Genomic DNA, 115,343 nt, shown 5'->3' on the forward strand with positions numbered 1-115,343 from the left:
GAAGTTATTCAGAAACTCTCTTGATCCTCTCGAAGCTCAGTATTCGTTCGGATTGCTGTTCGTTGATTTTCTGGAGGCCGACGGCAGCCTGGACGTCGGCATCGATGCGACCGAGTTCGCTGCGGTGGCGGGTGGTGAGGATCCGCCAGTTCTTCGTGTGGGCGACTCCCCATTCGGCGGCGACCCGGACGGACGCGAACGCGGTGTTGAGCTGCTTCTGCCAGCCGGGCAGGGGTGTTCCGGGCTTCTTTTTCAGCGGGGTGTGGAGGGTGGGTTCGCCTTCGTAGCCGAGGTCGGTCAGGCAGCCACCGGAACGGTGTACCACCCGTGTCCAGCCGGCTTCACGGAAGCAGTGCACATCATGCCAGCTTCCCGGGAAGGCACGGCTGGCTCCGAGGAGCCGCCCGTGCAGGTCGACGGCGAGTTGGACGTTGACGCCGTGGCGGCGGTGCTTGCCGGACAGAAGATCGTCGCGATGGTGCCAGGCGAACGTCGGGATCAGAGTCCCGTCGATCAGGCAGACCAGGCCCTTGACCTGCCGGGACAGGGCCTCGGTGGTGGTGCCGAGAGCGTCGGAGAGGAAGGTGACCATGATCTGGTGGTAGGTCCAGGCGGTACTGATCCCGATCCCGAAGTCCTCCGCGAGTTCCTGGTAGGTGGCGTTGCGCCGCAGCCGGCACAGGGCCAGCCGCAGAGCACCGACCAGATCGAGACCGCGGGGACGGCCCTGGGCACGATGCCAGTCGGGGAAGTGTCTCTCGGCCATCGCGACGACGACGTCGGCGGCTTTCAGGCTCAGCCCGGGAAGTCGATACACTGGGAGCACCCTCTTCGTGGTCGATGTGTTTTCTTTGGTAAGACTCACATGCCACGAAGGGGGCCTCTCATGCCGGTACCGGGCGCGAGCTCCAGAAATCCTGGACGGAACGCGTAAGGATTTCCGGTTCGTTGCCGCCAGGGGGTTTCTGTCCGGGTTGCCCGTTTCCTGTTCCGGCGGAATTTTGGGCAGGGTCTGATCGAACCAGCTGATTATCGCATGCGAAACCGACTATTCCGAGTTTCGGAAAAACTCCCTGGTGGAACGCGGCGAGGAAGAGAGCTATCAGCGATGAGCGGCTACACACGGTGGTCTGACATCCGTGCCGAGCAGGTCGCCCGGGCCGGCGGGGAAGACGCGGTTGCTGCCGGCCGCCAAGAGCTCCTCGCGGTCGCGGTGGGTCATCGGCTTGCTGAAGTGCGCAGGGAGCGGGGCCTGACGCAGGCGCAGGTCGCGGAGCGGATGGGTGTGACCAAGGGGCGGGTTTCGCAGATCGAGCAGGGTTCGTTGTCCGGTCAGGATGTGGTTGCTCGCTACGCCGCTGCGCTCGGTGGCCGGCTGCACCAGGCGATCTACTTCGATGACGGGGATATCGCCGCTCTCGCATGAGAGCGACAGTGCCGCTGCATCCGTTGCTGGAGAAAGCCCAAAGCCCCGCGCCGTGTTATCGGCTGCGGGGCTCTGGTCTGCCTCAACCAGCGTGCGCTCGGAGGGACTCGAACCCCCAACCTTCTGATCCGTAGTCAGATGCTCTATCCGTTGAGCTACGAGCGCCTGCCGGTCACTCTCGCGGCCGGCTTGGCCAGCTTACAGCACACGGCGCGGGACCCTCGAACCGCACCCCCGGCTCGGAGCCGTCCTGCGTCGCACCGTCCGGCGAGCTTCCGCCGCAGCCTCCAGCGTCCCGGCCGGCGGCGCCTGGTGCGGCGATCAGACCGGAGCACGTCCGTCCCGAGCGTGGGTGACGGGCGACCGGCGACCGGTCGGCGGGAGCAGGCCGGTGCGGTCAGTAGGCGGTCGGATGATCAGCGGGCGCGGGCGCGGGCGCGGGCCGTGGCCGGGCTCGGGAGCTGGTGTAGTTCGACGTCGGCCAGGACGCCGTCCTGGATGGTCGCCTGAAGGTGGGGTGGGGCTGTCGGCGGCGGTCGGTGGGGGGAGCCGGGGTTCAGGAGGCGGAGCGGGCGGCCGCTGCCAGGGCGTGGCGTCGTGGTGTCCCAGGGGATGCGGGAATGACCGAAGACGATCACATCGGCGTCAGGGGGCGGTGGCCAGGCGGCGTTCACGGCCGGTCGCGGGCGCGCGCCGGGATGTGGGTGTCGGCCACGATGACGAGACGCATTCCACCAGTGTCGGCCGGGTGCGGCCGGCGGTCAGTCCTCAGGGTCGGTGGGGCTGGTGGTCCGATGGTCTGGTGCCGGGCGTCAGTGGCGACGGCGACGGAAGCCGGGCAGCAGTTCCTGGACGAGTGCGTCTGTTTCCGGTTCGAAGCCCCGAGCCCGCTGGCCCTGCTGGCCTGCCTGACCTGTCTGGGCCGGAGTGGCTGGCTGGGCCGCGACGGTGCGGTAGAGCTCGGCGGCGACGGCCTCAAGGGTGCGGCGGTCGCCCCGGGCGGCGACGGTGCGCAGCAGGTCACGCCACAGTGCCTCCGCGTCCGGGACGGCGCGCAGGCCGGTGCGGCACGCGGCCATCGCCGTGATCGTGTCGCCGTAGTCCAGGGTCCGGGTGGCGAGCTGGTGTGCCGCGTCGACGACGGCTTCCCGCATGGTGCGTTCGACGGGCGTCGACCAGACCCACGGGTACCGGCCGTCGGGCAGGTCTGACCACAGCGGTCCGCTGATGAGGTTCAGCGCGTCGCGCAGGTCGGACTGCGGGTCGCTGGCGTCGTCAGGCCGGGCGGCGCGGTGGACGTAGGCCACAAAGAGTTCCCAGTCGCAGCGGACGTCCGCGCTGAGCACCCAGAGCCCGTCGGGGCCGGGCTGCAGACGGGGCCGGCCGTCGGCGTCGACGCCCAGCCAGCTTCGGGCGGCGATGAGCAGCGCCTGCGCGCCCGCGGCCGGTCCGCCCGCCGGGTCCGCCGGGTCGGACAGGTCAAGATCGAGGATCGTGGCCAGCTCCTCGGGGTACACGCCGTCCCGGTGCAGGGAGAGGAAGACGACCACCTCGGTGAGAAGGTCTGCCTGCTCAGACGCCAGCGGGCCGGACGCGCTGACGGACGGATGGCCGAGTACCCGCACCTCCGCCTCGGTGGGTCCGGCCGGGTGCGGCTCGAGTCGCGGCAGAGTCGCCAGGACGCCCTCCGGGGGACGGCCGGCTGCTGGATGGTCGTACCCGGGGTACGCGTCGCCTGGATGGTCCGGCGATGGTCCCGCGGCGGGCACGGGGGCCGGCGCGTAGGCCTGGTCTGGTTCGTAGGCGTGGTCGGTTCCGTAGTCCTGTGTCGGGGCGTAGCGCTGTTCGGGCTCGTAGCCCGGGTCTGGTTCGTAGCTCGGCTCGGAGCCGTAGGCCTGGTCATGCTCGTAGGCCGGGTCGGGTTGGTGGGTCTGGGCGGGCTGGTAGGCCTCGGGTCCACGGCCCTGGTCGGGAGCGTAGGCGGGTGCCTGCGCCGGCGCCTGGTGGTGCGGCGGGATCTCGTTCGGCGGTGGCAGCGGTGGTGGTGGCGGGTAACTGCCGCCCCAGGAGACGTAGTCGTCCGCGCGGGACTCCGTGACGTCCTGGTATTCCTCCGGCCAGTGCGCCGCGCTCTCCTGCTGGACGGGTTCGGCCGGCTGGTTCCACCCGCCCGGTGCCTGGCCGCCCGGTGCCTGGCCGCCCGGTGGGTGGCCGGTCGGCGGGTGGTCCGGTTGGTCTTCGCCGGGCGAAGCGGGGTTCTGGCTGTGGGACGGCGGGACCAGCAGAGTCCGCGGGATTCTGGGAACGTCCGTCGGGCGCAGGGGTGGTCCGTCCGGACGAGCCAGGTAGGCAGGCGGCGGATTCGGAGCGGCTGGTCGTGAGGCAGGATCCGGCCGGGCGGGCGGTCCGGGCGGCGGCGTCCACGGCACGGCGCCGGGTATCGACCCGGAGACCCGGGGCGGACGGGTGCCCTCCGGGCTGCCTGCTTCCACCGGCGTCGGCGGCACCGGTGGCAGGGTCTCGTGGGGGTAGGCAGGGGCGCCGTCCGCCTCGCGCGGGGTGGCAGGCCCGGTTGACGGGGCCGGCGGTGCGGTCGGCCGTGCTGCGTGGGCCGGACCGGCGGTACCGGGCAACGGCGGCGCCGGCGGCCTCGCCGGCGGCCTCGCCGGCGGCGGTGGCAACGCGGACGGTGCGGGCTGGCGCAGGGGACCGGTGGCGTGCCGGGGATCGGCAGATCCGGCCGCGGTCTGCCCCGGAACGGGCTGCTCGGACGTCTGTGGGTAGATGCCCGTGCGGACCATCGGGCCGGTCTGGTCCGAGGGGGTGGTCCTGGCCCAGGCCTGGTGCTGCGGCGTCGGCCGGGCGCCGGTCTCGATGCGGAACATCGCGAGTACCGCCGCGTACTCGGCCGCGGCGAGGGTCTGGGCGTTGACCTCGACACCGAGGACGCCGAGCGACATCCGGGCGTCAGAGCCGACGGCGAAGCGCCAGCGGGCCGCCGGGCTGTCACCGACCAGCAGGACACCGACCGTGCCGTCGCGGCCACTGGCGAGTCCAGCCAGCCGTTCGGCGTCGGCGGAGGTGGGCGGGCCGGCCAGGACCAGCAGGTCAGGTGACCATACGGCCTGCGCGTGTGCGGCCTGCCGCCCGCGCAGCGCGGCGCCCGGCTCGTTGCCCCAGGCGGTGTCCCGGGGCTCGCGGGCCTCCAGCTCGTCCAGGACGCCGGCGAGGCTCGGCGACGTCCGCAGGCGCCCGGGGGCGATGGGGCTCGGGTCGTCCGCGAAGCCGACGAGGCAGACGCGCAGGTCGTCGGACCAGATGTTGGTCGCCAGCTCCACCGCGACGGAGATGGCCACCTCGCTGGCCACAGCCGGATCTCCGGTGAGCGCGATCATGCCTGGTGCGCCCTCGAGATCGACGAGGATGCGGCAGCCGGTGTCGTCCCGCCCGACGGTGACCAGGCCGGGGTAGGGGGCGGGGACATCCGTCGACAGGCTGGCACTGGCTTCGAACGGGAGCCCGTCCGGCGCGTCCGGGTTTCGCTCGATCCGCCACGACCCGGGGTTGTTGCCGACCCGCCAGGGCGCCGGCGGCGGCTCGCTGACAGCCGGCGCCATGTGCAGGACGAGGGCGGAGTCGGTGAGGATCGCGGCGTACACGGGCGGCAGCGCCCGGCCGCGCGCGGTGAGGCCGGCGGACAGCAGCCGCAGCGAACGGTCGACGAAGCGGGCCGACGGCAGATCCGCGGCGAGCCGCAGGGCATGCTCGATCTCGGCGGAGAACGGGTCCGCGTTGGACTCGCCGGATCTGCGCCTGGTCAGCGCGGTGAGGACGCCGGCGGCGAGGAGAGCCGCCCCGGCGATTCCTCGGCCGCCGCCGATCCGGCCCGCCCCGTGGCCCGGCGCAGAGTGAGGTCCGCCGTCGTAGCTGGGGGAAGCCCCGGCCGCGCTGGCCGTGTGGCCTGCTCCGACACCGCCGGGCATGTCCGGAGCGCCACTGCCGGTGGTCGGCCTGGAACCGGGCCAGCCACCCGGCGCACCCGGCTGGCCGCCCGCCGGCCCCTGCCAGCCTGCCGCTTCTCCCCATGCCGCGTCCGTGACACCTGTGTTGCCCGCCCTCGCTCCGGTCGCGCCCGCACCGCCCGTACCGGTCGTACCGGTCGTACCGGTCGTGCCCGTCGCTCCGGCGCCCCAGGCACCGGGTGTGCTCGGCCCGGCCGGTGTGCCGGCGGTGCCCGTCGCCGTGGCGCCGGCGGGGTGCCCGTGGCCGGGCGGGCCCGAACGCTGGTTGGCGAAGTGCGCGTGGACCTCCTGGACCCATGACCCCTCGCGATGCGGCACCCGGATCGTGCGGACCTCCTCGCCCGCCGCGTCCGGGGGCAGCAGCAGCACCCAGCCCGGGGCGACGAGCGACGGCCGGGTGAGGACCTGCCCGTCCGGCTGGACCCGGCCCTCGTTCAGGGCGAAGATCTCGCGGTAGCGGAGGCTGTCGCCGAGCAGGCGCTGCGCGATCGCCCACAGGGTGTCGTGCTGACGGCCGTCCGCCGGCCTGACCTCGCAGAACCTGACGTCGACCCCGTCGGGGAAGAGGTCCGCCGGGCTTTCCTCGCCGGTGGTCAGCTCACGAAGCGCGGAAGCCTGTTCGTCCCAGCGGTAGCGCCGCATCCGGACGGCCGCCGGATCCCCGGCGTCGTCCGCGCCGGAACCCGCCCTCGCGGTGGGCGCCACCGCCGCCGCGGCTCCTGCTCCTGCGGCTGAGCCCGCTCTCACCGCGGGAACCGGTTGCCCCGACGTATCCGGCCGCGTGATGGCCTGGCCGGTCGGACCGGCTTCCGCGGTCTGGCCGCGGCTCGTCTGGGCGGCGGTGAGCCCGCGGGCCAGGCGTGAGATCGCGGCGGGGTCTGAGCGGCGCAGCGGCCCGGTGATCGACCCGGCGGGCGACGGACGGGAGGGCCGGCCGTCTCCGGCCAGCGGCGCGCCCTGCCCGGTGCCGGGGCCGGGCGTCCCGGCGGGGGGCAGGGCGGGGGCCGCCCGCCCTGCTGCCCGACCGCTCCGGTGGGTGGTGCCACCGCCGGCCCGCCCGGCGCCGTGGGTGCGTTGGCCGGCGTGGGCGCGGCCCGCAGGCAGCTGCCCGGTGCCCGGCCGGACCACTGTGCCGCCACGGCTGGACGGATCGGGCGTACCCGACGAGCCGGGTGATCGCGACGAACCGGTACGCCGGGGCGGCGGGGCGCTGCCCCGGCGCCGAGACGGGGGCGAGGCGGCGGACGAGGGGGACGGTGCCGAGGTGAACTGCAGAGTGTCGCTGACCAGCCGGCGGGCCAGGAGCTGGCTGCCGCCGCCGAAGGGGATACGCGGCGCGAGCCCCGTCTCCCGGCGCTCGGCCCGCCATTCGGCGATGACACACACCAGGAAATGGGCCCAGAGCAGCCAGGCCGCCAGCACCATGATCCGCAGGATCTTGGGTGCGCCGAAGTCACCAGTGAACGCGCCCGAGTCGCCGAAGGCGGCGGACAGCGGGGTACCACTGAGAACAAGTAGGAGGACGGGAACGCCGACTCCGAGTGCCAGCAACAGCACGACACCCGAACCGCCGCCCCGGCGCGCACCGTTGCCCGCGGTCGGTCGTGAATTGCCCGTCTGGCTCACACTGTCACAGTCCACCACGAGTGGGCTCACTACAGGTCATTTTTCGATCTGTCGGTCGATGGGTTCACACGAATGACACACGCTTGCTGACTGTCACGACCAGGACAGGGCGACCGTTCGCTGCCCGCCGGCATGCCGGGGCGTCTCCCGGCCGCGCAGGGGCGGCGCGCACGTCAGCTGCGGCTTCCGGTCTCGCCACATGATTCGACGCCCGCTTTGCCACTTTTAGTACGGTTGTGCATACCTTTGCCAGCTAGGTCGTTTGAAGCGTGAAGCCGACCACGACGTGCTGAAGTGCCAATCAGTACAGGTGCGTGTTCGAGGTGTCAGGCCCGAGCGCCCATCGGGCCAGCGCGAGTCAGACCGGAGCAGAGGACGACCAGGGGTGCAGAGGCATGCAGGGGGGCGGCAGGGCAGACCTCACCGGTTCACCATCACGGTGCCGGACAGCTGGTTCGTGCTGGACACCCAGACCGCCCGCAGCGCGACCGCCATCGCCCGCATGGTGACCGCCCGAGCGCATGATCATCCTGTTCTGGTCGGCCAGGAGCCGACGATCGCCCGGATCCTGCGGGACGTCGCCGCCCGCGCCGACCGGCACAGGGCCGCCTACTGCGCGGTCATGGTCGAGGACGTCCGCGGTGACGGCCTGTCCGCCTGGGTCATGGTGTGCCTGCGCCCGACGAGTCAGCACATACCCGACCTGCCTCGGCAGGAACGTCCCGCGGGGGCCGATCGGCCGGCCCGGGCCGGCGGGACCGCCCGGGAGGCCCGGGCCGCGCAGGATGGCCGGCCGATCCGCCGGACGGGCCCGGCGGATCGGCCGGACCATCCAGGCGATCCGGACCACCCGGATCTGCGCCGCTGGCGCCGGGTGGGGGCCGTCCACCTCCCCGCGGCCGGACTCGCCACGCGGACTGTCCGGGTCGAGCCACAGCGGTCGACGGACGGCGAGGAGACCTTCCAGCTGGTGATGCGCACGACCGTGCCGGTGCCCGGAGTCGACCGCGTCGCGGTGATCGCCTGTGCCAGCCCCAACACCGCGCTGGCGGCGGCGCTGCACGATCTGTTCGACGCGGTGACCGCGACCTTCGGTTTCGTCCACGAACAGCCCTGACCGCTCAGCCCGCCTCGTTCGGCCCGCCTCGTTCGGCGGCCGGTGGCCGGTTTCTCGGCGGGCCCTGTCAGCGGGCGTAGTACTCGACGACGAGCTGCTCGTCGCAGACCACCGGAATCTCCGGTCGGGTCGGCCGCCGGTTGAGGACCGCGACCAGCGTGCCGCGATCGACGTCGAGGTAGGTGGGCGGGGGAGCCCCGCCCGGCTGGCTCTCGGCGACGATTCGGAACGGCGCCATGGTGCGGCTGCGGATGGTGACGGAGACGACATCGCCGGGCTGCACGCGGTAGCCGGGCCGGTCCACTCGGCCGCCGTTCACCAGGATGTGGCGGTGGCTGACGAACTGGCGGGCCTGGTAGATCGTCTTGGCGAAGCCGGCGCGCAGGACGACGGCGTCCAGACGGGTCTCGAGGTCCTCGATCAGCAGGTGGCCGGTCCGCCCGTTCCCGCGGTCTGCCTGGTCGAACGCCCGCCGCAGCTGCTTCTCGCTGATGTGGTACTGGAAGCGCAACCGCTGCTTCTCCCGCAGTCGCTCCTTGTAGGGCGACATGGTCTTGCGGCCACGGCCATGCGGGCCCGGCGGGTACGGGCGGTTCTCGAAGTAGCGGGCCGCCTTGTCGGTGAGCGGCAGGCCGATGCTGCGGCTCAGTTTTGCTACCGGCTTGTGGCGCACACGTTCCTCCTTTAGGTTAGGTGTCCTTAAATAAGGCGAACCTAACCATAGTGGATCGAACGGTGGAGGAGCAGGTGGCGGACGGCACGATCGACGGGCCCGGGGCGAGGGGCGGGGCATGGGTGCCCGACGTCCCGGACGCCCGGGCGGCAATCAGGCAGGCGGCCCGCGAGCTGCTCCGCGCGGCTCCGTACGGAAGCCTCGTCCTGTGGGGCGGCCGACTCGTCCACGGCCTGCGCTTCACCTCCATAGCCCCGGTGCCGACCGGGTTCGCGCCGGCCGGCTGCACCCCGGTGGTGCCGGGCCTGTTCGAGCAGCTGGACGTCGGTGCGTCCGCCCGGCTCGTGATGCTGGCTCCGTTCCCGGTCGGGCGGCTTCTCGGCACCGAGGACCAGGCCTGCCGGTTCCAGGTCTGCGGCCCTGTGGCGGCCGACGGCTGCGAGTGGGTGTCGGTCGCCCTGGCCGGCTGGGTGGCGCGGGTTCCCGACGAGTCCGTCTCCGAGCTGGCGCTTGCCTTCACCGAGCGGCATCCCACTCCCGATCTGCTCGATCTGGGGAGCGCCTGGATGCTGCTGGAGATCGACCTCGCGGAGGCCACAGTCCGGACGCGTTCCGGCTGCATCCGGCTGGACACCGACGACGCGCTGGATCTCCTTCATGACCGCCATCAGGGTCCGGACCGCGGCCTCGACCGCGAACATGGCTCCGAGGCTGCCGGCCGCCGCCATGCCGACCGTGGCGACCTCCGTGCTCACGAAGACAGCCACGGAGGTTCCCGGGCCCAGGACTCGGAGCGGGATCCCAGGCCCGTGGCCGGACCAGGGGGCACACCCGAGCCCGGCAACGAGGCACGGTGGTGACGGCGACCGGCACCGGCTACCAACCCGCCGCTAACCCGCCGCCTGGATGTCTGCCTGGATCTCCGCCAGGCGGACCCGCAGCCGGTCGAGCTGGGTGTGCAGATCCGTCAGGGTGCGTTCGTAGGTGGGCCACACCGAGCTTCGGAACTCGGACGCGGTCCGGCCGTCCCAGTTCTCCGCGTCCAGCAGGGTTCGGGCGGTCGCACGCAGCCCGTCGAAATGGGTCACCAGCGGGCCGTTGATGATGCCCGCGAGCTCATCGACCGCAGTCGACGCCTGGGGCGTCGCACGTACGGTCACACCTGAACCTGTCGTCATCGCATCCTCCGGGGCAGGGGGAACCGCCGCAGGACACGGGTGCGCCCTGCGACTGGGAGAGAAGTGACGCCGGGCGTGGCGTCGGGACGAAACGGCTGGCGGTCAGCTGCCGGCGAGGGCGGTCCGCTGGTTGACCTCGGTGACGATGCGGGAGAGCTCGGCCAGATTCGTCTGGAGCGCGGACAGAGTGTTCTGCACCTCGGGCCAGATCTGGGTGCGGAACAGGTGGGCCTTCGGCCCCTCCCAGTTCGTCGGATCCGCGAGGGCGTTGCCGCGGGCGACGAGGTTGGCCGTCGTCGTCTGGAGATCGCTGAGCTGATGGCTCATCTGGCCGGCGGCGCTCTGGGCCGCGGGTGTGGTGACCGTGCGCATGGTGTGTTCCGTCCGTCCGGGTTCATGGGTCGGAGGCACGAGCGGTGGAGGGCCGCTCACTAGAGAGCAGAAGATGTGACCCATCCGATAGTCAAATGCTACTTTTTGTGTCGGTTCTGTCTATATCTGCTGTCGTTTCCTTGGAGCTGGCACCGTTTCCATCACGGGTGTGGATCAATGACCTGGATGGGCAGGATGCCGCCGCGCCGCAGGAGGAGCCCACGCCCCGGCGGATCGGGGCCGGCGCACAGGGCCCGCGGCAGTCGTACGCCGAACAGGTCGCCGTCGGCGGGCCCGGCCGGGCTGAGGAGAAGCCCGCATCGCGAGCGCCGGGCGTCCGCGACGAGCCCGCGGAACTGGTTCACCAGATCGTCGGTGGTGCCCGCGGCGACGAGGAGGTTCCCGCTGCCGCGGGTGTCGCGCCAGAAGGCCGCGAGGTCCTCACCGAGCGGGGCTGCCGCGAGGAGCTCGACGTCGTCGACGAGCAGCACGATGCGCACGCCCGGCCGCAGCAGGTGGGCGAGGCGTTGCGGCCCACCGCCGGAGACCTCCTCGATGATCTCGGCCCCGGTCTCGGCGGCGCAGGCGCGTAGCGGTGACGGTCGGGGGCTGACGATCACCATGCGACGCCCGTGCGCGTGGAGCCCGCGGGCGACAGCGATCAGTGCCGAGCTGCGCCCGGAGCGGGCCGGGCCGGCGATGACGAAACCCGGGCCGTCGGCCACCAGATCGACGCTGACTGATGCCAGGTCGTCCCCGCCGGCGCCGAGCGTGACCGGCAGGCGGTCGTTTGACCGCTGCGCCGCCTCGGGCAGGTCGGGCGAGCCGGGCACCCCGGGCGTATTGATGTCCGCGATGCCTGGGAGTGCGGCGAGGTCGTGACGGCTGACGCGGGCGGGCAGGACGTCGACCCGGAACGGCCGCGGGCCGGGCGGGGGATGTTGGCCGGCCGCCGTGCCCGGCCGGGAGGCGGCCGGGTCGCAGCGGGTGGCCAGCTGGCGCAGCGCGGCAGCCTGTGCGGCCCCTGAAGCGTCATCGTCCAGCAACGCCAGCTGGACCTCGACCGGCCCGCCGGCACCTTCCCAGGGTGGGCCGAGTCCTCTGCCGGCCCCGCCGGTCAGGAAACCGCGCCCGGGTGGAAGCGCCTCGGGTATCCGGATGCCGGCGAGCCCGGCGAGGCTGTAGTCGGTGTGTTCCGCCATCCTCAGTACCAGCCGTTGCTCGATGGTTGCCGCGAGGTGCCCGGTGAGCGTTCGGCGGTCCGCCGTCATCATGATCCGCAGGCCGACGGCGAGGCCGTCACGGGCAAGCGCCAGCAGCCGGTCGACGGCCACCATGCCCTCCAGGTCCTCGAACGAGGCGAGGAAGCCCTCGTACCCGTCGAGGAGAAGCAGGAGGTAGGGCGGGGGGGAGGCCCCCTGCGCCGGCCGCGTGGCGCGGGCTTCGGCGAGGTCCGCGAAGCCGCCCCGGGCGAGCAGAGCCTGGCGACGAGAGACTTCCCTGGCCAGCCGTGCCAGCAGTCGGTGCACCCGTTCGGTCTCGCTCCCGGCGACGACCGCGCCGGTGTGCGGGAGAGCGGCCACGGGGCTCAGGCTGTTGTTGCCACAGTCGAGGCAGTACAGGTGGACATCCGCGGGTGAGGCCGTACGGGCCACCGACCCGGCGAGGGTGCGCAGCGCTGTGGACCGCCCGGAGCGGGGTCCGCCGACGATCAGCAGGTGCGAGCCGTGCTCCAGGTCCACGGCGAAGGTTGGCTGGGCCTGTGCCCGGCACAGGTCCGCGAGTCCCAGTGGCACGGGGGCGAGGCCGCGGGGCGTCAGGCGGGTGCGGGGCGTGTCGACCGGCGGCAGCGCGTCGATCCTCGTTCGCTCCGGCAGCGGTGGCAGCCAGGGCCGGCGGGGGGCCGGGATCCGGCATGCCCGGGCGGTCTCCCGCAGGGCATCGGCAAGCCTGCGCAGGTCCGTCGGCTCATCGGCGGCGTGGGCGCCCGTGACCGGGGGGAGCTGTGCGGCCGTGCCGGTGGCCGCGTGGGCGGCGGCGGTGACGGCACGAAGGACCTCGTCCTGCGACGGTGGCCAGGGAAGGTCGACGACGAGCGGGCCGAGCGGGGCGCCGCCGGAACGTTCGCGGGCTCGCGGAGGGGGCCCGCCGACACGGGCGGTCTGAAAGATCTGCGGCGCGTTCTGCCCGACCCGCAGGATCGCGCGGCCGGGCGTTGCCACGGGCAGGAAGGCGGCGTCCGGAAGGCCCAGGACGTCTGAGCTCTCCGCCTGGTCGGTGACCCGGAGCGCGATCCGCAGGTTCGTGTTCGCGAGGATCTCCGGTGAGACGACGCCCGCCGGCCGCTGCGTCGCAAGAACGAGGTGGATGCCGAGCGACCGGCCGCGGCCGGCGAGCCCGACCAGACCGCTGACGAAGGCGGGGAGCTCACGGGCGAGCGCGGCGAACTCGTCGACGACGACGACGAGCCTCGGCAGTGGCAGTGGCAGTGGCAGTGGCAGCGGTTCGGTGAGGTCGTCGCGGCTGGTGCGGCCGAGGCCGGCGGGAGCCAGGTGGCGCCGGTGGTAGTCGTCGATGTCCCTGGCGCCGGCGCCGGCGAACAGGGACTCACGTCGGCGCAGCTCGGCTCCGAGCGAGTCGAGTGCCCGCTCGACCAGGTGCGGGTCCAGATCGGTCACCAGCCCGACCGTGTGCGGCAGCCGGGCGCAGTCGCCGAAGGCGCTGCCGCCCTTGTAGTCGACCAGGACGAAGGTCATCTCGTCGGGCCGGTTGCGCACCGCGAGCGCGGCGACCATCGACTGGAGCAGCTCGGACTTGCCGGCACCGGTCGTCCCCGCGACGAGGACGTGCGGCCCGTCGCTGCTCAGGTCGACACTGACCGTTCCGGCAGCGCCGGCTCCGAGCGGGAACGTGGTGGTGGCCGCGTGGATGACCCAACGTGGGGCGAGGGCACGGGGCGACGGCGGGTCGACTCCCAGCAGGTCCAGCAACCTGACGTCCGTCGGCAGGCCGCCGCCGGCGGCTCGCGGGCCGGCGTCACGGAGCGGTGCGAGCCCGCGGGCCAGTGTCTCGCACCAGCGGGCGGCCGCGGCCGCGGTTTCCCCGGCAACGCTCTGGGCCGCGACAGTTCCGGAGGGAGAGGTCATCTCGGCGGGAGAGGCTCCACCGGCGGTGGCGGGGAGGCCCACGAGGTCCGGGCGTATGCGGTCGACGTCCTCGCGGCCCTGCTGTCTGATCCGTGCACCGCTCCCGGCTGGCTCGACCACCGCCTGGCACTCGGGTGGGAGCAGCCGCGGATCCCGCTCGACGCAGATGACGTGGACACCGACGCGCGGACCCGAGAGCAGGACCGGGAGCAGCGATGCCCGCAGGCTCGCCGCCCCTTCGACGACGACGAGGACGGCCGGGCCCGGCTGGTCCTGGCCGGAGGCGCCCGGACCGCTGCCCCGCAGGCGGGTCTCGGTCAGGCCGGCCAGCTCCTCGGCACGCCCGGCCCGGCCCGGCTCGTCCGCGCCGATCTGGACGGCGCCCGGCGGACCTTCCGGCGGCCGGCAGTGCGGCAGCCACCGCGCCCACTCCCAACCGCGGGCCGGACCGGGCGTGACGATGAGGTGGATCGACAGGTCTCGCGGACTGTGCAGCGCCGCGGCCTGTGTGATCAACCAGGAACCGATCGCCTGGGCGAAGCCGTGCGGGCCGGCCACGCCGAGCACACCGACCTCGGGCAGCGCGACGGTGACGGGGGCGTCCCGCAACAGCCACCGGGTGGTCCTGCGATGGTCCGGCGCGGCCGGGTCGGTGAGTGAGACCCCGCTGGGCACGTCACCCGTACCGACCCGCAGGTGCAGGAAGTCGGGATCGTGGGGACGACGCTCCCAGAGACCACGCCGAGGACCCACCGCCCGCAGCAACACAGCCGCAGGATCGGGATGGTTCGTGCGGCGGGCGGCGGCCTCGTGGTCGAGCGCGGCGGTCATCTCCCGGTCGATCTCGGCGCGGGCCCGCTGGTACCCGGCGAGCTCCCGCCGGTACTCCCGCCTGCTGGCGCGCCTGCCGGCCAGGTAGGAGCCAAGGAGCGACAACGGGGCCAGCGCGGCGAACAGCAGAAGATGGGCGGCCTGGAAAACCAGGGCCATGCCGCCGGCGGCTGCGGCCGGCAGGAGCGCTGCCAACACAGGAAGCGGGGGCGCCGGGCGGGCTGCGGGGAGAACCGGGAGGCTGTACCGGACGTCGCCCGGCCAGCGGGCGAGACGCGGCTCGCGGCTGATCTCGAGGCCCCAGGCCCGTGGAGCCGGCCGGAGCATCGCGTCCGGCCGGTCGGGGGTGGTGAGCACGAGCGCCGTGGCTCCGGCCCGCAGGGCCACGTTCACGGGCGTGCCCTCGGGCCCGCGCGCCCCGAAGGCGACGGGCCCGGGTCGGTGGCAGCCGTCGATCCACACGTCGGCCCCGGCGGCGGGGGTGACCGATCCCGAGCCGTCCGCGTCGATCCGGAGGATCACGGCTCGGCGGGGCGCCGTGCGGTCGGGCAGGACGATGCCGCCGAGCGGATCCGTCCCCACGCCGTACTCGCCCGGGGAAAGCCGGCGCACCATGCCGGCGCCGGGCCCGCCGGTGACCCGGAGCTCGACCAGGCCGGTGCGTTCCCGTCGCGTGGCGCCAGGCGGGGAGCCGAGACGGACCTGGGCCCCGTCACGCAGCGGCGAGGTGTCCAGGCGGAGCTCCGGGGGTACGGCGATGCCGTCGATGTGCATCGAGGGCGGGCAGTCATGACCGTGCGGGCGGCCTGGCGGATGGCGTGGGCCGGGCCCCGGGGGATGCCGGCGCGGGCCCACGGCTGCTGGCGGCGTCATCAGCGCCGTGGCGATTGCTCCCAGCGGTGTCGCGCCGTCCGCGCGAATGAGGACGGTGCGCACGCCGGTCGCGGATGCCGGCCGCCCCGCGCTGTCGCCGTCGGCCTCCGGGCGGCGGGTGCCGGTGGAGCGGGTGCCGGTGGAGCGGGAGCCGGAGGGCTGGGCATCGGCTACGCGGAAGGGGGCCGTCACAGTGCAGGTGATCCACATGGCCGGCACGATACAACCCGAAACGGATCTGCTGCTCTCTGTAATTTTTTATATGGAGTTGTCGGATTCCGGCGGCTGTGGCGGGCCGGAACGTGCGGTGAGTGGGCCCTGGCTGCGCGCCCGCGCCCGCACGATCTCCTCGCCGGCCATCCTCACCAGGGCCATCGCGTCCGGCGGTGGAGGCACCGACGGGTCCAGCGGTGGCGACGCCGCGGGGGCGTCCTCGCCGGGCGGTGGTGCGATGTCCGGCCCGGAACGGAGCGTGCTCCCGAACGCGAGCCCGACACTGACCGTGATCCGTACGTCCCGGCCGTCGGCCTCCAGCGGCTCGGCCAGGCAGGAGCTCAACTGGTCCGCCAGGACCATCGCCGCCGGCCGGGACGTCCTGGTCGTCACGACGACGAACTGGTCGCCGCCCCAGTGGCCGAGCACGCCCTCAGAGCTGACGGCCTCCTGGAAGCGGCGGGCTGCGGCCTGCAGCGCCGCGTCGCCGACCGCGTAGCCGAATCTGCGGTTGACCAGGCGGAACTCGTCGAGATCCAGGAACAACAGGCCGACGTCGTCGCCCTCTGCCGGTCGCGTGCCGAGCGCGGCGTCGATCAGATCACGGAGAGCTGAGCGGTTCGGTAGCCCGGTCACCGGATCGTGGGTGGCGCGATGCCGCAGGGCCTTCTCGTGGTCGTGGCGTTCGGTGACGTCGTCGGCCACCACGACCAGGCCATCCCCCCTGCTGAGCGGCCGGATCCGGACGTCGACCCAGCGTTCCCCGCGAGGTGTCGTCACGGGCAGTTCGATATGCCCATGATCGCGGCGGGAGTTCAGCATCCGCCGGGTCAGCGCGCCGAGTGCGCGCAGCGGTGAGCTTCCCTGGGCGCCGGCCTCGCAGGCCGCGAGCCAGCTGGTACCGGGTCGGACAGGGACCACGACAAGACCCGCCGCGGCGCTTCGGCGCCAGGCGTCGTTGAGACGGATGACCGTACCGTCGGGCCCGAGTACGGCGATGCGGGACGGCAACGAGTCGAGGACCGCGGCAGCCACGTCGTCGGTGATCACCGATTCTCTGCTCCTTCCGGAGACTGCGGGCGGCGGCGCGGCGTCTCGCTCGCCTGGTGACCGTCCGTGACATCACGCCGGCGGTCACCGGGCGATGCTCGCGATCCTTGACGTCGAACTGACGCCCTGCCCGACAAAGACCCGTTCGGAGTGTGACCAATGCGTTCTGGTTGTGTGCTCTGCGTGATGGAATTGGGTTGTGTCGCAATCAGCGGATGCAATCGATGGCCGCGGGGGAGAGGCGCCGGCCCGCCGGCCTCCGCTGGCGCCCAGCACGGCGTCGAGATGGAGGAGCCCGCCCTGTCATCGACGAGTTCTTCGTGATCTGAGCAAATTGGCACCTCCCACGCTGCGGGCAGGGGAAAATAATCCCTACGGGAGTCCGGCCGGGCGTAGATAGCACTGCTGCCAGGAGATCGTCCGTTCCGGCATGGCGCGGCTCCGTGGCGACGCCCGGTAGCCGAGTGGTTCCCGCAGCTGATGGATGATGTCACGAAAGGGTCCGACGATGATCCGTGGAACGCGATTACTCGTAACCGCTGCGGCGAGTTCCGTGCTACTCCTTCTGGGAGCCTGCGGTGGTGGCGGCGATGATCCGAGAGGCGGCGCGGGGGGTGCGACGGGAGCCCCGGTGTCAGGCGGGGAAGGGCGGGTCCTCCTGCTGAATGATCCGCGTACGTTGGATCCCGCCGCACTGGGCAACGCCTATGCCTCCGGCGCACTGCTGGGGAACGCACTGTACGGCACACTGCTGGTCAATGACGAAAAAGGCGTGCTGCACCCCTCGATGGCCGAGTCGTTCGAGTCCGCCGACGGCGGCGCCACCTTCGAACTGAAACTGCGACCAGGGCTGGTCTTCTCGGACGGCTCCCCGCTGGACGCCGCGGCCGTGAAGTTCAACTGGGACCGGATCAAGGACCCGGCGCTCGGCTCCGTCAACCGGGCGGAGGCATCGATGATCGCCTCCTCGGAGGTGGTCGACGCCGTGACGCTCCGGGCGACCCTGGCCAGCCCAATCCCGAAGTACTCCGAAGCGGTCGTGACCACGGCGCTGAACTGGATCGCCTCACCGGCGGCGTTGCAGGCAGGCGGCCGGGCCTTCGACGAGAGACCGATCGGCGCGGGACCGTTCACGCTGCGTTCCTGGACCCGCCAGGCCGACATCCGGCTGGCCCGCAACCCGCGTTACTGGGACGCGCCGAAGCCGTACCTCGACAGCCTGGTGCTGCGGGCGGCCCTGGACAACAACCAGCGCTACAACACGTTGATCACCGGTGGGGCGGACATCGCGATCGACTCGAGCTGGGTGAACCTGGACAAGGCGGACAAGGCTGGTCTGGCGACGAACTTCCTCGAGGCGAGCGGCGGTCTCTTCGCGGCACTCAACATGCGCAGGGCCCCGTTCGACGACATCCGCGCGCGGCAGGCCTTCGTGAAGGCAATCGACCTGGAGGCGCTCAATCTCGCCGTCTACAACGGCACCGCCCGGATGACGGACTCCCTGTTCTCCGAGGCATCACCCTTCCACGCGGACAAGCCGCTCCAGAAGTTTGACCGCGAGGGTGCCCAGCGTCTCCTCGACGAACTCGCCGCCGATGGAAAGCCGCTGTCATTCACCTTTACCACCACGCCGAACTCCGAGAACCGGAAGATGGCGGAGAACCTCCAGGCGCAGCTCGCCAGCTACCAGAACGTCAGTTTCCAGCCACGAATAATAGAAATCGCCGAGTTCGCCGCGCTGCGGACATCCCACGACTATGACGCGGTGATTACCTCGGCGTTGTTCCAGGATCCGGACCCGCGACTGCCGACGGCCTTTCTCGGCAGTTCTCCGGCCAATCTTCCGGGCATCGACGACCCGGAGCTGAACACGGCCCTGCTGGCCGGACGCACCGCGACGTCCGACGGGGAACGGGCCCGGGCCTACGACACGGTGCAGGACCGACTGATCGAGCTGGCGCCCGCGCTGTTCCTCGCCCGCGGGCCGCTCGGCACGATCGGATCCAGGGACGTCGGCGGTTTCCAGCAGTACGGGCTCGGTTCACTCCTCCCGGAGGAGATCTGGATCAGCAAGTAACGGCGTGACCTGAGCACGGCGTGACCTGAGCGCGGCGGTCCCGGGCGGCACGGCGCCGGCCCGGGACCGCTGTCGCAGAGCTGGTTCCCTGCCCGGTTCTGGTCAGTCCTCGATCGGTGAGGTGCCGATCGGCCTGTACGCGGTGGGCTGGCCCTCGTCGTCCAGGATGGTGAGCAGGCCGCCGCGGACGCATACCGCCGGCGTCGACGGATAGGCCTTGCCGTTGCACCGGAAACGCAGTCCGGTCGCGCCGGGGAGGTCCTTCTCCGGCATGGATCTGACGGTAGTGGTGACCGTGGCCGGGGTGATCTCTCCGGAGATCCCCTCAAGCGCGGCCTGCAGACCCGTGACCGCCAGGAACATGATCATTCCTGATGTCCTGCTGGTGTCGATGCCGGAGCCGTAGGAGCTCGAGACCGTGTCGTACAGCCGGGTGGACGGATTGTCGGCCCCGACGGGAACCGAGGCCGCGACGGCCATGCCGTCGAGCATGTCCCCGGGCACGGCGGTCCGGGTCGCATCGCTGATGCACTGCGAGATGCCGCTGACATGGCCGGTGAACCCGACCGCCCGCAGGCCGTTCAGTGCACTGATGCAGAACGCGTCCGGGCCCACGATGTGAACGATTCCAGGGTCATCGGACGCGAGGCGCTGCATCTGAGGCGTCATGTCGGCGGTGCCCGGAGGAATCGCCACGCTGTCGAAGTCGATACCGGCCTGTTCGAACAGCGGGGGTGCGAGCACCTTCGACACGCTCACGGCGGACGGGACGTCGACGACGACCATTGTCACCTTCGATACCCGGTTGTCCTTCGCCAGCTGGATGGGAAGAGTGACATACGGGAAGATCAGGTCGGTCATGACGAAGGTCGAGTCGCTGTCACCCAGCAGTGCCGAGCCGGTCGCCACCGGAAAGATCACGGGTACCTGCGCGTCGTGCAGTGGTTTCCAGACGCCCTCCGGCGCGGCCAGCGACCCGGCGATGACCGCGACGACATTCTCCTCGATCATGCGGTTCGCGCAGTCCGCGCTCTTCCCCGGGTCCGCCAGCGACTCGCAGGCGATCAGCCTGATCGGGCGGCCCGCGATCCCGGAACGGTGCTCGTTGAGATACTTGACGGTCGCCTCCGCCACGCGCCCCTCGATCGAGGTGTCGCTGACCGGGCTCCTGCCATCCGAGATCAGCCCGACCCGGACGGGCTCACCCGTTGCCGCGGCGGCCGGGCCGAGCACCGCGGCGGCGGTGCCGGCGTCGCCGGTCGAAGGGTTCTCCCGCTCGTTCGTGTCATCGCCGCCGCAGGCGCCGGCGAGGAGCAGAAGGGCCGCCAACCCGGCGACGACAGGTAAGGCGGATAAGACAGGTGAGGAAGGTAAGGCAGGGCGGCCGGACAGGAATCGGGAGCGCGGGCGGGGCGTTCGCTTTTGCTCCGGGTCGCCGCCGGGGGCAGAGGGCGAGATTCTGGATTTTCGCACGTGGTGTCCCATCTCGTGGTAGCGCAGCCGTGTCGCCACCAAAGCGGTGTGCCGCGCCGCAGGTATCAGGCGGCCGGGCTGGGCTGCGATTCATCGAGTAACCAGGTGAGCTTGGATGTTCGCAACCTTCGACGTCCACGTCAACATCTGGTGTTTGGACCTGGCCGCGGCTGCGGAAATCACCGGCCGTTTCTGCCGGGCGCGCTGCTACCGGGCTGTCGCTTCCCGACGGCATTGACGGACAGTTCGGGCGGGTCGGACAGGTCGGGTGGGCCCGCCTCCAGCTCGCCACCCCGTTGCCGGGGCAGCGCGATCGGCGGATTCCTGTCGGCCGCGGGTGTCGCGCCGTCTGACGGGCTGGCGGAGCTGGCCGCACTCGCGGAGTTCGAGTGGCTCGCTGCCACGGGCTGGTCCGCGCCGTCAGGCTGGTTCGCCACGTCGGTTGGGAGTGCCGTTGTTCTTGCACACCCCTCTCCGGACACCGGCTCTACCTCTATCTACCCCCATAGATCGCGGACCACGAACTGTCGATCACAACAAACTGCCGCCAGCTACCCAGGACGAGAGCCGATCGGGGGAAGGTCCGTCTTAACACGCGTGATCTGCGTGCCCTCGAGTGGATCTTCGATATGTACGCGGTCTTCGAAAACGATCTGCCCGACGTCCTCGATCCCGCTCGGCCGATCTCGACGAACGCGGCGCGCTCGATCGTGACCAGGTGGGCGAGCGCAGGGGTTGCGTACGCCGAGCCCGTGCTGGCCAATCAGGGCCGCCTCGTCTGACTGACTTCGGACGGTGACCAGCTCGTCAGTACCAGTGAGAGGGTCTCGCCGGTGGTGGCACAGAGCGCGGCCACCACCGCTGTCCACCACGCGATGGTGGCCCGCGCCCGGCTGCGTCTGGAGCGCGACGGCGTCGCCGGCCTGGACGTCGACGGTTGGCTCAGCGAACGGCAATGGCGGGCGGAGAACCAGTCCCGGGTCACGGCCGGCGAACACGTCCCCGACGGAATAGCGCGCCTGGGCGATGGCCGCGCCTGCCTGGTGCGGGTCGGGCACACCAGGGTTGAATTCGCGCGAATTCAATCAATTTTTGAGGAGATTCTGGGGAAGTGCGGGACCGTCGTCGTGGCCGTACCCGGTGAGTTCGCGGCATTCGCGCAGTCGGCTCAGGGGGGCCCGACCTTCTCCGGACTCGAAGCCGACATCCACGGTCTGCATCTCATCGTAATCTGAGCGGCTGAGCGGCTGAGCGGCTGCCGGAGGTGCTGCCTTCGTGCGGTGGGAGCCGATGCGGATCCCGCCGCACGAAGGCAGCAGGCAGTCACGCGGTGTATCGCGGCTGTGGTGGTGTTCACGTCTGTCAGTCCAGACAGAACTCGTTGCCCTCGGGATCGGCCATCACAATGTGACCGGCGCCGAGCGGGGGAGCAGGCTCGTGGCGTCGGAGCCGGGTGGCGCCGTGGGAGACGAGTTGTTCGGCCGCCGCCTCCAGCGCCGCCATCCGTGCCTCCCCGTCGAGCCCGGGGGCGGCCCGCACATCGAGATGCACGCGGTTCTTGGTCTGCTTGGGCTCCGGCACCCGCTGGAAGAACAACCGTGGCCCGGAACCCGAGGGATCGACCACCGCCGAGGCGTCGTTACGGCTCCCGGGCGGCACGCCCATCGCCTCCAGGGCCTGTTCCCACGACTCGAAGCCGGCGGGCGGGTCCTGCAGCCGGTAGCCGAGCGCCTCGGCCCAGAATGCCGCCAGCCTGGCTGGGTCGGCGCAGTCGAACGTGATCTGCATACCGCGGGCCATCGTCAGCTCGCCTCCTGCCGGGTCGCCATCGTGGTCGTGGTCGGTTGTCCGGTGAGCTGGTAAAGGTCACGGATCAGGCACACTTCGGCCAGATGGTGGATCAGCTCACGGTGGATGTGAAGCGCCAGGGCGGCCAGCGGATACTCCGCATACGGCCCCTCCGCCTCGCCACACGGCCGTGCGAGGCCCGCCTCCTTCAGTGACTCGACTCCGGCCAGCCACCGGGCGTACTCCGTGTCGAGCTGGGCGAGCGCCGCAGCTGCCGTCGGGGCGTACTCGAACGAGAAGTAGTCGGTGGGCGGGCCCCCGAAGTGCGCCGCGTTGCGCATCGCGAGCACCCCGACGATGACATGCCCGAGCCGCCAGGCGATCGTCGTGAACGGAGACGGGTCGGGCGCCGGCACCGCGAAGTCGATGGTCATCGCGCCGGACCCGCCCTGGACCGGCGCGGAGCCGGTGCCGCGCGGGCGCACGTTCCAGCAGCCCGGCCCGGGTTCCCAGAAGTACTCGTCGTCGGTGAGCCCGTCGAGGCGATCGCGCAGCTGGTCGTCCCAGTGCGTGGCGATCTGGTCGCGTAGCAGGGGGTTCCAGGTCTGGTAGATCATGAGCTCACTATCCCCGGGATCGCGGACAGTTTCGGTCCTCGATGTGCCTGGCGGCATCTTCACTCCGTGACCCGTGACCCGTGACCCGTGACCCGCACCCCGGCTGCAAATGCCTGCACCAGGGGGCCGCGGCCGCCACGGGTGACGACGAGCGAGGCGTGCCGGAGGATCTCCGCCGTGTGATGCAGCACGAACCACCGCCCCTCGGAGGAGGGGCTCTCGGTTCGGCGGGCTCGATCACTGCCGGTCGTCACCAGCCCGCGCAGTGACAGGGACATCAGGGCGTGGGAGATCCGCCGCAGGCAACTCGGCCTGGCTCTGGAACGTGCTGGACATCGACACCAGGGCGAGAAACGCGCACCCGGCAAAAAGTCATTTTCAGGGCACTCGCCGAGATCGAAAAAAAGCTCACCGATATGACCGGAAACTGTCCGCGATCCGACTGAATAACTCCAGCTCCGTCTCCCTCGCTGTTTCATCCGTCGCGGATACGCTGCGTCCCGCGACTACCGGGAACACCGCGGCGTCGACGTCGTTTCCCCGCCCAGCAGGCGAAGGCCATCGAGGTCGACGGCCAGGTGCGTGGCAAGCTTGGATCGAGCTTCGGCGGAAGTTGGTTCGACGCCCAGTCCGGCCGGCTGGTCGTGGGCGTCACGTCCGAAGCCAGCGCGGCGCAGGTGACCGAGCTGGGCGCAACGCCCAAGGTCGTCGCGCGCAGCTATGCCGCGCTGGAGTCCATCGCGACCGAGCTCGACACCCTCGCCGGCAGGGCGCCCGAGAAGGCCGGCACCAGGACGGCGGCCGGAAAGCCGCAGGCTGCTGTCCAGGGCCTGGCGGGCTGGCACATCGATCCGACGACCAACAGCGTCGTCGTCTCCGTGGGCAGGGACAGGCTGAGCCGCCGCGCCCAGGAGAACCTGACCAGGTACGGCGACGCCGTGCGTACCGAGTACCTGCCTGCGGCGCCGACCACAACGGCCGACTACATGGACGGAGGCGACCAGATCAACGGCGGCTCCTGCTCCGCCGGGTTCAACCTGCGCAACCCCACGACCGGGAAGGGCTACCTTCTGACCGCCGGCCACTGCGTGAGTCTGAACCAGACGGTGACCGGGCAGGGCGGCTCCGCTTTCGGGAAGGTGGTGTCACGCTGGTTCCTGACCTATGACGACGCACTCGTCGAGGCCACCAACCCGGGTTACTGGATCCAGGGCCCCTGGGTCGACACCAACCCGTCCAACGGTGGATTCATCAACATCACCGGCTACACCGACGCCCCCGTCGGCACCTACGTCTGCAAGTCCGGTGTGAAGACGAAGATGACCTGTGGCAACATCACCGGCAAGGACGAGACGGTCACCTTCGACGGTGTCAACACGGTCTACGGTCTGACCCGGCGCTCGGCCTGCGTCGAGAAGGGCGACTCGGGTGGCGCCAACTACGCGCCCGGCGCCCCGAACCGGGCCGAGGGTGTCACCAGCGGTGCCGTGCTCTACGGGACGGGCCTGCGTTGTGGCTCGGCGATCGGCCAGCCGACCATCTCGTGGCACTTCCCGATCGCCGACAGCATCGCCTACTACAGCGTGGCCTACGGCGCCAACCTCTGGTAAAGGAAAAGTCAACGAAAGGTTTCCCGGCCGTGTTGTCACGGCCGGGGAACCCGTTTTCGTGGGCCAGGGTCGCGACCACCGCAGCCACCAGGACCAGTCACAAAGAATGTGCACGTCTGTTTCCGCGGCAGAGAGGGGCCGCCGGCATGGTCGGTCGGCAGCGAGTACTGGGGGCCGCAGTGGCCGTGCTGGTGCTGACCGCCGCGGCCTGTGCCCAGCGGCCGCCCACCGACCCGGGGGCATCGGGAGACCCGGCGCAGAGCAGCCCTCCACCCGACCCCCGGCCGGCTGGTCAGACACCGGCCATGCCGGCAGACACCGCTGTCGCCGCTGTCGCCGCTCGCCGGGAAGAGGCCGGCTCGCGACACCCCGAGCAGTACGCGGGGATCGAGGTGTCCGGCGCGACGCTGGTTGTCTACCGCCGCCCCGGCGGAGACCTGGACGACGCCGTGCGAGCCGTGGCGGGCGACACCCCCGTCGTGTTCCGGGACGCGCCGCACACCCGCGGCGAACTTGTCGCTCTCGCGGCGCGTATCCAGACCGATGCGGAGTACTGGGCGAACCGTGGCATGCCGATCTGGACCGTGCTTCCCCGCCATGACGGCGCCGGCGTCGAGGTCGGTACACCCGCCGGTGGCCCCTTTCCACCAGGGCGTGCGTTTTGCCCCGTTCCTGGCGAAGACGGTCAGCGAGCGGTGACGATGACCCGGCCGGTGCGGGCCGCCGCTGCCAGCGCGGCGTGGTCGGCCTCGTTCTGGTCGGCGTAGGCCTCGGCGAACTGCGCCACCGCTCGGTCGAACGCCCCGCCGGTGCCGAGGTAGGCCGCGATGGCGATGCGGTCGCCCGACCGTGCGTGGGCGCGGGCGAGGGTGCCGGCGCACAGCCGCCCGAACAGGGCCATGCCCGCCGGGACCATGTTCTCCGTCATCGCGACGCCCTTCCAGTCCTGCAGCTGCCGCAGGTAGAAGTCGCGCCGGCGCCCGTCGAGGCCATCCACGCGTTGCCAGCCGAGGAAGATGTCGCTGGTCGCCTGCATGAGCCGTTGCCCGGCGACCACCCGCTCACCCTGGTTGTCGTAGGCGCTCCCGGGCAGGTGCTCGGCGAGGACCGACGTTCCAGCCTCCTTGACCTGCAGCAGGAGAGGGTCGCCGTCGTCCCGGCCGAGCAGCAGGGCGACCCAGCAACGAGTGCCGACGCTGCCGACACCGACGACCTTGCGCGCGACGTCGACGAGCCGGTACTGGGCGAGCAGCGAGCGCCGATCGGTCGACAGGGTGGAGGAGTACCGGTCGACGACGGAGCCGAGCCACCCCATCATCAGGTCACGCTCGCCCCCGTCGAGCATCTCGCCGACCGGGACGAGCAGCGGCGGATCGGAGACGAAGCGCCGTGCGCCGTCAACCACCTCGGTCAGCTTGGCGAACGCCTTCAGCTGGTCACGCGACCGGGCGCGCGTCGTCGCCCGGGACAGACGCCTGGATTCCCGCCGGCCGAGGACGTCCGCGAACCGGGCGGTCAGCTCGTCGACGTCCACATGCGCGTACCAGACGTCGAGATTGGCCATCGCCGCGAACCGGTGCATCCACATGCGGTACGCCCCGACCGCCGCGGTGACGATCCCGCGTCGTGCGGCCGGGCGGAACCCGTTGGCGCGCCCGGCGATGACCAGGCTGGTGGCGAGCCGTTTCACGTCCCATTCCCAGGGGCCGGGCAGGGTCTCGTCGAAGTCGTTGATGTCGAACACCAGGCGCCGCTCGGGGGACGCCAGCAGCCGGAAGTTCAGCATGTGCGCGTCGCCGCAGAGCTGGACGCCGATCCCGGACGTCGGTGTCGCGGCGAGGTCCGCGGCCATGATCGCGGCGGCGCCCCGGTAGAACCTGAACGGCGATTCCAGCATGCGCTGGTAACGGAGGGGAACGAGCTCGGGCAGGCGGCTCCGTGACTGCCGCTCGATCACGTCGATCGGGTCGGCTCGGTCCCGCGCCCGGTCGTACTGTGCATGGCCCCCGCGCGGGGCCCGGCGCCGTGCGTCCTTCCCCCGGGCCGCGCGCTCGGTCGGTGTCGGCGCGGCCGTGTCGAGGGCCCGTCCGGCTGCCCGCGGCGGCGGGGAACCGTTCCTGGTGGGGCGGGAGAGAACCGCGGTCATCGTCGACCTTTCGTGGGCTCGTGCCGTGCAGTCGGGTGGGCTCGTGGGCTGGTGGGCTCGTGGGCTGGTGGGCTGGTGGGCTGGTGGGCTCAGGTTCCGGGTCGGCCGGCGGCGATGTGCAACAGGGCGGACGGGGTCGCGCAGACCCTCGGCCGCGGGGGAGGAACGCCAGGAGCCTGCGGCGGGAGGCGGACGCGCAGGGCCGCGGGCAGGCAGCTGAACACGAGGGGTGGTGTCAGCCGCAGGGCCTCCCCGTCCACACCGACGCTGGTGGGGTGGCCGCGTCGACCCGCAGCACCGGCGACGTCCACTGGCGGAAACCGTGGAACCGGTCGAGGGCGCCGACCGATTCCAGCGCGACCAGGGTGGGCACGTCCTGCGCACGGTCCACCCACAGCGCCGTGATGCCGAGATGCCCCCCGTCGAGCCGTGGTCGGGTGCCCAGACCGCCGAGGCTGTGCAGCTGGTAGGCGTTGTTCGAGACGAGCAGGACGTCGGCGGTCGGTTCCGGCTGGCCGTCCGGGCCGGTGAAACGCAGATCGGGTGGGTCGCTGCCGGGGCCGAGCAGACCCGGCAGCATGGCGGCCGCGGTTCCCGCCTTGGCGTCCCGGTAGCTGTCGGCCTGGACGATCTCCGTGTAGACGCCGAGCGAGACGTTGTTGACGAACACCCGGTCGCCGACCCGGCCCAGATCGACCCGTCGCTCGACGGTCTCGCCGAACGCGTCGAGTGCGCCGGCGACATTCCTGCGGTCGAGTCCGAGGTCGAGCGCGAAATGATTGCGGGTGCCGGCCGGCACGCAGACGAACGCGATGTCGTGGCGGTGGGCGACGTCGGCGACCAGTGCCTGTGAGCCGTCGCCACCCGCGATACCGATGACGTCGGCTCCGTCCGCGACGGCTTTCTCCGCCAGGCTGCGCAGATCGGTGTTCGGGGTGAGGGGAACCACCGCGACGCCCCGGCGGCCCGCCTCCTCCGCCAGGTTGTGGCGGCCCGCCGCCCCGCCGCCCGAGCGGGTGTTCACGAACAGGACGCCATGCCGGGCCGGGCCGACCCGGGTCCCGCTGGGGCGGTGCCGGCCGAAGGCACCGCGTGCCGCGACACCGGACACGGCCAGCAGCGCTGCCATGACGAGCACGGTCACCAGACCGGCTGCGCCCGCGAAGGCGATCAGCCCGCCGAACGCGACGGCCGCGCCCACGGTCGCCGTCGCTCGGCGACCACCCCGCCCGACCAGCGCCGCCCAGCCGGCGAGCAGCGTCACGGCCAGCGCGGCGATCGAGACCGGCAGCGCGATCGGCCGGTCCGCCAGCGCCTCGAAGACGACTGCGAGTGCCGCGACGGCACACAACAACGCGACCGCGGCAGCCAGCCGTCGTGACGGCGACGGCCGGCTGCCGCCCGTGATCCGGTCGCCCGGAACTCGCACGCCCGGAACTCGCACGTCCGGAACTCGCACGTCCGGAACTGCGCCCGCGACCCGGGAACGGTGCCATCTCTGGTAGGGCATATCCGAGCATCACCTCGCAGGTTCGGCCACAAGGCTCGTGTACAGCTGTTCTGTGCTTTCTCGCGTTCACCGGGGCATCGGTAATGTTTATTGTTGAAATGATTACCCGGCGAGGGGTCGGTAAAACTGGCCTTGGAAAATGGCGGCCGTGAGGGGAATGCCGCCCGACCGGCAGATGTCGGTAATCTCGCGTCTTTGCGAACTATTGCGCCCGATGCGTCGACCGGCCGGAGCGTAACCGCGCCCGGCGGTGCCGTGACGGGCATCCTGGCGGGATGCGCCTGGTTGTCGCCAGGTCACTGGAGCGGGAATCGGCGCACTACCGGCGAGCGGACCTGACCTACCCCGAGCATGGGGCGACCGCGGGCTGCAACCTGCCCGCGGGCTACCGGCATCTGCGGCGCCGCGTGCTGCTGGGGCACGGCGAGCTCGTACTGACACCGCCGCCGCGATCGTCATGAGCTGGGAGATGCACCGGCGTGCCGGCCTCAGACCGGCGGTCACTGCTCCGGCGGCGGAGACCGGCGCGACCGTGGTGATGCGCGCAGGCTGGGGAGGGATCGGCGTGCTGGCCGCCTGCCGCGTCGTGCGGGCGGTGAACGAGGTGGAGAGGCGCGGTTTCGCCTACGGCGACCCTGTCGGATCATCCGGAGGTCGGCGAGGAGGCCTTCGTCGTCGAGCGGGACGCCGCCGGCACGGTCTGGCGCGTTCCTGCATTCACCGCCCGCGATCGGGCCTTCGCCACCGGAACAAGCGATCCGTGCCTGCCGGCCTGATCGCCTTCCACCGTCTCGACGGCGGTGCTCCGAGGTTTGACCAATGACGATGTCGAGAAGGAATCGTGATTGCGGGCCCTGATTACAGAGGAAGGGCATAAAGTGTCGGATCTCACAGGCCTGTTCGCGGGCTGGTAACCGGGGCGAGAATGTCGGAAACCCAGTCAGGCGCGCCATGACGAGGTGCGCACGCCCGGCACAGGGAGGATCTCGTGAGCCGCTCGGGAACTGCTGCAGCGGGCGGCGTGGCCTGCGCTGCTCCGTCCTCTGCTCCGTCCGATGACCTGGATGACCTGGTCGACACCGACCGTTATCCTCTCGCGCAGCCTGCGGGCGGAGCCTGGCTCGACCTGGTCACCCGAATCCGTCGAGAGCTGGAGACGACGGGTTGCAGCGTCCTCACCGACTTCGTTCGCCCCGCTGCCCGTGAGGCCCTCCGGGCCGAATGTGCGGCACTTGCTCCGTCGGCGTACTACCAGCACGAGGCCGTCAACGCCTACAACATCGACGTGCGGACGTCGCTGCCCGAAGATCACCCCGGGCGTATCGTCCTGCGGCGCGGAAACGCTTTCGTCGCAGCCGATCTCGTCCCCGAGGGTGTGGGCATACGCCGGTTGTATTCCAGTGAGTCGTTCCAACGGTTCGTGGCTGCCTGCTGCGGGCTTGACCGTCTGTACAAGCTGGCGGACCCACTGGCGCAGCTGTGTCTCAACGTGATCCGACCCGGAGACGAGCACCCCTGGCATTTCGACACCAACGAGTTCTCGCTGAGCCTGCTGACCCAGGAGTCCGAGGCCGGCGGGATCTTCGAGTACTGTCCCGACATCCGGTCCGCCGAAGCCGAGAACCTCGAAGCCGTGCGTGACGTCCTTACCGGCCGGGATGACCGGCGGGTGCAACGCCTCGTGCTTCGTCCCGGCGATCTCCAGCTGTTCCGGGGCCGTTTCTCCCTGCACCGGGTCAGCCCGGTCCAAGGGGACAGCGCCCGCCATTCGGCGATCTTCGCCTACTGCGAGCGCCCCGGCGTCATCGGGAGCGTCGCGCGCACGAAACAGCTGTTCGGCCGGGTGCTGCCCGAACATCTCGAGGCCGCCCGGCAGGCGGCCCGCGTCCGGGGCGACCGCCTGCTGGACTGAGCCGGCGACCCGATCAGGAGCCTGACCTGTGCATTTCGATGCCACTGGCAAAGTCTCGCTGGACCACATCTACGACCAGCCCGACCCACGGGCGTACTTCACGACGCTGCGCACGCTCGACTACCGGATCCCCGAGCTCGCCCGGCCGTACTTCGCCGAGGCCATGGCCGACTACCGCGCGGCGAGCCGCCCCAGGTCCGAAGATCCGTATGGGCGTCACCCGTCGCTGTTGAAGGTCCTCGACATCGGTTCGTCCTACGGGATCAATCCAGCGCTGCTGCGCTGCGGGGTGCCCCTGGAGCGCCTGTACGAACGCTACGGGGAGGCCGCGGCCCAGGGCTGTTCCCGTGACGAGCTGCTGGCCCGCGACCGCGAGCTGGTCCGTTCCACCAGCGTGGCCCCCTTACCCACTTCCGGGCACCAGAGCGCCGACGGATCCTCGGCCGGCGCCCGGTCACCCGAGACGGTGTTCGTGGGCCTCGACGTGTCGGACGAAGCCCTCTCCTACGCTCTCGCCGCAGGCTTCCTCGACGACGCCGTGCACGCGGACCTGGAGACGGGGGAGCTCACCGAACGGCAGCGTCAGCAGCTCGCTGGCACCGACCTTGTCATCTCGACCGGCTGCCTCGGCTATGTTGGCGAACGAACCATCTCGCGGGTTCTCGACGCCGTCGCGGCGGCTGACGGAAAGCTACCGTGGATGGCCCATTTCGTACTGCGGATGTTCCCGTTCGACGCCATCGGGGCGAGCCTGCGCGAGAGGGGATACGAGACGGTCACGCTCGACCGCAAGTTCCGCCAACGCAGGTTCGCCTCCGCGCAGGAACAGCAGCTTGTGCTGGACAGCCTCACCACGGCGGGCATCGACCCGCACCGTCTGGAGAGCGACGGCTGGATGTACGCCCAGCTGTACGTGTCCCGCCCGCGCAGCACCTCCACCGCGCGCACCGCGCCGGCGCCGGCACTCCGAAACCGGCATCCCTGGCGTCAGCTCAGCCACCAGCAGTAGCCCGACGGCCGTCGGGCTACCCGTCCCACGTCCACCGAGGTCAAGTATGACGCCGAACGCCCTGCCATCGAGCAGCGACGCGCCCGGGGCCGCGGCAGCGGGCCCCCGGCAGCCGAGCCCCGCGGTAATCGACGCGGTAAGCGACCCCGGGCCGCAATGGTCGTCCACCAGCACGTTCGTCAACGACGACCAGCTCCCGCGGGTGCCGCTGCCCAGCCTGGACGACACCTGCGCCCGGTTCCTGCAGTGGTGCTCCCCGTTGCTGACCCCGGACGAGCTCGCGGCCACCGAGGCGGCGGTGGCCGCGTTCGCGCGCCCGGGCGGCCCGGGCCGGGCCCTGCACGCCGAGCTGGAGCGCTACGACGCCACCCCCGGCGTGCACAGCTGGCTCGACGCGTTCTGGGCCTCGCGCTACCTGGGGCGGCGTGACCGCATCGCGCTGAACGCGAACTTCATCTTCCTGTTCGAGGAGTCCGACGCCGGTCAGGCCGCCCGGGCCGCGGGGCTGATCGCCTCGGCGCTGGACTACAAACTTCGCCTCGACGCGGAGGCGATCGAGCCGATCATGCAGCGCGGCCAGCCGCTGTCGATGGACCAGAACCGCTTCCTGTTCTCCACGACCCGCATCCCCGGGCAGGTACAGGACACCGTCCGCACCCCGTACAACGAGCCGTCACCGGGCCCCTCCACCGCACGCCACATCGTGGTCTTCCACCGTGGTCACCTGTTCCGGATGGACGTGGTGGGCCCCGAGGGGCAGCCGCACACCCTCGACGATCTCGAGAGCGGTCTGGACGCGATCCTGAAGGCGGGAGCGGACCGCGCCGCCCCGGAGACGTCCGTCGGCCGGCTCACCACCAAGGCCCGTGCCGCCTGGGCGACGAGCCGGGATGCGCTGCTCGCCTGTGACCCGGGCAACGCGACCGCCCTCGACACCGTCGAGACCGCGCTGTTCTGCGTCTGCCTCGACGACCTCACACCCGGCGACGTCAAGGAGGCGTGCGACAACCTTCTCCACGGCGACAGCGGCAACCGCTGGTTCGACAAGTCGGTGTCCCTCATCGTCTTCGCGGACGGCAGCGCCGGCATCAACATCGAGCACTGCGGCCTCGACGGGACGACCGTGCTGAGCCTGGTCGACGACATGCTCGGCGCTCCGGCGGCCGAGCACTCGGCCCGGTCCGGCGCGCGCTCCCAGGGCGTGCCCGCCGTCCGCCCGATCACGTTCACGCTGGACGACGACCTGCGCGCGGACGTCCTCGCCGCCGGCGACGAGTTCAGCGCCTACGCCGCCGCCACGGCCACCGCCACCCTGTCGTTCAGCGACTTCGGGTCCAACCGGGCGAAGAGCCTGCGGATCTCGCCGGACGCGTTCGTCCAGCTCGCCTACCAGCTCGCGCACAACCGCTCGAAGGGCCTGGTCGGCGCCACCTACGAGTCGATCGCGACCCGGCAGTACCGGCGTGGCCGCACCGAGGCGATGCGGGTCATCACACCGGAGATCCAGGCGTTCGTCCAGGTGATGGACGACCCGGCCGCCGACCCGGCCACCCGGCTGGCGGCGCTGCGGGCCGCGGCCGACAGGCACGTCGCGCGGGCGCGGGACTGCCAGGCGGGGCGGGCCCCGGAGCAGCACCTCTGGGAGCTCCAGTTCATCCAGGCCCGCCGCGGCGAGGAACTGGGGATCACCGAGCACCTCGACCTGTTCGACACCCCCGGCTGGCTGGTCACCCGGGACGACTACCTGAGCACGAGCTCGGCGCCGTCCACCCACATCCAGTACTTCGGATTCGGGTCGACCAGCAACAAGTGCATCGGGATCGCCTACGTGCTGCTGCCGGACCGCTTCAACGTCTACCTGAGCACCCCGAGTGTCGTGGCGGACGAGATGCACTCCTTCGCCGGGCATCTGCGGACGGCCATCGCCGAGCTCCAGGACCTCCTCGCGGCCGACGGGAGTCTCGCCGCACGCTGAAGGGCACGTACGGTTCCAAGGCCGGGCGCCAGGCTCCCGGCGGGGTCCCTCGATCGTCCGGCCGAGGGGTGCTGCCGCCGGTACCGGCGGAAGGCCGTCGCCCGTTCGCGCTGCCCGGAGTGACCGGGAGCATGCCGGGGATGGCACGGAGGAGGTTCGCGGCACCGCCGAACGGGACAGGCCCTCAGTCAGGCCCTCAGCTAAAGAAGGAGCACTGCCTGATGCAGCCGTCCCCGGCCAGCGATCGCCGCACGTCCGTCGTCGACCCCACCGTTCCGCCTCCGGGCCGCCGGTCGGCGTCCGGCACCGAGCTTCGGGAGCCGCAGGTCGTCGGGCCACAGGTCGTCGGGCCGCAGGTCGGTGGGCCGCCGGACGAGGCGTCGGCGCGGGTCGCCGGCCACCGGCCGGAGTCGCGGCACGGGGAGTCGGCCGCCTACGGGGGCCGGGTGCTCGCCGTCGTCGACGGCCCGGACACGGCGGACTACACGGACGCGGCCGACTATGTGGCGCACACGGTGACGCTGCGGGGAGTCGTCCGGCAGCGGCTGGTCACCCGCGCGCTGGTCGGGCATCTGCCGCCCGCCCCAGCGCGGCTGCTGGACATCGGCGGCGGGAACGGTGTGCAGGCGTTGGAGTTCGCCCGGCGGGGCTACGACGTGACCGTCTGCGAGCCCGACCCGGGGATGCTGGCCGAGGCGCGCCGCGGGCTGGCCGACGCCCCCGAATCGGTCCGGCGGCGCGTCGAACTGGTCCAGGGGGACGGACGGGACGCCGCCCGCCTGGTGGGGGCCGGCTGGGACGCCACCTTCTGCCACGGCGTCATCATGTTCGTCCCCGAGCCGGCGCCCCTGTTGAACGTCCTCGTCGAGCTCACCCGGCCCGGCGGAATCATCTCCGTGGTCGGCAAGAACGGCCCGGCGCTCGCGCTGCGCGCGGGACTGCAGGGCCGCTGGCGGGACACCGCAGCGCTGCTCGGCGAGCCCGGAGCCGCTGTGCCTGCTGCGCCTGCTGGGACCGCCGGAGCCGCTGGACCGGGCCGGCAGCCGGCGGTGCAGCTGCCACCCGGCGACGATCCGGCGAATGTCGCCGCGATCCTCACCGCCGCCGGATCCCGGTCGCTCGCCTGGTACGGGATCAGGACCTTCACCGATCATCTCGGTGACCTCCCGCCGGGGCCGGACGTGGACGCCGTCGTCGACGCCGAGTGGGCAGCCGGCGCGCGGGACCCCTATCGCGGGATCGCCCGCCTCATCCATCACGTTCATCGCCGGACCGCGTAGCACGGTGGGGCGCCGCGCGGCAGGGTCAGGCGGCGAACCGCACGCCGACCAGCCGCTCGGATGCCTCCTGGAGCCGGCGCGCGTCGTCCATGCTCCGCATCGTGGGCCACAGCTGCTTCTGCAGAACGGGCGGGCCGCCGAGCGTACGCTTCGGACCGTAGAACTGATCGCCGCGTGACGCGGGATCGGTCGCGGCCATCACCGCCGGGAGCGCGGCGCCGGCGACCGTGCCGGTGACGCCGAGGCGTGACAGGACGCGGATCAGGCGACGCCCGCCCGTCTCCCTCTCCCGGCCCATGCCTGGCTGCGCGGCGAGCAGATTCGTGGGTGAGATGCCAGGGTGGGCGAGGTTGCTGGAGATGCCCCACCCGGCAGCCCGGCTGCGCGCGTCGAGTTCGCGGGCGAACAGAGCCACGGCGATCTTGGACTGGGCATAGGCCTTCATCGCGTCGTAGTCGGTCTTCCAGTCGAGGTCCGCCCAGTTGATCTCGCCGCTTCGCGCGGCGATGCTCGTCTGATGCGTGACCCGGGCTCCGCCTTCCCTGAGTAGCGGCAGCAGGCCCAGAGTGAGCGCGAAGTGACCGAGATGGTTGATACCGAACTGCAGTTCGAACCCGTCCTTCGTCACCTGGCGGTGAGGCGGCGTCATGACGCCTGCGTTGTTGATGAGGATGTCGATCGCACGCCCCTCTCCCTTGAGCTGGTCCGCCAGGGCGGCCACGGAGTCCAGCGACGACAGGTCGAGGGCGCGAGTCGAGATCTTCGCACCTGCCACCTGAGTGCGGATACGGGCTGCGGCTCTCTCACCCTTCGCGGCCGATCGCACGGGCATGACCACCTCGGCGCCCGCCTGGGCGAGGTGGGCGGCGATCACCTGCCCGATTCCGTCGCTCGCGCCCGTGACGACGGCGAGCTTGCCGGTCAGGTCGGGGATGGGCCGGTCGGTGTTGCGTACCATGAGGTTTCCTTCGTTCTGTGGCGATCGGCCGCGGGGCGACGTGTGCAACCAGGCTGAGGCCTGGCCGTCAGTGGATTCAGGGCTGGCGTATCCACTGATTGCCGATCCCTCGCCCGGCCGTGATCGCCTGATCTCGATCACCGGGGACCCGTGGTGGTGAGGGGTGGACCGACAGGTCGTGGCTGTCGCGCCCTCCCGATGGCAGAAACGAATCAGCCCGATCGCCGGGCGGCGCGGATGAAGAGGGGACCACTGTTGACGAGGGCACCGCTGTGATCGATCGCGCTGGACTGGCGACGTTCCTCCGACGCAGACGGGAGTCCCTCCAGCCCGAAGACATCGGACTGCCACGCGGGCCGCGAAGGAGGACCGACGGCCTGCGACGCGAAGAGGTCGCCGCTCTCTGCCACATGTCGACCGACTACTACGCTCGTCTGGAACGAGGGACCGGGCCCCAGCCCTCGGAGCAGATGATCGCGTCGATCGCGCAGGGCCTGCATCTCTCGCTGGATGAGCGCGATCATGTGTTCCGCCTGTCGGGTAACAACCCACCTGCCCGTGGAGCGACCAGCGATCACATCGGTCCGGGTCTCCTGCGCGTCTTCGACCGCCTCCAGGACACGCCCGCTGAGATCATCACCGAACTCGGTGAGACCCTCCGGCAGACTCCGATGGGGATCGCGCTCACTGGTGACGCCGGTCGGTTCACCGGTTCGCAGCGCAGCCTCGGGTACCGGTGGTTCACCGATCCCGCTGTCCGCGAGGTGTATCCACCAGAGGAGCGTGCGCTGCTTTCGCGGGTGTACGTCGCCGGGCTGCGCGAGGTTGCGACACTGCGCGGTCCAGGATCGAAGGCGGAACACCTCGCCGACCTCCTTCGTGAACAGAGCGAGCAGTTCCGCGAACTCTGGGACAGCCACGAGGTCGGCATCCGCCCCACTCAGGTCAAGCGCTTCGCGCATCCGGAGGTCGGGATGCTGGAACTCAACTGTCAGACACTCCTGGACCCGGACCAGTCTCACCGCCTCCTCGTCTACACTGCCGAGCCCGGCAGCGAAAGCTACGAGAAGCTGCAGCTACTCGCCGTCATCAGCACACAGACCATTCCCTGACCGCGACCTCGCTCGTCTTCGGTGTGGTCGAAGGGATCGAGCTGTATCCCGGCAGGCCGGCAGAACGACCGTCCGGCGTCGGCCGAGGAGACATGACGATCGGCAGTAGTGCGGGCCGCCGGCGGCTGAGTACCGTCGGCAGGTGCGACGAGCTGCGGCAGGCGGGATGCTGTGGCTTCTGCTGTCCCTGCCTGTCGACGTCATCGTCGTCGAACGGGCGCTGGGTGATGCGAGCCGGTGGCCCTTCCTGCTCGGCCTGGCCGTTTTGGCGGTCGCTGTCCGGTGCCGGCGACGGCTGCCTCGGGCGGCACTGGCCACCTCGGCGGAACCCATCCACGCGAAGATCCGCCGAACCGGTTACAACGGCAACACGAACGCCAGGAAAACTGGCTGGCGGCCGGCTATGGCAGCAGAGTGAAAGCGGGGACGTGGCTTGGACGGACCACGCTGAAGTGGCGGCGATCCAGCGTGGCGACGTGCACCGCCTGGAACTTCTCGGCGACCGCGACGACGAAGGCGTCGGCGGTGCCCAGCGGAAGACTCGCATACCGTTCGACCAAAACGGCGGCCCGATGGGCGTCGGCAGGTGTGACGGGCACCAGCTCGTAGACACCGTCCGCCACGTCGCGCAGAAAGTCGGCCTCGGCCTTCGCTCCGGCCCGGCTGAAGAGCATGTAGCCGATCTCGGAGAGGAGCGGGGCCGGCAGCAGAAGTGGCCCGGGAAAGTTCTGGAGCAGGTCGACGCACTGCCCGTGGTGGTCGTCCTTGCGGTTGGCGACCGCCACCACGGGGCCGGTGTCGACGACGATCACGCGCTGCGGCGGTCCTCGTCGCCCCAGGCCTCGCGCATGATCTCCTTGGCATGCTCGCCCAGATCTGGTTCGCCGTCGAAGACGGCCGTCGTGCGGAACTGACGACGGGGGCGCTCGCCGCGTTCCACCGCCGCCCATTGCCGCAGCAGCTCCACGGCCTCGGATAGCCGGTCCTCCGGCAGCGCGTCAAGCAGCCGGTGTGCTTCCTCGCGCACGCTCATGCAGCCAGTGTAAGAGCCCTGCCCGCGTCCGACCCTGCCACCGACGTGGTCTCCATCCCGGGAAGCCCGACGTCTCGTTACGACCCGGCGGTCGCAGGCATCCACACACCCCGGCGGCTCCCGACCCGCACCATCGCTCCGGCCGGAAAGTCCGATCTCGCGAGGGCGTGGCGGGAACGAACCTGAACCTCCAGGTCATCCCTGACCGGGGCCCTCCGTGTGACCGTCCTCCGGCTCTCGGGGCTGTGCGTGAACCCGTTCTTGCAGGTCAGGTGCTTGATCGCGTTGTTGGGTGCACCCAACCAGCACTAATGCGAACCTGAACCTGCAGGTCAACGGCCCGACCGTTTCCGTCGAGCCCGTCCACGCGAAGATCCGGCGGTCCGGCTACGCAGGCAACGCGAACGCCAAGAAGATCGGATGGGAACCGGTCGCCGCGACCACGACACGGGACCCGTGATGGTATCAACGGTGATACCGTTGGGTGGTGGCGATGACACTGCGCTTGACGGATGACGAGGCAGAGGCTCTGCGTCTGCGTTCGGAGTTGGAACAGCGGTCGATGCAGGAGATCGCTCGGCAGGCGATCCGAGAATACGTCGAGGCGCACAGCCGGGCGGAGCTGCTGAATCAGGTGCTGGACGAGGAGCTTCCGCGGTACGCAGAGGCGCTCCGCCGGCTCGGCGAATGATCTACCTGACGCTTCGCGAACTGCTGTACATCGCCGGGCGGGCCATCGGCTCCGAACCGGTGGTCAGGGACCACGGCCTGCTCGAATCCGCTCTCGCGCGCCCGCGGGCGACGGTGTTCGGTCGTGACGCCTACCCCACGCTCGACGGCAAGGCCGCCGCGCTTCTGCATTCGCTGGCTCGCAATCATGCCCTCGTCGATGGGAACAAGCGGCTCGCGCTTGCCGGTCTGATCGCCTTCTACGGTGTCAACGGCCGTCGCCTGACGCTGACCAACGATGAGGCCTACGACCTCGTGGTGAGCATCGCCTCCGGCGCCCTCGATTCCGTCGAGGACATCATCAAGATCCTCGAAGGGGCGACCCGGAGTCGTCGGTGAGGGCCGGACATGTCTTGCCGTATCGGGCTCTGCTCCCGCCCGCATCGACGGCGAGGGTCGCACCCAAGGCGCGACCGACACCGCCCATGGCCGTCGTGTACACTGCGTGCCTGCCCTGGGCTTCCTCGGTCCGGTCTGGTGGCCAATGGCCGCTGTGGCCAGTGGCGTACGGTGCGGTCGTCTTCCGCCGTCAGGGCCGTGCGCGAACTCGTTCTCGCAGCTCACGGCCTTGATCGCGAGCTTGGGTGCACCCAACCAGCATTAATGCGAACCTAAACCTGCAGGTCAACGGCCCGGCCGTGTCCGTCGCTCCGACGCATACCAAGATCAGGCGCGGCGGCTACGCCGGCAACGCGAACGCGCTGAAGACAAGCTGATCGCTACCCGAGGACCGTGGCGATCGCGCGGGCGATCCGCTCAAGCCAGTCGATGGCGTCCGAGACATCCGCGTCAGTGATATCCCGGCGCTTCTCCAGGTCCCCATCGACGAGATCCGCATCGTGGGCGATCTTGTTGCGCCGCTCGGTGATGCCGATGTACTGCTTCTTCAACCCCTGGTCGGTCATCGCCGTGCGGCCGTGGTTCCACTCGTTGATCTGCGCGGCGGCCCTGGCCCAGACGTTCTCCTCAGTGACCAGCTTCAACGCTTCGCTGATCTTGCGGGGGTTCTGGAGGGAGGCGTTCGCCCACTTCGCCCGGACGTGATCCGAAACAGCGTCCGCGAGCGTGACGGTGCCGCGCCGGATCTCCTCGACCTGCTGCAACGGCAGCTCGAAGCGGGTGAGCTGGTACGGCATCCCGGGACTGTCCTGGCCGGCCAGTTCAGCTACGCGTCGGTACAACTCCTCGTGGAACCAGTGGTCGATGGCGCTGACCGCCTGTACCCACGCCGCACGGTAGAAGTCGCCGATGTCGAAGACGGGAGACTGGAAGGCCGCCAGGCTCTGCCCGGCACGGACCATCTTCCTCGCGTACTCGATGTTCCGCCGGAACGCCTCGAACTCGCGCGTCTGTGGATACGGAACCGGCATCGACGCCCCCGTCTCACTGATTGATCGACGTCAATACTTTCCGTGAGGCGAGGGCGGGTCAAGCCACTTCGTATCAGCCCAGGTCAGACGGCTGGCTCACGTCGACTTCGCCCGCGACCTCACCACCGAGCGCCTCCGCGATGGCCGCGAACTCGCTCAGCGCGGCCTGTAGATCCTCGACAATCTCCTGAGCGATCACCTCGGGCGGCAGCAGGCTGTCAGCGTCGTCGAGTGCCGGGTCCTTCATCCAGGTGATGTCGAGGTTGACCTTGTCCCGGGCGATGAGTTCGGCGTAGTCGAAGGACTTGAAGCGCTCTGACTCCACGCGCCCGTCGCGAGGCTCGCCGGGCAGGTAGGCATCCACGAACTCCTGCAGATCCGCGCGGCGCAGCGGGTTCTGCTTGAGGGTGAAGTGCTTGGCGGTCCGGAAATCGTAGACCCAGAGCTTCGAGGTGTTGGGGACGCCGCCTCTGCGGGGCGGCCTCTTCTCGAAGAAAAGAACGTTGGCCTTGACTCCGCCCGCATAGAAGATGCCGGTGGGCAGGCGCAGGATAGTGTGCAGGTCGAAGTCGTCGAGGAGCCTGCGGCGAACCTTCTCGCCTGCACCTCCCTCGAAGAGAACGTTGTCCGGGAGGACCACGGCGGCCCTGCCATCCATCTCCAGCAGCGACATGATGTGCTGGAGGAAGTTGAGCTGCTTGTTCGTAGTAGTGGCGCGGAAGTCCTCCCGCTCGTAGGAGATGTCCTCCCGCTCGGCCCTGCCGTCCGTGCCGACGATAGTGATCGCGGACTTCTTGCCGAAGGGCGGATTGGCGAGGACGAGAGACGCGTGGCGGTCGGGTTTTTCGGCGAGTGCGTCACCCACCGTGATGAGTGACCGGCCGTCGGCGTCACCGATCCCGTGCAGCAGCATATTCATTGCGGCGAGGCGAGCGGTGCCGGTCACCAACTCGTTTCCCCAGACTTTGCCAGCTCCCAGTGCGAGGCGATCATCGCGGGAGAGATTCTGCATGTGATGCTCACGGATGTAGTGGTGAGCGGCAATGAGGAAGCCACCGGTGCCGCAGGCGGGGTCGGTGATCGTGTCCTTGGGCCCCGGCTGCATCACCTCGACCACAGCGTCGATGAGCGCACGCGGTGTGAAGTACTGGCCTGCACCGGTCTTGGTGTCTTCTGCCCCCTTGGCAAGAAGCCCTTCGTAGGCGTCGCCCTTGAGATCCGTCCCCTGGATCGTCCAGTCCTCCCTGCCGATCAGATCGACGACGAGTTTCTCGAGGAGGGCGGGCTCGGTGATGCGGTTCTGCGATTTGGCGAATATTGTTCCGAGGGTGGTACCGGGGTTTTTTGCGAGCACTTCGAGCGTCCTGCGATAGTGGACTTCGAGATCGATTCCCTTGAGCCGAACGAGCGACTTCCAGTCGTACGGAGCCGGTACGACCGGTCTGGCCTCCCGCTCGGTGAACGAGTCGCTGGAAATCTCGTCTGCCATCTTAAGGAAAAGTAGATAGGATAGTTGCTCTACGTATTCGATTGTGGAAAGGCCGTTGTCGCGAAGAACGTTGCAGTAATTCCAGAGCTTGGCGACCAAGGTATTGGTCTTCGCGTGAGCCTGAGCGGGTGCTGCAAAGGTCATAGCGAAAGCTCCTGTTGAACGGCCTTAGCCAGGGCAGGGCTTGTAGTGGGTGGAGACGGTGTATCGATGACAGCTGAGGCCTTGCGTGAGCGACGGATGCCCCCTCTTCTCTCGCCAAATTCACCGTAGCGCTTGGCGCAAGTGGAATCGAGATAGACGGAAGCAGGAGTATCCGCGGCGTTCTGCGGAACCAGACTTCCGCTAAATGCGCGGTTCAATAGAGAGGTGCGAAGATTTTCTGCGTAGGCCAGGTTGCGCTCTATTGTATGCTCCATCGCGTCCGCATTGCTCATAATTTCGTCGCAGGATTGAACAAGTCTTTTTTGTTCCTCGATCGAAGGAACAGGGAATTCTACGTTTTCGAGGCGCTTTTTTGAAAGGTGTGCAATATTTGTGGTGATTCGTACTTCGCGCATGAAGCGTCGTGCGTGCATGTGGCGCCGAAAAACTATCAAAGCCCATTCTGATAGCACGTTAGGGTGGGGGCGGAATCGGAGAATGCTGTTCGTGTAGGCGACATTCGGTGGATTTCCGCGATAGATGGCTGGTCGGCCGACGAGGTGTGGGCTTTGGCCCTCGTTGAGTAGGATGTCGCCAGGTTCGAGTCGATATTTCTCGAAGACGCCCGAGAAATCCATCTCCATAACGTCCGAGGTATCGATGCGGTCTTCGAAGACATTGGCGACACGCAAGTAAGGGTGCATCTCTGGGCCGTGGTGCCAGTCGGGGTGACGCTGTCGGCCGAGTTCGACGATGCCAGCTTCCCCTGTTGTGATCACGGACCAGGTTCTGGGTGGAACCTCAGGTACGAGTCGAAGTAGAGTGGATTTGCGGAGAGCGAAAATTTTCTTGCGTGCACTTTTTAGCTCACGGATGGCAGTGTCGAGATGGGAAAAGTGATCTTCAAGTGTCTCGACGATACGAGTCTGCTCGGCTGGCGGCGGCAGGACGATGGGGATTTCGCGAAGCCGTTGCTGAGGCAAATGCTTGATGGTGCTTCCCGTTGCAAACCTTGCGAGCTTTCCGGTCCGTGCCAAATATTCAAAGTAGTACCGTAGATAGTAAGTTGTCGCGGCTTCGGTGGGGCGAACTCGGTGCAAGGCCTTCTGGAAAGCCGTGTACCCTGAATTATAATGCCAGATAGCGCAGCGACCAATTTCGCCGCCCTCGCATACCAGCAGGTCTCCTTCCTGGAGGGCAAAAAATTCTTGTTCGGAGGGTGAGATATCCATCGTGAAGACGTTGTCGAGGTCGATGTGACCCCACTGAATATTAATATTTCGCATATATGGAACTGGATGTTTGCCTGTTGATTTTGACTTGTCGAGCATTTTTCCGAGGGTGGTGTCTGCTATCTCGCCAAGTGGGGCAGTGCTCCAGCCCATCGGAAGGATAATTTCGGTCAAGCTAGCTCTCGATTCAATTCGCTCAGCAGGGAGCGTGCGTTCCGGTCCGGAAACGCGTGGGTGAATCCTCGGCCACCGCCGCGCCCCTTGAAGGGCTCGGCGTTGAACTCGGCCGGGCTGATGCCGACGTCGGTAGCCACCACGTTCCGGATGGCCTCCAGCCACCAGAGCTGATCTTCGGTGAAGGTTGCTCCGGCCTGCTGCTGCTTGAGGAGCCAGCCCTCGAAGCGCTCTTCGACGGTCGCCCGGTACAGCCGCAGTTCGTCGTCCACACCCAACTCATACCGGATGAGGGAGATCAGGTCGGGGACGCCCGCCTCGCGGGTGCGTGCGTGGACTCCGGAGCCAAGATCCTCGTAGTACGTCCACAGGACCTGCGGGGTCCACGCGTACTGCGGCCGACGGATCTCCAGTTCGAGCTCCTTGAGGGCGGCATACGCCTCGGCGGGTGACACCGAGCGCGGGCTGGTGAGGGCGATCTCGACCGCAGCGATGCGGTCGCGCTGCTCCTGCAGGAGCCGGCTCCAGCGATCGATCTGCTCGCGGGCCCGCACCTCTCGCGGGATCTCGTCGACGGCCGTCACCTCGACGGCTGTGACCTCATCGAACAGGTAGTCCTTGTCGCGTCGGATCTCGATGATGTGCCGCCGGAGTTCGGGGTGCTCGGTCAGCGGGGCGATCGCGTCCTCGACGAGCCGCCGGGCTGCCGCCTGCCCGCCCTCCTCCAGAGCCTGCTCCTGCTGGTCGGGATCAACCGCCGTGACGATGGCACCCGCGATCTCGGACAGGGTCCTCCCACCGGACGCACGGGTCAGCCGGTCGCGCTCCTCGTCTGTCAGCTGCTGGTTGAGCCGTGCCAGCCGTCCGGCCAGGATCTCGGCCTCACTGGCACTGATCGACTTCGTGCCGGCCTTGTCCAGCAGCTTCGCCAGCGAGACCTGCCGTTCGCCGGCCGGTACCAGCGGCTTCGCGTCGACCAACGGAGAGTCTGTCACGCCCACAGCGTCCACCAGCACGAAACGGTCCTTGCGTACCAGATCGTCTGCATCCGGTGTGACTTCTTGGAGCTCCGTCGGGTCGATGGTCCGGGCGCCACGTCCCTTCATCTGCTCGAACAGCACAGCACTGCGCACCTCGCGCAGAAAGATCACGCATTCGAGCGCCTTGACGTCCGTACCGGTCGCGATCATATCGACGGTCACGGCGACCCGCAGACGAGGGGAAGTCCGTAGTGCCCGGATCAGCTCGTCGGGGTCCTCGCCGGCCTGGCGGCTCTTGTATGTGATCTTCTTCGCGAAGTCGTCCCCGCGCCCGAAGATCTCCTTGGCCTGGGCAAGAACGTCCTCGGCGTGATCTTCGCCAACGGCGAAGATCAGGGTTTTCGGTAGCTCGCTGCGGCCGGGGAACCAGCGCCGCCAGTTATCGCGGTAGGCGATGAGCACGGCTCGGATCTCGTCGAGCGTGACCACCGATCGGCCGATCTGCCCGGTGGTGTAGGTGAAGTCGTCGTCCAGTTCCTGGTAGCGCTGTCGTCGCGTCTTGCGATCTTTGACCCGTACCGTCGTGCCCGACTCGATCGTCGCGCCGCCGTTCTCCCGCAGGTCGGTCCGCATCCGGACGATGTCGAAGTCGACGTTCACGCCGTCGGCGACCGCCTGCGGATAGGTGTACTCGGAGACCAGGTTGCGGCCGAAGAAACCGAGCGTCTGCAGCGTGGGGGTGGCGGTCAGGCCCACCAGGTGGGCGTCGAAGTACTCGAGCACGCCCCGCCACAGACCATAGATGGAACGGTGGCACTCATCGATGATGATCAGGTCGAAGGCCTCGATCGGGACCTGCGGGTTGTAGGAGACCTCGATGGGCTGGTCGGTCGCGTACGGGTCCTCGTACGCGAGGCTGTCCTCGGCCTCGTCGGTCTGTTCATCGTCCGCGAGGGTTTCGCCGCGCAGCAGCGAGTACATCTTCTGGATTGTGCAGATGACCACCGACGAGGTGTCCTGCAGCCCGGCCGGTCCGAGGCGGTCGATGTTGTAGATGTCGGAGAGCCTGCGGCCGTCGTCCGGCGTGGTGAACTTCCGGAACTCGTCGTAGGCCTGCCTGCCCAGGTTGTTACGGTCGACGAGGAACAGGATCCGACGTGCCCTGGCATGCTTGAGGAGCCGGTAGGCCTGCGCCACGGCGGTGAAGGTCTTGCCTGCCCCCGTCGCCATCTGGATCAGGGCCCGTGCCCGGTCCTCACTCAGGGACTTCTCCAGGCCACTGATCGCGTCGATCTGTGCGAGGCGCAGCCCGTTCGGCTCGAGGACGGGCAGGTGACGCAGGGCAGCCCGGAACGTCTGGGCCCGCGGAGCCTCTTCTGCCCGCCGCATCCAGGCCGCGACGGTTTCGGGGCGGTGGAAGGTGAAGACCTCGCGGGAGCGGGCGTCGGGGTCGAGACGGTTGATGAAGTAGGTCTCGGTACCGGTCGTCGCGTAGCGGAACGCGAACGGCTCGGACTCCCGCCAGACGGCGAGACGGTGCTCCTTGAGGACACCGGCCGCGTACCGGTCGTTCTGCTCCACGGCGCTGGAGAGGTGGTCACCCTCGCGCTTCGCTTCCACCACTCCGACGATCTTCCCGTCGACGTACAGGACGTAGTCGGCGCGGCCGGTCGCGAGCGTGAACTCTCTGACTGCCACGCCCTGACCCGCCATCGGGTTGACCTGATCACGATCCTGGACGATCCAGCCCGCCGCGCGCAGCATCTCGTCGATAGCCCCGCGGGCCTGCATCTCGTTGAGCGGAGCGGCCCGCTGCGCGCGATGAATGATCGCGTCGCGACGCCGGGAGTCGACCTTCCGAGGCTCTTGGCGTGCGACCTCGTACTTCGTCTGCTGGGCGTGCCGCAGCTGTTGGATCTGCGCTGTCAGCTGCTCGACATGATCGAGGAGCCGCTGCTTGTTCACCGCGGCGCTGGCGATCAGGTTCTCGGCCTCGGTCCGAGCCTTACGTTCGGCTTCCAGCGCTGTGGTGGACTCGGCGAGGCGCGTACGGGCCTGAGTCAGCGCCTTGCGGTGGCCGTCCAGGGCCTCGCGTAGCTCGGCCAGTTCAGCCGGGTCCGTGACCCCGACGCCCTCGCCGGGGTCTGTGGGCGGAACGAACTCGGCGACAGTTCGGCGGCCCTCGATCGCATCGTGAAACCAGAGGCCGAGCTGATAGCAGACCTGCACGGCGGCGAGGGCACGTGCGGTGTCGAAGAGATGCCGGTGGGCGGCCTTGTTCCGGTCTCGGCGCAGTTGGTCGAAGTCAGCGCGAACGCGGCTGCTGAGCACCCCGACCTTGGTCAGCGCGGCCAGCCGGTCGATCTGGCGGTCTCCCTCGACGCGGAGGCCAACTTGAGTAACCATCTCCTCTGCCAGAACTTCGCCGAACTGGCCGGCCTGGACCAGCGAGGAGTTCGGGTTTGTGAAGACGGTTGCCTCGGCGAGCGCGCCGTAGATGGCCAGCAGAGGCTGGTGCTGGTAGAGCACTCCGAAGTTCGGTGACCCCTTCGCGAAATCGCGAAGCCGCTCGTCCACAAGTCCCCCCTGCGCCGCGCCGCACACGGACCGAACGAGTCTACCGATGTGCTCCCAGCGGCCTCCGGCCTCACCTTGGCTGGCAGCACGAGGACAGGCACTCGCGGTGACCTGACAGTGATCTGACTGTTGTTGTGCATGCAACTTCTGTCAGGTTGCTGTCAGGTCGTGCCGTGGATACCGGGAAGCCCGGTGGCCCGGCTGGATTCGTCGACCTTCCCGGCCACCACAGCAGCACCCGCGCTGCGATGGGCCGGCTCCGGCCAGCACGTCGGCGACGGCAGTCACCGGCCGGCGACACTACCTCCCGCATGCGGGCTCAGAAAGAGCGCAACCTCGCGGAGCCGCTCTGGAACAGCCGTCGGTGGCCGGTGATGGCTTGCCTCGACGGCCGTGACATCCCACAGTGTGAGCACCGCGGTTCGTGGCTATAGCGGCACCCTCGAGACTTTCAGCGCTGCTCTCCGACGGGGGAGAGGACGGCCGAGAAGGTGGGTGGCGCGGGCGCGTAGCAGCCATGTGTGGTCGAAGCTGCTGCCGGGGTGGACGGCGTCAAGTTGTTCCGCGATGACGGCCAGCTCGGCGCAGCGGCCGGTCTCGGCGGAGAGCACGTCGGCGAAGTTCGCTCGGACCTGAGCGGCGAGCGTTGGAATGAGCAGGCTGTGGCAGTGGAGGGTGGCGGCATCGTAGCCGGCGGGTGCCAGGCCCCAGCCTTCCCAGTCGAGCACGCGGAGGGTGGGGCCGCAGAGGTTGGCCCAGTGCAGGTCTCCGTGCGCGGTTACCCACGGTGCGGGCGCCGCGGTGGTGATCGGCTCGCCGAGCATCCTGGGCATGACGTCGTCGAGGTAGGACTGCTCGATGGTGCGCCGGTCGGTGGAGACCGTGGCGAGGATGCAGAGGGAACGGCGTAGTGCCTGGAACCAGTGCCTTTTCGGTGAGCCGGTGAGCCGCCGCGGCACGGTGGTGGCGGCGAGAGGCCGGGCGTGGACGCGGTCGTACAGCTCGGCGCGGTAGTCCCAGCCGTCGTGGTGATGGTCGTGGATCGCGCGTAGCGCTGGGCGTGGGATGGATGCTGGCAGCGCCTGCTGTGCGGTGCGTCCGCCGTCCCAGAATGTGGTGATCTGCTGTCCGGCTTCGGTGGCGGCGATCCGCAGCCAGCCTGGGCTGCCAGGAGTCATTACCGGTCGGCCGAGAGTTCGTCCGGCGAAGCCCCACGCTTCCTCAGCCCGGGTCGGGTCGACCGTGACCCGGAGGGCGGCGCTGGATCGCTCGTGCGCTGCGCGCATGCGGGTGAGGGTGTCTGCGTCGTTCGGCGGCGGCCACATCAGCGAGCCTGCGGCGTCAGCGCTTGGGGAAGTGCGGGAGCGCGGAGGATGGTCTCGCGTGCTGTGGCGGCGAGTACGCCCTGGGTCTCGACATTCAGGCCGAGGCGATTCCAGTGGAAGATCACATGGTGGGCGAGGACCTCGCGTAGCCCGCGGCGCAAGGTCCCGGCGTATGCGGCCTGACCAAGGGCCTGACCGGCATCGTGAAAGGCGCTGGCCCAAGTCCCCAGGTTGGCCAGCGGTCGGTCCGAGCCGAACAGGTCGCCTGCCGGGTCAGTGTCGGCAGCCAGCAGCCTGCGCAGGGCGGTGGCAAGCCGTTGAATTTCAGCGGCGGTGGGTGATGTTGCTGGTGGAGGGCGTAGGCGGCTGACGCGGTCGAAGACGTCGCCGCGTTCGTACCAGTCCAGGCCCGCGGCGCGCAGGAGCGTGACGATCAACAGCATCGACAGTTCGCGGCGGCCGAGACTCGGCGGGGTCTTGCTGGTGATCTCGCTGTGGATGCGGCCGAGGGTGTGGCCGCTGTCGGCGGTGAACAGCCGGTGCGCGACTTCAGTGCCGACCTTGCCGCCGAGGGCGTAGTCCTCCGGCTCGTAGATGCCTTCGGCCCAGGTGCGGATGGTTCCGGCCGCGGTCAGGTCGTCGAAGGCGGGGCGGAGGGTGGCACGTAGATCCGCCAGGGACTTGCCGCTGGCTAGGGAAAGCCGTAGCCGCCAGTCGGGCGACTTGCGCACGAACCACCAGGAGTCGACAGCGCCGGTGGTCTGGGCATGGCGCAGGACAGGTGCCAGGTGGGTGGCTGCGACGGTCTCTGCGCCCGCTGAGTCGGGAAACGTGACGCGCACCTGGAACCAGGCGGCGCCTTGGACCGCGAGCGCGGCGCGACCTGCCGCCTGGTAGGTGGCGACAGCTGCGGCGAGCTGGTCGGGATGCAGGGCGCTATGGTCTGCCGCAGTGGGTAGCGGGATGCCGGCCAGCACCGCGAGTACGGCCTGTTCGGTGCCGATGTTTCGGCTGGGGACGGTCAGTGGATCAGCAGGCATCTGTCCCATCCGGTGGCCGGTGCGCCGGTGGCGACGCTGTGGAGGACGAGGGCGATGCCGGCGTCTCCTTCGAGGAGCCCATCAGCTCGCCCGCTGTTCGAAAGGGCGGAGAGCAGGAGGGAGGCGGCGAGTGTCGGCAAGTGGCGGCTGAGGGTGTCGGTGGTGGCGTCGGCGGCGGCGCGGGCGACGGTTTGGTACAGGCCGGCCCATCCGTGGCACAGCCCAGCGTCGGTGAGGTGGGCGAGCTGGACGGAGTCGGTCAGGCAGGCGGCGAGCGCTTGTTCGGCGGTGTTCTGGCGGGCGGTGTTACCGGTAGCGAGGCCGGCGAGCTGGAGGGCGCGGGCGATCCCGGGAGTGCCGTAGCACCAGCTCGGGCGGCCGGGGCCGGACTGGGTCGGTCTTGTGGCCTGGTGGTCGGCGCGGGTGATCCACTGCGGCCAGAACGGGCCGCTGGGGGTGTGTTGGCGCCATCGGTCGTAGAAGGCGCACAGTGTGTTGATCGCGTCGGTCTGACCGTCGACGCGGATCCCAGCGCGTGTGGCGAGTGACAGCAGGGCCAGCGGGCCGGCGGCGCCGTGGGCCATGCCGAGGTTGGCGTGCCCACCGGCGAATTCCGGCGCGTTGCCCTGGGACGGGTCGTGGCTGCACCACCAGCCGGGCAGTTCTTCTCCGTCGATGTTGAGGGGTGTGGTGAGGCGGACGAGGTAGGTGAGGATGCGGCCGAGGGCGTCGTCGCCGGGGGTGTGGGCGAGGAGGTGGGCGCCGATGCCGGTCAGTCCGCTGATGACGTCGTACTCGGTGAACCGTCCCGCTTCACCTCGGTCGATGCGGGTGTTGGCAGCGTCGACGCGGCGGTGAGCGATGGTGGCGACGGCTCGGTCGAGCGCGGTGCGCGCTGTGGTGTAGCGGCGGGTCTGCCCGGCGGCAGTGTGAACGGCGAAGGCGACCGCTGGGGCGCCGGCGTAGAGCGAGCTGTTCATCGCCACGCTGACGCGGCCAGCGATGGCCGCTGCCAGCCACGTCTGGACGGACTCCCAGTGCTCGGCGCTGGCGTGCGTTCGTTCGGCGTGCAGGAGGGCGATGCCGGCCGCTCCGTCGGCGAGCGACTGCGCGGTCTGCCCGAGCTCGCCACAGGCCGGGCTGGTGAGGCGGGCGGCGAGGCTTGCTGCGGTGGCGGCGGCCTGGTCGCAGTCGATCATGAAACGGTCGCTTCGGTGGTTGCGAGGGCGCGTGCGGCTGTGGCTCGGGCGAGGGCGATGCAGGTCTGTTCGGCTGCGGAGTTCAGGCCGAGGGTTCGGACAGCGTGCAGGTGCAGCAACGAGGCCAGGGCCTGGTCAGGCGGGCGCTGCGCGGCGAGGACGTCCCGGTAGGTGGCCAGCGCTGCTGCCCGCGTCTGCCAGGCGGACAACACGGCGTCGGCCCCGGGCACGGCCCGCAGATGGGCGAAGCCATCTGCGGGGTTGGCCAGGTGCAGCGCGACGGCGCGTTCCGCCCGTTGGACGCGGGCGGGCTCGTGGCGTAGCTCATCGCGAAGCCACTGCATGCCGGTGGAAAACTCGCCGGTGAAGGCGATGGCCATGTCGACCAGGCCGGCGACGGTGAGCGCTTCGACGGGCAGGCGGGCGCTGGCGGCGAGGCGGCGGGTGGCGAGGGCGGCGGCGGAGTCGGTGGAGAACACGGCTTCGGCGGCGGTCATCGCCGGGCCGTAGCCGTAGCGGCCGGTTTCCGGTTGGTAGGTGTCGAGGTGGAGGTGGGACAGCAGTCCGGCCTCGCGCTGTGCCGCCGCCCAGGTTCCCAGCCGCGTGGCCGCCGGCCCGTAGCCGCCACGTTCGGTGATGGCGAGGCGTAGCCGCAGGTGGGGCTCGGTGTCGCGGTAGGGCAGGAACCACCACGCGGGCGGGTCGGGCCACGCGTCCATGAGGTCGTGGAAGCGGGTGAGGAGATCGGTGGCCCGGTCGGGGTGGCCGTAGAGCCGGGCCGACAGCCACGGCGATACACCGGGTAGCTGGGCATCCGACCGAGCAGCGGGCACGGTTGCTGCGAGGCGCTCCGGTGCCGGCCCCGGCAGGGGTGCGGCGGTGGTGGCCAGCGGGATGACCAGTTCGTGGGCGTGGCCGTCGAGCCAGCCGAAGGCGCCCGGGGCGGCGTCCTCGTCGAGTCGAGCGGAGCCGTGGCGGTGCAGGTGATCGCGTAGCAGGGCGAGGTGGGTGTCGACGTGCAGGTCGAGGCGCAATCGGTTGTCGGTCTCGACGAGCTGGACCCGCGTGGGCATTGGGATCGCGCCGCCCCAGCTGGCCAGTGCCTCGAGCCATTCCTTCGCCGGCTCGGCGCGGCCGGGCAGGTCGGCGGCTGTGAGGTTCCAGCGGGCCGGGGCGAGCACGGTGCGCCGATGGACGAGCCGGGGCAGGAACGGCAGCCCACCGGCAGCGCCCCAGGAGAAGGGGATGGAGACGGCGACGCGGGCGGTGGGGAGCTCGCACAGGAACCGTGTCAGCGGGTGGGTGTGGTACCGGAACTCCACTGCGTGCGCGGCGGACGGCTCAACGAGACGCCGGTCGGGCAGCGACACCAGGTAGAGCCCTTCAGCGTCGGCCCCGATGGCCAGGTCGGCTGGGCGCAGCACGCCCGGACCGGCGTCGTGATGCTCGGCGAACGTGATCACTGTGTCGGCGAGCTGCGGTGATCGGGCTACGCCGACGGTGACTGCGGGAAGGGGCGGACAGGAAACCTGCGCGGCCGTCGTGCCGGCCCGCATGGTGGGCAGGGCGGCGTAGGCGTCGCGGAACCGGTCGAAGGACGCGGAGTCGAGCAGGTGCAGGAAGCGGCCGATGGTGGTTGCGACGGCGCGCCCGCCTCCAGTGACACGCAGGGTGAACGCGCCGCGCGACAAGGCCGTCAGGTCCTTCGCGTGGACCTCGGCGATGAGTTCGGCGTGCGGTGGAACCCGGTCCGGCACGGTGTCGCCGGCCAGGGCTGCGATGTCGGCGTCGCCGAGGCGTACCTCGAGCGCGCCGTCCAGGGCCGCTCGTTGCGCGAGTGCGGCCAGGCGCTGGTCGCGGGCCGCGTTCGCGCCGGGGCGGTGGGAGCGTGTGGAACCGCGGAAGGTGGCGGGTAGACCGAGGCCGGTGTCAGGGTTGACGGCTTCCAGCAGCGGGACGAGGGCGGCGGGGCCGTAGCGTTCGAGGAAGGCTTCGTGCCAGTCCGCCCACTCAGGGGGGACGGCGGTCGGCGCCGTGAGCCGGGCGAGCGCCCGAGCGGCGGCCCCTGCCTCCTCGGCAACAGCCGCCGGCAGGACCACGTCGGCGTTCACCACGACGCCTACGTCGAGATCCGGGGCGGCGCTGGGAACGATGCGCCGTTGAAGTACGGCTGCCTGCGTGCGCAGCGCGCGACGGTGCGAGGCGGAGTGCGAGTTGTCGTGGTGGGTGAGTAGGTCTTGCAGATTGCGGATCACGCTGTGGCGGCCGGCGAGTGGGGGCAGGTCGTCGGTCCGGGCCGCGGCCAGCTGGTCGGCGACTTCGCCGAGCGGATCGGTGATGGTCGTCGCCGGGCGTAGGGGCGTGTGCAGGAACCGGCGGCGGACCAACTCGATCACCATGGCCTCGATCTGGCTGGCAGCGGCAGCGGGTGCGTCGGCGGCGAGACGGGCGACCAGCTCGGGGATGGGCAGCGAGCTGGCCGCGTGGCGCAACGTGGCTTCCACGGCCCGGGTGCGGCGCACCGACACATCGACCACCGCCTCCGGCCCGGCATCGTCGCCGGGCCGGACAACAGGGCCGGTGAACAGGCGGTCGCCGCGGGCGATTGGCAGCCCGTCTGCGGTGACCGGCAGCCGCTGCAACAGCGCATTGGACGCTTCCAGGTCGTCGGCGAGCGCGGCGAGCCAGCCGCCGCCCGGCCGGGCGTGAACCCGATGGTTGTCGCCGAGCCGGACGCGTGCCCGCGGGCCGAAACCCGCGGGCGCGACACCGGCGAACAGGCCGAAAGGGGTGGCACGCCCGACCATCCGCAACACGTACCGGGCTGTCGCCGTGACAGCCCGGCGGGCCGCCCGCCGATCGTGGCATTGCCCGTCGAGGACCGACGCGACCCGCGCCGCCAACGACGGGCTGGCAAGCGTCATCGCGTCGGCGAACACGGGCCGTGCCCAGATGTCCCGCAGCCAATCCGTCCAGCCGGCTACGGCGCTGTCGGTGTTGTCGTCGAGGTCTGGCCATGGTGGCAGGTCGACATCGGTGGGAACCACCGCCATCCGTAGCAGCGGAACGTCAAGGCTGCGGTACATCACGCACCTCTCAGCGGCGGAGGATCAGTCCTGCTTGCAGCTGGTGCAGGCCGACGCGCAGGTCTTGCCGCAGTTGTCACTGGTGGAGCGCAGCAGCTCGGGGATGACGGGCCCGCCGTCGACGATCTCGACGTCCAGGTCGTAGTCGCCGGCGAGGGGGAGTGGGGCTGGGGCGGTCGGGTGGGCAGGAGTCATGGCGTATCCCTTTCCTTCGAGGGGTTGGTGGTGAGGCCGTCGCTGTGCTGGTCAGGGCCAGCTCAGGACGACGGTGCGGTGACGCTTGGCGATCATCCGGCCGGGCGGAAGCGCTGCGGCAGGCGTCGTGGCCGGGTAGACGTTGATCGTGGCCGGCGGCCCGTTGCGGTGGGTCCGGTTCCAGGCCTGGACCTGCGTGACGACCAGGTCGGCGAGGCGGGTGGCGTCGGGGCCGTGGGCGTAGGCGCCGAACTCGTAGGTGTTGTCGCCGTCCTCGATCTTTCGGAGGGTGAGGTAGGCGAGGCTGCCCGCTTCCACGGCGGTGGGTGTACCGATCGGTGAGGCGGGGTCGACGAGTTCTCGTGCGGTCTGGGAGCGTGCGCGGGAGAGCAGGCCGTAGTTGTCGAGGGTGCCGGCCAGCCACAGCAGCAGCCCGTCGAAGGGCTCCATCCCGCCGAACCGCACCTGCGACCATGCCTCGACCCGTGGGGTGAGCAGGGCGGCTCGTAGCGCGGCGGCGTCGAGTTCGGGTATCTGCTCGTCGAACCGCAGTCCGACGTCGGCATCGTGGAGCGGGACGAGGCGTTCGGGATGGGCGCCGTCGCCGCGCACGGGCACGAAGCCGGCCATCTGGTGGTCGAGACTGACCAGAGTGCCGTCGCGGGGGGTGAGCGCGACCGTCCGGCTCAGTCCCCGCATCCGCAGGGGAACGATGATCCGGCCGTCTGGGGCGAGTTGATCGGTCCAGGCGGGTGGGATGTCCCAGGCGCCCGCGGTGACGATGATTCGGTCGTAGGGAGCCTGCTCGGGGGCCCCGTGCTCGGCGTCGGCCAGCACGACGTGTACCTGGTCGTAGCCTGCCGCGGTCAGGCAGTGGCGGGCTCGTTCGGTCACGTCGGCGTCGATGTCCATGGTGGTCACCGCGCCGGTCGGGCCGACGAGTTCCGCGATCAGCGCGGCGTTGTAGCCCCCGGAGCCCACTTCGAGTACCCGCATGCCGGGGCTGATTCCGGCCTGTTCGAGCATCGTTGCCTGGAGCCACGGGGCGGAGACCGAGCTGACTGTCACGCCGTTCTGGTCGTGCTTGGTCCGCACGATGTCGTCGGCGTAGGCGTCCTTCAGCGAGACCTCGGGAGCGAACAGGTGCCGCGGCACCGTACGGAACGCTGCCTCGACCTCCTTCGTTCTGATCGAGCCCTCCGCGATGAGGTCGTCCACGAGACGGGCCCGCAGATCCTCAGCACGCGCTTCCCCGTCGGCTCCGGGTGGTTGTTGTTGCCCTGGCATGTCGCTCACACGGTTCTCCCTCCTGCGATGTCGGTGATTGGTTTCAGTCCCAGGTGATCAGGAGCTGGGCTGATGGTTTCGTGAGGAGCCGGCCAGGTAGCGCCGAGGCCCGGCCGGCGGCGGTGGGGTAGACGCGGATGGTGGGGTCCGGGCCGCCGCGCCGCTCGGCGTCCCACACGCGGACGTCGTAGGTGAGCAGGTCAGCGAGCCGGTACCGGTCGGGGCCGTGCGCGACGACACCGATCTCCACGCCGGTCCCGCCGGTCGGGGTGAAGGTCAGGTAGGCGAGGCTGTCATCGGACCAGCAGGCGGACACCCCGACGGGCGTCGGGAGCAAAGGCAGTTCGGGTCTGGCGGAGGTGTCGGTGCCGTGGAGCCGGCCGTAGGTGGGCTGCACGGTGGCCAGCCACAGGTCCAGGCTGGGCAGGGCATCTGCGGCGGGGGAGAGGGCCACCCCGGTGGAGTGGGTGTGGCTCGGCCCGCTGATCGCGCCGCGGAGCGCGTCGGGATCGGCGTCCTGGTCGTCGTCGAGGTCGAGGTGGATCCCGTCGGCGATGCGGATCATCCGGGGCGAGGAGGCACGGGCCCCGGCGCCTTGGACGCGGACGAAGCCGTAGGGCCGCATCGAGTCGGAGGTCAGGATCTCGCCGTCCCAGGTGAATCCGACGGTGCGCAGCAGACCGCGTAGCTGCAGCGGGATGACGATGCGCCCGCCGGTGACGAGCTGGGCGGTCCAGGCGGGCGGGATGTCGGGTGCGTTGACGGTGACGACAATCCGGTCGTAGGGGGCGCGGAGCGGGAACCCGAAGTGCCCGTCGTTGATCAGCGCTGTGACGTCGGTGTAGCCGGCGGCGCCGAGGCAGGCACGGGCACGGCGGATCACGGCCTGGTCGATGTCGACGGTGGTGACATGGCCGGTTGGCCCGGTCAGCTCCGCCAACAGCGCCGCGTTGTAGCCGCCGGAGCCGATCTCCAGGATCTGATGGCCGGGCTCGACCTGGAGCTGCTCGAGCATCGCCGCGACGGTCGAGGGCCGCGACACCGAGCTGAGCGGGGCTCCGTAGACGTCACGTTTCGTGACAACAGCATTGTCCTTGTACGCCTCCTCGGTGGAGGCGTCGGGCAGGAACAGGTCCCGGGGCACGGCGCGCAGCGCAGCCGCGACCGAGACGGAGACGGGCTCCTTCGCCAGGACCAGGTCGACCAGCGCCGTGTGCAGCAGCGCGATCGAAGCCTCCGCGGAAGCGGGCATCACCCCACCCCGTCGAGCAGATCGTCGTACTCGCCCCGCTTGACCGCACGGACGAAGTCCCCGAACGCGCCAGGGGTGGTCCGCACCGACGGGCCCAGACTCGACCTGATCAGGACACGGTGCTCGTCGAGCGCGACCTCGACGGCATCGGGCACCGTCGGGTCGAGCTCGGACGGACGCCGCCACCGCGGGACGGCCGGGACAGACATGCCAGTGGGCGCAACAGACACGGGTTCCTCGAAACGATGTGGTCGGCGTGGACGGGTGGAGCCCGCCGAACCCGGGCCGCACGACTCGGCCCAGGCCCGGCGGGAGCTGAAGCGGCGAGGTGACATCCGCCGGGGGGCTCGTCCGCCGCGAGCTGCTGCGACGGACGGGACCGGATCGGCATGTTCACCGCGCGCAGCACCCATGACACACTGCGCCCAAACGGAGCAACAGACAGCAACGGCTCGTTGCGCGCATGCAACAGCTCGTTGCACCCACCTGCGAAGGCGTCAACGGGGAGGCCGAAGGTGCAAGCTGGTCAGCGAAACGACGCACTCGCCAACCTGGCAGACCTGCTGCAGAACCTGCGCGACCAGAATCGGACCAACAACACCCGGCTCGAAGCCCGCACCGGATTCAAACGCCAGCAGATCTCCCGGGCCCTCAACGGCCAGGAGATCCCGTCTGCGGACCTCGCGGACGCACTGGACACCGCGTTCGCGGCAGGGGGAGCCATCCGGCGATTGCGGGACGAAGCTGTCAGGGAGAAGCGGGCCCGGGATCTGGGGCTCGACCCGCACAGGCAGGAGGAACCCGTGGACGCCAACCGCCGGCAGGCGTTCGAACTCGCCGCCGCGAGCCTCGTCGCCGCCCAGATGTACCGGGAGTGGACCTCGTCCGCGCCCGACGTCCTGACCCTCGACGAGATCGACGACGCGATCAACGCGCACACCATCGCGTTCACCGTCGAACCGCACCAGCGGCTCGCGCCGAAGGTGTGGAAGACGTGGAAGTCGGCGCACCACCATCTGATGAACGGCAGTGGCCGGGCCCGCCCGCAGACCCAGCTCACCGTCGCCGCCGGCTACGCCTCCTACATGCTGTCGCGGCTGTCGTTCAACCTCGGGGACACCCTGGCCTCCCGCCGGTTCATCCGACTCGCCGAAGATCACGCGAACCAGGCCGACGACGTCGTGCTCACCGCCTCCGTCGGGGAGATGGTGACCACGCTGGCGTTCTACGGTCGCCGCTACCAGGAAGCAGCCGTTTCGGCGCGCAAGACCGCTGTCGTGGCGGACCACCCCTACACCCGGGCCCGGATCGCCAGTTACGAAGCGCGGGCCCTCGGCGCCCTGGGTGACGCCGCTGGGACCCGGGCGGCGTTGAACCGGATGCGAGCCTCGGTCACGGACCTGCCGCTGCAGCCCGGTATCAGCCCGTTCGGCCCGGCCGCCGCGGAGATGATGTACGCCGGGGTCCTCACCCGCATCGGTGGTGGCGTCGAGGCGGAACCGATCGCCCGTGCCGCGCTCGCCGCCTACGAAGGCGGCCAGGCCGCCGGCTTCGAGGACTACGGCCACGCGCTGCTCGCGCTCGCGGCCAGCCTCACCGCCCGGGAACAGCCCGAGATCGACGAAGCCGCAGCCGTGACTGGGAAGGTCGTCGACATGCTGGACACCCGGCCCACCGCCTCGGTCTCCGACCGTGTCGCCGAGATCGCCACAGCGTTCACTGGCCACCCCACCGTCGGACCCGTGCGCGACTTCTGGGACCGCTGGCAGGCACGCCCCCGCCTCGAACTCACCACAGGTCAGGCGTGACCATGGCCCTCCACTACGGAACCCCGTCGGTCGTCACCATTCCCACCGTGCTCACCGAACGGCTGATGCTGCGCGGGTGGAAAGCTGCCGACCTTGACCCGTACGCCGCGATGAACGCCGACCCGGAGACCATGCGCTACCTGGACGGCACGTTCGACCGTGGTGGCACCGAGCGGCTGGTCACCCACCTGATCGGCATGTGGGCGATCCGCGGACACGGCATGTGGGCGGTCGAGGACCGGGCCAGCGGGGAGTTCCTCGGCCGCGCGGGCACCTACTTCGCGCAGGGCTGGCCGGGTGTGGAGGTCGCGGTCTCGATCCGCCGGGACCGCTGGGGTCAGGGTCTGGGCACAGAGGCGATCACGGCGGCGCTCGACTTCGGGTTCGCGCACCTCGACGTCGACGAGCTGATCACCGCGACCCATCAGGAGAACACGGGCATGAACACGATCGCCCGCAAGCTCGGGATGACCTTCCGGGAGATCGCCGACGTCGGTCCCTGGAAGGCGAACAACGTCCACGCGATCAGCCGGGTCGACTGGGCCGCCCGTCGAATCGATGAGATCCGACGATGAGACCCGACGCTGACGGCCCCAGGGCGCCGCACGAAGCGCGGATATCGTCGTGGTGCCCCCGGTCAACGGCGCGGTGCGCGTCGATGTTCATTTCTGTGAGCGAAACTGCATGTTTGTCCCAATAGTGAATAAGAGTCGATTGGTCCGTTATGCCTGTCGGAGGGGGTTGCGGGCCTGCGACCTGCGGAAACGGTGCCGCCGAGTGTCGCTTCCCTGGCTTTGAGGGTCTGTGTCGAGGCGAATTGACGGGGCGTGGGTGGGCTTGTCCCGGATGGCGGTATGGAGCTACGGTCGTGTCCGCCCCCTTGACCGCTGGGCACCGACCCGCTACCGGGTGGCCGGTTCGGTGGGAGATGGGGCGCTGGTAGCAGCGAGGCGCTGAGCGTGGTTCCGCCGGTGGTCCACTGGACTGGTGACGGGACGTGAAGTTCCAGGGTGTCGCTGCGCGTCGGGTGGCCTGCGAGCCGCTCCCGGGAGCTGATTCCTGGGAGCGGGGAACGCGGGTCCGCAGCCGGGTGCCACCTGCGTGGCGTCATGCCGGAAAGGAGGGACGACAGCGATGGCGTCCATTCTCCGTTCGCGGACCTTCCCGAGAATCGCCTTCTAACCAATCACGCCGGTCGGCCAGCGCACCGCCGCGACCCCTACGACGGGTCCGCGTGGCGGTCCGGTTGGGTGACCGTGTCTGGGACCGGCTGGCCCACCGCGCTGTGAGACGGCGGGCCAGCCGGATAGCCGGCGCGTGCGTTGACGCAGGTGAGCACGGCTGGACGGGCTCGCGGACGGATCCAGACTCGACGTCCTGGAGCAGGTATTCCCACGACTTCGACGCGCGGGCGGGGCCGGCCGGTAGGTCCGCTGGCGCTCCTGCAGGGTTTGACTGACAGAGATCTCTACCTACTGGATGTGCTGGCGGCGCATCGTGTCCTGACTGCGGAGCAGGTGGCCGCGTTGCTGTATCCCTCGGTGGATCGGGCGCAGCGCCGGCTGCTGGCGTTGACGCGCCGAGGGGCGTTGGAGCGGTTCCGAGCGCGGGTGTATCCCGGATCGCAAGCGTGGCGGTACACGCTGAGTTATCCGGCGGTGCAGCTCCTCGCCGCGGGGCGGGCGGAGCGGCCGATGTCCCGGTCGGCGCACAACGCCGCGGTGCTCCGCTTGGCGCGGAGCGGCACCCTCGAACACCAACTGGGTGTGAACGGATTCTTCACCAGCCTCGCCCGAGACGCGGCTGCCCGTCCAGGGACCCGGTTGGCCAGCTGGTACTCGGAATCCACCGTGTACGACGTGATCAAATGGCAGTATCAGCTCGCGGGGTCGGTCCGTCCGGATGGGTACGGCCGATGGATCGAGGGCTCGCGGACGACGACGTTCTTCGTCGAGCACGACCGGGGCACCGAATCGCTAGAACGGCTCAGCGGCAAGATCGCTGCCTACGGGACTCACTATCCGGGCATGACCGTCCTGTTCCACCTGCATTCCGCGCTTCGTGAGACGCACTTCCACCACAAGCTCCTCGGGGCCGGTCGGGAAGGGATCGCGACCACGACGGCCGAGCTCCTCGCCGCATCGGGAGAAGGGGCGAGCGGGCCGGTCTGGCTGGCCGGCGCGGCTGGTACTCGGCGCCGTCTGCGGCTGAGTGAACTGCCAAACAGTGGGTTCGCTCTACGGATCAACGAGTTCAGTGTCGGCACCGCCCCGATCCCGGCGCCGCATCTCCCCGAGGTCGCGTGAGCCACACCTCTGAGGAGAGGCGGCGGCCGGCTCTCCCGCCGGCCGCCGCTGTGCTCTCACCGTGGCTCAATCGCGGCTCCCGAGGACGGGGTGTGCCGGTCGACGGCGCGGTGCAGCGCCGCTGCCAGCGCCCGGCCTTCCACCGGGGTCAGATAGCAGGCGCTGACATCGCCGAGGGTGTTCTGCAGGCGCAGCAGAATCACCGGCCCGGTCGCGGTGCCGCCCTCAGGGCGGACCAGGAGTTCCGCCCCATCGAGATGGCCGGTGAGGATGCTGCTGCCGGCTCCGTAGTCCACCAGCCTCAACGCATGCCCCTGCCCCTGCGGCCGGTTCCCGACCGGGCTCGGCTCCCGATCGTGACCCGGCGGGAACGGGCCGGCAGGCCGCCGGCGGCCTCGCCTCATCGGAGGCGGACGCGGCGGGGACGGCTGGTCCCGTTCTGTTCGGCGACGCCGGTAGCGATCAGCAGATCGAACACGTTCGTCACTGCCCCGGCTGAACGACCGACCACGCGGGCGATCTCCCCGGCCGACCAAGCCCGGGTCCGATTTCGGCCCAGGCACGTCACCACCAGCTCCCGCAGCCCACCCGGCGCCAGCCGGCTCCCGGTCGACGTCACCCGGCCCTGTGTCCTCCACACCGGCGCGCCGTCGTCCTCGACCCCGCTGCCTGGGGACGGCACATCCGTCCCCAGGCTGGACGGCACGGCCGATGGCGGCGCCGTGCTGGTCGAACCCGGCCGGCCGGTGTGGCTCCACTGGTCCGGATCCCGGCCGGCACCGTGACGCCGGCCAGGAACGCGCACGGCACGACCGCCGGCCTCCAGCACAGTCAGCGCACGACTCACCGTCGTCCGCGCCAACCCCGTCTTCTCCACCAGCTCCGCCACCGTTACCGACCCATCCGCGGAGGCAAGAGCCCCTGCCACCAAGCGCGAGGTACCAGACCCGTACCCGCCGTCGTTCAGGGAAACCGACACCAGAAACCCTCCGCATATTTTCCGAACGGCGACCCGACATGCGCCGGGCCGCCAGCAGGAGAACTCCAAACCGCCACCCTTGCAAGCAAAAACCAAAAGAAAAATCCAGATCCCGCGTTCCGGGTATCGAAAGTCGAGAAGAGTCTCGACGGAGATCTCCGGTGCCGGAGTGCAACATCAAGAAGGAAGAATCTGCGGTGCCTAGGCAAAGGAGAACAGGGCTATCGCGTCAACCGACGACACGACCCCGCCAGACCCGAACACAATACGGCCCGCCGCCGGACACCGCCCGGCCACTCGCCGGCCGAAGAAACCCGTCAGGCGGAGGAGTCCAGCCCTCCCATCCGTCGACGTAGTCGTCGCGGCGCCAAACTTCATTCCCCTGACCGTTGAGGAACACGCTGCCGCTGTCGGCGCCCTCACGGATCTCCTTCGCTCCCATAGAAGCGGGGGGCAGGAAGGGTCGGCAAATGATGTCGAATGACGGTCGTCCTACCGTTTAATGCGAGCGATAATAAGTGGCGATAGTCCGGTGGCCACCATTATGGGCGTGTCGCCGACCTGTTAATATTTCTGAGGAGCCCTGACATGACGTCCAGCCATCGAAAAGGCCGCATCCACCAGCCCGACAGCACGACCAAACGGGTAGCGATCTACCTGCGCATCTCCACCGACGAGAAGAACCAGCCGTTCTCCCTGGAAGCGCAGGAGACCAAGCTCCTGGCGTTCATCACCAGCCAGGACGGCTGGGAACTGACCAGCAAGTACATCGACCAGGCGTCCGGCGCCACCACCGACCGCCCCCAGCTCCAACGCGCCCTCACCGCGGCACGCGCCGGGAAGTTCGACATCCTGCTCGTCTACCGCCTCGACCGCCTCACCCGTTCCCTACGCGGCCTCACCGAACTCCTCGAAACCCTCGACAAGGCCGGAGTCGCGTTCCGCTCCGCCACCGAACCCTTCGACACCGGCAACGCCACCGGACGCATGATCATCCAGATTCTCGGCGTCATCGCCGAGTTCGAACGTGCTCTCATCATCGACCGGGTCATCAACGGCATGGAAGTCAAAGCCAGCCTCGGGCAATGGCAAGGCGGATCCCGCCCCTACGGCTACCAGATCGACCCCAACACTGATCACCTGACGGTGGACCCCGTCGAAGCCCCGATCGTCCGCCGCATCTTCACCGAGTACGTCAACGACCGCCTCGGCAGCCAGGCCATCGCCCGCAAACTCACCAGCGACGGCCTACGCACCAAAACCGGCCTTCCCTGGTCTCCCGCCGCGATCCTCACCATCCTGCGTAACCGCGTCTACCTCGGTTACATCAGCTTCCGTGGTGTCGAGCACACCGCACCGCACCCCACCATCATTGACCCCGACCTCTTCGGTCAAGCCCAGAAAATTCTGGCGGAACGCGCCAAATCCACCGCCACCAAACGGGCCGCATCTGGCTCCGACTACCTGCTCACCGGAAAAATCCGCTGCACCCACTGCGGTAGGCACTACATCGGCACCGCCGCCCGCGGAAACCTCTACCGATACCGCTACTACAGCTGCTGGACCCGCAACCGCTACGGCACCAGCATCTGCCCCGCCGAACGCCTGCCCGCCGAACAGGTCGACACCGCCATCCTCAACGCGATGATCGAAACATATGCCGGCAGCGGACTGGTCGCCGAGGCCGCCGCCTCGCTCGCCGGCCGCATCGCCGACACCCGCGCCGCCCACCGCGACGAACTCGCCACCGTCGACAGCGAGATCAGCAAGGCCGAGACCGCGATCGACCGCTACTTCAACGCCTTCGAAGCCGGCACCATGACCGACGCGCTCGCCGGTAGCCGCATCGAGAAACTCACCATCAAGATCAAGGAGCTGCAGGGCCGCCGGGCCGAACTCGTCGACCACCTCGCCGACGACGCCACCCAGCCCATCCCACCCACCGCCGCGGACCTGACCCGCCTGTCCACCCAAATCGCCGACGCCATCCGCGACGGCGCGCCCGCTACGCTGCGCCGCCTGACAGACGCCCTCGTCGCCGAGATCACCGTGACCAGCCGCAGCCACATCCAGCCCACGTTCCGCATCCCGACCCAGCCAGCCGCACCTGCGGGCGGCAGCGACAACGGGCAGGACGGAACGCAACCATCCAGCGACGGTACGGAGGTTCGCGCAATACACGGATCGGTGCCCCCGGTAGGAATCGAACCTACGACCTACCGCTTAGGAGATAATTCGGGTTTTGCGCTGTTCTGACCTGCGGAAGTGCAGGTCGCGTGTGAACGTCGCCACGAAAGTTAGTACGTGCAGCGAATCGGCCCGCGGGGCGTCGTGGAGGACGCCTGGACCGCCAAGGGCAGGGGGTCGGGCAGGGCTCCGACAAAGTCGTGATCGGCGTGTCGGCTGGACTGGTGGACGGGTAGCGGCTACGGCGAGGTGAGGGCGGCCCTGGGAACGGGCGAACGCGGCGCCCACGGGATGATCGAGGTTCCTACGCCATGATCATCGAAGAGTGGGGCCGCGTCCGTGTCTCCAGTGTCGCCTGTCCGGATTCCGGATGGTCAGCGGGCCCGCCTGGCGGCTCGGGTAGTCGAGCGGCCGGCCGGGTTGCTCGCCGCGCTGGGCGGGGTGCGCGACCGGCGGAAGGCACGAGGGCGCAGGTTCGAGCTGGCGTCGGTGCTGACGCTGTGGCTCGCCGGGGTGCTGGCGGGTCAGCAGACGTTCGCGGCGGTCTGGGAGTGGGCGGTCGACCTGCCGGCCGACCTGCTCGCGGGGTTCGGGCTGGCCCGTGGGGTGCCCTCGGAGCGGACGATCCGCCGCCTGGTCGAGGGAGCTGATCCGGCCGCGTTGGACGCGGCGCTCTCGGGCTGGATCGCGAAGGCCCAGGCGTCGGCGGACCCGCCCGCCGGGCCGCGGGGGCTGGCCTTCGACGGCAAGACCCTCAAAGGCGCCCGCTCGTTCACCGAGACGGGGGCGATGAGCCAGGAGGCGGTCGTCGAGGCGGTCTGGCACCACGGCGGGATCGCCGCCGGCCACCAACGGATCATCGGTGGGGACGAGATCGCCGCGGTCGAGGCGCTCGCCGGCCGGCTCGATCTGGCCGATGTTCTGGTCACGGCCGACTCGCTCCACAGCCACACCCGGCTCGCCCGGAAGATCCGGGCCAGGGGCGGCCACTGGCTTTTCGTGATCAAACTGAATCAGCCGACCGTCCACGCGAACCTGACCCGGCTGCCCTGGAACCAGACCCCGGACCTGGTCACGACCTCGGAGAAGGGTCACGGACGGACCGAGGTCCGCTCGCTGAAGGCACTGACCATCACCACGCCGGGACTGGTCGGCTTCTGGGGCACGAAACAAGTCGTCCAACTGCGCCGCCGGACCCGGCGCAAGAAGACCGTCACCGCGGAGCCGACCTGGTCCGAAGAGGTGTTCTACCTGGTCACGAGCCTGCCCGCCGAACAGGGCCACCCCCGCTACCTCGCCGCCCGCGCCCGCGGTCACTGGTCGGTGGAAGCCGTCCACCACGTCCGCGACCGGACCCTCGACGAGGACCGCCACACCGTCCGCACGGGCAACGCCGCCCTCGCCTGGGCAATCGCCCGTGACACCGCCATCAGCGCGTTACGCCTCACCGGACACAGGAACATCGCGAAAGCCATGCGATCCACCGCCCGGAACCCCGAACGCGTCTTCCAGATCATCGCCCTGATCAGCGAAAGAGGACTTTGACGGCGCCCTGGCAGGTACCGGTCGCGGCCCGCGGCCGGGCTCCGCGGCCGGGCTCCGCCGCCGGCAGATCGGCCGTGGGCAGAGTTCTGTTCTGTCCGCTGCCGGCGCAGTTCGACGGCCCGAAGCGGGGATACCGTCAGACCTGCCACGGACCTGGGCGAACCCGTCCAGGACCGGGTGGGAAGGGCATGGTTCGCGATGTTGCCATATGCGACGGTCTGCCTCCTGACTGTGCTGGTCGCGGTCGGGGCGGTCCTGGCGCTGCTCGTCTCGGCCGGCTGGTGGGCGGGTGCGGCGCTCGCCACGGCGCTGCTGGCGCTCGCGGTGCACGACGTGACGCAGCGGCGGCACGCGATCCTGCGGTTCCATCCTGTGCTGGGGCATCTGCGGTTCCTGCTGGAGAAGATCCGTCCGGAGATCCAGCAGTACTTCATCGAACGGAACTACGACGGCCGGCCGTTCGACCGCGACACCCGCACAACCATCTACCAGCGTTCGAAGGGCACGCACGGCGATCAGGCATTCGGCACCGAACTGGACGTCAACGAGGTCGGCTACGAGTGGCTGCCGCACTCGACCATGCCCGTCCCCACAGTCCCCGGCGCCCCACAGCCGCGCGTCCGGGTCGGTGGGCCGGACTGCTCCCAGCCCTACGACATGGCGCTGCTCAACATCTCCGCGATGAGCTTCGGGGCGCTGTCGGCGAACGCGGTGCTGGCGATGAACAGCGGCGCCGCGGCCGGTGGCTTCGCCCACGACACCGGGGAGGGCGGCCTCACCGAGCTGCACCTGCGGTACGGCGCCGACCTGGTGTGGGAGATCGGCAGCGGCTACTTCGGCACCCGCACGCCCGACGGCGACTTCGACCCCGCCCGCTTCAAGGACGTCGCCGCGCTGCCGACGGTCCGCATGGTGGAGCTGAAACTGAGCCAGGGCGCGAAGCCCGGTCTCGGCGGTGTGCTGCCGGCGGCGAAGGTGACGCCCGAGATCGCCGCCGCCCGTGGGGTTCCCGTCGGCGTCGACTGTGTCAGCCCGGCCTTCCACCGGGTCTTCAGTACGCCACGCGAACTCGTCCTGTTCATCGCGCGGATGCGGGAGCTCGCCTCGGGCAAGCCGGCCGGGTTCAAGCTCTGCGTGGGCACGCGCCGCGAGTTGCTCGCCATCTGCAAGGCCATGGTCGCCGAGGGCGTCACCCCGGACTTCATCGTGGTGGACGGCTCCGAGGGCGGCACCGGCGCGGCCCCGCTGGAGTACGAGGACCACGTCGGCACCCCGCTGACCGAGGGGCTGATGGCGGTGCACAACGCCCTCGTCGGCGTGGGCCTGCGGGACCGGGTGCGGATCGGGGTGGGTGGCAAGGTCGCCCACGGCGTCGACATCGTCAAGCGGATCGCGCAGGGCGCCGACTACACCAACTCGGCGCGGGCGATGATGATGGCAACGGGCTGCATCCAGGCGCAGCGCTGCCACACCAACACCTGCCCGGTCGGAGTGGCCACCCAGGATCCGCGCCGGGCGCGGGCGCTGGACGTCCCCGACAAGGCCGAGCGGGTCCGCCGCTACCAGGCGGCCACCGTGGACCAGGCGGTGCGGGTCATGGCCTCGCTGGGCTGCTCCAGCCCGGCCGAGCTCGGCCCCGGGATGCTGTTGCGCCGGATCACCCACAGCGACACCCGCAGCTACGCCGACCTGTACGAATGGCTGGCCCCGGGCGAACTGCTCGCCGAGCCCCCTACCACCTGGGCCGCGGACTGGGCCGCCGCCGACCCCGACACCTTCCGCGTCCGGATGTGACCCGGCCGCTCCGCCCGCGGTGGCTGGTTCCCGTGCCGTGCCCCGCCGACGTGGCCCGGGCCGTCCCCCAGCCGGCTCCCGGCTCCCGGCCCCCGCACACCGCTCGCCTGGCCCCGGTGTTCTTCGTCCGGGGGTCTGATCGCTATCAGCTGGACATCGCCTCGCAACATCAGGCGGCATCGGTTGCGCCAGGTTGACATTTACGTGTATTTGGACGCGTCCTGCCCACATGGGTGGCAACACGGCTCAGAACCACCCGGCCGGGTGCGCCTGCCATAGTCCGCAGGTGCCAGCGGCCACAGCGGACAACACCCCTCGGCCTGCGTTGTCGTCTAAGATGACGGCCAAACTGCAAGCTTGCCGGCTGTTTCGTCGAGACCTGACGAGAAAGGGTCGCTGGTAACGCCGATCAAGGACGTTGGGGTAGCCGATGCTGATCCGTTTCGAAGTTTGCAACTATCGTTCGATACTGGGTCCGGCCGAGTTGTCGATGGTGGCGGTCGATCAGGATCGTGCGGCGGCTCGGCGTGCTGACCTGCTCGGCCAGAGCCTGCTCGCCGTGGCTGCGATCTTCGGGCCCAACGCCTCCGGAAAGTCCAACGTCATCGCGGCCCTCGCCTGGCTGCGGGACGCGGTCCAGTACTCGTTGCGAACATGGGATCATGAGATCCCGATCGAGCCCTTCGCGTTCGGGGACGGCCCCACGCAGCCCTCCGGCTTCGCCGTCGAGTCACTCATCAATGGTGTGCGTTTCGAATATGTCCTCGAGCTGGACAGCGCGGCGGTGCGCTACGAGGGGCTTTTTCACTATCCAGAGAAGAAACGGCGTCGAATATTCGAGAGAGATGGCGCCGACCTCAAGCTGCAACGAGGTCTCGGCGGGTTGTCGGGCACTCGTGAGCTTCTTACCAACCAAACTCTTGCGCTTTCGGTCGCCCACCGTTTCGACGAGCCCCTCGTCTCGGGATTTGTCCGGGACCTCACCCGTACGCAGACCTTCGGTCTGCCGCGGCGCCCGCGGCTCTCGAGGGCCGGCGGGCCACACTGGCTTTCGTCGCGGAGCACGATCCGTTGGTTCGAGGATCCGCCGCCGACGGATCCGGCTGAACGGTCCGGTGTCGCGGACGCGCGACCGGTGGACCGGTCCCAGGCCCTCGCTTTACTGAAGATGGCAGACCTGGGTATCGTCGATGTTCTCATCGACGAGGAGGAGGTGCGGTACCCGGCGCCGGCTGACAGCGGTTTCGTCCGCGCACAGAAGCGGGTGCGCCTCGTGCACGAGGCCGAGCAGGAGCAGGTCCCGCTGGATTTCTATGCCGAGTCCGAGGGCACTCGTACCTGGTTCCAGCTGATCGGGCCGGTACTGTTCGCCCTGCGCTCGGGTGGGCTGCTTCTGTTCGACGAACTGGATGCGAGCCTCCACCCGACGCTGTCCGCGCAGCTGATCAGACTCTTTCAGGATCCGGTTACGAATCCCAGGGGCGCGCAACTGATCTTCACATCGCACGACACGAGCCTGTTCAACCACCTCAACCGCGACGAGGTCTGGCTGACCGAGAAGACACGGTCGGGAACAACGCGTCTCGGTGCGCTCGCCGAGTTTGCCGGCGAACGGGTCCGGCGGTCACGGAACCTCGAGACCGCGTATCTGCACGGCCGGTTCGGCGCGTTGCCGGACGTCGACCAGACGGGCCTTCTACGCGCGCTCGGTCTCATCGGGTAGCTGCGTGTCGATCCGTAGGTCGGGTCCGCGATCGTTACACAGAAGGACCCAGATCCGGCCCGAGAAGAAAACTTTTGTGATCTTCTGTGAGGGCCGTCGCTCCGAGCCCGAGTACATTGCCGCGATCAAGCGGATCTCGGAGGTGGCGGCACGGGCGGCCATCAACATCGTGATAGACGTGAGTCAGGGGGTCCCGTTGACCCTGGTCCGGAACGCCGTCGAGAGGAAGCGCGACCCCGAGATCGACGAATGTTGGTGCGTGTTCGATGTGGAGTGGCCCAGGAATCATCCGAACCTGAAACAGGCGATCAGCCTCGCGCGGGACCACGGTATCGGCGTGGCCATCTCGAATCCCTGTTTCGAGCTGTGGCTGATCCTTCATTTCGAGGGACTTTCGAGATTCTCCGAAAACGCGGCGGTCGAGCGCAGGAGCAAGGAGCTCGACGGCCGTGCGGGCAAGGGAATCGACGCGGCACTGTACATGCCGCGGCGGAAGGACGCCGTACGTCGGGCCCGGGAGCTGGCTGCACGGCACGAGCGCAACGGTGTCGTCTTCCCGCACGACAACCCCTCCTCGTCGATGGCGGATCTGTTGGCCGCTATTGACCCCGACCTCGGGGAGCAGGAGTCGGCGCGGGACCGTCCTGACACGTAGCTGCCGCAACGCGCGCCCGTCGAAGAGCCGGTTGTGAAAGTCTCCTGCCGCCGGACGTGGGCGGCCGCGAGGATCCTCGAGGGAGGGGCGGCGGTGGCCGACGCCCTAGACTTCGCTGGGTGGGTGTGAACCTCACCCTGCTGGACGGGGTGTGCTGGAACGGCATCCCGGTTGTCGGCGATCGCCAGCAGGCACTGCTCGCGGCGCTGGCGGCGGCCGGCGGGCGGGTGGTGCCGGCCGAGCGGCTGGCCGCCCTGGTCTGGCACGGGGAAGCGACCGCCAACGCGGCCAAGAACCTGCAGGTCGTGGTGTCGCGGGCGCGGGCGGTCCTCGGGGCCGGCGCGGTGGTCCGCGACGGAGCCGGCTATCGACTGGATCTACCGATCGGGCAGGTCGACAGCTGCCTGCTGGCCCGGCTGGCGGCGCAGGCCGCCCAGCTGCTTGTGGGCGATCCGCTCGCTGCCGCGCAGGCGGCCCGAGAGGCCCTCGTCCTCGGCGCCCCCGACTCGCTCGCGGGGGCCCTGCCGGGACTCGCGGGGGCCCTGCCGGGAGAGGAAGGCCCGCTCGCGGAGCTGCGCCGGGCCGCGGCCCGTGATCTCGCCGCGGCGCGGGCGGTGCTGGCGCAGGCCTGCAGCCGGACCGGCGCGCACGCCGAGGCGCTGCCGCTGCTGACGGAGGCGGTGGCGGGCCGGCCCGACGACGAGGGGCTGCTGGCCGATCTGCTGCGCAGCGAGGCGGCGGTGCGCGGCCCGGGCGCGGCACTGGAGCGGTACGAGCGTTACCGCCGCGACCTGCGGGACAGAGTGGGCGTCAGCCCCGGCGACGCGCTCGCGCGGGTGCACCGTGATCTCCTTGCCGCCGACCGCCCGGTCCGCGACGGCCTGCGCTACGACGCCACCCGGCTGCTGGGGCGCGGGCGTGACGTCGAGCGGCTCCGGGCCATGCTCGCCAGCTCCCGGGTGGTGTCGATCATCGGGCCCGGTGGGCTGGGCAAGACCCGGCTGGCGCATCTGCTGGCCCGCGACAGCCCGCTTCCGGTGGTGCGGGTGGTGGAACTGGTCGGTGTCACCGCGTCCGCGGACCTGCTCGGCGAGGTCGGTTCCGCGCTCGGCGTGCGGGACTCGGTCGGCAACCGCCGGGTTCTGACCCCGGAGCAGCACGCCGACCTGCGGGGCCGCATCGCCGCCCAGCTGGCGGGCGGCCCGAGTCTGCTCGTCCTCGACAACTGCGAGCATCTGGTCGGCGCGGTCGCCGAGCTGGTCGCGTTCCTCGTCGCCACGACGGCCGACCTGCGGGTGCTGACCACGAGCCGGGCGCCGCTGTCGATCAGCGCCGAGCGGGTCTACCCGCTCGGCACGCTGAGCCGGGCGGACGCCGTCGAGCTGTTCCGCGAGCGTGCCGTGGCGGCCCGGCCCGACGTCCGGCTCGGCGACGCGGCCGTGGCGTCGATCGTCGACCGGCTGGACGGGCTGCCGCTCGCCGTCGAACTGGCGGCCGCGCGGGTGCGGGTCATGTCCGTCGAGGAGATCGACCTGCGCCTCGCGGACCGGTTCGTCCTGCTGCGCGGCGGCGACCGCGGTGCTCCGGACCGGCACCGCACCCTGCTCGCGGTGATCGACTGGTCGTGGAACCTGCTCGCCGAGCCGGAGCGGCGGGCGCTGCGCTGGCTGTCGGTGTTCCGGGACGGTCTGACCCTGCGCACCGCGGAGGAGATGCTCGGCCCGGAGCTGGACCCCGTCGAGGTGGTGCAGAACCTCATCGACCAGTCGCTGCTGAGCGTGCGGGAGGTCTCCGGTCGGGCGCGCTACCAGATGCTGGAGACCGTCCGGGAGTTCGGCCTGCTGCGACTGGCGGAGACGGGGGAGACCGCGGCGGCCCGACGGGCCCGGCGGGCCTGGGCGCTCCGTTACGTCTCCCGTCACTGCGCCGACCTGTACGGCGAGCGGCAGTTCACCGCGATCGACGCCCTGGCCGCCGAGGAGGCCAACCTCGCGGACGAGCTGCGGGCGGCGCTCGCCGAGGGAGCTGCGGGAGCTGAGGGCGCCGGGGGTGCCGAGGGTGCCGAGGGTGCCGAGGGTGCCGGGGGTGCCGGGGGAGATGCGGAAGCGGCGGTGTCCATCGTCGCGGTCCTGGCCGGGTTCTGGGAGATGCGCGGCGAGCACACCCGGATCCTGGTGCTGATCGGGGCGATCAGCGCGGCGGTCCGCGGGTGGGAGCCCCCGCCGCGGGCGGTGCCCGCCGCGCTCGCCGCGGCGCTGGCCGTGCTGAGCTGCGCACTTCCCCTCACCGGCGCCGATGTGGCGCCGCTGCGCGACCTCCTGGTCCGGTTCGGTCCGGACGCGGCGGAGGATCCCCGGGTGGCGGGCGGAGTGCGGGTGCTGCTGAGCGCCCACCCCGCGCACTGCGCGCCCGAGAGCCCGCAGCAGGTCCTGGAGCGGCTCGCGGAGGACACCGACCGGTACTGCGCCCTGATGGCGCTGACCTGGCTCCTGCATCTGTACGAGAACAGCGGTGACACGCGGACGGCGATGGCCACCGGGGAACGCGCGCTCGCGCTCATCCGGCCCGGCGACGGCCCGTGGCTCGAGGCGGGGCTGCGCACCCAGCTCGCGTCACTGACGATGCGGGTGGGGCAGACCGCCGCCAGCCATGGTCACATCGAGGCGGCGCTGCCCGTCCTGCAGCGGCTCGGCGCCCACGACGACGCCGCCTATCTGCGGACGCTGCAGGCGGCGGACGCCATCCGCCGCGGCGCCCTCGACGACGCCGAGGGGATGCTGGCCGGGCTCGCCGAGTCGGGGGACCCGTACTCCTACGATGCGGGTTCCGGGGTGCTGCTCGGCGGCATGATGGCGGCGGTGGTCCGGGCCGAGCTGGCGACCGCCCGCGGCCAGACCGAGGACGGCCTGCGCCGCCACCTCCAGGTGGCGGACCAGACCCGGACGCTGCGGATGCCCGGGGTCGAGCAGACCGGCCTGGAGCCGTGGCTGCTGTTCGGCGAGGCGGTGGCCCTGGCCGCGTTCGCCCGGCACGCGGTCGACGCCGGGCAGCTCGCCGAGGGCGCGGGGCTCGCCTCGTCGTGCCTCCTGCGAAGCCGCAGGCTGCTGGGCCTGGACGAGGCGCACATCGACTACCCGGTGTTCGGCACGGCCCTGTTCGCCCTCGGGGCCTGGCTGCTGCGGGTCGGGCCGGCCGGCGACCAGGCCGCGGACGCGGCCTGGCTGCTGGCCGTGGCCCGGCGTTTCGGCTACTTCGCGCTGATCTCCCCGCTGGACTGGCACTGGGTGGAGGCGGCTGCGGAACAGCGGGCGCCGGGTGCGCTGGCCCGCGCCGAGGGGCAGATCGGCAGGCGGCGCAGCAGCGAGCTGCTCGGCGAGACCGACGCTCTGGTCGAGCGACTGGCCGGGCAGGCCCCGCCGCCCGCCGTCCTACAGGCTCCGGCGGTAGCTGACGACCGACAGCGGCAGGAAGATGACGATCACCACCAGGCCGGTGAGCAGCGTCCAGCCGACCTGGGCGGTGATCGCGCCGTTGTTCGCCAGGTCCCGGGTCGCGGAGACGAGATGTGACACCGGGTTGACCTTCGTGAAGGTCTCCAGCCAGCCCGGCAGGGTGTCAGCCGGCACGAACGCGTTGGACAGGAACGTCAGCGGGAACAGGATCATCATCGAGATGCCCTGCACGCCGCGGGCACTGCGGGCGAGCGTGCCGATCCAGGTGAACGCCCACGCGATCGCCCAGCCGGTGACCACCGCGAGCACCACCGCCCCGGCCACGCCGGGCACCCCGCCGCCGGGCCGGTAGCCGAGCAGCAGCCCCATCAGGTAGGTCAGCACCGCCGCGATCAGGTAGCGCACCAGGTCGGCGACCATCGGGCCGGCCAGTGGGGCGACCCTGGACATCGGCAGCGACCGGAACCGGTCGAAGACGCCCTTGTCCATGTCCTCCCGCAGCTGCACCCCGGTCGCCATGCAGGTGGTGAGGACCGTCTGGGCGACGATGCCGGGGATCAGCAGCGGCAGGTAGCTGTCGACGTCCCCGGAGATCGCACCGCCGAAGACGTAGGCGAACATCGCTGTGAACAGCAGCGGCTGCAATGCCACGTCGAAGAACTGCTCCGGATTGCGGCGCATCTTCTTCAGCGCCCGCCAGGCCATCGCGAGCGTCTGGGTGACGGTGTCGCGGATGCCGGGCCGACCATGGGTGCGGGCGAGCGCCGTCGAGGCGTCCAGGACGGTGGCCGGCGCCTCCAGAACAGTCGTGCTCATCGGGCGACCTCCAGGGGGGTGACACTGCCGCGGTCGTCGGGGACGCCGACGGCGCCGGGGCCCGGCTCGCTGTCCGCGCTGTCCGCCCGGTTGGCAGGGGGGACATCATGGCCGGTGAGAGCGAGGAACACCTCGTCGAGGGTGGGCCGCGCGACGCTCACCGAGCGGATGGAGACGCCCACCGCCCGCAGGCCCGCGAGAACGTCTGCGGCCCGGTCGGCGTCGGGGAGCGGCGCGTTCATCCGGCCGGACTCGGGGGTGAGGACCGGCTCCTCGCCGAGGATGCGGCGCACCACCTCGGCGGCGGCGGCCTGGTCGGCCCCGGGGGCGAGCTGCACCTGCAGGGTCGACTCGCCCACCTGCGCCTTCAGATCGTCCGGCGTGCCCTCGGCGACCTTGCGGCCGTGGTCGATGACGCACACCCGGTCGGCGAGCTGGTCGGCCTCGTCCAGGTACTGGGTGGTGAGCAGCACGGTGGCGCCGTCGGCGACCAGGCCGCGGATCGTGTCCCACATCTGACCCCGGGTCCGCGGGTCGAGGCCGGTGGTCGGCTCGTCCAGGAAGATCAGCGGCGGGCGGGTGATCAGGGAGGCGGCGAGGTCCAGCCGGCGGCGCATGCCACCGGAGAACTCGGAGATCCTGCGTTCGGCGGCCTCCTCGAGACCGAACTGCTCCAGCAGCCGGCGGGTGGTGGCGCGGGCCTCCGCCGCCTTCAGGCCCTGCAGGCGGCCGAACAGCCACAGGTTCTCGGACGCGGTGAGATCCTCGTCCACCGAGGCGTACTGGCCGGTGACGCCGATGAGCTGCCGCACCCGGTGCGGATGCGCGGCGACGTCGACCCCGAAGATCTCGGCCCGGCCGCTGTCGATCGACAGCAGTGTCGCCAGCATCTTCAGGGTCGTCGTCTTCCCGGCGCCGTTCGGGCCGAGCACACCGAAGATCTCGCCCTGGCGGACGTCGAGATCGATGCTGTCCACGGCGCGCTGGTCGCGGAACGTCTTGACCAGGCCGCGGGCCTGGACTGCGGGTGGGGCTCCCAAGGGATGTCCTCTCGGTGGCGGATGCGACACCTGGGAACCCTGGGCAGGGCCGGTTTCACCGCTCCTTCGCGGCGCATTCACGAGGCTTCCGGGAGCCCGCGCCCCCGCAGGCCTGGTCCCGCGGGTCCGTGCTGTCAGCGCGGGTCGGACCTGTCAGCTTGGGTCGGACCTGTCAGCGCTGGTCGGACGGTGCCTGGAAGCGGGTGGCGGGTTCTCCCGCCGCGAGGCTGTCGATCTGCTGCTGGATGAAGGAGACCACGGCCTCGTAGCCCGAGCCGAGGCCCACCTCGCCGTCGATGGCGATCAGCTGCGTGACGCCGACCATCACCAGCTGGGCCACCAGCGGCGGGCAGCGTTCCTCCGGGACGCCCAGATCCGCCAGCGCCGCGGTGAAGGCGTCCAGCTGGAGCTGCCGGTAACGGTGGTAGTACTCGACAATCGCCGAGCGGATCGCCTTGCGGTGGTTGGCGAGTGCCATGAACTCCAGGCTGAACGTGGTGGTGGTGAGGCCGACCTCGCGCAGCTCCCACAGCTGATGCAGTGTCGGCCGGGACCGGACGAGGTCCTGCAGCAGGTCGATCCCGACGTCCGCGCGGCGTCGGAACACCGCCAGGAACAGGTCGTCCATGGTGCGGAAGTAGTAGTGCACAAGCTGTGGTGCGAGTCCGGCCCGGGCACCGACGCGCCGCGAGGTGACCGCCGCATAGCCCTCCTCGATCAGGAGGTGCTCGGCGGCGTCGAGTAGTTGGTCGCGTGTGGTCGGCTCGGTCGGACCGGCCTGGTGCCTGCTGGCCATCCGATGTTCCTATCCCATGGGCGTCCGGCCGGGCGACTGGCCTCGTGATCTGCACTGTCGGGCGGGCGTCGACGGCCTGGTGCCCGGTCGGGTCAGCCCGGCGCGAGAGCGCGCCGGGCTGACCCGACCGGGCCGGACGAGATGCGCGTGTCGGGTTCCCGGCGGGTCAGGTTCCCAGGGCGGGGAGCGTGGGCGCGTCGATGGCCTCGGTCGGCGGCTCGGCCTGCAGCCCGACGTTGTTGAGGACCTGCGCGAGGCAGAGGTAACTGCCGATGACGAACGACAGTTCCAGCAGCTGTGGCTTGTCCAGGTGGGACGCGAGCACCTGCCAGGTCTCGTCGTCGACGCGGAACTGGTCGATCATCTGGTCGACGGCGGCCAGCATGGCACGCTCCAGCGGCGCCCAGAGGTCGGCGGCGGCGCCCTGCGGGATGGCGTGGATCTCCTCGCTGGTGACACCGCTGTGCCTGCCGATGCGCAGGTGATGCGTCCACTCGTAGGACGAGCGGGTCCGCCAGGCCACGCGGAGAACGAGGAGTTCGCGGTGCCGCGGATCCAGCACCGAGTCCTTGCTGGCCAGCACCTCGGAGAAGGCGAGCCACGGTTCGGTCAGGCGGATGTGGTGGGCGAACAGGCGCAGCGAGGTCGGCATCGGCAGCGCGTCCGGGCGGCCCGAGAGGAAGAGCTCGGGGCGCCGTAAGTACTTCGGCAGCGTTTCCGCCGCGTCCTCGCTCCAGTCCTCGACGGGCAGCGGCTCGATCCGGGCCGGTGCTGGTGTCGCCTCGTGTGTAGTCTCCTGCGGCTGCCCCGTCGTCATCGCCGGTCCAGCATGGTCGGCCTGCTCATCGCCGTTCTCATCTCGCCGTCCCGTCCCATCCGCGGCCGCTCACTGGCCGCCCTCGTCGGGCCTGCTGCCCGTGTGGTGGAGGAAACCGGTGCTCATCCCGGTCACAGCACTCGTCCGTCCGGATCAGGCCGTGATCGGGCTGTGATCAGAAAATGATCAGTCGGGCGCCGTGGCCCGCGGTGCGAAGCCCGACGCGATGACGGCGTTGCAGTCGGCCGCGGCCTGCCGGAGCGGCAGCGCGGCCTGGTAGCCCGCGGACCTGTACCATTCACGTGCTTTTTCGACCGACTCGTACTCGATGACGATCGTCCGGCGGCCCGGCCAGGAGCCTTCGAGGACCTCGACGTCATCGTCCACGACGAGCACCCGGCCGCCGTGCTCGGCGAGCGAGGCCCCGGAGAGCCTGCTGTACTCCGCCATGCCCGCCGGGTCGTGGATGGTCTCGGTCAGGATCACGTAGCCCTTCGGCACCCGTTGCTCCTCACTCACGTTCCCGTTCCGGGAGTATGCAACGTCCATGCCGTTGCGGGCAGGAAAAACGGACCCTCGGTCCGTGTCGGTTGTCGGGCGTTGCGGCCAGCCGGCCAGCCGCGTGGGCCGCGTGGGCCGCGTGGGCCGGCCGACGGCGTTCGGGGCGTTACGCACCCGATCCAGGGCACGCCGAGGGGCAGCCGCATGGCGTACCCGGGGGAGGCCCATGTTCTACGACACGGTGGAATCGACCTTTTACGCCTGGTGTGTGGAACGTCTTCTCCGCTCCGCGGTGGCCGCCCCCCACCTGGCCGGCGGCATCGTCGAACTCGGCGCGGGCACCGGCCTGCCGGTCATCGAAGCCCTGTCGCGCTGCGAGGCGACGGTGCCGGTGCGCGGTTTCGAGCGTGACCCGGACTCCTTCCGCGTGGCCGTCCACCTCGTCGAGGCGAAGGGCCCGCCCGGCTACACGGTGGAACCCGGTGACTTCTTCGAGCGGGCTCTCGACGGTCCGGAACGGATCGCGGTCGCCAATCCGCCCTATCTGGCGGCGCCGGCCGACGACGCGGGCACGCCGGAGCTGTGGGGCGGTGAAAGCGGCGCGGAGGTCACCCGGCGCCTGCTGTCCGGGCCGTTCGACGTCCTGATGCTGATGGTCGCGTCGATCGCCGACCCGCTCGGGGTGATCGAGCATGCCCGGCTCGCGGGCTACACGGTGCAGGACTGGTCGGTGTGCCCCATCACGTTCGGCCCGCACAGCCGCCGGCCCGGTGTCCACGGGCGCATCGACGAGCTGCGCGCCGAGAGCCGGGCCTTCAGCTCCGGGACGGACTACCTGCTCGCCGGCGTCACCTGGCTGCGCACCGGGAGTGCCGACGCCGGGAGTGCCGACGCCGGGCGGGCGGACGTCCTGCGCAGGGTCCTGACCGCCGGTGCGGAACCGAGGAGGATCTGATGCCCACGACCGGCACGTTTCCCGCGTTCCCCGCGTTCCCCGCGTTCCCCGCGGCGGCGGACGCGCCGGCCGAGGCGCTCCCGGGGGCGGAGGTGCGCTACGGGACAGTCCTGCTTCCCGACCAGCTCAGGCCCGGACAGCTGCCGCGCCCCCGCGGGCCGCTCAGCGCCTTCGTCACCGACGCGCTGCGGCGGCCGGCGAGCAGCGACCTCGGACCCGCACCCCCGCCGGCGGACGACGTCCTCTGCGGGGAGGACGGCGCACTCGCCCTCTACTGCCTGTACGAGCTGCACTACCGCGGCTTCGCCGGGGTCGACGAGCGGTGGGAGTGGGCTCCCTCCCTGCTGACCCTGCGCCACCGCCTGGAGGAGGAGCTGGAGGACCTGGTCCGTCGCGAGGCCGAGACGGTGCCGATGCCGGCGTGCGACCCGCGCGCCGGCGACTGCATCCCGGCGGCGCTGCGCGCGGTCATCGCCGGGCCGTCCGGCCCGTCGGTGTCGGCGTACCTGGCCGAGCAGGGCTCGCTCGAGCAGTTCCGGGAGTTCGCCATCCTCCGCTCGCCGCTGCAGCTCAAGGAGGCCGACCCGCACTCGTGGGCGATCCCGCGGCTGACCGGCCCGGCGAAGGCCGCGCTGGTCGAGATCCAGGCCGACGAGTACGGCAACGGCACCGCGCGGGACGTCCACCAGAACCTGTTCGGGGTGACGATGCTCGGCCTCGGCCTGGACGCGGGCTACGGCGCCTACCTCGACCGCGTGCCGGGCGCCGCGCTCGCGTCGGTGAACCTGGCCTCCTTCTTCGGCCTGCACCGGCGGCTGCGGGGGGCGCTCGTCGGCCACCTGGCGGTGTTCGAGATGACCTCCGTGGAGCCGATGGCAGCCTACGGTGCCGCGCTGCGCCGGCACGGGCTGCCGGCCGGCGCCCGCCACTTCTTCTCCGTGCACGTCGTGGCGGACGCCCACCACCAGACGCTCGCCGCGGAGGCGCTCGCGGGCAACCTCGTGCGCGGGGAGCCGCAGCTGGGTGCGGACGTGCTGCTCGGCGCCCGCGCGATCATGGCCGTGGAGGGGCGGTGGTCGGCCCGGGTCCTGGCGGCCTGGCGCGACGGCCGCTCGGCGCTGCTGCCGTCCGCAGGTCCGCCCGACGAGGCCCCACCCGACGAGGCCCCACCCGACGCTGACCGGTCGGACGCTGACCAGTCGGACGACTTCCCGAGGGAGTGATGATGCGGATCGGATACAAGCTGATCACCGAGGGGTACGGCCCGAAGGAGATCGTCCGCCAGGCGAAGGCCGCCGAGGACGCCGGCTTCGACTTCGTCGAGCTGAGCGACCACTTCCACCCCTGGCTGGAGGAGCAGGGGCATTCCGCGTTCGCCTGGTCGCTGCTCGGCGCCATCGCGCAGTCCACCGACCGGGTCGGCCTGGCGACCGGCGTGACCTGCCCGACGATCCGCTACCACCCGGCCGTGATCGCGCAGGCGGCGGCGACGGTCGCCCTGCTCTCCGACGGCCGGTTCACCCTCGGCCTGGGTTCCGGCGAGCGGCTCAACGAGCATGTCGTCGGGCGCGAGTTCCCCGCGGTGGCCCGGCGCCAGGCGATGCTGCGGGAGGCCGTCGACATCATCCGGCTGCTGTGGAAGGGCGGGTATCAGTCGTACGACGGTCGCTACCTGCGGCTGGAGGACGCCCGCGTGTTCGACCTGCCCGCGGCGCCCCCGCCGATCGCCATCGCGGCCGGCGGAGCACGCTCCGCGCGGATGGCGGCGGAGTGCGGCGACGGGCTGTTCGCCACCGAGCCGAAACGGAGCCTCGTCGAGGCGTACACCGCCGCGGGCGGGGCGGGCCCGCGGTACGCCGAGGTGTCGGTGGCCTTCGCGGCGGACGAGCGGACCGCGCTGGACGCCGCGTTGCGGACGACGCGCTGGGCGGTGACCGGCTGGAAGGTGATGAGCGAGCTGCCGAACCCGGCGAACTTCGCCGCCGCCACGACCACGGTGACCCAGGACGACCTGGCGGAACATCTCGCCTACGGCCCCGACCCGGCCCGCTACCTCGCGGCCTGCGCACCGTACGCCGCGGCCGGCTTCGACCAGCTCGTCCTGATGAACTGCGGGCCTGACCCGGATGCTTTCCCGGCGTTCTTCAGCTCCGAGCTCGCCGGACCGCTGCGCGCACTCGACGCCGATTCCGCGCGGCTGGTCTCGGCGTCCTGAGAACGGCTGCGCCGGACGCACAGCGGCGTCCCGGCGGCGGTGAGCACTCCTTGCCCGGGTGTTAACGCCTCCGCGCGTTCGGGATAACAGTTCCTGGCGACCATGAGCGAAGCCGGGCCGTGGCGGATCCGGGCGCAGGTGGGGCTGGTCATGGGAACGGATTCGGGCGGCCGTCTCGTCGTGGTCGGCAACGGCATGGTCGGCCAGCACTTCGTCGAGGCGCTGCGGGAGCGCGACATCGACCGGCGCTGGCAGGTCACCGTCTTCGGGGAGGAGGCGCGCCGGGCATACGACCGGGTGGCGCTGTCGTCGTACTTCGACGGCGCCGGCGCGGAGAGCCTGGACCTCGTCCCGGACGGCTGCTACGACGGGCACGGCTACACGCTGCACGTCGACGAGGCCGTCCTCGCGCTCGACCGTGCCGCCCGGACCGTCACCACCAGCCGCGGACGGATCGTGGGCTACGACGCGCTCGTGCTGGCGACCGGCTCCGCGCCGTTCGTCCCGCCGGTGGCCGGCGCCGACCTTCCGGACTGCTTCGTCTACCGGACGCTGGACGACCTGGACGCGATCCGCGCGGCCGCGCTCCGGGCAACCGCGCTCCGGGCAACCGCGCTCCGGGCGGCGACGCGGGGGAACGCTGCCGCACCGGCGGGTCTCGTGGTCGGGGGTGGTCTGCTCGGTCTGGAGGCCGCGCGGGCGCTGCGCCTGCTCGGGCTGGGCGTGCATGTGGTGGAGATGGCCCCGCGACTGATGCCGCTACAGGTCGACGAGGGCGGCGGGGCGCTGCTGCGGCGGCTCGTCGAGGAGCTCGGCGTCACCGTCCATCTCGGTACCCACGCCGCCTCGGTGGCCGGGACAGCGACACCCGGCCGGCCTGCTCCTCTGCTGGCCACTCTGGGCGACGGTACCGAGCTGCCCGTCGACCTGGTGGTCTTCGCCGCCGGCGTGCGTCCCCGGGACCAGCTGGCACGGGCGGCGGGGCTGGTCGTCGGCGAGCGGGGTGGGGTGGCGGTCGACACCGGCTGCCGGACCGCCGACCCCGCGGTCTTCGCGATCGGGGAGTGCGCCTGCGTCGCCGGCCAGGTGTACGGGCTGGTGGCTCCCGGGTACGCGATGGGTTCCGTGCTCGTCGACCGGCTCCTCGGCGGGCGCTCCGAGTTCGGTGTCGCGGACACCGCCACGAAGCTCAAACTGCTCGGGGTGGACGTCGCGAGCTTCGGCGACGCGCTGGCCGTCACCGAAGGCGCGCTGGAGGTGACCGTCAACGATCCGGTCGCCGGTGCCTACGCCAAACTCGTCGTCTCCGACGACGCGACGACCCTGCTCGGCGGGGTGCTGGTCGGCGACGCCTCGAAATACGCATCGCTGCGTCCGCTGGTCGGCCGGCCGCTGCCCGGCGACCCGCTCGCGATGCTCGCGCCTCGCGGCGACGGGGGCGGGGGTGCGGTGGGCGTCGGCGCGCTGCCCGCCGACGCGATGGTCTGCTCCTGCCATGCCGTGACGCGGGAGGCGATCGACACCGCGATCGTCGGCTCGGGGCTCACCACCGTCGCCGAGATCAAGGCCTGCACGAAGGCCGGCAGCGGCTGCGGATCGTGCGTCCCGATGCTCTCGACGCTGCTCACCGAGAGCGGAGTGACGGTCGGCAGGGCGCTGTGCGAGCACTTCGACCACTCGCGCGCGGAGCTGTTCGACCTCGTCCGCGTCCACCAGATCAGGACGTTCAGCGAGCTTGTCGGCCGATACGGCCGCGGCCGCGGATGTGACGTGTGCAAACCGGTCGTGGCCTCCGTTCTCGCCAGCCTCGGCAACGGCCACATCCTCGACGGCGAGCAGGCCGCCCTCCAGGACACCAACGACGCGTTCCTCGCCAACATCCAGCGCAACGGCACCTATTCGGTGGTGCCGAGAATTCCCGGCGGGGAGATAACACCGGAGAAGCTCGTCGCCCTCGGCCTGGTCGCCCGGGATTTCAACCTCTACACGAAGATCACTGGTGGGCAGCGCATCGACCTGCTCGGCGCCCGGGTGGAGCAGCTGCCGGCGATCTGGCGGCGGCTCGTCGACGCTGGATTCGAGTCCGGGCACGCCTACGGCAAGGCACTGCGCACGGTGAAGTCCTGCGTCGGGTCGACCTGGTGCCGTTACGGCGTCCAGGACTCGCTCGCACTCGCCATCGAGCTCGAGCTGCGCTATCGGGGCATCCGCTCACCACACAAGATCAAGGCCGGGGTGTCGGGGTGCGCCCGCGAGTGCGCCGAGGCGCGGAGCAAGGACATCGGCGTGATCGCCACCGAGAACGGGTGGAACCTCCACGTCGGCGGCAACGGCGGCTTCCGGCCGAGGCACGCCGACCTGCTGCTCACCGACGTCGACACCGAGACACTGATCCGCACGATCGACCGGTTCATCATGTTCTACGTCCGCACCGCCGAGCGGCTGCAGCGGACGTCGGCCTGGGTCGAGTCGCTGTCGACCGGCCCCGGCGGTGAGCAGGTCGACGGGCTGGACTACCTGCGTTCGGTCCTCGTCGACGACGCGCTGGGCATCGCCGCGGAGCTCGACGCGGCGATCGAGCGGCACGTCGGCGCGTACGAGGACGAGTGGGCCGCGGTGCTGGACGATCCGGTGCGCCTGCGCCGGTTCGTCTCGTTCGTCAACGCCCCGGACACCCCCGATCCGACGATCTCCTTCGTAACGGAGCGCGGCCAGCCCCGGCCGGCGTTTCTGGGCCTGCCGGCCGCCACCGCCCCGGCGGCCACCGCGGCCACCGCGGCCACCGCCGCCCCGGCCGCCCCGGCCCGATGACGAGGGAGGACGCAGCGATGACCTGGACCACCGTGTGCCGCTACGACGACCTGCTGCCGGAACGCGGCGTCGCGGCACTCGTCGGCGACCTGCAGCTCGCCCTGTTCCGCTGCCATGACGGGCAGCTCTTCGCGATCGGCAACTCCGACCCGTTCACCGGCGCCTGCGTGCTGGCCCGGGGCATCGTCGGGAGCCGGGCGGAGCGCCTGACGGTAGCGTCTCCTCTGCACAGACAGACCTTCGATCTGCGCACCGGAGAGTGCCTGGACGACGACGGTGTCTCCGTACCCGTCTACGAGGTGCGCGCCCGCACGGGGATGGTGGAGGTGAAGGTGGCGTGACCGGCGGTTCCCTAGACGTCGAGCCCCTGGCCGGGTACACCGTCGGGATCACCGCGGCACGGCGGCGGGAGGAGTTCGGCGCCGCGCTCGAACGCCGCGGGGCGAAGGTGCTGTACGGCCCGGCGATCCGGATCGTCCCGCTGGCGGACGACACCGAGCTGCGGCAGGCGACCGAGCGCTGCCTGACCGCGCCGCTGGACGTCGTCGTCGCCACCACCGGCATCGGCTTCCGCGGCTGGATGGAGGCCGCCGACACCTGGGACCTGCTGGATCCGCTGACCAAGGCGATCGGCTCGGCTACCCTGCTGGCCCGCGGCCCGAAGGCCCGCGGCGCGATCCGCGCGACCGGCCTGCGCGAGGCCTGGTCACCGGAGTCGGAGTCGTCCAACGAGGTGCTGGAGCACCTGATCGAACGGCACGACCTCGAGGGCACCCGCATCGCCGTCCAGCTGCACGGCGAACCGCTGCCCGACCTGATGGAGACGCTGCGGCTCGCCGGCGCGGACGTCATCGAGGTCCCGGTGTACCGGTGGATCGCACCCGAGGACACCACGCCGCTGCGGCGGGTGATCGACGCGGTCGCCACCGTCGAGCTGGACGCGGTCGCGTTCACCAGCGCCCCCGCCGCCGTGAGTTTCCTGCGCGCCGCCGACGACCAGGGCCTCGGCGAGGCCGTGCGGGAGGCGCTGCTCGGCCCGGTGGTGGCGAGCTGCGTCGGGCCGGTCACCGCCGGCCCGCTGCTGGCCCGGGGCATCCCCGTCATCCAGCCGGGGCGGGCCCGGCTCGGCGCCCTGGTCCGGGAGATCGTCGAGCAGATCCCGCGCCGACGCGGGCAGCTGCTGCCCGCCGCCGACCACTGGCTCGACATCCGCGGCCAGGCCACTGTCGTCGACGGGCGGCTCGTCCCACTCAGCCGCACCAGCATGGCGCTGCTGCGCCGCCTCGCCGGCCGCCCCGGTCACGTCGTCACCCGCCGCGAGCTGCTCCCACCCGGTGGCGGCGACGAGCACGCGGTCGAGGTCGCCGTGGGCCGGCTGCGTTCCGCGCTCGGCGACCCCCGCATCATCCAGACCGTGGCCAAACGCGGCTACCGGCTCGCCTTCGAACCGGAACGCGGCGCCGACGCCTCCACCGACGACTGGCGCTACTGACCACCTGCCGCCGGCCGCGACGAGCTCGTCGAACGGTTCGGCCGTGGCCTGCCGAAGAAGGCACGGGCCTGCTCCAGGAGATTCCCAGGACGATGGTCCTTACTGCCCGGGATCAATGGGCCGGGCGCGGCCGAACAAAGGGCGGGTGATCCGCTCCGTCCACGGTGGGACATTCGAACGAGCGGAACGCGGACTGGCGGCTCCCGGTCGTCGGCGGAGACGGGTGGTAGGACATGGGTGGCGGGATTCTCGTCGGCGTGGATGGTTCGAAAGGTTCCGATGACGCGCTGCGGTGGGCGTTACGGGAGGCGCGCCTGCGCGAGTGCTCCATTACCGCACTGCTGGCGTGGGGCGGGGACGGGCTGCAGCGGGAGGTGTACCGCCGAGCCCTCCAGACCGGCCCGACGGACCCCGCCGACCTCGAGACCGCGGCGTCCACCGCGCTGGACCAGGCCATCGGCCGCGCAGGCCTGTCAGGGGTCGAGGTGACCCGGCTCGTCGTCGACGCCTCGCCGGTGGCCGCGCTGGAGAACAGCTCGGTCGGAGCAGAGATGGTCGTCGTCGGGTCGCACGGTCACGGTCCGATCCACCGCGTGGTGACGGGTTCGGTCGCCCAGGGGGTGGTCAACCACGCGCGGATTCCGGTCGTCGTCGTCCGGGGAAAGGCCGAGGAGCACCCGACTTCGCGCCCGGTCGTCGTCGGTGTCGACGGTTCGGTCAACTCGGTCGGCGCGCTGCGCTGGGCCGCCGAGGCCGCCACCCTTCGCCGGGCGCCGCTGCGGGTCGTCCACGCACTGGGGCATACGGAGGTGCTGTACCCGGAGCTGCTCCTCGCCGGGCAGTCGAGCCTGCTCCACCGGGCCGAGGAGGCCCTGGAGGAGATTGTGGCGAAGGGCCTGGCCGGGGCGGGCGGGATCATCGTCGACACGGTCGTCACGCCGGAGGCTCCCAGCCCGGTCCTGCTGCGTGAGGCCGAGGACGCGCAGCTTCTCGTCGTCGGTCATCGCGGTCGGGGCGGCTTCGCCGAACTGCTGCTCGGCTCGGTGAGCCACCAGAGCATCCTGCACGCACGCTGCCCGGTGACCGTCGTGCCCAGCGAGGGCCGCGTCGCCGCCGCGATATGACTGCCCGCACGGCGATGCCGGCTGGGATCCGGTCGGGAACGCCGGCGTACCGGCACAATATCCGCGCCTCCGAGAGCCGGGACCAAAGTCACGAAACGCCGGGAACTACGGTCTCCCGCGGCCGGGAAACGAAGTGTGAGAATAGAAGGGCCGGACTACCCATCCGGTACGGAGAACAACGAACAGGCAGGCGCCGCGATGGCCGTTCTGATTGTCACCGAATCCTGTTTCGGCAACACCCTCACGATTGCCCGTTCTGTCGCGGTGGGCCTCGCCAGTGCGGTTGGTGCCGACTCCGTCACCGTTGTCGGTCCTGACCAGACGGCGGCCGGGATTCCCGTCGATCTGGAGCTCCTGGTGGTCGGCGCACCTACCCATGCTTTCTCGATGCCGAGGCAACAGTCCCGGCGCCAGGCTGTCGAGAAGGGTGCCACCGCGGGCGAGGAGCCGGGTGGCGGAATTCGGGAGTGGATCGAGCGGGCTGCCCCCCGGGCCGATCTGCGCGTCGTGTCGTTCGACACGTCGATGAAGATGCGCTTCCAGCCGGGCACCGCCTCGAAGGCAGTCTTCAGAGCTTTGCGGAAGCGCGGTTTCCAGCACGCCGAGCGGGGCCCGAGCTTCTACGTCACCGGGACGGAGGGGCCCCTGGTCGATGGCGAGGCGCAGCGGGCCGAGGAGTGGGGCGCACAGCTGGGGCGATCGCTGAGACAGGCCACGGTGTAGCGCTGAGGAGTGACCGCGGGCGGCGCCTGCTTCTGAGGAATCCGAACGGAAGGCGATCAGTACCGTGACCGATCATCTGGACGAGTCCGAGCTGGGCAGGCTGATCGACTACTGGAACGCGGCGAACTACCTGACCGCGGCGCAGATCTACCTGATGGACAACCCGCTGTTGCGCCGGCCGCTGAGCCGCGGCGACATCAAGCCGCGGCTGCTCGGGCACTGGGGGACGTCGCCGGCGCTGAACCTGGTCTACGCCCACCTGAACCGGCTGGTCCGCCGGACCGGTCAGGACGTCGTCTATGTCGCCGGCCCCGGGCACGGCGGGCCGGCGCTGGTCGCCAACACCTACCTGGAGGGCACCTACTCGGAGATCTATCCGGGTGTGTCGCCCGACGTCGCCGGGCTGACCCGGCTGGTGCGGCAGTTCTCGACCCCGGGCGGCATCCCCAGCCATGTCAGCGTCCCGACGCCGGGCTCGATCCACGAGGGCGGCGAGCTCGGCTACGCGCTCGTCCACGCCTTCGGCGCCGTGTTCGACCATCCCGATCTGCTGGTCGCCGCGGTGGTCGGCGACGGTGAGGCCGAGACCGGCCCACTGGAGGGCAGCTGGAAGGGCGTCGACTTCCTCAACCCGGCCCGGGACGGCGCGGTGCTGCCGATCCTCAACCTCAACGAGTACAAGATCGCCAACCCGACGGTGCTCGGCCGGCTTCCCCACGAGCGGCTGAACCAGCTCTTCGCCGGCCACGGCTACGACGTCCTCTGGGTCGAGGGCGACGATGTCCGCGAGGTGCACCGCGCCTTCGACGCCGCGCTGACCACCGCGCACAGCCGCATCCGCGACATCCAGCGGACGGCCCGGCAGCCGGGCCACACCGTCACCGAGGCGCCGATCTGGCCGATGATCGTGCTGCGGACGCCCAAGGGCTGGACCGGCCCGCACGAGGTGGACGGTGTCCTCGTCGAGGGCACGTTCCGCGCGCACCAGGTGCCGCTGGCGGGGGTGCGGGACAACCCCGAGCACCTCGCCCAGCTCGAGACCTGGCTCCGTTCCTACGAGCCGGAGCGGCTGTTCGACGCCGACGGACGACTCGTCTCCGAGCTGGCCGCCCTCGCCCCGGAGGGCTCGGCGCGCCTCGGCGCCACCAGCTACGCCAACGGCGGCGTCCGCACCGAGCCGCTGCGGCTGCGTGACTGGCGGGCCCACGCGCTGAAGGTCGACCCGGCGCGGCGCGGCAGCCTCGTGCACGAGACGACCCGGCCGCTGGGCGAGCTGCTGGCCGACGTCTACCGGGACAACCCGACCACGTTCCGGGTCTTCAGCCCGGACGAGCTGGCCAGCAACCGGCTCGGGGCGATCCTGGACGTCACCGACCGCTGCCTGGTCGCGCCGACCGACCCGCGCGACGACCGGGTCAGCCCGGCCGGCCGGGCGATGGAGGTCCTCTCCGAGCACCTGTGCGAGGGCTGGCTGGAGGGCTACACCCTGACCGGCCGGCACGGCCTGTTCGCCACCTACGAGGCGTTCGCGATGGTGTCGGCGTCGATGCTCATCCAGCACACCAAGTGGCTCCAGGAGGCGAGCCGGCTGGCGTGGCGCGCCCCCGTGCCCAGCCTGAACGTCCTGCTCACCAGCACCTGCTGGCGCAATGACCACAACGGCTTCTCCCACCAGGGGCCGGGGCTCATCGACACGGCCGTGCCGCTCTCACCCGGGGTCGTCCGGGTCTGGCTGCCGCCGGACGCGAACAGCCTGCTCTCGGTCGCCGACCACTGCCTGCGCAGCCGCGACCACGTCAACCTGATCGTCGCCGACAAGCAGCCGCACCTGCAGTACCTGAGCGCCGACGAGGCCGACGAGCACGCCGCCCGCGGCGGATCGGTCTGGGACTGGGCCGGTACCGAGGTCGACCTCGGCCGGGAGCCCGACGTGGTCCTCGCCGGGATCGGTGACGTGCCGACGCTGGAGATCCTCGCGGCCACGGACCTGCTCCGCCGATACGTGCCCGGCCTGGCCGTCCGGGTCGTCAACGTCATGGACCTGATGGCCCTGCTGCGTTCGGACCTGCATCCGCACGGGTTCTCGACGCCGATGTTCCGCGCGCTGTTCACCGATGCGACGGACGTCGTCGTCGGCTTCCACGGCTACAGCCGGGCCGTCCACCAGCTGCTGCACGGCCGGGCGAACCCGCAGCGGTTCCATGTTCGCGGGTTCACCGAGCAGGGCACGACGACGACTCCGTTCGACATGGTCGTCCGCAACGGCCTGAGCCGCTATCACCTGGCCCAGCTCGCCGTGGAGTTCGCCCGGACGACCCGTCCCGGCACGGACCGCCTGGTCAGTCACTGCCAGGAGCAGCTGACCCGCCACCACGCCCACGTCACCGAGCACTTCGAGGACCTGCCCGAGGTTCGGGAGTGGACCTGGTCGGGCACCTGAAGACAGGGCTAGTCGGCTGCCCGGACGACGGCGACCGGGCAGCCGGCGTGGTGCACGCACTGGTGGCTGACGGAGCCGAGGAGCAGCCCGGCGAACCCGCCGTGGCCACGGGCGCCGACGACGAGCAGACTCGCGTCGGTGGACATCCGGAGCAGGCCCGCCGCCGCCGCGCTCTCGACCAGCACCTGCTCGACCCGCAGGTCGGTGTTCTCCTTCTGGATCTGCGCGACGCAGTCGTCCAGCAGCGCCCGCGCCGCCTTCCTCAGGGTCGGGAGGTCCAGCCCTGCGTACCCCCCCGGGTAGAGCGGGGCCGCCGGTAGCCAGGAGTGCACCACACGCAGGCTGGTCTCACGTGACCTGGCCTGCGACGCGGCCACCCGCAGCGCCGCGACCGAGGCCGCGGAACCGTCCACACCGACGACCACCGGACCCGTCGGCCGGAGGTGGCCGGACCGCACGACGACCACCGTCGGCCGTGCCCTGTGCAGGCAGATGTCGGTGACCGAACCGGCGAACAGGCGGTGCTTGCGGTTGGCCCCGTGCAGGCCCAGGACCAGCATCTCCGCCTCGGCCGAGGCGTCGAGCAGCGCCTCGGCGGCGTCCCGGCGCTCCACCCTCTCGACCATCGCGGTGGGCCGGGTGAGCCGCGCCGCGCGGCCGATCGCGGTCTGCAGCAGGTGGTAGGACGCGGCCTCGGTCTCGTGTTCGCCCGCCGTCCCGGCGCCGGCCTTCTCCGCGCCCGCCGTCGCGGTCACCGCGGACACGGCGGGCGGGCAGTGCTTCGGATCCCAGGCGAGCAGCACCGTGAGCGGGCAGTCCTGCCGGCCCGCCTGCGCCATCGCCCACCGCAGCGCCTCCTCTGCGTCGGCCGACCCGTCCACTCCGACCACGATTCCGGTCATCGCATTCTCTCCTTCACTGCGGAAGCGCATGTTCTGGGCTGGCGGGTGTTCCGGCGGCGGTGCCGGTCAGCGTCAGTCGGCGTCATTTGGCGCCGGTCGGCGCCGGTCGGCGTCAGTCGGCGTCAGTCGGCGATCCGTGCCGCGGCGGCGACCGTCTCCGGGACGGAGGCCGTGGTGTCGACGTCGACCGCGGTCGGCCAGGGGTCGGCCTGGTGCGCCATCGACGCGTACACCGCACCGGTCGCGTCCGAGGCGTCCGCGCCGGTGCCGCACGCCCGCACGGCGCGGCGCGACGCGATGCGGGCGACGGCGATCCGCGTCGGCGCCACGCAGCGCACCTGCGTCAGGTCGGCGCCGGTCTCCTTCGCCGCCTCGGCCGCGAGCTCCCGGAACGGCCGGGATGACCACGAGGCGTCGAGGACGACGCTCTGCCCGCGCTCCAGCGCCCGCCGGGCTCTCGTGACCAGCTCGGCGTAGCTGCGCTCGGTGGACTCGGCGCTGTAGATACCGGTTCCGGGGGCGACATCGATCGCGACGTGCGGGGCGAGACCGGCGAGCTCCTTGCGCACCACGTCCGAGCGCAGCAGGGCCCACTCGTCCTGCGCGGCGACCAGACCGCTCGCCAGTGTCGACTTGCCCGTGCCGGGCAGCCCGCCGACCAGCACCAGCCGCACCCGGCCTCGACGGAGGTGCGCCAGCGCGATGTCGGCGAGCCGGCGGGCCTCCTCGGCGGCGTCCGGATCGCCCTGATGGTCGCGGATGCAGGCGATGCGTACCCGGACGAACGCCCGGTAGGCGATGTAGAGGTGCTCCAGCGACGCCGGATGGGTCTCGCCGGAGAACTCGCGGTACGCGTCGAGGAAGGTCCGGGCCGCGGCCGGGGCGCCGAGCCGCTCCAGGTCCATCGCGAGGAAGGCGACGTCGGCGAGAACGTCTCCGACCCGCAGTTGGCGGTCGAAGTTGATGCAGTCCAGGACGCGGGGGCCGTCGTCCAGGCAGTAGATGTCGTCGGCGAGCAGGTCACCGTGCCCGTCGCGGATGCGGCCGGCCCGCTGCCGCTCCGCCAGCAGGGGGCCCCTCCCGGCCAGGTACCGCAGGGCCAGCCGGCCGATCTCGTCGACGGTGCCGGCGTCCAGGATCGAGCCGCGGAAGGGTGCCACGGCGTTCATCGCCGTCAGCCACAACGCCTCCAGGTTGGCGAGCCCACCGGTCCGGGAGATCTCCGGCGAGGTCTCGCAGCGCTCGTGGAAGGCCGCCATCGTGCGGGCGATCGCGCGCAGCTCGCCGGTCAGGTCGGCGCCGCCGCGCACCAGTTCCGAGAGCCTGCGGTCGGCGGGCATCCGGCGCATCACGACCATGTGGTCGCGCGGCCGACCGCTCTCGTCCCGGATGTCGGCGACGCCGAGGTAGACGTCCGGGGCCAGCCGACGGTTGAGGCGCACCTCGTCCTCGCAGGCCGCCAGCCGCGCCTGCCGGGTCCTGAGGTCCACGAAGCCGAGGTCGACCGGCTTGCGCAGCTTGTAGACGCGGTCCTCGGTCAGGAAGAGGATCGCGGTGTGCGTCTCCACGGTCTCCCGGCTGTCGAGACGAAGCTCCTGCACCGAACTCTCCTGAACCAGCATCGACGCCTCCAGACGTGTTCGGGACGAAATGCGTCACGACCATCGACGTACGGTGATCCGGGCCCGGCCGAGTAATCCGCGCCCCGGGATCGTCCGCCGTGGTCCGACTCCCTCCGCGGAAGACGATGCCCCTTTCGGGCCGGGCCGTCAGGGGACGATCGGGACGCCGGCCCGCCCGACCTCCTGCCCCGTGCCGGCGGGACCTTCGTCGGTCCCGGCGATCCTCCCGCCGGGCCACGCTGGGGGGGCACTTCACGCCGCCCCCGAACGGGGGGCGGCCAACAGCCAGGAGGCAGCCGTGAGCACCGAACCCATCCGGGAGATCCTCGTCGGCATCGACGGCTCCGCAGGTTCCGAAGCCGCGCTGCGCTGGGCCTACCGGCTGGCCGAGGTCGAGCGGCGCCCGGTCACGGCCCTGCTGGGATGGACCGCGGACGGCCTGCCTCGGCCGGTCTACCAGGCGGCCGCCGCCGCGGAGCACGGCGCTCTCGCGGCGGCGGCGGCCCAGATGCTCGACCGGACGATCGCCCGCGTCCCGGCACCGCGGCCGGCGGTCGAGCTGCGCAGGCTCGTCGTCGACCAGGACCCGGTGGACGCCCTCGTCGCCCAGGCCAAGAACGCCGCGGTGACCGTGGTCGGGGCACGCGGCCCGGGCCTGGCCCACCGCATCTTCGCCGGTTCGGTCGCCCACCGGCTCCTGCACCGTTCCTCCGGCCCGGTCGTGGTCGTCCGCGGGACAGCCGACGAGGCCGGTCACGCCGACGAGGCCGGCCCCGCGGACGAGGCCGCCCCGCAGGACCGGCGGCCGGTCGTGGTCGGCGTCGACGGCTCGGAGCCGTCGCAGGCGGCCGTCCGCTGGGCCGCCGCGCAGGCCGCCGAGCGTGGGGCGCCGCTGCACCTGGTGCACGGCTACCGGGTCAACATCACCAGCTTCGGACTGGCCGTGGACGAGTTCTACCCCTCGCTGCGCACCGACGCCGAGCGGCTCCTCGCCGACGTCGCGACCGCCGATCTCGACGACGAGGCCGACCTCGAGGTCCGTCAGCTCGCGGTCGACGACACCCCGACCCGCGCGCTGCTGCACGCGTCGGCCGACGCCCAGCTTCTCGTGATCGGGACCCGGGGGCGCGGCGGCTTCGCCGAACTGGTGCTCGGCTCCACCGCGCACCAGTGCGTGCTGCACGCGGACTGCCCGGTCGCCGTCCTCCACGCCTGAGGCCGGGTGGATTCCCGGCCGACAGCCCTCGCGACGGCCCGGCGAAGCCGGGACGATACGGGTATGCGCACCGTGAGCGAGAATCTGCTGGCGGATCTGATCGCCGCCCGCCTGGCCGGCCACGGCGACCAGCCGCCGAAGGTGGTCGCGGCCGGCAACTTCGCGACCCCGACCGTCGCCCTGGGCGCGCTCGACCGCGCCCTGGCCGGTTACCGCCTGTTCGTCCTCAACGCCCAGCACGGCGTCCCGAACCGGGCAGGCGTGATCCCGGTGACGCCGTTCGTCGGCCCCGGGATGCGGGGTCACCCGGGTCTGGAGTACCTGCCCAGCCGTCTCAGCCTGGTTCCGCGGCTGCTCGCGGGCGCGCACCGCCCCGACGTGGTCGTCCTGCACACCAGCCGCCCGGTCGACGGACAGGTGTCGATGGGCACCGAGGTCAACATCCTTCCCGCGGCGGTGGAGGCGGCCCGGGCGGCCGGCGGTCTGGTCGTCGCCCAGCTCAACCGCGCGATGCCCTACACGTTCGGCGACGGTGAGATCTCCTGCGACGCCGTCGACCTGGCGGTCGAGGTCGACCTGCCGCTGGCCAGCCCCACCCCACGGCCGGCCGGCGACGTCCAGCGGGAGATCGGCGGCAGAGTCGCCGCGCTGGTGGCCGACGGTGCCACCCTGCAGCTCGGCATCGGGGCGGTGCCCGATGCCACGCTCGCCTCGCTCACGGGCCGCCGCGGGCTGCGGGTGTGGACCGAGACGTTCTCCGACGGTGTCCTCGCGCTCGACCGGGCGGGCGCCCTCGACCCGGACGCAGGCCTGGTGACCAGCTTCGTGTTCGGCTCGGACGAGCTGTACACGTGGCTTGACCGCAACCCCCGGGTGCGCCTGCTGCGCACCGAGACCGTCAACGACCCCGCCGTCATCGCCCGCCAGCACGCGATGACCTCGATCAACACCGCGCTCCAGATCGACCTGCACGCCCAGGCGAACGCCTCGTACATCCGCGGCACGGTGTGGTCGGGATTCGGGGGGCAGCCGGACTTCGTCGTGGGCGCCCTGCACGCACGGGACGGGCGGGCGGTCATCGCCCTGCCCAGCTGGCATCCCAGGGCCGACGTGTCCACGGTCGTGCCCGCGCTGACCGAACCCACGACCAGCTTCCAGCACAGTCATGTCGTCAGCGAGCAGGGCATCGCCGCGCTGTGGGGGAGCAGCCAGCAGCAGCAGGCCCGCGACCTCGTCGAGAAGGTCGCGCATCCCCGCGCCCGCCCCGCTCTCGCCGAGGCCGGTGGTGCCCGGCCACGCGGGGAGACCCGGCCATGCGGGGAGACCCGGTCGCACGTGGCCTGACCGGGAGGTCAGCCGGCTGTGTCGAGGACTTCGGAGAGCGGGCGGCGCGGGGTCGCCGGCAGTGCGGGGGCGGACGGGTCCGGGTAGCCCACCCGCAGGATCATCTGGGCGGCCCCGCTCCCGCCGGTGGTGTGCCGGACGAGGCCGCGGGTCGCCTCGATGTCGATCGCCTGGCCGAGCGGTGAGGTGGCCAGGCCCGCGGCCGTCGCGGCGAGCAGCACCCGGCCGAGCGCCCGCCCCGCGCGGAGCCGGTCCGCCACGGCGTCGGCGTCGGTGCCGAGCACCAGCACGCCCGGGTGCTCCACCTCCAGCTGGCGCAGCCGCTGGCCGGCCTCGCCGACGACGTCCAGCTCGCGGAGCGGGAACTCCGACTGGCGCGGCTGCCCGGAGCCGACCACCGCGCTGCGCGGGATGCCGTCGGGCGCGTTCGGATCAGTGCGGCTCCACTCCCGCAGCTCCGCCCGGTAGGCCGGATCGTGCGTCTCGATCCAGTCCGCCCGCGCCAGCAGCACCGACAGCTCCACCCGGGCATCCGGGTCGACGAGTGCGACCAGCCAACCTCCCTCCGCCTCGGCCGCCCGCCGCAGGACACGGGTCAGCTCGGCCGGGAGGTCGGCGGGGTCGAACGGGCGGCGCTCGGTGTGCCGGCGGGTGATCGCCGCGGTGAGCGCCGCCTCGTCCTCCGTGGGCGGTCGGCGGCCCACCACCCGGAGGGTGGCCAGCCTCCCCGTGGTGATGTCGGCGCCGTCCGGCAGCTCGTCGACCACCACGTCGAGCCCGGCGGTGCGCAGCGTCAGCCACGCGTTGAGCAGCGCCGCGCCGCAGCTCACCACCAGCTGCCGATGGTCCGGGTCGACGACGGGGACCGCGCGGGCCAGATCCGCGGACAGCTCCAGGGTGTCCTCGCGCAGCCGCCACCGCCACGGCTGGGAGTTGTGGATCGACGGGGCGAGGACCGCGGCCTCCACCGCGGCCCGCCCCTGATCGGCGGATATCACCATCCCGCGTGTGACCATGCGCTCACTCTCCTCTGCGCTCGGGTCTGCGTCCCGGCAGTGTTGTCCGCGGTCATTGTCATCCTGTCGCCGTCATCCCGTCATCCCGTCATCCCGTCGCCCGCCGCGCGGCCCGCAGGACGCCCTCGGGTGTGCCGGCGTGTGGAAGGGTCCTCGCCTCGGGCCAGGGATCGGCGGAAGGCGGCTCACCTGCGAACCCGGAACCGGAGGACGGGCTGACCGGTCGGAGGACCGGTGCCGGCTGCGCCGCTGGCCGGGGGTGAGCCGCAGGCGCGCACCGGAGCTGGACGAGGTCGGCCGCGGTGGCATGGGCCAGCGCCGCCGCGCGGCGGCGGTCGCGGCGCAGGGCCCACGGCGCGTCGAGGACGACGGTCTCGCCGCGCTCGGCCGCGATGCGCGCGTTCCGCAGCAGCTCGTCGTACCCCGCGTCGGCGTCGTCACCGGACGCGCTGTCCGGACCGCTGTCGGCGGCCCCGGCGGCCCCGGCGGCTCCGGCGGCTCCGGCGGACGGAGTCCCGGTGGCCGGGTTCTCGGCGCGCAGCAGTGTCCATCCCTCCGCGTCGGCCAGCGCCGCGGCCAGCTGGCTGCGCCCCGACTCCTCGGGCCCGCCGACGAGCACGAGCCGCACCCGCCCGCGGCGCAGGCTCGACAGGGCCAGAGCGGCGAGTGCGCGTGCCTCGGCCGCGGCGGAGCTGTTGCCCTGGGCGTGCCGGGTGCAGGCGACCTTGCAGCGGACGAACGCCCGGTAGGCGACGTAGAGCTGCTCCAGCGATCCGGGATGGCTCTCCGCCGCGTACTCGCGGTAACGGTCGAGGAAGAAGGCGGCGAGATCGGGGCGGCCGAGGCGTTCGAGGTCCATCGCGAGGAACGCGACGTCCGCGAGGACGTCCCCGACACGCAGGCGCTGGTCGAACTCCAGGCAGTCCAGGACGCGGGGGCCGTCATCGAGGCAGTAGATGTCGTCGGCGAGCAGGTCGCCGTGGCCGTCCCGGATCAGTCCGCGGCGCTGGCGCTCCCGAAGCAGGGGTTCGCGCCCGTCCAGGTAGCGGGCGGCGAGGCGGCCGACGGCGTCGATGGTGGCGGGGTCGAGAACGGTGCCGACGTAGGGCTGGACGCCTGCCATGCCCTCGTCCCAGAGTCGGCGCAGCGCGGTGGGAGAGGCGGCGTCGGTGATCTGGGCGGAGGTCTCGCAGCGGCTGTGGAAGCCGGCGAGCAGGCGGGCCACGGCCCGCAGCTGTCCGGTGACGTCGCTGCCGGCGACGACGAGGGCGGACAGCCGGCGATCGGCCGGGAGACGCCGCATGACGACCATGTGGTCGCAGAGGTCGCCGTCGGGGCCGACCACGTCGGCGACACCGAGATAGACGTCCGGCGCCAGTCTCCGGTTGAGGTCCACCTCGGCGTGGCAGGCGGCTCGGCGTGCCTCCCGCGTGCGGAAGTCCAGGAACCCCAGGTCGGCCGGCTTCTTGGTCTTGTAGACCCGGTCGCCCATGAAGACCAGGACGGAGGTGTGCGTCTCGACCAGCCGGGCCGGCCGCACCGCCGCGTCCGGGGCCGGAACCGGGGCCGGGGATCCGGCTGGACCCGGCCGCGGCGGTACCGAGGCCACCGCCCGTTCCGGGGCTGCCGCCGAGGTAGGGACCGTGCCTGCTGCTGTCGCCACACCCATGCCTCGACCCTGCCCCCGAAACGCTCCGGGTACCGCATTCCTGAGTAGCACGGACGGGGTTCCAAGGTCCCGGACGAGCAGGACCAAAGAAGGGGTCCCAGGCCCGCGAGGACCGCCGCGGAAGACCACCCCGGGCCCCCTGGGGCTGGGCTTGGGCCTGGGCTTGGGCCTGGTCCGCGGCACCGCCGCGTTCAGGGATGCCGCTCCTTCGAGTGCAGGCGGTGGGCCGCGGTGGCGGCACGCATGGTGGGAAAGATCATCTCGGGCTGGACCTTCGCGGTCAGCCCGTACGCGGCGAGGTCGTCGAGCAGGTCGTGTTTGACGTGGGCCAGACCGAAGGTGATGCCCCGGCCGGTCACCTCGGCACGCAGCTCCTCGAGCGCGTCGAGAGCCGTGATGTCGACCTCGACGATGGCCTCCATGTTCAGGACGAACCAGTCGACGTCGTCGGTGCACGCGTCGAGGGCCGCGAGTGCCCGGCGGCGGAAGTTCTCGGCGTTGGCGAAGAAGAGCGGCGAGTCGTACCGGTAGGCGAACAGCCCCGGCACGGTGAGAGCACTCGGGTAGTCGTCCACGTCGTGCATCCCGTCCAGGCCGGGGACCTGCCCGAGCACCGCGTCATGCGGCCGGGCGACCCGGGCCAGCAGGTCCAGCAGCGAGACACCGATGGCCACCAGGACCCCGTACAGGATGTCGAAGACCAGCACGCCGCCGGCGGCGGTGAGCGCGAGCGCCAGCTCGCTGCGCCGGAACGAGGCGAGCCGCCGGAACCCGGCGACGTCGATCAGGCGGACCGCGGCGAAGATGATGATCGCGCCGAGCGTCGCCCTCGGGAACATCGCCAGCGCGGGGCGCCCGAAGGCGAGGACCAGGGCGACGGCGGCCAGGGCGACCAGGGAGTACACCTGGGTGTGCGCGCCGCTGGACGCCGCGAGCGCGGTGCGGCTCCCGCTGCTGCTGACCGGGAAGCCCTGCCCTGCTCCCGCTCCCAGGTTCGCCGCCCCCAGGGCGAACAGCTCCCGGTTGGCATCGATGCGGTGGCTGTCGCGACCGCCGAAGGCGCGGGCGGTGAGCATGTTGTCGGCGAACCCGACGAAGAGGATGCCGAGCGCGGACGGTGCGAGGTCGACGAGGTCGGAGCCCGTGGGCAGCACCGGATGCGGGAGGCCGGCCTCGAGGTCACCCACGACGCGGACGCCGTGCCCGTCGAGGCCGAACACCCAGACCGCGAAGGTCGCGATCATGATCACGATGAGGGGGCTCGGCAGCCGGGGCGTCCAGCGGTGGAGTGCGACGAGCAGGGCGAGGGACGCGGCGGAGACCGCGAGAGTGCCGAGATGCAGGTGGTTCAGCGAACCGGCGAACGAGTGGAGTTCCCCGTACAGGCTCCCGCTGTCGACCGGGACGCCGGTCACCTTCTCCATCTGCCCGACGATCATGATGACCGCCACGCCGGCGAGGTACCCGACGAGGATCGGCCGGGAGAGCAGGTGGGCGATGACGCCGAGCCGGGCGACCCCGGCGGCGATCGCGAGAACCCCGACCCCCACGGCGAGTGTGGCGGCCAGAGTGGCGTGCCGGCTCGGATCACCCGCCGCCAGCGGGGCGACAGCGGCCGCCGTCATCAGCGCCGTGGTGGATTCCGGGCCCACCGACAGCAGCCGCGACGACCCGAGGGCCGCGTAGGCGACGATGGCGGGCGCGATCGCCCACAGGCCCGCCACAGGCGCCACGCCCGCGAGTGCGCCGTAGGCCATGACCTGCGGGATCAGGTAGGCGGCCACCGTCAGGCCGCTTGCGACATCCCCTCGTACCCACCGGCGGGAGTAACGCGGCAGGGGCGGCAGGCGCAGGTGGTACACGGAGCACGTCACTCCCGGTCGGTGGTGGTACAGGGCCTGGAGCGGCCCGGGACGGTCTGGTGGGGCGTCAGACCGCCGGGACCAGTACGTCTCGCCGGGACCAGTACGTCCAGTCTGCCGCCCGTGCCGGCACGCCCCTGGTCTGCGCACCGAACTGTTCCCCGGACAGTGCCAAAGGTCGTAGTGTCGCGGTCTATGGAGAAGATCCGGGTGTTCGTCCTCGACGACCACGAGATCGTGCGGAACGGTCTGCGTCAGACGCTCGCCCGGCATGACGACATCGAGCTCGTCGGAGAGGCCGGGCTGGCCGCGGAGGCGCTGCGGCGCATACCCGCGCTGCGCCCGGACGTGGCGGTGCTGGACGGGCGGCTGCCGGACGGCAGCGGCATCGACGTCTGCCGTGAGGTGCGGTCCACCCTGCCGGACGTGGCGTGTCTGATCCTGACGTCGTACGACGACGACGAGGCGCTGTTCTCGGCGATCATGGCCGGGGCGGCCGGCTACGTGCTGAAGGAGATCCGGGGCAACGACCTGGTGGGCGCGATCCGGGCGGTGGCGTCGGGGCAGTCGCTGCTGGCGCCCTCGGTGACCCGCCGGGTGCTGGAGCGGCTGCGGGAGGGCCCGCACCAGGATCCCGCGCTGGCCTCGCTGAACCAGCGTGAGCGGGAGATCCTGCAGCTGATCGCGGACGGTCTGACGAACCGGCAGATCGGTACCCGGCTGGGTCTCTCGGAGAAGACCGTGAAGAACTACGTGTCGAGCATCCTGGAGAAGCTCGGCCTGGCCAGCCGCACGCAGGCCGCCGTCTACCTGATGAAGCAGGCCGGCGAGTAACCACCACGGGCGCTCCGCCGCGAGGCGGTGCCCGTGCCCGGCGGCGGTTCGTCCGCCGGTGGCCGCCGACGGGACCTTCCTCCTGGTTCCGCCGCGACCTTCGCCTTCCTCCCCGCCCCTCCGGACGGGAACATCGGTGGTGTACCGGATGGTCGAGGAGGCGGAAGTCATGAAGACCATGGCCTGGACGTCGGCGGGCGGCGGTCTGGTGCGGGCCACGGTGGGAATACTCCTCACCGGTGTCCTACTGGGGCTGGTGAGCTGCGGCGGCGGCGGTTCCGACAACCGTGGATCGGGCGGTGGAGGCTCCGCGGCCACCGCCTCTCCCGCTCCCTCGGCGGGTCGGACCTCCACTCCGTCGCCTGCCCCACCGTCGCCTGCCCCGTCGCGAACCACGGCCGGCCCCGCGCCTGCGCCGTCCCCGACGGACGCGCCGCGGCCGGTCGTCTGGTCGAGTGAGCCGCGCCATGTGGACCACGCCCTGCCCGGCTCGGCGACGGTAGTCGGGGTGCGCAGCGGGCACAACGTGGCTGTCGGCATCGCCTTCGACCGGCTGGTGATCGAGTTCGCGGACCAGGTCCCCGGCTACGACGTGCGGTACGTCCCCGACGTGCGCTCCCCGGGCGAGGGCGCGGTGGTCGCCCTGCGAGGCCAGGCATTCATGGAGGTGGTGCTCTTTCCCGCCGTGGCCCACGACGAGGCCGGACAACCGACGCTGCGTACCCCGTCCACCGGCGGTGGCCATCCCTCGCTCGTCCAGTACCGGATCACCGGCGACTACGAGGGATACGTCCACCTCGGCCTGGGCGTGGACGACCGGGTCGGCTTCCGGGTGCTCGAACTGTCGAACCCGCCACGGCTGGCGATCGACCTGGCGGCATGAGGCCCGCCCCGCCCGCGGTGGCAACACCGCCCGCGGCGGTCAGGGCGAGGCGCGGGTGACGCGCCGACGATGCGGGGGAGGCTGAGTGATGGTGGCGGCATCGCCTCGTTGGAGGGCCTCGGCGAGGCCTGGCCACGCGACGGACGACCAGGAGGAGCCGCCAGCCGGCGGCACCGACGCTGCGCGTGACGACGGCGAGGCTGTCCGCGGCCGGGACGACGACGAGACTGTCCACGACGACGAGGTCGGCTGGCCGGACGGGCCCGGCCGGGACATCGTGGTCGGGCTCGACGGTTCCGCGGACTCGGAGCGCGCGCTGCACTGGGCCGTCCGGGAAGCCGTGCTCCGCGGGACCGGTGTGCGCGCGGTGCTGGCCTGGGCGTCCGCCGGACCGACACAGGACGGATCGCGCCCGCCACCGTCGACGTCGCCGGAACATCCGCGGTGGACGGCCCAGTGGATCCTCAACGAGGCGGTGGACCGGGTGCGTGCGGACGAGCCGTACGCCCGGATCGTGGCCCGGACCGTCTTCGGGCCTCCCGTGCGGATGTTGCTGGCCGAGGCCGACGGCGCCGAGATGCTCGTCGTGGGTGCCCGCGGCGCCACCCCGGCCGACCGCATGCTGACCGGCTCGGTCAGCCTCGCCTGCCTGCACGGCGCGGCTGTCCCGGTCGTCATCGTGCACGGCGGCAGCGCCGGCTGGGAGGGCCACCGCCCGATCGTCGTGGGTGTCGACGGCTCGGCCTCCTCCCGGATCGCGCTCGCCTGGGCTGTTCGGGAGGCACGGCTGCGGGCCGCCCGGCTACGGGTCGTGCATGTCTGGACGCCGCCGCCCCCGCTGGGGGACGGGGCCGGCGCGGCAGGCGAGGAGATGTTCCACGCCGCCGCCCGTGCGCTCCTTGACGATGCCGTGCGCGTCCTGCGCGGACCGGCCGGCGCCGGAGTCGAGGCGGAACCGGTGCTGGTGCGGGGTGGGGTGAGTCGCGAACTCATCAGTGAGGCCGCCCGGGCGCAGATGCTGGTTCTCGGCGCCCGGGGCCGGGGTGGTTTCGCGGGACTCGTGCTCGGCTCCACGAGCTCGCAGTGCGTGGCGCACGCCGGTTGCCCGGTCGCCGTGGTGCGCGGGGCCGCCGGTGGCGCCGCGCCGGAGGGACCGAGAGTCCTGGCGGACCGGGAGACAGGTCGCCCGAGGACCCACACGCCGGTGACGTGATCCGGGTGGGGAGTCGGATGAGGATGGCGCACATGTCGTCCGCGCCGAACTGCCGGGAATCGACCCCGAGCGCGCCGTCGAGGCCAGGACCGCGGTCCGGTGCGTCAAGGTCCAGCGGGGCTGGCCGCTTCCCCCGTCAATGATGCGGTTGTCCCCACGGGCGTCCCACCGGCTCTGCCGGCACGCCCGCTGGCCCGGGCCGCTCTCACGGCGACCCGGCCCCTCGGGCCGCAGGGGCCAGGTACTCCCGCCGCCAGGCTCGCCACAGCTCGTCGGCGCCCCAGACCAGGACGGGCAGCGGCAGGAGGAGCAGGAGATCGGACGGCGGCACCGACGCCGTGCCGAGTGGACCATGAAGCGGGGGCACGTAGACCACCAGGGCGGCGAACCCGACCTCGTCGAACCGGGCGGGAGCGTACCGTGCCCACCTGCCTTCTCAGTGTGAAAGGGCGAAGACCTTGGCCGGGGCGCTGACAGGCAGGCCGGCCTGGTCGTGGACCGCCGCCTCCAGGGCGCGCAACCGGTCCGCCGACGCGCGGAGGTGATGGGCGCAGAGAAGGATCTGCTGGGCCGGCCGTCCGTCCCGGCCCGGGAGAAGGACCTGCGCCACCGGCTCGCTCGGGCAGCAGCACGACCGGGCGGCAGGATCGATCGGCGGACGGGTGGCCACCGGGTCGGAAGGTGCCGTGGGCGACTCGTCGGGGGTCGGCTGACCCAGGAGTGGCGTCTGGTGGAGGCGCTTCGCGCCCAGGAGCCTCATGTCCTGCGATGCCTTTCGTCTCGGGGTCTGGACGACGGATCGACGGGGTCTGCCGGCCGCGGGCCGGCAGCAGTCCTCCGCCGCTGTTGACCGGCGTCTACCTGCCCTGATCGTCGTAGTGGTGGATCCACGCGTCCGGGCCCGGATACATGTAGGTGCGCCGGCCGTCGGACCAGCGGACCAGGAACGGGGGGTCGCCGGCGGGCGTCGCGACCTCGAGGATCTCCCCGTCGCGTTTCGGGCTCGCCCCGACCCCCGTGTGGATGACGATGGCGTCTCCGACGCGGGCCTGCCAGCGGGCGAGGGCGCGGGTCTGTGGGCGCAGCGCGCTGAGGGGCAGGGGCAGGCCGCCTTCGTGACGGGGGTGCCCGATCTCCTCCGCGGCCACGGCGACCAGCTCCGCGGTCCGCGGATCCGTCGTGGCCGCCAGCAGATCATCGAGGCTGACCACACCGACGACGGTGTCCCCGTCGGTCACGGCCAGGCGGCGGATCGCGTGCTCCGCGAAGACGCCACCCACCTCCTCCCAGGTCGCCGACCGTGCAACGCTCACCACCCCGCAGGTCATGACAGCGTCGATCCGGCCGTCGAGCGGGACGGCGCCGGCGACGACCCTCAGGGCCAGGTCGCGGTCCGTCACGATTCCGGCCGGGCGCTCTGCGTCGGTGACGATCAGCGATCCCACTCCCGCCCGGTCCATCAGCTTCGCGGCTTCCCGGATGGGCGTCTGCGACGGCACTGTCACCGGTGCGCTGAACGTGATCTCCTGCTTCATGCCAGGTTCCTCCTGTTTTCGCGGTTCGGCGGCTGGGCAAAGCCCGAGCCACCAGCCGAACTCGGCGCCGGACTACCTCGTCAGCGCCGCACCGGCGGAGGCCCGCATGCCCGCCATGGTCGCGGTGGCGCGGAGGCCACCATGTGCTCGGTCACTGCGGTCACTGTCAGCGGGGCGCGAGAGCAGCAGGCCGGAACGGTCGTCGGCGCCACGCTGGGTAAAGGCCTCGACCTCGGCGAAGAGGCGCTCGATGACGCCGGCCCGGCTTTTTTCCGTGTTCTTGTGACTGCCTGCTGTCACAAGTCGTTCGAGTCCGAACTCGGAACCCGCCGTGTTCCTCGCCTCGGCCAGGCCGTCGGTGTAGAGGAGCAGGGACTCCCCCGGCCCCAGCCGCAGTGTCCGGTTCGACCAGAGGGCCGTGCCGGCGAAGAGATCGGACAGCAGCGGCCCTGTCGGGCCGAGCAGCCGGACGGCAGCCGGGCCGCCTGTCTCCGCGGGCTGGCCGCCCAGCACGACGGGGGCGGGATGGCCGGCGTTCGCGTAGGTCACCGTGCCGTCGGCCTCGGCGACGGCGACGAAGGCGGTGGCGTACATCTCGCCCATGTCACCGAGGGCCGCGACCTCCGCCAGAGCGCCGGCGAGGGCTCGGCCGGGGGCGGTTCCCAGCAGGAGCCGGTCTCGCAGCAGGCGGCTCAGCAGCAGAGCGAGCGCCGCCGCCTGGCCGTCGTGACCGGCGGCGTCGCCCATGCTGATCGCCAGCCGTCCCCCCGCGAGCCGCAGGACGTCGATCCAGTCGCCGCCCGGCGAACCCGGCTGCGCGGGGCGTACCCGCCAGGATGCGTTGAGGCCGTTCGTCACCGGGCACCTCCGTGATCATCGCCGGTCATCACGTCCGGCGTGGTGGCGTCCCCCGGCGCGAACGACGTTCTGCACTGGACTCCCACCGGCTGCTGCCTTTCGGGCCCGCAGGAGTGGACGCATCACCAGCATCGACATCACTCCGGACTGTCGACAGGGACTTTCGGCAGGCGGCCGGCAGGGCAACGTCCCGGACGGAGGCCGCCCGACGGCGGGGCCGCGGGGCGGTCGGCTGTCGTCGGGCCATCGCGAAAAGGGACCGGGCAGCGTCACCTTCGCGTATCGTGCTGGCGTGGCCGCAAGATCAAAATCCTCTGTCTCACCCGGGTGGGATGAGGCGCATGCGCCCGGCCCGCAGGCCACCCCGGCCGCCGGGCCGGCACTGCCGCCGGGAGACGGGCTGACGTTCCCCGCGGTGGCCAGGCTGGAGCTTGACGACCTGCTCAGCCAGCTGGTCGATCGGGCCCAGGACGTGCTGGCCACGCAAGGGCGGTTGCGCGGGCTGCTCCAGGCCAACCAGGTCGTCGCCACCGACCTGCGGCTGTCCGTCCTGCTGCGGCGCGTTGTCGAGGTCGCCTGCGACCTGCTCGGCGCCCGCTACGGCGCACTGGGCGTCATCGCGCCCGACCGCACGCTGGAGGAGTTCGTCCACGTCGGCATGGACGAGTCGGCCGTCGAGCGGATCGGGCATCTGCCGACCGGGCACGGTCTGCTGGGCCTGCTCATCGACGACCCCCGCCCGCGCCGTGTCGACGGCATCGCCGGTGCCGCCGGCTCCCAGGGCTTCCCGGCGGGTCATCCGCCGATGACGACCTTCCTCGGGGTGCCGATCATCGTGCGGGGGGAGGTGTTCGGCAACCTCTATCTGACCGACAAGCACGGCGGCGTTCCCTTCACCGCCGAGGACGAGGAGCTCGCCCTCGCTCTGGCGGCCAACGCCGGCGTGGCGATCGCGAACGCGCGGCTCTACCACGAGTCGCAGCAGCGGCATCTGTGGATGACCGCGTCGGCGGAGGTCGCCCGGTTGCTGATGGCCGGCGCCGACGACGCGCTCACCGCCGCAGCGCGCCGGGTTCAGGACGTCGCCGACGCGTCCTTCGTCGCTCTCGCGCTGCGCGCGGGTGACCACGCCGACCCGGAGGGAGACCTGGGCCACGGCGGGTACGTCCGGGTGGCCGTGGCGCTCACGGCGTTCGCCGCCGACGGCGGGGCTGACGTCCCGGCCGGGGGCGACGCCGAGCGCGTCGGTCGTCTCATCCCGCTGGAGCACACGCTGACCGGGCGGGTGATCGGCGAGCGGCAGGCCCTGCGCGTCGACGAGGCGGAACTCGACGCGGTCCCGGACGAGCGCGGGCCGCACACCGGGCCGCTTCTCGTCCTTCCTCTCGTCACCGGGGCCGAGCAGTGCATCGGCGCCCTGCTCGTCGGGCGGGACCGCGGCGCGCGCGCCTTCACCGACAGCGACCTCGACATGGCCGCCGGCTTCGCCGGCCACATCGCCGTCGCCCTCGAGCTCGCCCGGACCAAGGCCGACCAGGAACGGCTGAGGGTCCTCGCCGACCGCGGCCGCATCGCCCGTGACCTGCACGACCATGTCATCCAGCGGATGTTCGCCGTCGCCCTCGGCATGCAGGATCTCGCGCAGTACGAGAACCCGTCGAACGCCGAGCGGCTCAGCGGCTACGTCGAGGACATCGACGCCACCATCAAGGACATCCGTCGCTCCATCTTCGAGCTGCGCGGGCAGGGGCCCGCCAGGCGCGGCCACCTGCACGCCGGCCTCAGGAAGATCGCCGCGGAGGTGGGGCCCGCCCTCGGTTTCGCCCCCGCCCTGCGCCTGACCGGCCCCCTCGACACCGTCGTCGACGACCAGCTCACCGACCACCTCCTCGCCGTGGCCCGGGAAGCCCTGACCAACGCCGCCCGGCACGCCCATGCCACGCGGGTCGAGATCCGGGTGGCGGTGGAAGGGGACACGGTCACCCTCGAGGCCGTTGACGACGGCGTCGGCCTCGGTGAGACCGCACGCCGCAGTGGCCTGGACAACCTGCGGGCACGGGCCGAAGGTCTCGGCGGCACCTTCACCGCGGAGGCCGCACCCGCCGGCGGGACCCGGCTGCGCTGGACCGCTCCGCTCTGACCCGGGGCCACTTCGTCCGAATCGGGGCCACTTCGTCCGACTCGGGGTCACTTCGCCGTCCACCCGCCGGCATCCTGGAGGGCGCCGGCCCGGGCCGCGTCCAGCAGGACACGGCGTTCCGCGCCGGCGATGGACCACGCCGCCGCCGCGACGGCGTCCGGGTCGACCGACACGGAGGTGATGCCGAGCCGGACGAGCCGTTCGATGTAGTCGGGCCTGGTGGACGGGGCCTGGCCGCACAGGGACGAGGTGAGGCCGTTGTCCCGGCAGGCCGTGATGATGCGGGCGATGGTGTCCAGGACCGCCGGGTCTGCCTCGTCGAACAGCTCGGCGCAGGTCTCGGAGTCACGGTCGACACCGAGCACGAGCTGGGTCAGATCGTTGGAACCGATGGAGACGCCGTCGATCCCGAGCCCGGCGTAGGCGGGAATCCAGTAGGCGGCCGAGGGTACCTCGGCCATCACCCAGCGGAGCATGTCCCGGTGTTCGCCGAGCGGGCTGGCGTCGACCGCCTTCAGGCAGGCCTCGAGCTCCCAGGCGGTGCGCACGAACGGGATCATGAGGTGCAGGTTGGGGGTGCGCTCCCGCACGGCGGCGAGCACCTCCAGCTCGGCCGCGAAGACGGCGGGGTCATGGACGTAGCGGAAGCAGCCGCGGTAGCCGATCATCGGGTTGGCCTCGACCGGCTCGTAGCGCTCACCGCCGGTGAGCCCGCGGAACTCGTTGGTGCGGAAGTCCGTGGCGCGGTAGACGACCGGCCGAGGCGCGAAGGCACAAGTGATCCGCGCGAGTGACGCCGCCATCCGCTCCACGAACTCCGCGCGCCGCCCCAGCTCCAGCAGGTGGCGGGGGTGCAGGCCGTCGAGGGCGTCGGCGAGCAGGAACTCCGCGCGCAGCAGGCCCACCCCCGCGACGGGCAGAGCCGCGAGCCGTTCCGCGTGATCGGCGACGGAGAGGTTCACGTAGAGCCTGGTGGCGGTCGGTTCGATGGTCCTCCCCGCCAGCGGAGGCTGGGGCGGGACCGCCAGCACGCCCGGGGCCGCCCCGTTCGGGCCGACATGCGACGGGGCGACCGTCACCACGGTCCTGCGGGGATTCGCCAGTGTCTTCGCGGTTCTCTCCACGCCTGCGCCGCCTGCGCTCTCGACCACTCCCAGGGCCCCGTCGACAACGATGTCGTCGCCGGTACGCAGGGTGGACGTCGCGGTGCGCGTCCCGACGACGCAGGGGACACCGAGCTCGCGAGCGACGATCGCGGCGTGGCAGGTGACTCCGCCGCTGTCGGTGACCACGGCGGCGGCGCGGCGGATCACGGGCACCCAGTCCGGGGAGGTCATCGCCGCGACCAGGACCTCTCCGGTAATGAAGGCGGCGGCCTCGCCGGGCGAGGTGAGGACGCGGACTCTTCCGCCGGCCCGTCCCGGCGCGCCGCCCCGGCCGGTCAGCAGCACCGTGCCGGAGGGCGTCGCACCAGGGCGTGACAGCTCACCCGGACCGGACGCGCCGGACGCGCCGGACGCGCCGACCGGGCCGTCCGCGGCTGCCGCCCCCCGGGGCACGCCGGTGGTGACGGGGCGGGTCTGCACGATGTGGATGTGGCGGCCCTCGATCGCCCACTCCATGTCCTGCGCCCCGCCGAAATGCTCCTCCACCTGCAGAGCGAGCCTGGCCAGGCCCAGGATCTCGTCGGCGGACAGGACCCGCCGAACGTCCTGCGTCGGTATGCCCACAGCCAGGTCATGACCGTCGGCGCCACGGACTATCTGGTGGTTCTGCGCGCCGGTCCGAGCATTGACGAGCTGCAGACCGTTCTTGTCCACGACGTACGTGTCCGGGATGACCTCGCCGCCGACGACCACCTCACCCAGCCCGAAGGCCGCCTCGATGACGATGCGGGACCTGTCGCCGGTCATCGGGTCGGCCGAGAACATCACGCCCGACCGCTCCGCGTCGACCATCCGCTGGATCACGACCGCGATTTCCGGTTCGGCCACCAGGCGGCGGCTGGCCCGGTAGGCGACGGCCCGCGGCCCGTACAGCGAGGCCCAGCACTCGCGAACGCGCGCCAGGAGTTCCGCCTCACCGCAGACGTTGGTGAACGTGCTGTTCATGCCCGCGAAGGAGGTGCCGGCCGCGTCCTCGGTCGTCGCCGACGACCGCACCGCCACCGGGCCGCCGCCCAGTTCCCGGTACGCCTCCGAGATCGCCCGGCGTAGCGGTTCCGGGACGGGCGCCGCCGCGATGCGTGCCCGTAACTCCCCGGCGACCTGCGCGAGCTGCGCCTGGTCGTCAGGGTCGATCCCCGCGGCGCGGGCGGCGATCTCGGAGCGCATCCGGGCCGCGTCGACGACGTCGAGGTACGCGGACACCGCGATCACAAAACCAGGAGGCACGGGCAACCCGGCACGGGTCAGCTCGCCGAGGTTCGCGCCCTTGCCCCCGACCTGGCCGACGTCGCCCGTGCCGATCTCCCTGAACCACGCGATCCACCGTCGCTCGCTCACCGGTCCTCCTCCCTGCCGCGTGCTTCGGCCGCACCGACCGGTTGGGCGATCTCCAGGCCCAGCACCCCCGGGACGTCACACACCAGCCGCCGCAGCAACGCGACGTCCGTGGTCTCGACGTCCGAGATCCGAACCCGCCCGTGCAGGACCTCGATCCGTGGCGAACCACGCACCCCGGCCGCCTCCACCGCGCCGCGGACGTCCTCGGCGACCACCCTGTCCGGGCGGGCGAGCAGCCGGAGCAGATCGCTGCGGCTGATGATGCCGACCAGCGTCCCCGTTCCGTCCAGGATCGGCACGCGCGAGATGTGCTGGGCCAGCATGATGCCGACGATGTCCGCGATGTCGGTGTCGACACCGGCCGTGACGACCGGCGACGACATCACCTCGCCGACAGTGCCCGGTGCGGCCGGTCGCGGACTGCGGTCACGGCGGGCGTGCAGCCTCGAGTCAGGCCGGGCCTCGAGTGCGATGAAGTCCGCCTCGGTCACAATGCCGACCAGCTCGCCCTGCGGGGAAACCACCGGCGCGGCGCCGACTCCCCGCAGGGTGAGAAGCCGGGCGACGTCCTTCACCGGCACGTCGGGGGTCACGATGCTGAGCTTTCGCGTCATCAGTTCTCCGGCACGCATTGCCGCCGCCTCTCCGAAATCACCTCGGGTCCGTGTCCGCGCGAGACGAAGGACTTCAGATCAGGTAGGGCCGGCCGCGGGTGAGAGCCGTGCGCTCCCACCAGCCCCCGAGACCGTCGGTGGGGCTGCCGCCGTTGACCCACGCCTGGGCCGAGGGGGTCTCGTGGCCCAGGCCGAACAGATTGTCGAGGAAGGCCCACAGGAAGATCCAGCCAAGGCTGACCCGGGTGGCCGTGAGTAGGACGTCGGTGGCGACGCTGTGGCGTCCCGGGTGGTGGCGGCGGTTGAGGTCGGCCAGGGGTGAGCGGACGGCGGCGGTGGCCTTCGTACCGGTGGTGGCAGGCATCGTGTCCTCCTCGATCGGGATGACCATCAGCATGTCGGGGGCCGAACGTCCGTCCGAGTGAGCTACCTCCCGCCACCTGTGGGCGGATGGTCCTGGTCCGGACGGGACCGCCGGGCACAGATGGAAACCCCTGCTGGCGCGTGTCATCGGGTGAGGAGGTCGCGGATCACCTGGGTGATCTCGTCGGGCGCCTCCTCCGCCATGAAGTGGCCTGCGTGGGTGAGGCGGTGGTCGAGGTCGGGTGCCCAGGCCCGCCAGAGGGCAGCGGCGTCGAAGCCGAGCCGGGCGCCCCAGTCCTGCTGCACGACGGAGACGGGCATCGCGAGCTGTGAGCCCGCGTCGAGATCGGCCTGGTCGTGCGTCACGTCGACGCCCGCGGACGCGCGCCACCGCTCGCGGGTGCCGATGCGATTCTGGCGGCTCAGTTCGTGGTCGTTGCCAGTGTCTGCGCTGACGCTGACGTCGAGGCTGGTGCCGGTGCCGGTGCCGGTGCCGAGGCCGGCTGGGCGGGCAGGGCGGGCTGGGAGCCGGCGGCGCCGCGGCGCAGGTAGCACAGCCAGGTGACGCCGGCCATCACGACGAACAGGCCGACGTAGACCCACAGGGCCGGGGCGATCGTCCCGTAGGCCCTGTTCGACTCGGCATACACGATCGGCACCAGGAAGCCGCCGAAGGCGCCGACCGCCGAGCAGATGCCGATGGCACCGGCAGCCTCCCGGCGGGCCCGGAGCATGGCGTCCGGGGTCCCGCCGTTGCGGGCTCCGCGGGCGGCGAAGATCGCCGGGATCATGCGGTACGTCGACCCGTTCCCGATGCCGCTGGCGAGGAACAGCAGCATGAACGAGGCGAAGAAGAGCCCGAAACTGGGCCGGTCGAGGATGCCTCCCCGAGGGCCGATCGAGGCGACCGCGCCGAGACCGCCCAGCGTCATGACGCCGAAGGCGGCGACGGTCACCTTCGCGCCGCCGATCCGGTCGCCGAGCTTCCCGCCGAGCGGGCGGGCGACCGAGCCGACCAGCGCGCCGAGGAAGCCGTAGCTCAGCGCGACGTCCGGCCGGTCGAACAGAGCGGGGTTCTTCAGCAGCGCGGGAAACGCCGACGAATAGCCGATGAAGGAACCGAAGGTGCCGATGTAGAGAAAGGACATGATCCAGGTCTGGCCGCGCCTGGCCGCAGACGCGGTCGAGCCGAAATCGGCCTTCGCCTCGGAGAGGTTGTCCATGAACAGCAGTGCCCCGACCGCCGCGACGACCGCCAGCGGAATGTAGATGAGACCGATCCGGGCCAGTGCGGTACCGGTCCCGGCGGCGATGACGACCGCGCCGAGCTTCTGGATCACGGCGACCCCGAGATTGCCGCCGGCCGCGTTGAGCCCGAGCGCCCATCCCTTCTCCTTCTCCGGGTAGAAGAAGGAGATGTTCGTCATGGACGAGGCGAAGTTCCCGCCGCCGACCCCGGCCACGGCGGCGACCGCCAGCAGCGCGCCGAACGACAGCTCGGGGTGGCGTACCGCCCACATCATCAGCACACAGGGCACGACCAGCAGCAGCGCGGAGAAGACCGTCCAGTTGCGGCCGCCGAAGACGGGCACCGCGAAGGTGTAGGGCAGGCGGAGGAAGGCCCCGACCCCGGAGGGGACGGCGACGAGCCAGAGCTGCTGGTCGATGGTCAGCGCGAAGCCGGCGGGACCCGGCCCGCCGTCGGCGTCCGCACCCATCTTGATGACGAGAATGCTCCACATCACCCAGACGGAGAACCCGAAGTGCTCGGCCAGGACGGAGAGCACGAGATTGCGGCGGGCGATCCGCCGGCCGGTCCTCTCCCAGAACACGGGATCTTCCGGGTGCCAGTCGTCGATCCAGCGTCCGGACCGCCCGGACTGACCGGACCGCCGGCCCGGGCGCTTCCTGTCAACGGGGGCTGTTCTCATGGGGGCTCCTCGGGCCGATCCGCGAAACATCGGGCAGAAACATCGGGCAGGACGTGTCGCGACGGCACGTTAGGAAGCCGCTGTTTCGCGGCACCCGGCCAGCCATTACACGGCGGGAAAACAGTTCTCTCACCGGCCGGCCGGCAGCGGTGAGCACCCTGCGGCGGAGGAGGCGGAACGGCTGGTGCGAGCACCCGGCCGAACCAGGCCCCGAGCGAGGCGGTGCCGCCCGGCGCCGCCTCCCCGCCGGAACTCACCAGGCCCTGCCGGTGGTGGTGCGGTGGTCGTCACCGACGGCCGGCCCGGGTGTGACACCGGTGAAACGCGCCTCTCCTACGGTCGGGACGCGACGCGCCAGCCGCATCCGACAGCGCCGGCCGCATTCGTCGACAGCGCCGGCCGCCGACGACGGCGGCCTTCGTCAGGAAGGGGAGAGGCCCGGTGTCCGCAGCCCGGACGAGGACCGTGTGCTCGTACTGCGGGGTCGGCTGCGGCATGGTCCTCGACCTCGCCGCGGAGCCGGACGGCCGCCGCCGGGTCACCCGGGTGAGCGGGGACAGGGAACACCCCGCGAACCGCGGCCGGCTGTGCACGAAGGGCGCGACCAGCGCCGACCTGCTGGCGGCACCGGGCCGGCTGGCGACGGCACGGATACGCCGCGAGCGCGGCGGGGAGCTGACCGACCTCCCCCTGGACGAGGCGATCGGCACTGTCGCCAGCCGGCTGCGGTCGATCATCGACGAGCACGGCCCGGACGCCGTCGCGCTGTACGTCTCGGGCCAGCTGACGCTGGAGGCGCAGTACCTGGCGAACAAACTGGCGAAGGGCTTCCTGCGTACCAACCGGATCGAGTCGAACTCGCGGCTGTGCATGGCCAGTGCGGGCAGCGGCTACAAGCTGTCGCTCGGCGCCGACGGCCCGCCCGGCTCCTACGACGACCTCGACCACGCCGACGTGTTCCTGGTCATCGGGTCGAACATGGCCGAGTGCCATCCCGTCCTGTTCCTGCGGTTGATGGAACGGGTCCGGGCCGGTGCCCGGCTGATCGTCGTCGACCCGCGCCGCACCGCCACCGCCGAGAAGGCCGACCTGTTCCTCCAGATCCGTCCGGGCACGGACCTCGCCCTGCTCAACGGCCTGCTCCACCTGCTGACCGAGGGCGGCCACCTGGACGCGGCGTTCATCGCCGAGCACACCAGCGGCTGGGAGGAGCTGCCTCCGTTTCTGGCCGACTACCCACCGGCCACGGTCGCCGCGCTGACCGGGCTGGCCGAGGAGGATCTGCGCCGGGCCGCCGCCTGGATCGCCGCGGCCGGGAACACCTGGATGAGCTGCTGGACGATGGGCCTCAACCAGAGCACCCACGGCACCTGGAACACCAACGCACTGGTCAACCTGCACCTGGCGACGGGGGCGATCTGCCGGCCCGGCGCCGGGCCGTTCTCGCTCACCGGCCAGCCCAACGCGATGGGCGGCCGGGAGATGGGGTACATGGGGCCGGGCCTGCCCGGCCAGCGCTCGGTCCTCGTCGAGGCCGACCGCGCCTTCGTCGAGCAGCGGTGGGGCGTGGCGCCCGGCACGCTGCGCCCGGACGCCGGCCGGGGCACGATCGACATGTTCGAGCAGCTGGCCGCGGGACGGATCAGGGCCTGCTGGATCATCTGCACCAACCCGGTGGCGTCGGTCGGCAACCGGGCCACCGTCCTCGCCGGTCTCGCGGCGGCCGAGCTGGTCGTCGTCCAGGACGCCTTCGGCGACACCGAGACGAACGCCCACGCCGACGTGCTCCTGCCGGCGGCGACCTGGGGCGAGACCGACGGCATCATGATTAATTCCGAGCGGAACCTGACCCTGGCCCGCCAGGTCGTCGACCCGCCGGGGGAGGCGCTGCCCGACTGGCAGATCGTCGCCCGGGTCGCCGCCGCGCTGGGGTTCGCGGACGCCTTCACCTACGCCTCCGCCGAGGAGGTCTTCGCCGAGATCCGCGAGTTCGCCAACCCGGAGACCGGCTACGACCTGCGGGGCGTCGACCACGAGCGGCTGCGCACCGGCCCGGTGCAGTGGCCGGCCCCGCCGGGTGCCGCCGACCGCAACCCGATCCGCTACCGCAACGACGGTGTCAGCCAGCCGCTGCTGGAACGGCCCGACGGCACCCGCCCGCGGCTGCGCTTCCCGACGCCGACCGGCCGCGCGGTCTTCCACGCCCGGCCGCACCTGCCGCCCGCCGAACTGCCCGACGACGACTACCCCTTCCTGCTCAACACCGGACGGCTGGCGCACCAGTGGCACACCCTCACCCGGACCGGCAAAATCGCCAGACTGAACCGGCTGAACCCCGGCCCGTTCGTCGAGATCAACCCGTCCGATGCCGAGACGCTGGGCATCGCCGCCGGTGACCGGGTTGAGCTCGCCTCCCGCCGTGGCCGCGCCGTGCTGCCCGCGGTCGTCACCGACCGGGTGCGCCCGGGTGGTTGCTTCGCCCCGTTCCACTGGAACGACCTGTTCGGCGACCAGCTCAGCGTCAACGCGGTCACCAGTGACGCCGTCGACCCGATCTCGTTCCAGCCCGAGCTGAAGGCCTGCGCGGTCGCGCTGACCAGGGTCGCCGGTCCGCCGGTGGATATCCCGCCCGCGGACCGGGAGCCCGCGGATCGGGAGCCCGCGGAGCGTGGCACCGGCCATGCGCTGGGTGAGGCGCTCGGCCTCGATCTGACCCCACCGGATCTCACGGAACCCCAGCGGCGGTACCTCGCCGGGTTCCTCGCGGCGCTGGCCGCCGCGCCGCCGGCCCAGGGTGACCCGCCGCGCCTGCCCGCGGACGCGCCCTTCGACGCGGGACGCCGGCAGTGGGTGGACGGTTTTCTCGCCGGAGGCTACGGCGTCGCCGGCGGGCACGGCGCCGCTCTCCCCACCGCCCCGTTCATTCCGGTCCAGACGCGGCGTGACGTCGCTGCGACCGGCGGGACTGCGACCGGCGGGACTGTGGCCGGCGGGGCTGCCGACGCCGGGGCACGCCCGGTGAGCGTGCTGTGGGCTTCACAGACCGGCAACGCCGAGGACGCCGCCGCCGTGATCCGGGACCGGCTGCGGGAGGCGGGCTGGCAGGTCCGCGTCGACGCCATGGCGGCGCCGGCCGGCGAGCTGCTCGTGGCACCGGGTGACCTGCTGGTGGTGACCAGTACCTTCGGTGACGGCGACGCCCCCGACAACGGCACGGTCTTCTGGGACGCGCTGCGTGGCGTGGACGCGCCTCGCCTGGAGGGCCGCCGCTACGCCGTGCTCGCGCTCGGCGACTCCAGCTACGCGGACTTCTGCGGTCACGGGCGTCGCCTCGACGAGCGGCTGGCCGAACTCGGCGCGACCCGGCTCGTCGGCCGCGTCGACTGCGAGCCCCACTACCGTGACGCCCTGGACGGCTGGCTGGAACAGGTCCTGGCCGCCCTCGCCGCCGTGCCCGTCGCCGCCGTGCCTGCCACCGCCGTGTCTGCCACCCGGACCGCCACACCGCCGCCGGCGGGGGACCGCGGTCCCTGGGCGGCACCGCTGATCGACAACCGGCTGCTGAGCCTGGCGGGCTCGGCCAAGGAGGTCCGCCGGGTCACCGTCGACCTGACGGGCAGCGGGCTGGAGTACGCCGCCGGTGACGCGCTGGGTGTCTGGCCCACGAACAACCCGTCCCTGGTCGACGAGTGGCTCGCCGTGACCGGCCTCGCCCCGGACACCGAGGTCGAGACCGGCGACGGTGGGCGGGCGCCGCTCGCCGAGGCGTTGCGGAACCGCCTGGACATCACCACCGTCCGGCCGGAGCTGCTGCGTTTCGTGGCCGAACGGGCCGGTGACAGTCGCCTGCGCACGCTGCTGCGTCCCGACAACCAGCTTGAGCTCGCGAAGTGGACGTGGGGACGCCAGGCCGTCGACGTCCTGGCCGAACACCCGGTGCGGGCCGATGCCACGGAGTGGATGACGGTGCTGCGGCCGCTGCGGCCGCGGCTGTACTCGATCTCGTCCTCGCCGCTCGTGGAGCCGCGGACGGTGAGCCTCACCGTGTCGGTCGTCCGCTTCGCGGGCGCCGGCGACCGCGCTCGCGGCGGTGTGTGCTCGACGTATCTCGCCGACGCGGAGCCGGGGCACCCGGTGCGGGTCTTCGTGAAACGGGCCCCGCACTTCCGCCTGCCACCCGACGACGCCACGCCGGCCATCATGATCGGCGCCGGGACCGGTATCGCGCCGTACATCGGGTTCCTGCAGGATCGCCACGCCCGCGGCGCGCCCGGCCCGAACTGGCTGTTCTTCGGCGAACAGCGGCGGGCCACCGATTTCTACTATGCCGACGAGCTGGCCGCGTTCGCCGCGTCCGGGGCCCTCGCCCGGCTGGATCTCGCCTTCTCCCGGGACCAGCGCGCCAAGGTCTACGTCCAGGACCGGATGCGTGAACACGGTGCGCAGATGTGGACCTGGCTGGCCGAGGGCGCCCACGTCTACGTGTGCGGCGACGCCGTCCGGATGGCGCGGGACGTGGACCGGGCGCTGCGCGATGTCGTCGCCACCTGTGGCGGGCTCGGCCCCGACGGCGCGGCTGCCTATGTCCGCCAGCTCGCCGCCGACCGGCGCTATGTCCGCGACGTGTACTGACGGTCGTGACGCTCGGTGCCCCCGCTGGCGATCAGCGACCGGACCTGTGAGGTTCCCGGGGGGGGGCGTCGGTTCCTCGCGCGGGATCCTGCGGCCCGGGCCCGCGGGCCCGATGGTTTCGGGCTGATGAAGAGCAACGCGTGCGCCGGACGGCCGTACGCGCGGCGTGCCAGCATCCCATCACGAAGTACGACACCGACCAGAGCACGACGTGGACCGAAGGGCGGGCACATGCTGACGATGTTCTGCTTCGACGGACTTGCCGTGGTTGTCGAGGACCTCTACTTCGTCGACCCGGAACCGACACCTGGCCAGGAGGGCCCGGAGCGGGGCGTGCGGGTGGAGCTGAGACTCGTCGAACGTCTGCCGTGGCGGGGCTCGGTCTACGCCTCGCAGCGGGTCGTCGTCGACGACGCGGTGTTCCGGGTGGACCTGCTCGAGTCGGTCGCGAGCGGGCCGGGCAGCCGCGACCGCGTCCATCACCATCCCACGATGCGGGACAACGAGCCGAGCGACCGGGTCTTCGACCCGTGGCTCACCGAGGACCCGGTCGGGTGGCTGGAGGCCCGCCTCGCCGACCCGATGGGGCTGCTCGCCGGGGCGGGCGTCCCTGACCTCGACCTCTATCAGCAGGCTGTCGCCGGGCTGCGGGACTCGCTGCCCGAGATCACCCGCTCCGTCGCCACGATGCTGGAGAAGGTGCGCATCGGCCGGCTGGCCACGGTGCCGGGCCGCGCGGCCTGAGCGCCCGCGGCCTGGGCGCCCGCGGCCTGGGCGCCCGCGGCCTGGGCGCCCGCCGGCCTGAGTACCCGCGGGTGGACGGCTCCGGGTTGGACGGACACGCGGTGTGAGTACCGCGCGCCCCGCCCGCGCCCGGGGCCGGCCGGTCGTGAACCTGACGTTTCGGCGCTACCGCTGGG

93 protein-coding genes, 1 tRNA gene and 4 pseudogenes (1 of these 98 running past the window's edge) are annotated in these 115,343 nt (G+C 71.2%); 46 read left to right on the forward strand and 52 right to left on the reverse strand.

Features of this window, described 5'->3' with window-relative positions; genetic code table 11:
- Positions 1 to 4: 4 nt before the first annotated feature.
- Entirely contained in the window at positions 5 to 817 is an 813-nt protein-coding gene (locus B207_RS36740; protein WP_018635919.1) for a transposase family protein, read from the reverse strand.
- A 291-nt stretch (positions 818 to 1,108) separates the two neighbouring features.
- On the opposite strand from B207_RS36740, the gene B207_RS0107580 reads away from it, so the two are divergent.
- A complete protein-coding gene (locus B207_RS0107580) occupies positions 1,109 to 1,426 on the forward strand; it encodes a helix-turn-helix domain-containing protein (RefSeq protein ID WP_018635920.1) in 318 nt (105 codons plus the stop codon).
- Positions 1,427 to 1,518: 92 nt separating this feature from the next.
- On the opposite strand, the gene B207_RS0107585 is transcribed toward B207_RS0107580, so the two are convergent.
- The 3 genes from B207_RS0107585 to B207_RS0107590 all read right to left on the reverse strand — a co-directional run bounded on the left by B207_RS0107585 (position 1,519) and on the right by B207_RS0107590 (position 7,104).
- A tRNA-Arg gene (locus B207_RS0107585) sits at positions 1,519 to 1,591 on the reverse strand.
- 251 nt (positions 1,592 to 1,842) lie between these two features.
- Entirely contained in the window at positions 1,843 to 2,100 is a 258-nt protein-coding gene (locus B207_RS38050; RefSeq protein WP_195905256.1) for a hypothetical protein, read from the reverse strand.
- Positions 2,101 to 2,238: 138 nt separating this feature from the next.
- Complete coding sequence (locus B207_RS0107590) at positions 2,239 to 7,104, reverse strand: BTAD domain-containing putative transcriptional regulator (protein WP_026310795.1); 4,866 nt, start codon at positions 7,102 to 7,104, stop codon at positions 2,239 to 2,241.
- A 355-nt stretch (positions 7,105 to 7,459) separates the two neighbouring features.
- Here B207_RS0107590 and B207_RS0107595 point away from each other — a divergent pair, with 355 nt between their 5' ends.
- The gene (locus tag B207_RS0107595) at positions 7,460 to 8,191 is read left to right on the forward strand and encodes a hypothetical protein (RefSeq protein WP_026310796.1); all 732 of its coding nucleotides are present in this window, start codon (positions 7,460 to 7,462) and stop codon (positions 8,189 to 8,191) included.
- A 67-nt stretch (positions 8,192 to 8,258) separates the two neighbouring features.
- Here the strand turns inward: B207_RS0107595 and rpsD are convergent, their stop codons facing one another.
- A complete protein-coding gene (gene rpsD / locus B207_RS0107600) occupies positions 8,259 to 8,864 on the reverse strand; it encodes a 30S ribosomal protein S4 (protein ID WP_018635922.1) in 606 nt (201 codons plus the stop codon).
- 62 nt (positions 8,865 to 8,926) lie between these two features.
- Here rpsD and B207_RS0107605 point away from each other — a divergent pair, with 62 nt between their 5' ends.
- Positions 8,927 to 9,724 (forward strand): hypothetical protein, encoded by a 798-nt coding sequence (locus tag B207_RS0107605; protein WP_018635923.1) that lies wholly within the window; start codon positions 8,927 to 8,929, stop codon positions 9,722 to 9,724.
- 30 nt (positions 9,725 to 9,754) lie between these two features.
- Here the strand turns inward: B207_RS0107605 and B207_RS0107610 are convergent, their stop codons facing one another.
- The 4 genes from B207_RS0107610 to B207_RS0107625 all read right to left on the reverse strand — a co-directional run bounded on the left by B207_RS0107610 (position 9,755) and on the right by B207_RS0107625 (position 16,527).
- Complete coding sequence (locus tag B207_RS0107610; protein ID WP_026310797.1) at positions 9,755 to 10,042, reverse strand: hypothetical protein; 288 nt, start codon at positions 10,040 to 10,042, stop codon at positions 9,755 to 9,757.
- A gap of 102 nt (positions 10,043 to 10,144) precedes the next feature.
- The gene (locus B207_RS0107615; RefSeq protein ID WP_018635925.1) at positions 10,145 to 10,414 is read right to left on the reverse strand and encodes a hypothetical protein; all 270 of its coding nucleotides are present in this window, start codon (positions 10,412 to 10,414) and stop codon (positions 10,145 to 10,147) included.
- A 161-nt stretch (positions 10,415 to 10,575) separates the two neighbouring features.
- The gene (locus tag B207_RS0107620; RefSeq protein WP_230204898.1) at positions 10,576 to 15,456 is read right to left on the reverse strand and encodes an FtsK/SpoIIIE domain-containing protein; all 4,881 of its coding nucleotides are present in this window, start codon (positions 15,454 to 15,456) and stop codon (positions 10,576 to 10,578) included.
- 66 nt (positions 15,457 to 15,522) lie between these two features.
- The gene (locus B207_RS0107625; RefSeq protein WP_018635927.1) at positions 15,523 to 16,527 is read right to left on the reverse strand and encodes a sensor domain-containing diguanylate cyclase; all 1,005 of its coding nucleotides are present in this window, start codon (positions 16,525 to 16,527) and stop codon (positions 15,523 to 15,525) included.
- Positions 16,528 to 17,035: 508 nt separating this feature from the next.
- Between B207_RS0107625 and B207_RS0107630 the strand changes: the two genes are divergently transcribed.
- The gene (locus B207_RS0107630) at positions 17,036 to 18,604 is read left to right on the forward strand and encodes an ABC transporter substrate-binding protein (RefSeq protein ID WP_084692041.1); all 1,569 of its coding nucleotides are present in this window, start codon (positions 17,036 to 17,038) and stop codon (positions 18,602 to 18,604) included.
- 102 nt (positions 18,605 to 18,706) lie between these two features.
- On the opposite strand, the gene B207_RS0107635 is transcribed toward B207_RS0107630, so the two are convergent.
- The gene (locus tag B207_RS0107635) at positions 18,707 to 19,933 is read right to left on the reverse strand and encodes an ABC transporter substrate-binding protein (RefSeq protein WP_018635929.1); all 1,227 of its coding nucleotides are present in this window, start codon (positions 19,931 to 19,933) and stop codon (positions 18,707 to 18,709) included.
- Positions 19,934 to 20,706: 773 nt separating this feature from the next.
- On the opposite strand from B207_RS0107635, the gene B207_RS41160 reads away from it, so the two are divergent.
- On the forward strand, positions 20,707 to 20,859 hold the full coding sequence (locus B207_RS41160; protein ID WP_018635930.1) for a hypothetical protein: 153 nt from the start codon (positions 20,707 to 20,709) through the stop codon (positions 20,857 to 20,859).
- 51 nt (positions 20,860 to 20,910) lie between these two features.
- Entirely contained in the window at positions 20,911 to 21,312 is a 402-nt protein-coding gene (locus B207_RS41165; protein WP_018635931.1) for a hypothetical protein, read from the forward strand.
- 127 nt (positions 21,313 to 21,439) lie between these two features.
- On the opposite strand, the gene B207_RS0107650 is transcribed toward B207_RS41165, so the two are convergent.
- The 3 genes from B207_RS0107650 to B207_RS0107660 are packed head-to-tail and all read right to left on the reverse strand — an operon-like array spanning position 21,440 to position 22,760.
- Positions 21,440 to 21,877 (reverse strand): VOC family protein, encoded by a 438-nt coding sequence (locus B207_RS0107650; RefSeq protein ID WP_018635932.1) that lies wholly within the window; start codon positions 21,875 to 21,877, stop codon positions 21,440 to 21,442.
- 2 nt (positions 21,878 to 21,879) lie between these two features.
- Positions 21,880 to 22,482, reverse strand: a complete 603-nt coding sequence (locus B207_RS0107655) for a DinB family protein (protein ID WP_018635933.1) — start codon at positions 22,480 to 22,482, stop codon at positions 21,880 to 21,882.
- A gap of 59 nt (positions 22,483 to 22,541) precedes the next feature.
- Entirely contained in the window at positions 22,542 to 22,760 is a 219-nt protein-coding gene (locus B207_RS0107660) for a hypothetical protein (RefSeq protein ID WP_018635934.1), read from the reverse strand.
- Positions 22,761 to 23,060: 300 nt separating this feature from the next.
- Here B207_RS0107660 and B207_RS0107665 point away from each other — a divergent pair, with 300 nt between their 5' ends.
- A complete protein-coding gene (locus B207_RS0107665; protein WP_018635935.1) occupies positions 23,061 to 24,092 on the forward strand; it encodes a S1 family peptidase in 1,032 nt (343 codons plus the stop codon).
- Positions 24,093 to 24,238: 146 nt separating this feature from the next.
- Positions 24,239 to 24,859: a ribosomal L7Ae/L30e/S12e/Gadd45 family protein gene (locus tag B207_RS0107670; RefSeq protein ID WP_154675200.1), complete on the forward strand. Its 621-nt coding sequence runs from the start codon at positions 24,239 to 24,241 to the stop codon at positions 24,857 to 24,859.
- On the opposite strand, the gene B207_RS0107675 is transcribed toward B207_RS0107670, so the two are convergent.
- Together B207_RS0107675 and B207_RS33005 are read right to left on the reverse strand one after the other, a co-directional pair.
- Positions 24,778 to 26,238, reverse strand: a complete 1,461-nt coding sequence (locus B207_RS0107675; protein ID WP_018635936.1) for a DUF2252 domain-containing protein — start codon at positions 26,236 to 26,238, stop codon at positions 24,778 to 24,780. The genes B207_RS0107670 and B207_RS0107675 overlap by 82 nt on opposite strands.
- A 235-nt stretch (positions 26,239 to 26,473) precedes the next feature.
- Entirely contained in the window at positions 26,474 to 27,748 is a 1,275-nt protein-coding gene (locus tag B207_RS33005) for a diacylglycerol/lipid kinase family protein (RefSeq protein WP_230204899.1), read from the reverse strand.
- 275 nt (positions 27,749 to 28,023) lie between these two features.
- Here B207_RS33005 and B207_RS41170 point away from each other — a divergent pair, with 275 nt between their 5' ends.
- The 7 genes and pseudogenes from B207_RS41170 (at position 28,024) to B207_RS0107705 (ending at position 33,924) form a co-directional block, all read left to right on the forward strand.
- Positions 28,024 to 28,209 carry a DUF1990 family protein gene (locus tag B207_RS41170; protein WP_018635937.1) on the forward strand — a complete coding sequence of 62 codons (186 nt, stop codon included), beginning with the start codon at positions 28,024 to 28,026 and terminating at the stop codon, positions 28,207 to 28,209.
- A gap of 8 nt (positions 28,210 to 28,217) precedes the next feature.
- A pseudogene (locus B207_RS42280) lies at positions 28,218 to 28,319 on the forward strand (DUF1990 domain-containing protein); the annotation flags it as partial.
- Between the two features lie 64 nt (positions 28,320 to 28,383).
- Positions 28,384 to 28,524 carry a DUF1990 family protein gene (locus tag B207_RS42285; protein ID WP_268258195.1) on the forward strand — a complete coding sequence of 47 codons (141 nt, stop codon included), beginning with the start codon at positions 28,384 to 28,386 and terminating at the stop codon, positions 28,522 to 28,524.
- Between the two features lie 245 nt (positions 28,525 to 28,769).
- A complete protein-coding gene (locus B207_RS0107690) occupies positions 28,770 to 29,660 on the forward strand; it encodes a HalD/BesD family halogenase (RefSeq protein ID WP_018635938.1) in 891 nt (296 codons plus the stop codon).
- Between the two features lie 28 nt (positions 29,661 to 29,688).
- Positions 29,689 to 30,669 carry a hypothetical protein gene (locus B207_RS0107695; protein WP_018635939.1) on the forward strand — a complete coding sequence of 327 codons (981 nt, stop codon included), beginning with the start codon at positions 29,689 to 29,691 and terminating at the stop codon, positions 30,667 to 30,669.
- A 46-nt stretch (positions 30,670 to 30,715) separates the two neighbouring features.
- Positions 30,716 to 32,644, forward strand: coding sequence for a choline/carnitine O-acyltransferase (locus tag B207_RS0107700; protein ID WP_018635940.1), 1,929 nt, complete (start codon positions 30,716 to 30,718; stop codon positions 32,642 to 32,644).
- Between the two features lie 221 nt (positions 32,645 to 32,865).
- Positions 32,866 to 33,924, forward strand: a complete 1,059-nt coding sequence (locus B207_RS0107705; RefSeq protein WP_018635941.1) for a methyltransferase domain-containing protein — start codon at positions 32,866 to 32,868, stop codon at positions 33,922 to 33,924.
- A 25-nt stretch (positions 33,925 to 33,949) separates the two neighbouring features.
- Here the strand turns inward: B207_RS0107705 and B207_RS0107710 are convergent, their stop codons facing one another.
- Positions 33,950 to 34,882 carry an SDR family oxidoreductase gene (locus B207_RS0107710; RefSeq protein ID WP_018635942.1) on the reverse strand — a complete coding sequence of 311 codons (933 nt, stop codon included), beginning with the start codon at positions 34,880 to 34,882 and terminating at the stop codon, positions 33,950 to 33,952.
- Between the two features lie 272 nt (positions 34,883 to 35,154).
- On the opposite strand from B207_RS0107710, the gene B207_RS0107715 reads away from it, so the two are divergent.
- Complete coding sequence (locus tag B207_RS0107715) at positions 35,155 to 35,994, forward strand: helix-turn-helix transcriptional regulator (protein WP_026310803.1); 840 nt, start codon at positions 35,155 to 35,157, stop codon at positions 35,992 to 35,994.
- Positions 35,995 to 36,160: 166 nt separating this feature from the next.
- Positions 36,161 to 36,412, forward strand: a complete 252-nt coding sequence (locus B207_RS40535) for a hypothetical protein (RefSeq protein ID WP_018635945.1) — start codon at positions 36,161 to 36,163, stop codon at positions 36,410 to 36,412.
- Here the strand turns inward: B207_RS40535 and B207_RS0107725 are convergent.
- Both B207_RS0107725 and B207_RS0107730 read right to left on the reverse strand, forming a co-directional pair.
- On the reverse strand, positions 36,396 to 36,806 hold the full coding sequence (locus B207_RS0107725; RefSeq protein ID WP_018635946.1) for a type II toxin-antitoxin system VapC family toxin: 411 nt from the start codon (positions 36,804 to 36,806) through the stop codon (positions 36,396 to 36,398). The two genes, B207_RS40535 and B207_RS0107725, sit on opposite strands and share 17 nt — an antisense overlap.
- Positions 36,803 to 37,027, reverse strand: coding sequence for a hypothetical protein (locus tag B207_RS0107730; RefSeq protein WP_026310804.1), 225 nt, complete (start codon positions 37,025 to 37,027; stop codon positions 36,803 to 36,805). The genes B207_RS0107725 and B207_RS0107730 overlap by 4 nt, the downstream gene beginning before the upstream one ends.
- Positions 37,028 to 37,319: 292 nt before the next feature.
- Here B207_RS0107730 and B207_RS40540 point away from each other — a divergent pair, with 292 nt between their 5' ends.
- From B207_RS40540 to B207_RS0107745, 3 genes are read left to right on the forward strand one after another with little or no spacing between them, the layout of a single operon-like run.
- Entirely contained in the window at positions 37,320 to 37,487 is a 168-nt protein-coding gene (locus B207_RS40540; protein ID WP_018635948.1) for a hypothetical protein, read from the forward strand.
- A gap of 33 nt (positions 37,488 to 37,520) precedes the next feature.
- Entirely contained in the window at positions 37,521 to 37,718 is a 198-nt protein-coding gene (locus tag B207_RS0107740; RefSeq protein ID WP_035740271.1) for a ribbon-helix-helix protein, CopG family, read from the forward strand.
- On the forward strand, positions 37,715 to 38,095 hold the full coding sequence (locus B207_RS0107745; protein WP_018635950.1) for a type II toxin-antitoxin system death-on-curing family toxin: 381 nt from the start codon (positions 37,715 to 37,717) through the stop codon (positions 38,093 to 38,095). Before B207_RS0107740 ends, B207_RS0107745 begins: the two co-directional genes overlap by 4 nt.
- Positions 38,096 to 38,475: 380 nt before the next feature.
- Here B207_RS0107745 and B207_RS0107750 read toward each other — a convergent pair whose 3' ends face one another.
- The 12 genes from B207_RS0107750 to B207_RS0107800 form a co-directional block, all read right to left on the reverse strand.
- Positions 38,476 to 39,126, reverse strand: a complete 651-nt coding sequence (locus B207_RS0107750; RefSeq protein WP_018635951.1) for a hypothetical protein — start codon at positions 39,124 to 39,126, stop codon at positions 38,476 to 38,478.
- A 73-nt stretch (positions 39,127 to 39,199) separates the two neighbouring features.
- Positions 39,200 to 40,759, reverse strand: coding sequence for a type I restriction-modification system subunit M (locus B207_RS0107755; RefSeq protein WP_026310805.1), 1,560 nt, complete (start codon positions 40,757 to 40,759; stop codon positions 39,200 to 39,202).
- Positions 40,756 to 42,165, reverse strand: a complete 1,410-nt coding sequence (locus tag B207_RS38060) for a restriction endonuclease subunit S (RefSeq protein ID WP_154675201.1) — start codon at positions 42,163 to 42,165, stop codon at positions 40,756 to 40,758. The genes B207_RS0107755 and B207_RS38060 overlap by 4 nt, the downstream gene beginning before the upstream one ends.
- Positions 42,162 to 45,722 carry a type I restriction endonuclease subunit R gene (locus B207_RS0107760; protein WP_018635953.1) on the reverse strand — a complete coding sequence of 1,187 codons (3,561 nt, stop codon included), beginning with the start codon at positions 45,720 to 45,722 and terminating at the stop codon, positions 42,162 to 42,164. Before B207_RS0107760 ends, B207_RS38060 begins: the two co-directional genes overlap by 4 nt.
- A gap of 428 nt (positions 45,723 to 46,150) precedes the next feature.
- A complete protein-coding gene (locus B207_RS33020) occupies positions 46,151 to 46,900 on the reverse strand; it encodes a hypothetical protein (RefSeq protein ID WP_230204901.1) in 750 nt (249 codons plus the stop codon).
- 146 nt (positions 46,901 to 47,046) lie between these two features.
- Positions 47,047 to 48,096 (reverse strand): thiopeptide-type bacteriocin biosynthesis protein, encoded by a 1,050-nt coding sequence (locus tag B207_RS0107770; protein ID WP_230204902.1) that lies wholly within the window; start codon positions 48,094 to 48,096, stop codon positions 47,047 to 47,049.
- Positions 48,069 to 49,286: a lanthionine synthetase C family protein gene (locus B207_RS0107775; RefSeq protein WP_018635956.1), complete on the reverse strand. Its 1,218-nt coding sequence runs from the start codon at positions 49,284 to 49,286 to the stop codon at positions 48,069 to 48,071. The genes B207_RS0107770 and B207_RS0107775 overlap by 28 nt, the downstream gene beginning before the upstream one ends.
- On the reverse strand, positions 49,283 to 52,372 hold the full coding sequence (locus B207_RS0107780) for a lantibiotic dehydratase (RefSeq protein WP_018635957.1): 3,090 nt from the start codon (positions 52,370 to 52,372) through the stop codon (positions 49,283 to 49,285). Before B207_RS0107780 ends, B207_RS0107775 begins: the two co-directional genes overlap by 4 nt.
- Before the next feature lie 24 nt (positions 52,373 to 52,396).
- Positions 52,397 to 52,567 carry an FxLD family lanthipeptide gene (locus B207_RS38065; protein ID WP_018635958.1) on the reverse strand — a complete coding sequence of 57 codons (171 nt, stop codon included), beginning with the start codon at positions 52,565 to 52,567 and terminating at the stop codon, positions 52,397 to 52,399.
- A gap of 51 nt (positions 52,568 to 52,618) precedes the next feature.
- The gene (gene fxlM, locus B207_RS0107790) at positions 52,619 to 53,854 is read right to left on the reverse strand and encodes a methyltransferase, FxLD system (RefSeq protein ID WP_051102462.1); all 1,236 of its coding nucleotides are present in this window, start codon (positions 53,852 to 53,854) and stop codon (positions 52,619 to 52,621) included.
- Between the two features lie 43 nt (positions 53,855 to 53,897).
- The gene (gene fxlM / locus B207_RS0107795) at positions 53,898 to 55,106 is read right to left on the reverse strand and encodes a methyltransferase, FxLD system (protein WP_035740273.1); all 1,209 of its coding nucleotides are present in this window, start codon (positions 55,104 to 55,106) and stop codon (positions 53,898 to 53,900) included.
- Positions 55,106 to 55,315 carry a DUF397 domain-containing protein gene (locus B207_RS0107800; protein ID WP_018635961.1) on the reverse strand — a complete coding sequence of 70 codons (210 nt, stop codon included), beginning with the start codon at positions 55,313 to 55,315 and terminating at the stop codon, positions 55,106 to 55,108. Before B207_RS0107800 ends, fxlM (B207_RS0107795) begins: the two co-directional genes overlap by 1 nt.
- Positions 55,316 to 55,621: 306 nt before the next feature.
- Here B207_RS0107800 and B207_RS0107810 point away from each other — a divergent pair, with 306 nt between their 5' ends.
- From B207_RS0107810 to B207_RS33025, 3 genes are all read left to right on the forward strand, one after another.
- The gene (locus B207_RS0107810; RefSeq protein ID WP_018635962.1) at positions 55,622 to 56,914 is read left to right on the forward strand and encodes a hypothetical protein; all 1,293 of its coding nucleotides are present in this window, start codon (positions 55,622 to 55,624) and stop codon (positions 56,912 to 56,914) included.
- Positions 56,915 to 56,916: 2 nt separating this feature from the next.
- Entirely contained in the window at positions 56,917 to 57,489 is a 573-nt protein-coding gene (locus B207_RS0107815) for a GNAT family N-acetyltransferase (RefSeq protein ID WP_035740257.1), read from the forward strand.
- An 876-nt stretch (positions 57,490 to 58,365) separates the two neighbouring features.
- Positions 58,366 to 59,220 (forward strand): replication-relaxation family protein, encoded by an 855-nt coding sequence (locus tag B207_RS33025; protein WP_195905257.1) that lies wholly within the window; start codon positions 58,366 to 58,368, stop codon positions 59,218 to 59,220.
- A gap of 56 nt (positions 59,221 to 59,276) precedes the next feature.
- On the opposite strand, the gene B207_RS0107825 is transcribed toward B207_RS33025, so the two are convergent.
- Positions 59,277 to 59,525: a hypothetical protein gene (locus B207_RS0107825; protein ID WP_154675202.1), complete on the reverse strand. Its 249-nt coding sequence runs from the start codon at positions 59,523 to 59,525 to the stop codon at positions 59,277 to 59,279.
- A 95-nt stretch (positions 59,526 to 59,620) separates the two neighbouring features.
- A complete protein-coding gene (locus B207_RS0107830; protein WP_195905258.1) occupies positions 59,621 to 60,199 on the reverse strand; it encodes a MarR family transcriptional regulator in 579 nt (192 codons plus the stop codon).
- 588 nt (positions 60,200 to 60,787) lie between these two features.
- Here B207_RS0107830 and B207_RS33030 point away from each other — a divergent pair.
- The 6 genes and pseudogenes from B207_RS33030 to B207_RS41185 form a co-directional block, all read left to right on the forward strand.
- On the forward strand, positions 60,788 to 62,455 hold the full coding sequence (locus B207_RS33030) for a recombinase family protein (protein ID WP_018635967.1): 1,668 nt from the start codon (positions 60,788 to 60,790) through the stop codon (positions 62,453 to 62,455).
- Positions 62,456 to 62,725: 270 nt separating this feature from the next.
- A complete protein-coding gene (locus B207_RS0107840; protein ID WP_026310809.1) occupies positions 62,726 to 63,931 on the forward strand; it encodes an ISAs1 family transposase in 1,206 nt (401 codons plus the stop codon).
- A 198-nt stretch (positions 63,932 to 64,129) separates the two neighbouring features.
- Positions 64,130 to 65,725 (forward strand): FMN-binding glutamate synthase family protein, encoded by a 1,596-nt coding sequence (locus B207_RS0107845; protein WP_018635969.1) that lies wholly within the window; start codon positions 64,130 to 64,132, stop codon positions 65,723 to 65,725.
- 430 nt (positions 65,726 to 66,155) lie between these two features.
- Positions 66,156 to 67,448: an AAA family ATPase gene (locus B207_RS0107850; protein WP_018635970.1), complete on the forward strand. Its 1,293-nt coding sequence runs from the start codon at positions 66,156 to 66,158 to the stop codon at positions 67,446 to 67,448.
- Between the two features lie 76 nt (positions 67,449 to 67,524).
- On the forward strand, positions 67,525 to 68,103 hold the full coding sequence (locus tag B207_RS33035) for an RloB family protein (RefSeq protein WP_018635971.1): 579 nt from the start codon (positions 67,525 to 67,527) through the stop codon (positions 68,101 to 68,103).
- A gap of 344 nt (positions 68,104 to 68,447) precedes the next feature.
- A pseudogene (locus B207_RS41185) lies at positions 68,448 to 69,599 on the forward strand (BTAD domain-containing putative transcriptional regulator); the annotation flags it as partial.
- Positions 69,600 to 71,531: 1,932 nt separating this feature from the next.
- Here B207_RS41185 and B207_RS0107865 read toward each other — a convergent pair.
- The 5 genes from B207_RS0107865 to B207_RS0107885 form a co-directional block, all read right to left on the reverse strand.
- Positions 71,532 to 72,371, reverse strand: a complete 840-nt coding sequence (locus B207_RS0107865; protein WP_018635973.1) for an ABC transporter permease — start codon at positions 72,369 to 72,371, stop codon at positions 71,532 to 71,534.
- Complete coding sequence (locus tag B207_RS0107870; RefSeq protein WP_018635974.1) at positions 72,368 to 73,411, reverse strand: daunorubicin resistance protein DrrA family ABC transporter ATP-binding protein; 1,044 nt, start codon at positions 73,409 to 73,411, stop codon at positions 72,368 to 72,370. Before B207_RS0107870 ends, B207_RS0107865 begins: the two co-directional genes overlap by 4 nt.
- Before the next feature lie 172 nt (positions 73,412 to 73,583).
- Positions 73,584 to 74,207 (reverse strand): TetR/AcrR family transcriptional regulator, encoded by a 624-nt coding sequence (locus B207_RS0107875; protein ID WP_018635975.1) that lies wholly within the window; start codon positions 74,205 to 74,207, stop codon positions 73,584 to 73,586.
- Between the two features lie 166 nt (positions 74,208 to 74,373).
- Entirely contained in the window at positions 74,374 to 75,024 is a 651-nt protein-coding gene (locus B207_RS0107880; RefSeq protein WP_018635976.1) for a carboxymuconolactone decarboxylase family protein, read from the reverse strand.
- Between the two features lie 186 nt (positions 75,025 to 75,210).
- A complete protein-coding gene (locus B207_RS0107885) occupies positions 75,211 to 75,525 on the reverse strand; it encodes a DUF1330 domain-containing protein (protein WP_018635977.1) in 315 nt (104 codons plus the stop codon).
- Between the two features lie 226 nt (positions 75,526 to 75,751).
- On the opposite strand from B207_RS0107885, the gene B207_RS0107890 reads away from it, so the two are divergent.
- From B207_RS0107890 to B207_RS0107930, 9 genes are all read left to right on the forward strand, one after another.
- The gene (locus B207_RS0107890; RefSeq protein ID WP_018635978.1) at positions 75,752 to 76,480 is read left to right on the forward strand and encodes a class I SAM-dependent methyltransferase; all 729 of its coding nucleotides are present in this window, start codon (positions 75,752 to 75,754) and stop codon (positions 76,478 to 76,480) included.
- Complete coding sequence (locus tag B207_RS0107895) at positions 76,480 to 77,703, forward strand: iron-containing redox enzyme family protein (RefSeq protein ID WP_018635979.1); 1,224 nt, start codon at positions 76,480 to 76,482, stop codon at positions 77,701 to 77,703. Before B207_RS0107890 ends, B207_RS0107895 begins: the two co-directional genes overlap by 1 nt.
- A gap of 2 nt (positions 77,704 to 77,705) precedes the next feature.
- Entirely contained in the window at positions 77,706 to 78,695 is a 990-nt protein-coding gene (locus B207_RS0107900) for a TIGR03557 family F420-dependent LLM class oxidoreductase (RefSeq protein ID WP_035740285.1), read from the forward strand.
- A 150-nt stretch (positions 78,696 to 78,845) separates the two neighbouring features.
- Positions 78,846 to 81,506 (forward strand): nitrite reductase large subunit NirB, encoded by a 2,661-nt coding sequence (nirB, locus tag B207_RS0107905; protein WP_035740286.1) that lies wholly within the window; start codon positions 78,846 to 78,848, stop codon positions 81,504 to 81,506.
- A 17-nt stretch (positions 81,507 to 81,523) separates the two neighbouring features.
- Complete coding sequence (nirD, locus tag B207_RS0107910) at positions 81,524 to 81,847, forward strand: nitrite reductase small subunit NirD (RefSeq protein ID WP_018635982.1); 324 nt, start codon at positions 81,524 to 81,526, stop codon at positions 81,845 to 81,847.
- On the forward strand, positions 81,844 to 82,998 hold the full coding sequence (locus B207_RS0107915) for a uroporphyrinogen-III synthase (protein WP_018635983.1): 1,155 nt from the start codon (positions 81,844 to 81,846) through the stop codon (positions 82,996 to 82,998). Before nirD ends, B207_RS0107915 begins: the two co-directional genes overlap by 4 nt.
- A gap of 233 nt (positions 82,999 to 83,231) precedes the next feature.
- Positions 83,232 to 84,122, forward strand: coding sequence for a universal stress protein (locus B207_RS0107920; protein ID WP_018635984.1), 891 nt, complete (start codon positions 83,232 to 83,234; stop codon positions 84,120 to 84,122).
- Positions 84,123 to 84,320: 198 nt separating this feature from the next.
- A complete protein-coding gene (locus B207_RS0107925) occupies positions 84,321 to 84,845 on the forward strand; it encodes a flavodoxin family protein (RefSeq protein ID WP_018635985.1) in 525 nt (174 codons plus the stop codon).
- Between the two features lie 64 nt (positions 84,846 to 84,909).
- Complete coding sequence (locus B207_RS0107930) at positions 84,910 to 87,285, forward strand: phosphoketolase family protein (protein WP_018635986.1); 2,376 nt, start codon at positions 84,910 to 84,912, stop codon at positions 87,283 to 87,285.
- An 8-nt stretch (positions 87,286 to 87,293) separates the two neighbouring features.
- Here B207_RS0107930 and B207_RS0107935 read toward each other — a convergent pair whose 3' ends face one another.
- On the reverse strand, positions 87,294 to 88,187 hold the full coding sequence (locus tag B207_RS0107935; protein ID WP_018635987.1) for a universal stress protein: 894 nt from the start codon (positions 88,185 to 88,187) through the stop codon (positions 87,294 to 87,296).
- Positions 88,188 to 88,309: 122 nt separating this feature from the next.
- Complete coding sequence (locus tag B207_RS0107940) at positions 88,310 to 89,809, reverse strand: bifunctional aminoglycoside phosphotransferase/ATP-binding protein (protein ID WP_018635988.1); 1,500 nt, start codon at positions 89,807 to 89,809, stop codon at positions 88,310 to 88,312.
- A gap of 298 nt (positions 89,810 to 90,107) precedes the next feature.
- Here B207_RS0107940 and B207_RS0107945 point away from each other — a divergent pair, with 298 nt between their 5' ends.
- A complete protein-coding gene (locus B207_RS0107945; RefSeq protein WP_018635989.1) occupies positions 90,108 to 91,025 on the forward strand; it encodes a universal stress protein in 918 nt (305 codons plus the stop codon).
- A gap of 63 nt (positions 91,026 to 91,088) precedes the next feature.
- Complete coding sequence (locus B207_RS33045) at positions 91,089 to 92,369, forward strand: acetyl-CoA hydrolase/transferase family protein (RefSeq protein ID WP_018635990.1); 1,281 nt, start codon at positions 91,089 to 91,091, stop codon at positions 92,367 to 92,369.
- Positions 92,370 to 92,377: 8 nt separating this feature from the next.
- On the opposite strand, the gene B207_RS0107955 is transcribed toward B207_RS33045, so the two are convergent.
- The 3 genes from B207_RS0107955 to B207_RS0107965 all read right to left on the reverse strand — a co-directional run bounded on the left by B207_RS0107955 (position 92,378) and on the right by B207_RS0107965 (position 96,916).
- Entirely contained in the window at positions 92,378 to 93,385 is a 1,008-nt protein-coding gene (locus B207_RS0107955; protein WP_018635991.1) for an Acg family FMN-binding oxidoreductase, read from the reverse strand.
- 88 nt (positions 93,386 to 93,473) lie between these two features.
- Positions 93,474 to 95,054: an AAA family ATPase gene (locus B207_RS0107960; protein WP_026310812.1), complete on the reverse strand. Its 1,581-nt coding sequence runs from the start codon at positions 95,052 to 95,054 to the stop codon at positions 93,474 to 93,476.
- Positions 95,055 to 95,245: 191 nt separating this feature from the next.
- Positions 95,246 to 96,916: a sulfate permease gene (locus B207_RS0107965; RefSeq protein WP_018635993.1), complete on the reverse strand. Its 1,671-nt coding sequence runs from the start codon at positions 96,914 to 96,916 to the stop codon at positions 95,246 to 95,248.
- 195 nt (positions 96,917 to 97,111) lie between these two features.
- On the opposite strand from B207_RS0107965, the gene B207_RS0107970 reads away from it, so the two are divergent.
- From B207_RS0107970 to B207_RS33050, 3 genes are all read left to right on the forward strand, one after another.
- Positions 97,112 to 97,750, forward strand: a complete 639-nt coding sequence (locus B207_RS0107970) for a response regulator (RefSeq protein ID WP_018635994.1) — start codon at positions 97,112 to 97,114, stop codon at positions 97,748 to 97,750.
- A 169-nt stretch (positions 97,751 to 97,919) separates the two neighbouring features.
- The gene (locus tag B207_RS0107975; RefSeq protein WP_051102464.1) at positions 97,920 to 98,633 is read left to right on the forward strand and encodes an AMIN-like domain-containing (lipo)protein; all 714 of its coding nucleotides are present in this window, start codon (positions 97,920 to 97,922) and stop codon (positions 98,631 to 98,633) included.
- A gap of 88 nt (positions 98,634 to 98,721) precedes the next feature.
- Positions 98,722 to 99,846 (forward strand): universal stress protein, encoded by a 1,125-nt coding sequence (locus B207_RS33050; RefSeq protein WP_018635996.1) that lies wholly within the window; start codon positions 98,722 to 98,724, stop codon positions 99,844 to 99,846.
- A 205-nt stretch (positions 99,847 to 100,051) separates the two neighbouring features.
- On the opposite strand, the gene B207_RS39575 is transcribed toward B207_RS33050, so the two are convergent.
- From B207_RS39575 to B207_RS0108000, 4 genes are all read right to left on the reverse strand, one after another.
- The gene (locus B207_RS39575; protein WP_154675206.1) at positions 100,052 to 100,213 is read right to left on the reverse strand and encodes a hypothetical protein; all 162 of its coding nucleotides are present in this window, start codon (positions 100,211 to 100,213) and stop codon (positions 100,052 to 100,054) included.
- Between the two features lie 69 nt (positions 100,214 to 100,282).
- The gene (locus B207_RS0107990; RefSeq protein ID WP_018635998.1) at positions 100,283 to 100,606 is read right to left on the reverse strand and encodes a hypothetical protein; all 324 of its coding nucleotides are present in this window, start codon (positions 100,604 to 100,606) and stop codon (positions 100,283 to 100,285) included.
- Positions 100,607 to 100,703: 97 nt separating this feature from the next.
- The gene (locus tag B207_RS0107995) at positions 100,704 to 101,381 is read right to left on the reverse strand and encodes a CBS domain-containing protein (protein ID WP_018635999.1); all 678 of its coding nucleotides are present in this window, start codon (positions 101,379 to 101,381) and stop codon (positions 100,704 to 100,706) included.
- A 72-nt stretch (positions 101,382 to 101,453) separates the two neighbouring features.
- Positions 101,454 to 102,239: a PP2C family protein-serine/threonine phosphatase gene (locus tag B207_RS0108000; RefSeq protein WP_018636000.1), complete on the reverse strand. Its 786-nt coding sequence runs from the start codon at positions 102,237 to 102,239 to the stop codon at positions 101,454 to 101,456.
- Between the two features lie 382 nt (positions 102,240 to 102,621).
- Between B207_RS0108000 and B207_RS0108005 the strand changes: the two genes are divergently transcribed.
- Positions 102,622 to 104,379: a sensor histidine kinase gene (locus B207_RS0108005; protein ID WP_154675209.1), complete on the forward strand. Its 1,758-nt coding sequence runs from the start codon at positions 102,622 to 102,624 to the stop codon at positions 104,377 to 104,379.
- A gap of 47 nt (positions 104,380 to 104,426) precedes the next feature.
- On the opposite strand, the gene ppsA is transcribed toward B207_RS0108005, so the two are convergent.
- From ppsA to B207_RS0108030, 5 genes and pseudogenes are all read right to left on the reverse strand, one after another.
- Entirely contained in the window at positions 104,427 to 106,883 is a 2,457-nt protein-coding gene (gene ppsA / locus B207_RS0108010; RefSeq protein WP_018636002.1) for a phosphoenolpyruvate synthase, read from the reverse strand.
- Positions 106,880 to 107,497 (reverse strand): CBS domain-containing protein, encoded by a 618-nt coding sequence (locus B207_RS0108015; RefSeq protein WP_230204905.1) that lies wholly within the window; start codon positions 107,495 to 107,497, stop codon positions 106,880 to 106,882. Before B207_RS0108015 ends, ppsA begins: the two co-directional genes overlap by 4 nt.
- A gap of 130 nt (positions 107,498 to 107,627) precedes the next feature.
- Positions 107,628 to 107,894: pseudogene (locus B207_RS33055) on the reverse strand (hypothetical protein); the annotation flags it as partial.
- A 110-nt stretch (positions 107,895 to 108,004) separates the two neighbouring features.
- Positions 108,005 to 108,250, reverse strand: a pseudogene (locus B207_RS0108025) (alpha/beta hydrolase); the annotation flags it as partial.
- 32 nt (positions 108,251 to 108,282) lie between these two features.
- Positions 108,283 to 109,791 (reverse strand): MFS transporter, encoded by a 1,509-nt coding sequence (locus tag B207_RS0108030; RefSeq protein ID WP_018636006.1) that lies wholly within the window; start codon positions 109,789 to 109,791, stop codon positions 108,283 to 108,285.
- Positions 109,792 to 110,286: 495 nt separating this feature from the next.
- Between B207_RS0108030 and B207_RS0108035 the strand changes: the two genes are divergently transcribed.
- Positions 110,287 to 114,423, forward strand: coding sequence for a molybdopterin-dependent oxidoreductase (locus B207_RS0108035; protein WP_018636008.1), 4,137 nt, complete (start codon positions 110,287 to 110,289; stop codon positions 114,421 to 114,423).
- Between the two features lie 231 nt (positions 114,424 to 114,654).
- The gene (locus B207_RS0108040; RefSeq protein ID WP_018636009.1) at positions 114,655 to 115,167 is read left to right on the forward strand and encodes a hypothetical protein; all 513 of its coding nucleotides are present in this window, start codon (positions 114,655 to 114,657) and stop codon (positions 115,165 to 115,167) included.
- A gap of 165 nt (positions 115,168 to 115,332) precedes the next feature.
- Here B207_RS0108040 and B207_RS0108045 read toward each other — a convergent pair whose 3' ends face one another.
- A protein-coding gene (locus tag B207_RS0108045) for an amidohydrolase family protein (RefSeq protein ID WP_018636010.1) crosses the window boundary here: on the reverse strand, positions 115,333 to 115,343 show its final stretch. Its footprint extends 1,279 nt past the window's final position; only the last 11 of its 1,290 coding nucleotides appear in the window; the start codon falls outside the window, past its right edge; it ends in the stop codon at positions 115,333 to 115,335.

The organism is Parafrankia elaeagni, assembly GCF_000374165.1.
GTDB lineage: Bacteria > Actinomycetota > Actinomycetes > Frankiales > Frankiaceae > Parafrankia > Parafrankia elaeagni.

Coding starts and splice junctions, on each gene's coding strand:
- B207_RS0107580 (WP_018635920.1), top strand. CDS start 1,109: ATGAGCGGCTACACACGGTGGTCTGACATCCGTGCCGAGCAGGTCGCC.
- B207_RS0107610 (WP_026310797.1), bottom strand. CDS start 10,042: ATGACGACAGGTTCAGGTGTGACCGTACGTGCGACGCCCCAGGCGTCG.
- B207_RS0107615 (WP_018635925.1), bottom strand. CDS start 10,414: ATGCGCACGGTCACCACACCCGCGGCCCAGAGCGCCGCCGGCCAGATG.
- B207_RS0107630 (WP_084692041.1), top strand. CDS start 17,036: ATGATCCGTGGAACGCGATTACTCGTAACCGCTGCGGCGAGTTCCGTG.
- B207_RS41160 (WP_018635930.1), top strand. CDS start 20,707: ATGTACGCGGTCTTCGAAAACGATCTGCCCGACGTCCTCGATCCCGCT.
- B207_RS0107650 (WP_018635932.1), bottom strand. CDS start 21,877: ATGGCCCGCGGTATGCAGATCACGTTCGACTGCGCCGACCCAGCCAGG.
- B207_RS0107655 (WP_018635933.1), bottom strand. CDS start 22,482: ATGATCTACCAGACCTGGAACCCCCTGCTACGCGACCAGATCGCCACG.
- B207_RS0107660 (WP_018635934.1), bottom strand. CDS start 22,760: ATGTCCCTGTCACTGCGCGGGCTGGTGACGACCGGCAGTGATCGAGCC.
- B207_RS0107670 (WP_154675200.1), top strand. CDS start 24,239: ATGGTCGGTCGGCAGCGAGTACTGGGGGCCGCAGTGGCCGTGCTGGTG.
- B207_RS0107675 (WP_018635936.1), bottom strand. CDS start 26,238: ATGACCGCGGTTCTCTCCCGCCCCACCAGGAACGGTTCCCCGCCGCCG.
- B207_RS33005 (WP_230204899.1), bottom strand. CDS start 27,748: ATGCCCTACCAGAGATGGCACCGTTCCCGGGTCGCGGGCGCAGTTCCG.
- B207_RS41170 (WP_018635937.1), top strand. CDS start 28,024: ATGCGCCTGGTTGTCGCCAGGTCACTGGAGCGGGAATCGGCGCACTAC.
- B207_RS0107700 (WP_018635940.1), top strand. CDS start 30,716: ATGACGCCGAACGCCCTGCCATCGAGCAGCGACGCGCCCGGGGCCGCG.
- B207_RS0107705 (WP_018635941.1), top strand. CDS start 32,866: ATGCAGCCGTCCCCGGCCAGCGATCGCCGCACGTCCGTCGTCGACCCC.
- B207_RS0107710 (WP_018635942.1), bottom strand. CDS start 34,882: ATGGTACGCAACACCGACCGGCCCATCCCCGACCTGACCGGCAAGCTC.
- B207_RS40535 (WP_018635945.1), top strand. CDS start 36,161: ATGCTGTGGCTTCTGCTGTCCCTGCCTGTCGACGTCATCGTCGTCGAA.
- B207_RS0107730 (WP_026310804.1), bottom strand. CDS start 37,027: ATGAGCGTGCGCGAGGAAGCACACCGGCTGCTTGACGCGCTGCCGGAG.
- B207_RS0107740 (WP_035740271.1), top strand. CDS start 37,521: ATGACACTGCGCTTGACGGATGACGAGGCAGAGGCTCTGCGTCTGCGT.
- B207_RS0107745 (WP_018635950.1), top strand. CDS start 37,715: ATGATCTACCTGACGCTTCGCGAACTGCTGTACATCGCCGGGCGGGCC.
- B207_RS0107750 (WP_018635951.1), bottom strand. CDS start 39,126: ATGCCGGTTCCGTATCCACAGACGCGCGAGTTCGAGGCGTTCCGGCGG.
- B207_RS0107755 (WP_026310805.1), bottom strand. CDS start 40,759: ATGACCTTTGCAGCACCCGCTCAGGCTCACGCGAAGACCAATACCTTG.
- B207_RS33020 (WP_230204901.1), bottom strand. CDS start 46,900: ATGACTCCTGGCAGCCCAGGCTGGCTGCGGATCGCCGCCACCGAAGCC.
- B207_RS0107770 (WP_230204902.1), bottom strand. CDS start 48,096: ATGGGACAGATGCCTGCTGATCCACTGACCGTCCCCAGCCGAAACATC.
- B207_RS0107775 (WP_018635956.1), bottom strand. CDS start 49,286: ATGATCGACTGCGACCAGGCCGCCGCCACCGCAGCAAGCCTCGCCGCC.
- B207_RS0107780 (WP_018635957.1), bottom strand. CDS start 52,372: ATGTACCGCAGCCTTGACGTTCCGCTGCTACGGATGGCGGTGGTTCCC.
- B207_RS38065 (WP_018635958.1), bottom strand. CDS start 52,567: ATGACTCCTGCCCACCCGACCGCCCCAGCCCCACTCCCCCTCGCCGGC.
- fxlM (WP_051102462.1), bottom strand. CDS start 53,854: ATGCCAGGGCAACAACAACCACCCGGAGCCGACGGGGAAGCGCGTGCT.
- fxlM (WP_035740273.1), bottom strand. CDS start 55,106: ATGCCCGCTTCCGCGGAGGCTTCGATCGCGCTGCTGCACACGGCGCTG.
- B207_RS0107800 (WP_018635961.1), bottom strand. CDS start 55,315: ATGTCTGTCCCGGCCGTCCCGCGGTGGCGGCGTCCGTCCGAGCTCGAC.
- B207_RS0107815 (WP_035740257.1), top strand. CDS start 56,917: ATGGCCCTCCACTACGGAACCCCGTCGGTCGTCACCATTCCCACCGTG.
- B207_RS33030 (WP_018635967.1), top strand. CDS start 60,788: ATGACGTCCAGCCATCGAAAAGGCCGCATCCACCAGCCCGACAGCACG.
- B207_RS0107845 (WP_018635969.1), top strand. CDS start 64,130: ATGTTGCCATATGCGACGGTCTGCCTCCTGACTGTGCTGGTCGCGGTC.
- B207_RS0107850 (WP_018635970.1), top strand. CDS start 66,156: ATGCTGATCCGTTTCGAAGTTTGCAACTATCGTTCGATACTGGGTCCG.
- B207_RS0107865 (WP_018635973.1), bottom strand. CDS start 72,371: ATGAGCACGACTGTTCTGGAGGCGCCGGCCACCGTCCTGGACGCCTCG.
- B207_RS0107875 (WP_018635975.1), bottom strand. CDS start 74,207: ATGGCCAGCAGGCACCAGGCCGGTCCGACCGAGCCGACCACACGCGAC.
- B207_RS0107880 (WP_018635976.1), bottom strand. CDS start 75,024: ATGACGACGGGGCAGCCGCAGGAGACTACACACGAGGCGACACCAGCA.
- B207_RS0107890 (WP_018635978.1), top strand. CDS start 75,752: ATGTTCTACGACACGGTGGAATCGACCTTTTACGCCTGGTGTGTGGAA.
- B207_RS0107895 (WP_018635979.1), top strand. CDS start 76,480: ATGCCCACGACCGGCACGTTTCCCGCGTTCCCCGCGTTCCCCGCGTTC.
- B207_RS0107900 (WP_035740285.1), top strand. CDS start 77,706: ATGCGGATCGGATACAAGCTGATCACCGAGGGGTACGGCCCGAAGGAG.
- nirB (WP_035740286.1), top strand. CDS start 78,846: ATGGGAACGGATTCGGGCGGCCGTCTCGTCGTGGTCGGCAACGGCATG.
- nirD (WP_018635982.1), top strand. CDS start 81,524: ATGACCTGGACCACCGTGTGCCGCTACGACGACCTGCTGCCGGAACGC.
- B207_RS0107920 (WP_018635984.1), top strand. CDS start 83,232: ATGGGTGGCGGGATTCTCGTCGGCGTGGATGGTTCGAAAGGTTCCGAT.
- B207_RS0107925 (WP_018635985.1), top strand. CDS start 84,321: ATGGCCGTTCTGATTGTCACCGAATCCTGTTTCGGCAACACCCTCACG.
- B207_RS0107935 (WP_018635987.1), bottom strand. CDS start 88,187: ATGACCGGAATCGTGGTCGGAGTGGACGGGTCGGCCGACGCAGAGGAG.
- B207_RS0107940 (WP_018635988.1), bottom strand. CDS start 89,809: ATGCTGGTTCAGGAGAGTTCGGTGCAGGAGCTTCGTCTCGACAGCCGG.
- B207_RS33045 (WP_018635990.1), top strand. CDS start 91,089: ATGCGCACCGTGAGCGAGAATCTGCTGGCGGATCTGATCGCCGCCCGC.
- B207_RS0107955 (WP_018635991.1), bottom strand. CDS start 93,385: ATGGTCACACGCGGGATGGTGATATCCGCCGATCAGGGGCGGGCCGCG.
- B207_RS0107960 (WP_026310812.1), bottom strand. CDS start 95,054: ATGGGTGTGGCGACAGCAGCAGGCACGGTCCCTACCTCGGCGGCAGCC.
- B207_RS0107970 (WP_018635994.1), top strand. CDS start 97,112: ATGGAGAAGATCCGGGTGTTCGTCCTCGACGACCACGAGATCGTGCGG.
- B207_RS0107975 (WP_051102464.1), top strand. CDS start 97,920: ATGAAGACCATGGCCTGGACGTCGGCGGGCGGCGGTCTGGTGCGGGCC.
- B207_RS33050 (WP_018635996.1), top strand. CDS start 98,722: ATGGTGGCGGCATCGCCTCGTTGGAGGGCCTCGGCGAGGCCTGGCCAC.
- B207_RS0107990 (WP_018635998.1), bottom strand. CDS start 100,606: ATGAGGCTCCTGGGCGCGAAGCGCCTCCACCAGACGCCACTCCTGGGT.
- B207_RS0107995 (WP_018635999.1), bottom strand. CDS start 101,381: ATGAAGCAGGAGATCACGTTCAGCGCACCGGTGACAGTGCCGTCGCAG.
- B207_RS0108015 (WP_230204905.1), bottom strand. CDS start 107,497: ATGACGCGAAAGCTCAGCATCGTGACCCCCGACGTGCCGGTGAAGGAC.
- B207_RS0108030 (WP_018636006.1), bottom strand. CDS start 109,791: ATGAGAACAGCCCCCGTTGACAGGAAGCGCCCGGGCCGGCGGTCCGGT.
- B207_RS0108035 (WP_018636008.1), top strand. CDS start 110,287: ATGGTCCTCGACCTCGCCGCGGAGCCGGACGGCCGCCGCCGGGTCACC.
- B207_RS0108040 (WP_018636009.1), top strand. CDS start 114,655: ATGCTGACGATGTTCTGCTTCGACGGACTTGCCGTGGTTGTCGAGGAC.